Origin of the sequence: Pseudorhodoferax sp. Leaf274 (assembly GCF_001422445.1) — a bacterium.
Taxonomy (GTDB): domain Bacteria; phylum Pseudomonadota; class Gammaproteobacteria; order Burkholderiales; family Burkholderiaceae_C; genus Pseudorhodoferax.
In genome coordinates, this window is sequence record NZ_LMNA01000029.1 from 221,142 (window position 1) to 316,766 (window position 95,625).

The 95,625-nt window shown below is 69.1% G+C and carries 90 protein-coding genes, 1 tRNA gene, 1 pseudogene and 1 riboswitch (1 of these 93 cut by a window edge); of the genes and pseudogenes, 36 read left to right on the forward strand and 56 right to left on the reverse strand.

The genetic code is table 11. The features are described 5' to 3' along the window. The 4 genes from ASF44_RS26385 to clsB form a co-directional block, all read right to left on the reverse strand. Positions 1-383: the 5' end (the start) of a trehalose-6-phosphate synthase gene (locus ASF44_RS26385; RefSeq protein ID WP_056902245.1), read on the reverse strand. It extends 1,042 nt beyond the left edge of the window; the window shows 383 of its 1,425 coding nt (coding positions 1-383); its start codon is at positions 381-383; the stop codon falls past the left edge of the window. Between the two features lie 47 nt (positions 384-430). Then, positions 431-1,174, reverse strand: coding sequence for a trehalose-phosphatase (gene otsB / locus ASF44_RS26390; RefSeq protein ID WP_056902246.1), 744 nt, complete (start codon positions 1,172-1,174; stop codon positions 431-433). Continuing rightward, positions 1,171-2,166 carry a lysylphosphatidylglycerol synthase domain-containing protein gene (locus ASF44_RS26395; protein WP_056902247.1) on the reverse strand — a complete coding sequence of 332 codons (996 nt, stop codon included), beginning with the start codon at positions 2,164-2,166 and terminating at the stop codon, positions 1,171-1,173. Before ASF44_RS26395 ends, otsB begins: the two co-directional genes overlap by 4 nt. Before the next feature lie 73 nt (positions 2,167-2,239). Continuing rightward, positions 2,240-3,496 (reverse strand): cardiolipin synthase ClsB, encoded by a 1,257-nt coding sequence (gene clsB, locus ASF44_RS26400; protein WP_056902248.1) that lies wholly within the window; start codon positions 3,494-3,496, stop codon positions 2,240-2,242. 222 nt (positions 3,497-3,718) lie between these two features. Here clsB and ASF44_RS26405 point away from each other — a divergent pair, with 222 nt between their 5' ends. Both ASF44_RS26405 and ASF44_RS26410 read left to right on the forward strand, forming a co-directional pair. Beyond that, a complete protein-coding gene (locus ASF44_RS26405) occupies positions 3,719-4,036 on the forward strand; it encodes a helix-turn-helix domain-containing protein (RefSeq protein WP_056902249.1) in 318 nt (105 codons plus the stop codon). Further along, positions 4,033-5,334 carry a type II toxin-antitoxin system HipA family toxin gene (locus tag ASF44_RS26410; protein ID WP_056902250.1) on the forward strand — a complete coding sequence of 434 codons (1,302 nt, stop codon included), beginning with the start codon at positions 4,033-4,035 and terminating at the stop codon, positions 5,332-5,334. Before ASF44_RS26405 ends, ASF44_RS26410 begins: the two co-directional genes overlap by 4 nt. A gap of 10 nt (positions 5,335-5,344) precedes the next feature. Here ASF44_RS26410 and ASF44_RS26415 read toward each other — a convergent pair whose 3' ends face one another. Beyond that, positions 5,345-6,625: an aminotransferase class V-fold PLP-dependent enzyme gene (locus ASF44_RS26415; RefSeq protein ID WP_056902251.1), complete on the reverse strand. Its 1,281-nt coding sequence runs from the start codon at positions 6,623-6,625 to the stop codon at positions 5,345-5,347. 112 nt (positions 6,626-6,737) lie between these two features. Here ASF44_RS26415 and ASF44_RS26420 point away from each other — a divergent pair, with 112 nt between their 5' ends. After that, the gene (locus tag ASF44_RS26420) at positions 6,738-7,637 is read left to right on the forward strand and encodes a LysR family transcriptional regulator (RefSeq protein ID WP_056902339.1); all 900 of its coding nucleotides are present in this window, start codon (positions 6,738-6,740) and stop codon (positions 7,635-7,637) included. A gap of 9 nt (positions 7,638-7,646) precedes the next feature. On the opposite strand, the gene ASF44_RS26425 is transcribed toward ASF44_RS26420, so the two are convergent. Together ASF44_RS26425 and ASF44_RS26430 are read right to left on the reverse strand one after the other, a co-directional pair. Next, entirely contained in the window at positions 7,647-8,540 is an 894-nt protein-coding gene (locus tag ASF44_RS26425; RefSeq protein WP_056902252.1) for an amino acid ABC transporter substrate-binding protein, read from the reverse strand. Between the two features lie 125 nt (positions 8,541-8,665). Then, positions 8,666-9,484, reverse strand: a complete 819-nt coding sequence (locus tag ASF44_RS26430) for a helix-turn-helix domain-containing protein (RefSeq protein WP_056902253.1) — start codon at positions 9,482-9,484, stop codon at positions 8,666-8,668. Between the two features lie 70 nt (positions 9,485-9,554). Between ASF44_RS26430 and ASF44_RS26435 the strand changes: the two genes are divergently transcribed. Together ASF44_RS26435 and ASF44_RS26440 are read left to right on the forward strand one after the other, a co-directional pair. Next, a complete protein-coding gene (locus ASF44_RS26435) occupies positions 9,555-10,793 on the forward strand; it encodes an MFS transporter (protein WP_056902254.1) in 1,239 nt (412 codons plus the stop codon). A 17-nt stretch (positions 10,794-10,810) separates the two neighbouring features. After that, entirely contained in the window at positions 10,811-11,560 is a 750-nt protein-coding gene (locus ASF44_RS26440; RefSeq protein WP_056902255.1) for a sulfite exporter TauE/SafE family protein, read from the forward strand. Between the two features lie 48 nt (positions 11,561-11,608). Here the strand turns inward: ASF44_RS26440 and ASF44_RS26445 are convergent, their stop codons facing one another. From ASF44_RS26445 to ASF44_RS26500, 12 genes are all read right to left on the reverse strand, one after another. After that, positions 11,609-12,112, reverse strand: a complete 504-nt coding sequence (locus ASF44_RS26445; protein WP_056902256.1) for a 6,7-dimethyl-8-ribityllumazine synthase — start codon at positions 12,110-12,112, stop codon at positions 11,609-11,611. Between the two features lie 91 nt (positions 12,113-12,203). Then, a riboswitch (FMN riboswitch) is annotated at positions 12,204-12,387 on the reverse strand. A gap of 63 nt (positions 12,388-12,450) precedes the next feature. After that, entirely contained in the window at positions 12,451-13,551 is a 1,101-nt protein-coding gene (locus tag ASF44_RS26450; protein ID WP_056902257.1) for a PHB depolymerase family esterase, read from the reverse strand. An 11-nt stretch (positions 13,552-13,562) separates the two neighbouring features. Next, positions 13,563-13,976 (reverse strand): hypothetical protein, encoded by a 414-nt coding sequence (locus ASF44_RS26455; RefSeq protein ID WP_056902258.1) that lies wholly within the window; start codon positions 13,974-13,976, stop codon positions 13,563-13,565. A gap of 73 nt (positions 13,977-14,049) precedes the next feature. Then, positions 14,050-14,967: a DMT family transporter gene (locus ASF44_RS26460; RefSeq protein ID WP_156374713.1), complete on the reverse strand. Its 918-nt coding sequence runs from the start codon at positions 14,965-14,967 to the stop codon at positions 14,050-14,052. 18 nt (positions 14,968-14,985) lie between these two features. After that, a complete protein-coding gene (locus tag ASF44_RS26465) occupies positions 14,986-15,861 on the reverse strand; it encodes a sugar phosphate isomerase/epimerase (RefSeq protein WP_056902260.1) in 876 nt (291 codons plus the stop codon). Positions 15,862-15,872: 11 nt separating this feature from the next. Further along, positions 15,873-16,766, reverse strand: a complete 894-nt coding sequence (locus ASF44_RS26470; RefSeq protein WP_056902261.1) for an NAD(P)-dependent oxidoreductase — start codon at positions 16,764-16,766, stop codon at positions 15,873-15,875. Next, entirely contained in the window at positions 16,763-17,464 is a 702-nt protein-coding gene (locus ASF44_RS26475; protein ID WP_056902262.1) for an SDR family NAD(P)-dependent oxidoreductase, read from the reverse strand. The genes ASF44_RS26470 and ASF44_RS26475 overlap by 4 nt, the downstream gene beginning before the upstream one ends. Continuing rightward, positions 17,442-18,404: a tripartite tricarboxylate transporter substrate binding protein gene (locus ASF44_RS26480; protein ID WP_056902263.1), complete on the reverse strand. Its 963-nt coding sequence runs from the start codon at positions 18,402-18,404 to the stop codon at positions 17,442-17,444. The genes ASF44_RS26475 and ASF44_RS26480 overlap by 23 nt, the downstream gene beginning before the upstream one ends. Positions 18,405-18,450: 46 nt before the next feature. After that, positions 18,451-19,641 carry a dihydrodipicolinate synthase family protein gene (locus ASF44_RS26485; protein ID WP_056902264.1) on the reverse strand — a complete coding sequence of 397 codons (1,191 nt, stop codon included), beginning with the start codon at positions 19,639-19,641 and terminating at the stop codon, positions 18,451-18,453. Between the two features lie 4 nt (positions 19,642-19,645). Continuing rightward, positions 19,646-20,809, reverse strand: a complete 1,164-nt coding sequence (locus ASF44_RS26490) for a Gfo/Idh/MocA family protein (protein ID WP_056902265.1) — start codon at positions 20,807-20,809, stop codon at positions 19,646-19,648. A gap of 48 nt (positions 20,810-20,857) precedes the next feature. After that, positions 20,858-21,826 (reverse strand): tripartite tricarboxylate transporter substrate binding protein, encoded by a 969-nt coding sequence (locus tag ASF44_RS26495; protein WP_056902266.1) that lies wholly within the window; start codon positions 21,824-21,826, stop codon positions 20,858-20,860. 93 nt (positions 21,827-21,919) lie between these two features. Then, positions 21,920-22,567: a TetR/AcrR family transcriptional regulator gene (locus tag ASF44_RS26500; protein ID WP_056902267.1), complete on the reverse strand. Its 648-nt coding sequence runs from the start codon at positions 22,565-22,567 to the stop codon at positions 21,920-21,922. Positions 22,568-22,667: 100 nt separating this feature from the next. Between ASF44_RS26500 and ASF44_RS26505 the strand changes: the two genes are divergently transcribed. Beyond that, positions 22,668-24,371 carry a thiamine pyrophosphate-binding protein gene (locus ASF44_RS26505; RefSeq protein WP_056902268.1) on the forward strand — a complete coding sequence of 568 codons (1,704 nt, stop codon included), beginning with the start codon at positions 22,668-22,670 and terminating at the stop codon, positions 24,369-24,371. A gap of 103 nt (positions 24,372-24,474) precedes the next feature. On the opposite strand, the gene ASF44_RS26510 is transcribed toward ASF44_RS26505, so the two are convergent. Together ASF44_RS26510 and ASF44_RS26515 are read right to left on the reverse strand one after the other, a co-directional pair. Beyond that, positions 24,475-27,069 carry a hypothetical protein gene (locus ASF44_RS26510; RefSeq protein WP_156374714.1) on the reverse strand — a complete coding sequence of 865 codons (2,595 nt, stop codon included), beginning with the start codon at positions 27,067-27,069 and terminating at the stop codon, positions 24,475-24,477. Positions 27,070-27,587: 518 nt separating this feature from the next. Beyond that, complete coding sequence (locus tag ASF44_RS26515) at positions 27,588-29,822, reverse strand: acyl-CoA dehydrogenase family protein (RefSeq protein WP_056902340.1); 2,235 nt, start codon at positions 29,820-29,822, stop codon at positions 27,588-27,590. Between the two features lie 176 nt (positions 29,823-29,998). Here ASF44_RS26515 and ASF44_RS26520 point away from each other — a divergent pair, with 176 nt between their 5' ends. The 3 genes from ASF44_RS26520 (at position 29,999) to ASF44_RS26530 (ending at position 33,331) form a co-directional block, all read left to right on the forward strand. Continuing rightward, on the forward strand, positions 29,999-30,865 hold the full coding sequence (locus ASF44_RS26520) for a FadR/GntR family transcriptional regulator (protein ID WP_235579357.1): 867 nt from the start codon (positions 29,999-30,001) through the stop codon (positions 30,863-30,865). 247 nt (positions 30,866-31,112) lie between these two features. Then, positions 31,113-32,321: a CaiB/BaiF CoA-transferase family protein gene (locus ASF44_RS26525; RefSeq protein ID WP_056902270.1), complete on the forward strand. Its 1,209-nt coding sequence runs from the start codon at positions 31,113-31,115 to the stop codon at positions 32,319-32,321. A 29-nt stretch (positions 32,322-32,350) separates the two neighbouring features. Next, the gene (locus ASF44_RS26530) at positions 32,351-33,331 is read left to right on the forward strand and encodes a tripartite tricarboxylate transporter substrate binding protein (protein ID WP_156374715.1); all 981 of its coding nucleotides are present in this window, start codon (positions 32,351-32,353) and stop codon (positions 33,329-33,331) included. A 41-nt stretch (positions 33,332-33,372) separates the two neighbouring features. On the opposite strand, the gene ASF44_RS26535 is transcribed toward ASF44_RS26530, so the two are convergent. Genes ASF44_RS26535 through ASF44_RS26545 form a run of 3 tightly spaced genes read right to left on the reverse strand, consistent with a single transcriptional unit; the run spans position 33,373 to position 35,770 of the window. Beyond that, the gene (locus ASF44_RS26535; RefSeq protein WP_235579358.1) at positions 33,373-34,191 is read right to left on the reverse strand and encodes an enoyl-CoA hydratase/isomerase family protein; all 819 of its coding nucleotides are present in this window, start codon (positions 34,189-34,191) and stop codon (positions 33,373-33,375) included. 8 nt (positions 34,192-34,199) lie between these two features. Further along, positions 34,200-34,598, reverse strand: coding sequence for a Zn-ribbon domain-containing OB-fold protein (locus ASF44_RS26540; RefSeq protein WP_056902342.1), 399 nt, complete (start codon positions 34,596-34,598; stop codon positions 34,200-34,202). Between the two features lie 5 nt (positions 34,599-34,603). Beyond that, a complete protein-coding gene (locus tag ASF44_RS26545; protein ID WP_056902273.1) occupies positions 34,604-35,770 on the reverse strand; it encodes a thiolase domain-containing protein in 1,167 nt (388 codons plus the stop codon). Between the two features lie 69 nt (positions 35,771-35,839). Between ASF44_RS26545 and ASF44_RS26550 the strand changes: the two genes are divergently transcribed. The 4 genes from ASF44_RS26550 to ASF44_RS26565 all read left to right on the forward strand — a co-directional run bounded on the left by ASF44_RS26550 (position 35,840) and on the right by ASF44_RS26565 (position 39,453). Continuing rightward, positions 35,840-36,622: an SDR family NAD(P)-dependent oxidoreductase gene (locus tag ASF44_RS26550; RefSeq protein ID WP_056902274.1), complete on the forward strand. Its 783-nt coding sequence runs from the start codon at positions 35,840-35,842 to the stop codon at positions 36,620-36,622. A gap of 99 nt (positions 36,623-36,721) precedes the next feature. After that, entirely contained in the window at positions 36,722-37,768 is a 1,047-nt protein-coding gene (locus tag ASF44_RS26555) for a hypothetical protein (RefSeq protein ID WP_056902275.1), read from the forward strand. Beyond that, positions 37,765-38,574, forward strand: coding sequence for an enoyl-CoA hydratase/isomerase family protein (locus tag ASF44_RS26560; protein WP_056902276.1), 810 nt, complete (start codon positions 37,765-37,767; stop codon positions 38,572-38,574). Before ASF44_RS26555 ends, ASF44_RS26560 begins: the two co-directional genes overlap by 4 nt. A 12-nt stretch (positions 38,575-38,586) precedes the next feature. Next, positions 38,587-39,453, forward strand: coding sequence for a MaoC/PaaZ C-terminal domain-containing protein (locus tag ASF44_RS26565; RefSeq protein WP_056902277.1), 867 nt, complete (start codon positions 38,587-38,589; stop codon positions 39,451-39,453). A 169-nt stretch (positions 39,454-39,622) separates the two neighbouring features. On the opposite strand, the gene ASF44_RS26570 is transcribed toward ASF44_RS26565, so the two are convergent. The 9 genes from ASF44_RS26570 to ASF44_RS26610 all read right to left on the reverse strand — a co-directional run bounded on the left by ASF44_RS26570 (position 39,623) and on the right by ASF44_RS26610 (position 48,919). Continuing rightward, positions 39,623-40,759, reverse strand: a complete 1,137-nt coding sequence (locus tag ASF44_RS26570; RefSeq protein ID WP_056902278.1) for an acyl-CoA dehydrogenase family protein — start codon at positions 40,757-40,759, stop codon at positions 39,623-39,625. Positions 40,760-40,832: 73 nt separating this feature from the next. Beyond that, positions 40,833-41,942 carry a CaiB/BaiF CoA-transferase family protein gene (locus ASF44_RS26575; RefSeq protein ID WP_056902279.1) on the reverse strand — a complete coding sequence of 370 codons (1,110 nt, stop codon included), beginning with the start codon at positions 41,940-41,942 and terminating at the stop codon, positions 40,833-40,835. Further along, positions 41,924-42,367 (reverse strand): Zn-ribbon domain-containing OB-fold protein, encoded by a 444-nt coding sequence (locus ASF44_RS26580; RefSeq protein WP_082525060.1) that lies wholly within the window; start codon positions 42,365-42,367, stop codon positions 41,924-41,926. The genes ASF44_RS26575 and ASF44_RS26580 overlap by 19 nt, the downstream gene beginning before the upstream one ends. Beyond that, positions 42,364-43,551, reverse strand: coding sequence for a hypothetical protein (locus tag ASF44_RS26585; protein WP_056902280.1), 1,188 nt, complete (start codon positions 43,549-43,551; stop codon positions 42,364-42,366). Before ASF44_RS26585 ends, ASF44_RS26580 begins: the two co-directional genes overlap by 4 nt. Then, complete coding sequence (locus tag ASF44_RS26590) at positions 43,548-44,831, reverse strand: CaiB/BaiF CoA-transferase family protein (protein ID WP_056902281.1); 1,284 nt, start codon at positions 44,829-44,831, stop codon at positions 43,548-43,550. Before ASF44_RS26590 ends, ASF44_RS26585 begins: the two co-directional genes overlap by 4 nt. Before the next feature lie 14 nt (positions 44,832-44,845). Beyond that, complete coding sequence (locus tag ASF44_RS26595; RefSeq protein WP_056902282.1) at positions 44,846-45,814, reverse strand: tripartite tricarboxylate transporter substrate binding protein; 969 nt, start codon at positions 45,812-45,814, stop codon at positions 44,846-44,848. A 41-nt stretch (positions 45,815-45,855) separates the two neighbouring features. After that, the gene (locus ASF44_RS26600; RefSeq protein WP_056902283.1) at positions 45,856-46,611 is read right to left on the reverse strand and encodes a FadR/GntR family transcriptional regulator; all 756 of its coding nucleotides are present in this window, start codon (positions 46,609-46,611) and stop codon (positions 45,856-45,858) included. A 9-nt stretch (positions 46,612-46,620) separates the two neighbouring features. After that, positions 46,621-47,574, reverse strand: coding sequence for a PDR/VanB family oxidoreductase (locus tag ASF44_RS26605; RefSeq protein WP_056902284.1), 954 nt, complete (start codon positions 47,572-47,574; stop codon positions 46,621-46,623). A gap of 22 nt (positions 47,575-47,596) precedes the next feature. Then, complete coding sequence (locus tag ASF44_RS26610) at positions 47,597-48,919, reverse strand: Rieske 2Fe-2S domain-containing protein (RefSeq protein WP_056902285.1); 1,323 nt, start codon at positions 48,917-48,919, stop codon at positions 47,597-47,599. Positions 48,920-49,118: 199 nt separating this feature from the next. Here ASF44_RS26610 and ASF44_RS26615 point away from each other — a divergent pair, with 199 nt between their 5' ends. Further along, a complete protein-coding gene (locus tag ASF44_RS26615) occupies positions 49,119-50,093 on the forward strand; it encodes a tripartite tricarboxylate transporter substrate binding protein (RefSeq protein ID WP_235579359.1) in 975 nt (324 codons plus the stop codon). A 17-nt stretch (positions 50,094-50,110) separates the two neighbouring features. After that, on the forward strand, positions 50,111-51,082 hold the full coding sequence (locus ASF44_RS26620) for a nitronate monooxygenase family protein (protein WP_056902344.1): 972 nt from the start codon (positions 50,111-50,113) through the stop codon (positions 51,080-51,082). A gap of 89 nt (positions 51,083-51,171) precedes the next feature. Here the strand turns inward: ASF44_RS26620 and ASF44_RS26625 are convergent, their stop codons facing one another. From ASF44_RS26625 to ASF44_RS26655, 7 genes are all read right to left on the reverse strand, one after another. Continuing rightward, on the reverse strand, positions 51,172-52,146 hold the full coding sequence (locus tag ASF44_RS26625) for a tripartite tricarboxylate transporter substrate-binding protein (protein ID WP_056902287.1): 975 nt from the start codon (positions 52,144-52,146) through the stop codon (positions 51,172-51,174). 31 nt (positions 52,147-52,177) lie between these two features. Further along, complete coding sequence (locus ASF44_RS26630) at positions 52,178-53,320, reverse strand: acyl-CoA dehydrogenase family protein (protein WP_056902288.1); 1,143 nt, start codon at positions 53,318-53,320, stop codon at positions 52,178-52,180. Next, positions 53,307-53,684, reverse strand: coding sequence for a DUF6285 domain-containing protein (locus ASF44_RS26635; RefSeq protein WP_056902289.1), 378 nt, complete (start codon positions 53,682-53,684; stop codon positions 53,307-53,309). Before ASF44_RS26635 ends, ASF44_RS26630 begins: the two co-directional genes overlap by 14 nt. Further along, entirely contained in the window at positions 53,681-54,676 is a 996-nt protein-coding gene (locus ASF44_RS26640; protein ID WP_056902345.1) for a phosphotransferase family protein, read from the reverse strand. Before ASF44_RS26640 ends, ASF44_RS26635 begins: the two co-directional genes overlap by 4 nt. An 8-nt stretch (positions 54,677-54,684) precedes the next feature. Next, on the reverse strand, positions 54,685-56,214 hold the full coding sequence (locus tag ASF44_RS26645; protein WP_056902290.1) for an acyl-CoA synthetase: 1,530 nt from the start codon (positions 56,212-56,214) through the stop codon (positions 54,685-54,687). 185 nt (positions 56,215-56,399) lie between these two features. Further along, on the reverse strand, positions 56,400-57,545 hold the full coding sequence (locus tag ASF44_RS26650) for an acyl-CoA dehydrogenase family protein (protein ID WP_056902291.1): 1,146 nt from the start codon (positions 57,543-57,545) through the stop codon (positions 56,400-56,402). An 18-nt stretch (positions 57,546-57,563) separates the two neighbouring features. Continuing rightward, complete coding sequence (locus ASF44_RS26655; RefSeq protein ID WP_056902292.1) at positions 57,564-58,724, reverse strand: acyl-CoA dehydrogenase family protein; 1,161 nt, start codon at positions 58,722-58,724, stop codon at positions 57,564-57,566. A 140-nt stretch (positions 58,725-58,864) separates the two neighbouring features. Here ASF44_RS26655 and ASF44_RS26660 point away from each other — a divergent pair, with 140 nt between their 5' ends. Continuing rightward, positions 58,865-59,692, forward strand: coding sequence for a FadR/GntR family transcriptional regulator (locus ASF44_RS26660; RefSeq protein ID WP_056902293.1), 828 nt, complete (start codon positions 58,865-58,867; stop codon positions 59,690-59,692). A 9-nt stretch (positions 59,693-59,701) separates the two neighbouring features. On the opposite strand, the gene ASF44_RS26665 is transcribed toward ASF44_RS26660, so the two are convergent. Then, a complete protein-coding gene (locus ASF44_RS26665; RefSeq protein WP_056902294.1) occupies positions 59,702-60,472 on the reverse strand; it encodes an enoyl-CoA hydratase-related protein in 771 nt (256 codons plus the stop codon). A gap of 6 nt (positions 60,473-60,478) precedes the next feature. Then, positions 60,479-61,450 (reverse strand): NADPH:quinone oxidoreductase family protein, encoded by a 972-nt coding sequence (locus ASF44_RS26670; protein WP_082525062.1) that lies wholly within the window; start codon positions 61,448-61,450, stop codon positions 60,479-60,481. Positions 61,451-61,643: 193 nt separating this feature from the next. Here ASF44_RS26670 and ASF44_RS26675 point away from each other — a divergent pair, with 193 nt between their 5' ends. Genes ASF44_RS26675 through ASF44_RS26685 form a run of 3 tightly spaced genes read left to right on the forward strand, consistent with a single transcriptional unit; the run spans position 61,644 to position 65,788 of the window. Continuing rightward, positions 61,644-62,615 (forward strand): tripartite tricarboxylate transporter substrate binding protein, encoded by a 972-nt coding sequence (locus tag ASF44_RS26675; RefSeq protein WP_056902296.1) that lies wholly within the window; start codon positions 61,644-61,646, stop codon positions 62,613-62,615. A gap of 58 nt (positions 62,616-62,673) precedes the next feature. Beyond that, complete coding sequence (locus tag ASF44_RS26680) at positions 62,674-63,627, forward strand: acetyl-CoA C-acyltransferase (RefSeq protein WP_056902297.1); 954 nt, start codon at positions 62,674-62,676, stop codon at positions 63,625-63,627. Positions 63,628-63,637: 10 nt separating this feature from the next. Then, a complete protein-coding gene (locus ASF44_RS26685) occupies positions 63,638-65,788 on the forward strand; it encodes a 3-hydroxyacyl-CoA dehydrogenase NAD-binding domain-containing protein (protein WP_082525063.1) in 2,151 nt (716 codons plus the stop codon). 124 nt (positions 65,789-65,912) lie between these two features. Here ASF44_RS26685 and ASF44_RS26690 read toward each other — a convergent pair whose 3' ends face one another. Both ASF44_RS26690 and ASF44_RS26695 read right to left on the reverse strand, forming a co-directional pair. After that, positions 65,913-67,070, reverse strand: a complete 1,158-nt coding sequence (locus tag ASF44_RS26690; protein ID WP_056902298.1) for an acyl-CoA dehydrogenase family protein — start codon at positions 67,068-67,070, stop codon at positions 65,913-65,915. Positions 67,071-67,128: 58 nt separating this feature from the next. Continuing rightward, entirely contained in the window at positions 67,129-67,815 is a 687-nt protein-coding gene (locus ASF44_RS26695; RefSeq protein ID WP_056902299.1) for a nitroreductase, read from the reverse strand. 227 nt (positions 67,816-68,042) lie between these two features. Here ASF44_RS26695 and ASF44_RS26700 point away from each other — a divergent pair, with 227 nt between their 5' ends. The 5 genes from ASF44_RS26700 (at position 68,043) to ASF44_RS26720 (ending at position 73,885) form a co-directional block, all read left to right on the forward strand. Further along, entirely contained in the window at positions 68,043-69,587 is a 1,545-nt protein-coding gene (locus ASF44_RS26700) for an acyl-CoA synthetase (RefSeq protein WP_056902300.1), read from the forward strand. Between the two features lie 56 nt (positions 69,588-69,643). Next, positions 69,644-70,624 (forward strand): tripartite tricarboxylate transporter substrate binding protein, encoded by a 981-nt coding sequence (locus tag ASF44_RS26705; protein ID WP_162243874.1) that lies wholly within the window; start codon positions 69,644-69,646, stop codon positions 70,622-70,624. 127 nt (positions 70,625-70,751) lie between these two features. Then, positions 70,752-71,522 carry an SDR family NAD(P)-dependent oxidoreductase gene (locus ASF44_RS26710; protein WP_056902302.1) on the forward strand — a complete coding sequence of 257 codons (771 nt, stop codon included), beginning with the start codon at positions 70,752-70,754 and terminating at the stop codon, positions 71,520-71,522. 24 nt (positions 71,523-71,546) lie between these two features. Then, positions 71,547-72,824: an acyl-CoA dehydrogenase family protein gene (locus ASF44_RS26715; RefSeq protein ID WP_056902303.1), complete on the forward strand. Its 1,278-nt coding sequence runs from the start codon at positions 71,547-71,549 to the stop codon at positions 72,822-72,824. Positions 72,825-72,826: 2 nt separating this feature from the next. Next, positions 72,827-73,885 carry a phosphotransferase family protein gene (locus ASF44_RS26720; protein ID WP_056902304.1) on the forward strand — a complete coding sequence of 353 codons (1,059 nt, stop codon included), beginning with the start codon at positions 72,827-72,829 and terminating at the stop codon, positions 73,883-73,885. A gap of 71 nt (positions 73,886-73,956) precedes the next feature. Here the strand turns inward: ASF44_RS26720 and ASF44_RS26725 are convergent, their stop codons facing one another. The 6 genes from ASF44_RS26725 to ASF44_RS26750 are packed head-to-tail and all read right to left on the reverse strand — an operon-like array spanning position 73,957 to position 79,442. Beyond that, a complete protein-coding gene (locus ASF44_RS26725) occupies positions 73,957-74,829 on the reverse strand; it encodes a CoA ester lyase (protein ID WP_056902347.1) in 873 nt (290 codons plus the stop codon). Beyond that, positions 74,829-75,554 carry a cysteine hydrolase family protein gene (locus ASF44_RS26730; RefSeq protein WP_056902305.1) on the reverse strand — a complete coding sequence of 242 codons (726 nt, stop codon included), beginning with the start codon at positions 75,552-75,554 and terminating at the stop codon, positions 74,829-74,831. The genes ASF44_RS26725 and ASF44_RS26730 overlap by 1 nt, the downstream gene beginning before the upstream one ends. Continuing rightward, positions 75,551-76,984 carry an amidase gene (locus ASF44_RS26735; RefSeq protein WP_162243875.1) on the reverse strand — a complete coding sequence of 478 codons (1,434 nt, stop codon included), beginning with the start codon at positions 76,982-76,984 and terminating at the stop codon, positions 75,551-75,553. The genes ASF44_RS26730 and ASF44_RS26735 overlap by 4 nt, the downstream gene beginning before the upstream one ends. After that, complete coding sequence (locus ASF44_RS32445; RefSeq protein ID WP_056902307.1) at positions 76,981-77,235, reverse strand: hypothetical protein; 255 nt, start codon at positions 77,233-77,235, stop codon at positions 76,981-76,983. Before ASF44_RS32445 ends, ASF44_RS26735 begins: the two co-directional genes overlap by 4 nt. Then, positions 77,232-78,452: a CaiB/BaiF CoA-transferase family protein gene (locus ASF44_RS26745; RefSeq protein WP_082525066.1), complete on the reverse strand. Its 1,221-nt coding sequence runs from the start codon at positions 78,450-78,452 to the stop codon at positions 77,232-77,234. Before ASF44_RS26745 ends, ASF44_RS32445 begins: the two co-directional genes overlap by 4 nt. Positions 78,453-78,461: 9 nt before the next feature. Then, positions 78,462-79,442 (reverse strand): tripartite tricarboxylate transporter substrate binding protein, encoded by a 981-nt coding sequence (locus ASF44_RS26750; RefSeq protein ID WP_056902308.1) that lies wholly within the window; start codon positions 79,440-79,442, stop codon positions 78,462-78,464. A gap of 122 nt (positions 79,443-79,564) precedes the next feature. Here ASF44_RS26750 and ASF44_RS26755 point away from each other — a divergent pair, with 122 nt between their 5' ends. Further along, positions 79,565-80,458 carry a LysR family transcriptional regulator gene (locus ASF44_RS26755; RefSeq protein WP_056902309.1) on the forward strand — a complete coding sequence of 298 codons (894 nt, stop codon included), beginning with the start codon at positions 79,565-79,567 and terminating at the stop codon, positions 80,456-80,458. 176 nt (positions 80,459-80,634) lie between these two features. On the opposite strand, the pseudogene ASF44_RS33130 reads toward ASF44_RS26755, so the two are convergent. Further along, a pseudogene (locus ASF44_RS33130) lies at positions 80,635-80,838 on the reverse strand (transposase domain-containing protein); the annotation flags it as partial. A gap of 174 nt (positions 80,839-81,012) precedes the next feature. Beyond that, on the reverse strand, positions 81,013-81,453 hold the full coding sequence (locus ASF44_RS31330) for an SWIB/MDM2 domain-containing protein (protein ID WP_082525068.1): 441 nt from the start codon (positions 81,451-81,453) through the stop codon (positions 81,013-81,015). Positions 81,454-81,808: 355 nt separating this feature from the next. Between ASF44_RS31330 and ASF44_RS26765 the strand changes: the two genes are divergently transcribed. Beyond that, on the forward strand, positions 81,809-82,303 hold the full coding sequence (locus ASF44_RS26765) for an Lrp/AsnC family transcriptional regulator (RefSeq protein ID WP_056902311.1): 495 nt from the start codon (positions 81,809-81,811) through the stop codon (positions 82,301-82,303). Here ASF44_RS26765 and ASF44_RS26770 read toward each other — a convergent pair. Then, entirely contained in the window at positions 82,290-83,201 is a 912-nt protein-coding gene (locus ASF44_RS26770) for a DMT family transporter (RefSeq protein WP_082525077.1), read from the reverse strand. The two genes, ASF44_RS26765 and ASF44_RS26770, sit on opposite strands and share 14 nt — an antisense overlap. 391 nt (positions 83,202-83,592) lie before the next feature. Between ASF44_RS26770 and aceA the strand changes: the two genes are divergently transcribed. The 10 genes from aceA (at position 83,593) to ASF44_RS26820 (ending at position 93,243) form a co-directional block, all read left to right on the forward strand. Then, on the forward strand, positions 83,593-84,924 hold the full coding sequence (gene aceA / locus ASF44_RS26775) for an isocitrate lyase (RefSeq protein WP_056902313.1): 1,332 nt from the start codon (positions 83,593-83,595) through the stop codon (positions 84,922-84,924). Between the two features lie 279 nt (positions 84,925-85,203). Further along, positions 85,204-87,111 carry a threonine--tRNA ligase gene (thrS, locus tag ASF44_RS26780; RefSeq protein WP_056902314.1) on the forward strand — a complete coding sequence of 636 codons (1,908 nt, stop codon included), beginning with the start codon at positions 85,204-85,206 and terminating at the stop codon, positions 87,109-87,111. A gap of 97 nt (positions 87,112-87,208) precedes the next feature. Beyond that, positions 87,209-87,805, forward strand: a complete 597-nt coding sequence (infC, locus tag ASF44_RS26785) for a translation initiation factor IF-3 (protein WP_082525069.1) — start codon at positions 87,209-87,211, stop codon at positions 87,803-87,805. Between the two features lie 155 nt (positions 87,806-87,960). Continuing rightward, entirely contained in the window at positions 87,961-88,164 is a 204-nt protein-coding gene (gene rpmI, locus ASF44_RS26790; protein WP_056661607.1) for a 50S ribosomal protein L35, read from the forward strand. Positions 88,165-88,190: 26 nt separating this feature from the next. Continuing rightward, a complete protein-coding gene (gene rplT, locus ASF44_RS26795; protein WP_056902316.1) occupies positions 88,191-88,550 on the forward strand; it encodes a 50S ribosomal protein L20 in 360 nt (119 codons plus the stop codon). A 117-nt stretch (positions 88,551-88,667) separates the two neighbouring features. Further along, complete coding sequence (pheS, locus tag ASF44_RS26800) at positions 88,668-89,744, forward strand: phenylalanine--tRNA ligase subunit alpha (protein WP_056902317.1); 1,077 nt, start codon at positions 88,668-88,670, stop codon at positions 89,742-89,744. Positions 89,745-89,776: 32 nt separating this feature from the next. Then, positions 89,777-92,203 (forward strand): phenylalanine--tRNA ligase subunit beta, encoded by a 2,427-nt coding sequence (pheT, locus tag ASF44_RS26805; RefSeq protein ID WP_056902318.1) that lies wholly within the window; start codon positions 89,777-89,779, stop codon positions 92,201-92,203. Positions 92,204-92,213: 10 nt separating this feature from the next. Beyond that, complete coding sequence (locus tag ASF44_RS26810) at positions 92,214-92,576, forward strand: integration host factor subunit alpha (protein ID WP_056902319.1); 363 nt, start codon at positions 92,214-92,216, stop codon at positions 92,574-92,576. Between the two features lie 107 nt (positions 92,577-92,683). Further along, a complete protein-coding gene (locus ASF44_RS26815; protein WP_056902320.1) occupies positions 92,684-93,142 on the forward strand; it encodes a MerR family transcriptional regulator in 459 nt (152 codons plus the stop codon). Between the two features lie 24 nt (positions 93,143-93,166). Continuing rightward, a tRNA-Pro gene (locus tag ASF44_RS26820) sits at positions 93,167-93,243 on the forward strand. 336 nt (positions 93,244-93,579) lie between these two features. On the opposite strand, the gene ASF44_RS26825 is transcribed toward ASF44_RS26820, so the two are convergent. The 3 genes from ASF44_RS26825 to ASF44_RS26830 form a co-directional block, all read right to left on the reverse strand. Further along, positions 93,580-93,858: a pyocin activator PrtN family protein gene (locus ASF44_RS26825; RefSeq protein ID WP_056902321.1), complete on the reverse strand. Its 279-nt coding sequence runs from the start codon at positions 93,856-93,858 to the stop codon at positions 93,580-93,582. A 63-nt stretch (positions 93,859-93,921) separates the two neighbouring features. Further along, a complete protein-coding gene (locus ASF44_RS32200) occupies positions 93,922-94,161 on the reverse strand; it encodes a hypothetical protein (RefSeq protein ID WP_156374718.1) in 240 nt (79 codons plus the stop codon). Beyond that, the gene (locus tag ASF44_RS26830; protein ID WP_056902322.1) at positions 94,154-94,369 is read right to left on the reverse strand and encodes a hypothetical protein; all 216 of its coding nucleotides are present in this window, start codon (positions 94,367-94,369) and stop codon (positions 94,154-94,156) included. Before ASF44_RS26830 ends, ASF44_RS32200 begins: the two co-directional genes overlap by 8 nt. Positions 94,370-95,625 lie beyond the last annotated feature (1,256 nt).

The window sequence follows — 95,625 nt, forward strand, 5'->3', positions numbered from 1 at the left end:
TCGTCCTTGAGCAGCGGCATGAGCTTGGCCGCGAACAGCTGGTTCACGCGGCGGTAGCCGTCGATGTAGCCGGCGTCGAAGTCGGCCAGGTCCAGCCGGTAGTGGAACACCGGCCACAGCACGGCATTGGAGTAGCCCAGGTAGTAGGCGTCGTGGTCCCACTGCGAGAGGTCCAGCGTGGCCAGCGTGACGTTGCCTGCCTGTTGCTGGTGCACGGGCGTGTCCTCCGGGGTGGCGCCTGCGCCGGGCAGGATCTTGCCGCTCCAGCCGAACCACATGCCCCCATTGGCCTGCAATGCGCCCGACAGGGCGACGGCGAGGCCGCCGGCCTCGGTTTTGCGGGGATCGGCGACACGGTTGGAGATGCAGACGAGACGGGCCACGCGTTGTTCCTTTTCTTGGCAGGCGTTGGAGGGATTCGATGTGCGGATCAGCGGGCGAGCCAGGCTGCGAGGCCGGCGCGCACGGCGGCAGGGCCGGCGATGCGGTGCTGCGCCAGGGTCTCGCCGGCACCGACCTTGATGCCCGTGCCGCCCAGCTTCTGGGCGACCTGGAAGCCGGGTTCGTCGGTGGTGTCGTCGCCCAGGAACACGGGCTTGCGGCCGGCGAAGGGCGGCTCCTCCAGGAAGGCGCCGAGCGCCTTGCCCTTGTTGGCCAGCGAGGACTTGGCCTCGAACACCATCTTGCCGTGCAGCAGCGTGACGCCGGGCGAGGCGGCCACGGCGGCCTCCATGGTGCGGCGGCACAGATCTTCGAGCTGCGGCGCCTGCCGGTAGTGCAGCGCCACGGCGCCGCGCTTGGGCTCCACGGCCAGCGCCGGGTGTTGCTGCAGCAGCTGCGCGGCGGCCTGCTCGATGGTGTCCAGCGAGGGCGTGGGCAGCAGCACCAGGTTGCCGTTGGCGGCCCGGCGCTCGCTGCCATGCACGCCGGCGGCAGGCAGGTCCAGCGGGTGCAGGAAGGTGTCGATGGCGCCGACCGAACGGCCGGAGACCACCGCCAGCGCGCCGCCCAGCCGCTCGCGCAGGGCAGCCAGCAGCGACACCAGGTCGGGCGGGATCACGATGGCGTCCGGTTCGGGCGCCAGCTCGACCAGCGTGCCGTCGAAGTCCAGAAACAGGGCGGACGTGCCGGCGTCCAGCAGCGGGGCAAAGGAGAAGTCGGTGGCCTGGGTCATGCGTTGCGGGAGCGGTCCTTGTGGCGGATCTCGAGGGCGAGGAAAGCGAGCACGGCCAGCGCCAGCGGCGCCAGGTAGTACAGCGCGCGGTAGGCCAGCAGCGTGCCGATCAGCTGCGCGGGCGGAACCTGCGTGCCGAGCAGCGCGACGAACACCGCCTCCAGCACGCCCAGCCCGGCCGGCACATGGGTGACGACGCCGGCCACGGCGGCTAGCAGCAGCACGGTGAGCACGGTGGCGTAATCGACGCGGCCCTGCAGCAACACGAAGATGGTGCCGGCGATGAGCGACCAGTTCAGGCAGGACATGGCCAGCTGCAGCAGCGCCGTGCGGCCCGACGGCAGCGTGAAGGTCTGGCCGCGCAGCGAGAGGCTGCGCTTGCGCGAGAACGCGCAGGCCGCCACGTAGCCCAGGGCCATGGCGGCCAGCAGGCCGCCTGCGATCTGCAGCACGGCATCGCTGATGTCCCAGTCGGCCGGCAGGGACGGCGGGAACAGCGCGAAGGCCAGGCCGCCCAGCAGCAGGTAGCCCAGCCAGTTGGTGACCATGCTGAGCGCCATGATGCGCGTGACCTGCATCTCGTCCAGCCCGAGCCGGCCGTACAGCCGGTAGCGCGATGCCACGCCGCCGACCAGCGCGCCCATGTTGAGGTTGAACGCGTAGCTGATGAAGGTGACCAGCATCACCGTCGGTGCCGGCAGGCTGTGGCCGACGGCGCGCCGGCCGAGCAGGTCGAAGGTGGCGTACAGCAGATGGCTGGCCAGCGCGAGGCCGCCGGCGGCCAGCAGCACGGGCAGGGGCAGTTCCTGCAGGGTCTGGCCCACCTCGTCCCAGGCGATGCTGCGGGCCTGCGTCACCAGCAGGTAGCCCAGCAGCGCGAAGAAGGCGAGCCAGAAGCCCTTGCGCAGCCACGGCCACCAGGGGCGCGCGCGCAGGGGCTGCCGCCGCGCGGTGGCGTCGGCTGCCGTGGCACCCACCCCGGCGGTGCTCATGGGTGCACCCTTCGGCCTGCGGCCCGTCCCGCCAGGCGGAAGCGAGCTTGCGCGGGGCGGCCCGGCGCGGCGCTCATGGCGTGGCCTCCCGGGCTGCCACGGGGCAGGCCTCGACCAGGGCGTCGGTCTCCAGGGCCGGCACCAGCTTGGGGTTGTGGCGCGGCAGGCCGCCGAGCCAGCTCGGGTAGCGGCGCAGCACGTGGAACACCACATAGCTGCGCATCAGCTGCCAGCCGCTGGGCTCGCCGATGCTGGCGCGGTCGATCTGCTTGCAGGCGTTGTCGACGAGGTGGTCCAGCCGCTCGCGCAGGGTGCGGTTGAAAGCCTGGTCGTGGATCAGCACGTTGGCCTCCAGGTTCAGCGCCAGGCTCAGCGGGTCGAGGTTGCTGGAGCCCACCGTGGCCCAGCGGTCGTCCACCAGCGCCACCTTGCCGTGCAGCGGGCGCTCGCAGTATTCGTACACCTCCACGCCGGCGCGCACCAGGTGGTGGTAAAGCATCTGCGCTGCGACCTTGACGATGGGCATATCGGGTTCGCCCTGCAGGATCAGCCGCACCTGCACGCCGCGCTTGGCCGCGCGGCGTAGTTCGCGGATGAGCCGGTAGCCGGGAAAGAAGTAGGCGTTGGCGATCGTCACGTGCTCGCGCGCCGCGCGGATGGCGAGCCGGTAGTAGCGCTCGATGTCGTCGGTGTGGTGCGTGTTGTCGCGCGTGACCAGCATGGCCTGGGCGTCGCCGGCCGGCGGCAGCGCGCGCGCGCGCTGGCGCATCAACGCGCGGTGGCTGAACCAGCGCTTGATGCCCGTCTGGTGGCGCAGGCCCTCTGCCAGCATGGCATGCACGAAGCGGTGGATGTCGCCCACCAGCGGCCCGCGGATCTGCACGGAGTAGTCCTGCTTGGCCTGCGGGCCGAAATCCATCAGGTGGTCGGCCGAATAGTTGATGCCGCCGATGAAGGCCAGCTCGGCATCGACCACGACGATCTTGCGGTGCATGCGGCGCAGCATGTTGGTGCGCCACTTCCAGATGCGCAGGCCAGGGTCGAACACGTGCACGCGCACGCCGGCTTCGCACAGGCTGCCGATGAAGCGGTCCGACAGGTCCGGCGATCCGAATCCGTCGATGGTCACGTCGATCTGCACGCCACGCCTGGCGGCCGTCAGCAAGGCCTCGTGCAGCGCCAGGCCGACCTTGTCCTCGAACAGGATGAAGGTTTCCAGCACGACTTCCTGGCGGGCGTTGGCGATGGCCTCGAAGACGCGGGGGAAGAACTGCTCGCCGTTTTCCAGAAGTTCAAGCTCGTTGCCGCTGGTCCAGCGCGTGGCGTTCATGGTGGGTCAGGGTGACAAAGGTGAGGGCCCATGTGTACCCCGCACCCCGGGGGGACACTGTAGGACAAGGGCGGTTGGGCCTGTGTCGGGATGCCCCGATCCGCAACTGGTCTTTGTGGGATGAGCCGTAGAGAGCTCTTTTGAGATCGATTGCGTAGCAGAATGTGCAATCCACTAAAATTGCTACAATTAATACTCTTACAGGCCAGAAAGATCGTTGAAATGAGCATCGTGGCGCAACTCGTGCAGGCCCGCAAACACAGCGGCATGACCCAGGCAGCGTTGGCGGCCGCGGCAGGGCTGTCGCGCATGACGGTGCAGCGCATCGAGAGCGGCGACATCGACCCGCGCCTGTCCTCGCTGCTGGAGATGGCGCGCGTGCTGGGGCTGGAGGCGCTGGCCGTGCCCGCCACGCTGCGGCCCGAGCTGGAGGCCTTCGTGCGCGCCGGCGGTCGGCTGCTGGGCCAGCCCGCCGGGGCCGGCGCGCCGCCCTCGGTGGTCGACACCATCGGCCGCCAGCACGGTGGGCCCGGAGGATGAGCACCGCCATCCGCTATCTGCGGATGCACCTGCACCTGCCCGACCGCAGCCGGCGCGCCATCGGCTACCTCTCGCAGTACGGCGACATCATGCGCGCCTCGTTCGACGCCGACTACATCGCCGATCCGCAGCGCCCCACGCTGTCGCTGGCCTTCCGCGGCGAGCGCGAGGACGACACGCGCGCCATCCTCGCCGCGCCGCACGACGCCCGCCTGGTGCAACTGGGCGGGCGCTGGCCGGCCTACTTCGCCAACCTGCTGCCCGAGGGCCATAACCGCGAGCGGCTGGCGCGCGAGCGCCGTTGTGGCCCCGACGACGAGTTCGAGCTGCTGGCCGCCGCCGGCCACGACCTCATGGGCGCCATCGAGGTCGAGCCCGTGCCCGCGCGCGAAGGCATTCCCGACGTGGTGCGGCACTGGCACACGGCCCTGGGCCTGGACGTGCTGGAGCCCGGCTTCGTCGAGGAGCCCGTGGAGGACGCGGCCGCGCTGCCCGGCGTGGTGACCAAGTTCTCGGCCGTGCAGGACGGCAGGCGCTACCTGGTGCGCCGCCACGGCCAGGCCGGTGCCTTCATCCTCAAGCTGCCCACGGCACGGCACCCCGACCTGGTGGCCAACGAGATGGCGGGCTACCGGCTGTGCGGGGCGCTGGGCCTGGCCTGCGCCCAGGCCCGCGCGATCTCGCGCGCCGACGCCGAACTGCCCGAGCAGCTGCCGTTCGACCAGATCCTGGCCGTGCAGCGCTTCGACCGCGGCCCCGACGGCCAGCGCATCCACATGGAGGAATTCGCCCAGGCGCTGCAGTACCCGCCGCAGCACAAGTACGGCCGCGAGATGGTGCGCGACTACGCCACCATGCTGCAGGTGCTGGACCGTTACTCGGCCCGTCCCGCGCCGGACGTGCGCGAGTTCATGGCCCGCTTCGTCGCGTTCATCCTGCTGGGCAACACCGACGCCCACCTCAAGAACTGGGCGCTGCTGTACCCCGACGCGCGCCAGCCGGTGCTGGCGCCGCTGTACGACCCGGTCTGCGTCAGCGCACTGTTCGCCGACGTGGGCCCGCACGACTACGCCGTGAACCGCGCCATCGACACGCGGCTGCGCGCCTTCGGCTGGGACCAGCTGGAAGCCATGCTGAAGGCCGCGCGGCTGCTGCGCGTGCCGAATCTGCTGCGCATTGCGCGCCAGCTGGTGCGGCAGGCGCAGGCGGATTGGCCCGCGTTGCTGCGGGAGGCGCCGCCCGCGGTGCACGGGGCCGTCACCGAGCGGCTGGCGGGCGGGGTGGCGCTGGCCGGTTGATCGAACCGACTCAGGCAAAAGCCTTCGCGATCTCCCGCGTGACGCGCAGGAAGCGGTCCACGTCGTCCGTGCCGTGGCAGTGCAGCGGCGACACGCGCACGGCGCCGGCCAGGCCGAACGATTCCAGCATGCGCCTGGAATACAGGCTCGTGGCCACGCGCTCGTAGACCACCACGCCGCGGCGCTCGTACTCGCGCACGGCCTGGGCGTGCTCCAGGCCCTCGATGCCGATGGCCAGGATCAGGTCGCGCTTGGACAGGTCCTCGAAGTCCAGGAACACCTGCACGCCCGGCAGGCGGCGCAGGCCCGGCGCCGCGTCGCTGCCGTCGAGCAGGCGTGCCAGCAGTGCGCGCTCGTGCAGTTCGATCTTCTCGATGCCGCGCGCGAACAGCGCGCGCCGGTCGCCGGTTTCGCCGGACTGCGTGCCCAGCCAGCACACGTAGTCGACGATCTCGCTCATCACCGCGAACTGCCAGGGCGCGGCGCTGCCCAGGTCCCAGAAGTCCGGCTTCTTGGCCGCGAGCTTGTGGTGCGGCAGCAGGGCCGCACGGTCCGACAGCCAGGCCAGGCCCGAGCCGCGGCAGCCGAAGAACTTGTAGGGCGCGATGTTGATGCCGTCGACCGGCGTCTTCGACAGGTCGATCAGGCCGTGCGGCGCGTGCTGCACGGCATCGACCACGATGTACAGCTCCGGCTGGATGGCGCGCGCGCGCCGCACGATCTCGGCGATGTCGAGCTTGGCGCCCGAGATGTTGGAGGCGTAGATCACGCTGAGCAGCGCGGTGTCGGCATCGACGAGGGCGCAGATGGCGTCCACGTCCACCCCGCCCGTGACCGGGTTGGACGGCGCCACGCGCAGTTCGCGGCCGGTGCGCGTGGCATACAGCTGCATGGCATCGAAGGAGGAGGGGTGCTCCAGCACGGTGGTCACCATGTTGGTGCCGGGCACGTTCTCGGCGATGGCGCGCACCATGTCGAACATGGCGCCCGAGGCGGTCAGCGCCGCATACACGCTGCCGCCCTCGGCGTTGAGCACGGTGCGCAGGTCCTGCGTGCCCTGGGCCTGCACCTGCTGCAGGAACACGGCGGCTTCGTGGATGCGTTCGGGGTTGTCGGGCACGGCGTCGATGCGCGCGAACTGCTCCACCGCGGCCTTGAGACGAAACGAGCCGCCCGCGTTGTCGAAGAACAGGCGTTCGCGGCCGCCGAGGTCGTGGTCCACGTGCAGGAAGCGGGACTTGATCTGCGCCTGCAGCGCGCTGGAGAAGAGTTCGCCTTGGGGGGCTGTCATGGGTTGGGTCCTGGTGGGATGGACAGATTCTGCGGGGCGTGCAGCATTTCTAAAAGCGATATTTATGGATACGATTCCAAGAGGAAAAGTGTTCTTTCAAGGCCTGGCGATGATGACCTTCAAGCAACTCGAAGCGCTCTACTGGATCGGCGAACTGGGCAGCTTCGCGCTGGCGGCGCAGAAGCTGCACACCTCGCAGTCGGCCGTGTCCAAGCGCGTGCACGAACTCGAGCAGGCGTTCGACACCGCGCTGTTCGACCGCAGCCAGCGCTCGGCGCGGCTGACCGACAAGGGCGAAGAGATGTTCGTGCTGGCCAAGGGCCTGCTGGACCAGCGCAATGCCGCCATCGAGCAGTTCGGCCGCGCCGAGGTCGTCGCGCGCCGCGTGCGCATCGGCGTGACCGAGCTCACCGCCATGACCTGGCTGCCGCGCTGGGTCGAGCTGATCCAGGTGCACTACCCGCAGGTCACGCTGGAGCCGGATGTGGACAGCAGCGTCAACCTGCGCGAGAAGGTGCTGGCCGACGAGCTCGACCTAGTGGTGGTGCCCGATGCGTTTGCCGACACGCGCATCCCGAGCAAGCAGGTGGGCGCGGTCGAGAGCGCCTGGATGTGCAAGCCCGGCCTGGTCGAGGCCGGCCGGCGCATCCGCCTGCACGAGCTTGCGCAGTACCAGCTGCTGCTGCAGGGCCCGCGTTCGGGCACCGGCCTGCTGTACGACAGCTGGATGAAGAACCTGGGCGTGCAGCCTGCCAAGCCCATCGTGGTCCACAACCTGGTGGCGTTGATCGGTCTCACGGTCTCGGGCCTGGGTGTGAGCTACCTGCCGCGCGAGGCCGTGGCGCCCATGCTGCAGGGCGGCTTGCTGGCGCTGCTGGACGTCACGCCGGCGCTGCCGGCCGTGCCCTACGTGGCGATGTACAAGGGAGAGCACCGCAGTTCGCTGCTGGCCTCGGTGGTCATGCTGGCCCAGGAAAGCTGCGACTTCTCACGCATGTTCCAGGGCGATTGACCACTGGGCTCAGACCCCGTCGCTGTTCGGTGCCTTGTAGATCGCCTTGACCGCGTCGGTCATCGGGAAGTTCAGGTTGGCATTGTTGGGCGGGATCGGCCGCAGAAACCACTTGGCGTAGATCTCGTTGATGGCGCCGGAGGCCATGGTCTCGGTCACGGTCTTGTCCACCAGCGCCTTGAAGGCCGGATCGTCCTTCCTGTACATGATGCCGTAGGGCTCCTGGCGCAGCGATTCCTGCGTGAGGATGCGGAAATCCTCGGGATTGGGCGAGGTGGCGATCAGGCCGGCCAGCTGCACGTCGTCCAGGATGTAGGCGGCCGTGCGGCCCGAGGCCATCATGAGGAAGCCGTCCGCCGTGTCCTTGGCCGCGAGGTCCTGCACCTCGATGTTGCCCGTGCGCTTGTAGCTGCGCAGCAGCTGCACGCCCGTGCTGCCGGCCACGGTGGAGACGGTCTTGCCGTTCAGGTCGGCGAACGCCTGGATGCCCGAGTTCTTCTTCACTGCCGCCGTGATGCTGGTCACGAAGTGGCTGGGCGCGAAGGCCACCTGCTGCTGGCGCTGCACGGTGTTGGTGGTCGTGGCGCAATCCAGGTCGACCGAGCCGTTGGTCAGCAGCGGGATGCGGTTGGTCGAGGTCAGGATCATGTAGCGCACCTCGATCTTCGGCAGGCCGAGCTGGGCCTTCACGGCATCGACGATCTTCAGGCAGATATCGTTCGTGAAGCCGGTCGGGTCGCCGCCGCCGGTGGGCTTGTACGAGAACGGGATCTGGCTGTCGCGCGCGCCGATGGTGATGGCCCCGCTGGACTTGATCTTGGCCAGCGTGTCGGACTGGGCCGCGGCATGGCCGCAGGCGAGGGCGGCCGCCATGGCGATCGTCAGGGAGGAAAAGTGCTTCATGTCGGGGCCTCGCAGGGGTTGGGGGATGGGATGGCCGCGATTCTCAAAGCAAGCCGGCTGATCCAAAAGCGATTTAAGTTCATCGATCCCCGTTCGGAAAAGCGATGAGTCGCAGCCGCGTCGCCTCAGCGCCCCTGGAAGCTGCTGGGCGGCTGCCCCATGGCGGCCTTGAACATGGCCGAGAACGCGCTTTCGCTGGCATAGCCGGTCGCCGCGGCAACATGCGCCACCGACGCCCCCTGGGCCAGCAGCGGCAGCGCGTGGGCCAGGGCCGCCTGCTGGCGCCACTGCTGGTAGCTGGTGCCCAGCTCGGCCTGGAACAGCCGCGCGATGGTGCGTTCGCTGGCGCCGACGTCGGCGGCCCAGTCGGCAAGCAGCGTGCGTGCCGCGGGCGCGCGCACCACGGCCTCGCACAGTGCGCGCAGACGCTTGTCGCCATGCTGCGCATGCGGCATGGGCACGGCCAGGGCCTGCGGGTCGGCATGCGTGATCTCGTCGTGCACCAGCGGCATCAGCAAGGCCTCGCGCCCGGGCCGCAGGGGTTGCGCGTCCAACGCCTGCACCAGCTCGCGCAGCAGCGGCGAGGCCACGATCATGCGGCTGCCGCTCCAGCCCGCGGGCGTGAGGCTGGCGTGCAGGTACAGCGTGCGGAATTCGGCCGCCTCCAGCACATCGATGCAGTGCAGCTGGCCGGGCGCGATCCACACCGCGCGCGAGGGCGGCACGATGTAGGTGAGCTCATCCAGCCGCTCGCCCTCGGGCAGTGCGCGCACGCGCAGGGTGCCGGTGGCGCAGAAGGCCAGCTGCGCCCACGGGTGGCGGTGCGGCTCGAAGTGCGTGTCGGCCGGCATGCTGCGCGCGCGCACGCGCACCGGGCGCGCGGGGTCGGGCGTGAAGGGGTCGGTGTCGCCGACGGGTTCGAGGCGAGGATGTCGCTGGGCCATGCGCAGATTGTCCGGTATTCGACGAATCCTGTCCTTTCGTCGTATTTCTGCAGGCGTAGCATTCCGCCCCATGACGACGACGACAGCGGCCTCCCTGCCGGCGGGCAAGGCGAGCCTGAGACAAGACGCCCACGTGATCGGCCTGGTCGGCATTGCCCACCTGGTCAGCCATTTCAGCCAGTTGTTGCTGGCGCCGCTGTTTCCATGGCTGAAGGACGACTTCGGCGTGGGCTACGCGGAACTCGGCTTCCTGATGACGCTGTTCTTCGTCACGTCCTGTGCGGTGCAGGCGGCCTCGGGCTTCGTCGTGGACCGCTTCGGCCCGCGGCCGGTGCTGTTCGCCGGTCTCGCGCTGCTCGGGCTGGCGGCCTTCGGCTATGCGTCCAGCACGCAGTACTGGATGCTGGCGTTGTTCTCTGTGCTGGCCGGGATCGGCAACGGCGTGTTCCACCCGGTGGACTACACGCTGCTGAACCGCAAGGTCAGCGCCGCGCGGCTCGGGCATGGCTACAGCGTGCACGGCATCACGGGCAGCCTGGGCTGGGCGGTGGCGCCGGCCATGCTGGTGCCGATCACGATTGCCACCTCCTGGCGCACGGCGCTGGTGTGCGCCGGCATCTTCGCGTTCGCGGTGCTGGCGGTGCTGCTGCTCAACCGCGACAAGCTGGCGCTGCCCGCGGCCGCCCCGGCCAGGCCCGGCGCCGCCGCGGCCGACAGCAGCTTCGGCTTCCTGCGCATCCCCGCGGTCTGGATGTGCTTCGGCTTCTTTTTCTTCTACGCGGTGGCGCTGGGCATCGTGCAGGTCTTCGCACCCGGCGCCGCGCGCGAGCTGCACGCCGTGCCGGTGGCGCAGGCCGCGCTGTGCCTGACGGTCTACATGGTCTGCAGCGCGCTGGCCATGGTGGCGGGCGGCTTCCTGGTGTCGGACCCCACGCGCTGCGAGAAGCTGGTGGCACTGGGTTTCGGTTTTGCGGCCTGCGTGGCGCTGGCGCTGGGCCTCGCGCATCCGCCGGCCTGGATGGTGCCGGTGATGTTCGGCCTCATGGGGCTGGGCGCGGGCATCGCCGGGCCCTCGCGCGACATGATCGTCAAGCGCGCCACGCCGGCCAATGCGAGCGGCCGCGTCTACGGCGTCGTCTACTCGGGCCTGGACATCGGCCAGGCCCTCGCGCCGCTGGTGTTCGGCCCGCTGATGGACCACGGGCGCTACGGCAGCGTGTTCTTCGGCCTGGCGGTCGTGCAGGCCGTGCTGATCGCCAGTGCGTTCAACGTGGGCCGCGCGCGGCGCACGGCGCTGGCGCCGGCCTGATGTCCCGCTAGCGCCGGATGTCGGTCGCGCTGGTTGCCTGGGTCGCCATCGGCGCGGCCCTGGCGGGTTTCGTGCAGGGCCTGTCGGGCTTTGCGTTCAGCATGGTCTCGCTGTCGGTCTGGGCCTGGACGCTGGATCCGCTGCTGGCCGCCTCGCTGGCGATCTTCGGCGGCTGGACCGGCCAGGTGATCGCGGCCTTCACGCAGCGCCGCCTGCCCGACAAGGCCTTGCTCTGGCCCTTCCTGGCCGGCGGGCTGTGCGGCGTGCCGCTGGGGCTGTGGCTGCTGCCGCGGCTGGACGTGGTGGTGTTCAAGGCCGCGCTCGGGCTGCTGCTGGTGGTCTGGTGCCCGACGATGCTGCTGTCCGCGCGGCTGCCGCGCATCGGCGGTGGGCGGCTGGGCGATGCGCTGGCAGGCCTGGTGGGCGGCGTGATGGGCGGCATCGGCGGACTGTCCGGCACGGTGCCCACGCTGTGGTGCACCTTGCGCGGATTCGAGCGCGATGCGCAGCGCGCCGTCATCCAGAACTTCAACCTGGCCATGCTCAGCGTGGCGCTCGCGCTGCATGTGCTGGGCGGACACCTCACGGCCGCCATGCTGCCGCTGCTGGCCATCGTGGCCGCGGCCGTGCTGGTGCCCGTCCTGCTGGGCGCGCGGCTGTACCAGGGGCTGTCCGAGGCGGCCTTCCGCCGCCTCGTGCTCGGGTTGCTGACGGCCTCGGGCGTGGCGATCCTGGCGTCGGCGCTGCCCGAACTGCTGCGGCGCTAGAACGCGTCCGCCCCCTGTCCAGGTTCCCGGACCGGGGCGGACACCTTCTCAGGCCGCCAGCAGCGCATCGAGGCGCTGCAGCCCGGCGATCGTCTGCACGCAGGCGTGCGCGGCCTCCGTGCCCTTGACCGCGAAGTGCTGGTGGAAGTACTTGCGGTGCTCCACATGCTCGTGGAAGTGGTGCGGCGTCAGCACGGCCGACAGCATGGGCACGCCGGTTTCGAGCTGCAGGTCCATCAGGCGGCTGACCACCGTGTTGGCCACGAACTCGTGGCGGTAGATGCCGCCGTCGACCACGAGCGCGCAGCACACCACGGCGGCATAACGGCCCGACTGGGCCAGCCGCTTGGCATGCAGGGGGATCTCGAACGCGCCGGGCACGTCGAGCACGTCGATGCGCTCGCGCGGCACGCCCTGGCGTTCCATCTCGGCGAGAAAGGCGTCGCGTGCCTGGTGCACGATGTCGGAATGCCACTGCGCCTCGACGAAGGCGATGCGGCGCTGGTCGCCGCCGGTGTGGGAAGACAGAGGAAGGTCGTTGAGCTGACTCATGGTGTTTCCTTGGAACAAGGTTGGCCTGAATCAGGGCGCACGAAAGCAACCGCCTGCACGCGTCCATGGCAGACGCGCGCGGGCACCGCGATCGCGCTCTCTTTCATCCGGACTTTAGGAGCGTGTTCGAGACCGAACACGTTCCAACCGTCGGCTCCGGGATCGCACCGGATCTGCTGACCCTTGCACGGTGGCGTGCAAGGCGCTCGCGGGCTTGTGCGGGTTGCCCCGCCATCACCGCCGGTGGGGAATTGCACCCCGCCCTGAGAACGCTTTGCGCCGGCCCGTGGAGGTCGGCGCCAGGAGATTCTAGGCCGCGTGCACCGGCCCTCTGGCGGCTAAGGACGCCTGTGCGACAGGAAGAAGCGCAGCATCTCGGCGCTGGCATCCACGCCGCCCGGCGCGGTGTAGCTGCCCTGCGGGCTGCCGCCCGACCAGGCATGGCCCAGGCCGTCGAGCGCCCAGTGCTCGGCCCGGCTGCGACCGTCCGGGCCGCGGTAGACGGTGTGGGTGAAGGCCTGGCCGTTCGGCGCTCGGCCCTTGGCGATCTCGGGCGCGGAACCGTCGCGGGGGCGGGCTGCACGCAGGACGGCGGCGCCATTGGCCGGGTGGACGGTGGTGTCGGCCCCGCCATGGAAGACGATCACCGGGCATCCCGGCAGATCGGTGGTCGCCACGCCAGCGGGGCCGCTGCGCATCGCCGACAAGGCCGAAGGCAGGTCGCTCGCCGCGCCGAGCGGCAGGCCCGAGTGCACGCCGACGGCGGCGAACAGGTCGGCATGGCTGCGGCCCAGGATGTCGGCCATGGCACCGCCTGCCGACAGGCCCGCGGCATAGACGCGCGCGGGATCGACCGCATGCGCGCCTGCGATCTGCCGCGTCAGTGCCGCCAGCAGGTCCGGCTCGCCCTGGTCGCGCCGCTGGTGCTGCGTCTTGAACCAGTTCCAGCACTTCTGCGCGTTGGCATGCTGGGTCTGCTCGGGGTAGAGCACCAGCATGCCCGCCGCCCGCGCCAGCTGGTTCATGCGCGTGCCGGCGGCGAAGTCGTCGGCGTCCTGCGTGCAGCCGTGCAGCATCACGAGCAGCGGCCGCGGCGCAGTGGCCGTGCCGGCCTCGGTGGGCGGCACATAGAGCCTGTAGGCCAGCGTGCGGCCGCGGTGGCTGAAGCTGCCGCGCAGCCATTGCTCGGCGGCGGGCGCAGGCGCCTGGCCATCGGGCGCGGCACTGCGGGCGGTGGAGGGCGGCAGCGCCTCGTCTTCCAGCACGCGGCTTTCGGCGTCGATCACCATGCCCCGGGCCGGGTGCGGTGGCTCGGGCGCCGCGCCGGCCAGGCCGGCGTCGCGCAGGGTGCGCTGGATCAGGTCGGTGGCGGCCTGCAGCTGGCCGCCCTGCGTCAGGCGGGTGGCCTCGCCGAACAGTTCGGTGAACATGTGCTTCATGGTGGGGGTTCTCAGGTGATGCGTCCGGCCAGGGCGGCGCGGACGGCAGGGCTCGCATGCAGCGCGCCCAGGACGGTGATCGATTCGATGGTCTGCGCCGCAAGCTCTGGCGGCACATCGGGTGCGATGCTGGCAAGGCCCAGCACGCGGATCTGCAGCTTCTCGCCGGCTTCGCGGGCCCGTGTGAGGTCTGCGACCGAGAACTGCTGTAGTCCAAGCACCAGCATCTTGCGTGCAACCACCTGGCGCAACGCGTCGCCGTGGGTCGCCAGGTGGTTGCGGATGGCGGTGCGGATGAAGTCGCTGCGGTTGGCGTAGAAGCCCTCGGCAACCAACAGGTCGATCTGGCCCAGATCGACGTAGCCGAGGTTGATGGTCAGTTTCTCGGACTCGCTGATGCGTGCGACAGAGCTGGTGGTGGTCATGAAAACATCCTCATGCCATCCATATGGATGGTGAGTGGATGATTTCAAGGGCCCGAAAGCCCGAATGCGCAAATCAGTCGGCCTGCGCGTCCAGCGCCATCCGCTGCGCGCGTGCCGTGCGGCCGCGCTGGTCGTGCACCACGTACAGCCCAGAGCCGACCAGCAGCGCGATGCCGCACCAGGCCCAGGCGTCGGGCACGTCGCCCCACACCACATAGCCCAGCACGACGGCGAACAGCAGGGCCGAGTAGCGGAACGGCGCCGTCAGCGAGACCTCGCCCTGGCGCATGCACTGGATGATCAGGAAGTAGCCGGCGACGAGGAAGACCGAGGCCGCCGCGAGCCAGGCCAGCGGCACGAGGCCGAAGGGCTGCCAGCCCTGGGCCAGCGACATGGCCGCCGACAGCACGGTGACCGCGACCGCCGTGGCCAGCGTGACCACGATGGAGGGAATGGCCGGATCGATGCGGCGCGTGAGCAGGTCGCGCGTGGCGTGGAACAGCGTGCCCGCCAGGCACAGCAGCGCCCAGGCGTTGAAGCCGTCGCCGCGCGGCTGCACCACGCACAGCACGCCGGCGAAGCCCACGGCCACGGCCAGCCAGCGCGCGGCACCGGGGCGCTCGTCCAGGAACCAGACCGCGAACAGCACCAAGAACAGCGGAGCCGCCAGGTTGATGGCCGTGGCGTTGCCGAGCGGCAGGTGGAACAGCGAGAGCAGGTACATCACCGTGGCGCACGCGTCGACAGCCGCACGCCCGGCCACGCGCGGGTGCAGCACCTGCCGCAGCTGCCCGCCGGCGCCCAGTGCGAAGGCCAGGCCCAACACCAGCAGCGAGGCGAAGGCCCCGCGCAGGAAGATCAACTGCGCCGAGGGCATGCCCTGGCTCACGTGCTTGACGATGGCGTCGTTGACGACGAAGCCCGCCATGGCCCCCACCATCATCCAGATGCCGCGTCGGTTGGCGGCTGCTTGGGTGGAGGGGGAATGCACGGCGCGGTTATACCGCGCTCACACGGCGCTTCTGTGGCGTTCGATGCAGGTGTCCAGCACCTCGCCGCCGGGGCGTTGCCACCAGTCGAGCTCCGAGAAGATCTCCACCTCGGCGAAGCCCGCGAAGCCGGCCTGCTCGACCCAGCCGCGGATCTTCTTCAGTTCGACCACGCCGTCGCCCATCATGCCGCGGTCGTTGAGCAGGTCGCGCGTGGGCGTGAGCCAGTCGCAGACGTGGTAGGCCAGCAGGCGTGTCTTCTTCGCATGGCCGGCGCGCGCGATCTGCTGCTGCAGCTTGGGGTCCCACCAGCAGTGGTAGACGTCCATGGCCACGCCCAGCATGCCGGTCTGGCCGGGGTCGAGTTCGTCGCACAGGTCCAGCGCGTGCTCCAGCGTGTTGATGCAGGCGCGCTCGGCCGCCTGCATGGGGTGCAGCGGCTCGATGGCCAGCGGCATGCCGACCTCGCGTGCGTATTCGAGCGAGGCGGCGATGCCGTCGCGCACCTCGTTGCGGGCGCGGGCGATGTCGGTGTAGGCCGGCTTGCCGGTCAGCGCACCTGGCAAGGCGCCGACCACGAGCACCAGGCAGGCCGCGTCCAGCGTCCTGGCCTCGTCGATGGCGCGGCGGTTGTCGTCGAGCGCGGCGGCCAGGCCGGCGGCGTCGGCGGCCGGGTAGAAGCCGCCGCGGCAGTAGCCCGACAGCTGCATGCCGTGCTCCTTGAGCTGCCTGCGCGTGGCCTCCAGGCCGGCCGCTGCCACCTGGTCGCGCCAGGGGCTGATGGCGCGGATGCCGCGGCGTGCGCACTCGTCGATGATTTGCGGCAGCTGCCACTGCTTGCGCACGGTGGCGGTGTTCATGGACAGCCATTCGTGGCTGGAAGAGAAATCGCGCATGGGGTGAAGGCTCAGGAAGAAGTGGGGGGAGTGCGTTCGCGGCGCAGCTGGCGCACGATGGCGGCGTTGTCGAGTTCGCCGTCGCCGGCCGCGATGGCGGCACGCATGAGCGCCGCGTGGGTCTGCGACAGCGGCAGGCCCTGGCCTTGGGCCGCGGCGGCGGCCAGCATGAGGTCCACGTCCTTCAGATGCTGGCGGATGCGCGACTGCGGTTCGAAGCGCTCCTCGACCATCATGCGGCCCTTGGCCTCGGCCGCGCCGGAGCGCGCGGGCGTGGCCAGCACCAGTTCGAGGAAGGCCGCAGGTGCGATGCCCAGGCGCTCGGCGAAGACCATGCCTTCTGCCAGCACGGCGCGGTTCAGGCCCAGCACGAGGTTGGTGGCCAGCTTGGCGCGCGCGCCCATGCCGGCACCCCCCACGTGCACGCGCGTGGTGGCGATGCGGTCCAGCAGCGGTGCTGCGCGGGACAGGGTGGCCGCGTCGGTGCCGACCAGCATGGTGGCCTCGCCGGCCGCGATCTGTTCGCTGGAGCCGGACAGCGGCGCCTCGATGAAGCCCAGGCCGCGTGCGGCCAGGCGTCCGGCCAGGGCCTGCAGCTTGTCGGGGTCGCCCGTGGAGCAGTCGATCAACAGTTGCGTGCGTGGCGCTGCTGCCGACAGCAGGCCTTGCGCGCCCTCGACGCTGTCGACCACGCCGCCGGTGTCGAACACGGCCAGCACCACGGTGTCGCAGCGCTCGCCGAGCAAGCGCACGCTGTCGGCTGCTTCACCTTCGAACGCTGCACGCGCCTCGGCGCGGATGTCGTAGCCCAGCGTGGCGATGCCGGCTTCACGCAGGCGCTGCGCGATGGCCTGGCCCACGAGGCCCAGCCCGATCAGTCCGACGGGTGAGACGGGGACGGTCATAGCGAAGCGCCACCGCAGACGCGGATGTCCTGGCCCGTGATGGGCGCAGCGGCCGGCGACAGCAGGAAGCCCACCAGTGCGGCAATCTCGTCGGGTTCGATGAGCCGGCCCATGGGCGGCAACCTGGGTTTCTCGGTCTGGCGTGCCGGGTCGGCCAGCATGCCGGTGCGCGTGGCGGCCGGCGAGACCACGTTGACCGTAACCCCCTGTGCCACGACCTCGGCCGCCCAGCTGCGCGCCAGCGCCAGCATGGCGGCCTTGGTGGCGGCGTACTGGCTGCGGCCGGCCACGCCGCTGGCGACACGGCTGCCGACCAGCACCACGCGGCCCTGGCCTGCGCGCGCCATGGCGGGCAGCAAGATGTTGGCGATGCGGCTCAGCGCGTCCACATGCAGTTGCCACATGAGGGCCCCGTCCTCGGGCTGCAGGCGGCCCAGCGGTGCCACGCGCAGCACGCCGGCCGCGTGCACGAAGGCCTCAGCGCCCTCGGCAGCGCGGGCCGCGGTTTCGGTGGCGGCACCGTCTGCCAGATCGACCTGCACATGCCGGTAGCCCGCGTGGGCGATGGACGCCGTCGCCCGGTCCATGCCCGTCACGGCCCAGCCCTGCGCGAGCAGGGTGTGGGCAATCGCGGCGCCGATGCCGGCACTGCTGCCGGTCACGACGGCACGGGACTCACTCGGGGCGGATGTTGGCATCGGCGATGGTCTTGAACGCGCGCGCCGTGTCGTCCTTCTGGAAGCGTGCGAACTCTTCGGGGCTGCCGCCGCCGAGCAGGATGCCCTGGCTGGTGAGCCGTTCCTTCATCTCGCCGGCCAGCGCCTTGTTGACCTCCGCGTTGAGCTTGGCCGTGACCTCGGCCGGCAGCTTGGCCGGGCCCCACAGGCCATACCAGCTGTAGAACTCGTAGCCTGGGATGGTCTCGCCGACGGTGGGCACCTCGGGCAGCGTGGGCAGCCGCGTCTTGGAGGTGACGGCGATGATCTTGAGCAGGCCGCTCTTGTAGAACGAGGTGGCGCCCAGCACCGGGTCGACGAAGCCGGCGATCTGGCCGCCCACCAGGTCCTGGTAGGCCGGCGCCGAGCCCTTGTAGGGCACGATCTGCAGGTTCAGGCCGGCGCTGCTCTTGAGCAGCTCGGTCGAGAAATGCCCGGCCGAGGCGATGGAGCCGACCGCGAAGCTCAGCTTGCCGGGGTTGGCCTTGGCATGCGCGATCAGCGACTTGACGTCGGTGATGGGCAGGTCCTTGTTGACCGAGACCGACAGCGGCGCCTTGGCCACCAGCGCGATCGGCGTGAAGTCGGTCGCCGGGTCGTACGGCGGCGTCTTCAGGAAGTGCGTGGAGGTGGTGAACGTGGACGCGTTGAACAGCAGCGTGTAGCCGTCGGCCGGCGACTTGGCCACCGTGCCCGCACCGATGGTGGCGTTGCCGCCCGGCCGGTTGTCGACGATGAAGTTCTGGCCCGTCTGCTCGCTGAGCTTTTGCGCGAGCAGCCGGCCCACGGTGTCCAGCGTGCCGCCCGGCGGGAACGGGATGATCACGCGCACGGGCTTGTTGGGGTAGGTGTCGGCCAGCGCGGCCGTGAACGGAAGCGCGAGGGCGAGGGCCGCCAGGGCCCGGCGTGAAACGACGTGCATGGATGTCTCCTATGTTGCGGATCGGGCCATTCGCGGCCCCGGGGGCTCAATCGATGCCGTGCACGGCCAGCAACCCGCGCATGCGCTGCACGGCCAGCTCGGGCTTTTCCAGCACGTTGGCCGCATCGGCCAGGCGGAACAGCTCGGCCAGGTGCTGCAGCGAGCGCGTGCTCTGCTGGCCGCCGACCATGCTGAAGTGCTTCTGGTGGCCGTTGAGCCAGGCCATGAACACCACGCCGGTCTTGTAGAAGCGGGTGGGCGCGGCAAAGATGTGGCGCGACAGCGGCACCGTGGGGCCCAGGATGGCGTGGAACTCTTCCAGCTGGCCCTGTGCCAGCTTGCCCAGCGCAGCGCTGGCGGCCGGCGCGATGGCGTCGAAGATGCCCAGCAGCGCGTCGCTCTGGCCGTGCAGGGGCTGGTCGCCCCAGCCGTCGCCTGCGATCAGCTCGGCGTAGTTGAAGTCGTCGCCCGTGTACATGCGCACGCCCGCGGGCAGGCGCCGGCGCATGGCGATTTCCTTGTCCTTGTCGAGCAGCGAGATCTTGATGCCGTCCACCTTGGACGGGTTGGCGGCGATGACGGCCAGGGCCGTGTCCATCGCGGCATCCACGTCCTTGGTGCCCCAGTAGCCGGCCAGCGCGGGGTCGAACATGTCGCCCAGCCAGTGCAGCACGACCGGCTGCCTGGCCTGCGACAGCACGCGGTCGTACACGCGCTCGTAGTCGGCCGGGCTCTTGGCCACGCGGGCCAGCGCGCGGCTGGCCATGACGATGAGCTTGCCGCCGAGCTTCTCGATGGCGGCCATCTGCTCCTCGTAGCCGCGGATCACGTCGTCCACGGTCTTGACGCTGTCGATGTCCAGGTGGTCGGTGCCGCAGCCCGAGGCCACGAAGGCGCCCGGGTGGTCCTTGGCCGCGTCCAGCGAACGGCGGATCAGTTCCAGCGAGGTGGGCCAGTCCAGGCCCATGCCGCGCTGGGCCGTGTCCATGGCTTCGGCCACGCCCAGGCCCAGGGACCACAGGTGCTGGCGGTAGGCGATGGTGGCGTCCCAGTCCACGGCGGCCGTGAGCCAGGGGTCGACGGCGGCCAGCGGATCGGCCACGACGTGCGCGGCCGAGTAGGCGATGCGGTTGAACTTCAGGCCTGCGGGCGGGCGGGCCAGCGGCTGGCCGCGCAGGGTGTAGTCGGCCAGGCCTGCCGGCGAAGAGGGCGTGGGGAGCTTGATGGACAGGGCCATGGCGTCAGACCTTCAGCTCGGGCACGTCGACCCAGCGGCGTTCCTTGTGCGACTGCAGCGCGGCCTCGACCAGCTGCACGCCCTTGGCGCCTTCGGGCAGCGTCCAGGCGTAGGGCGCGTCTTCGACCACGTGGCGGATGAAGTGCTCCCACTGGATCTTGAAGCCGTTGTCGTAGACCATGGAATCGGGCACTTCCTGCCACTGGTCGAAGAAGTTCATGGTCTGCTTGACGTCGGGGTTCCAGACCGGGCGTGGCGTGTTCACGCGGCTCTGGGCGCGGCAGTCCGACAGGCCGGCCACGGCCGAGCCGTGCGTGCCGTCGACATGGAAGGTCACGAGGTCGTCGCGGCGAACACGCGTGGCCCAGCTCATGTTGAGCTGCGCGATCACGTTCTCGCCGCCGTGGCCCTGCAGTTCGCAGGTGGCATAGGCCGCGTCGTCGGCCGTGGCGGTGTATTCCTTGCCGGCTTCGTCCCAGCGCTTGGGGATGTGCGTGGCCGCCAGGCAGGAGACCGACTGCACCTTGCCGAACAGGTTGTCCAGCACATAGCGCCAGTGGCACATCATGTCCAGGATCATGCCGCCGCCGTCTTCGCTGCGGTAGTTCCAGCTCGGGCGCTGGATCGGCTGCAGGTCGCCCTCGAACACCCAGTAGCCGAACTCCAGGCGCACCGACAGCATCTTGCCGAAGAAGCCCGCGCGGCGCAGCATGTCCAGCTTGCGCAGGCCGGGCAGGAACAGCTTGTCCTGCACGGCGCCGTGCTTGAGGCCCGACTTGCTGGCGGTCTTGGAAATCTCCATGGCCTCGGCCAGCGTGGTGGCGATCGGCTTTTCGCAGTAGACATGCTTGCCGGCGCGCAGGGCCTGGGCCAGCAGCGTGGGGCGCATCTGGGTGGTGCCGGCGTCGAAAAACACCGTGTCGTCCTTGTTGGCCAGCGCGGCTTCGAGGTTGGTGCCCCAGCGCGCGATGCCATGGGCCTTGGCCAGCGCCTCGATCTTCTCGGCGTTGCGGCCGATCAGGATCGGGTCGGGCATGACCTTGTCGCCGTTGGAGAGCGTCACGCCGCCCTGGTTGCGGATGGCGACGATGGAGCGGATCAGGTGCTGGTTCATGCCCATGCGGCCGGTGACACCGTGCATGATCAGACCAAGGCGTTGGGTAGGCATAGCGGACTTCCTGCGAACGTGGAGAGGGAGATGAAGGGGGCGGGGGGGTCAGTTGGAGGGCGAGAGTCCAGCCGCCTTGACCAGCTTGGCGTTGGCCTGGATCTCGGTCTTGATGTAGGCGTCGAACTCTTCGGGCTTCATGGTCCAGGCGTCGGCACCGAGCTTGGTGAAGCGCTCCTTGACCTCGGGGCTGGCCAGCGCCTTGAGCACTTCGTCGTGCAGGCGGTTGACGACCTCGCGCGGCGTCTTGGCCGGGGCCATCATGCCGATCCAGAAGTTGAATTCCGAGCCGGGCACGCCGCCTTCGGCCGTGGTCGGCACGTCGGGCAGGGCGCTCGCGCGCTTGGGCGAGCCGACCGCCAGGGCCAGCAATTGGCCGTCCTTGATCTGGCCGATGACGGGCGCGATGGGCGAGAAGTAGTAGTCCACGCGCCCGGCCAGCACCTCGGTGACGGCCTCGGCCGAGCCCTTGAACGGGATGTTGGTGGCGTCGATGTGCGCGGCCATCTTGAACTTCTCGGCGTTCAGGTGCGTGGCGCTGCCCTGGCCGGCCGAGGCGAAGTTCATCTTGCCGGGCTCGGCCTTGGCCTTGGCCACGAGATCCTGCACCGACTTGATGCCCTTGGCCGGCGAGATGACCAGCACGTTGGGCGTGCTGGAGATCGGCGTGACGGCGGCGAAATCGGCCACGGTGTCGAACGGCAGCTTGGCGAAGGTCGACGGGCTGACCGTGTGCGACGACGAGTGGATCATGATCGTGTAGCCGTCCGGCGCGGCCGTGGCCACGGCCTGCTGGCCGATGGTGCCGCTGGCGCCGCCGCGGTTGTCGACCACCAGCGTCTGGCCCATGCTCTGGCCCATCTTGTCGGTGATGGCGCGCGCGATGATGTCCGTGGTGCTGCCGGCCGCAAACGGCACGACCACGCGGATCGGCTTGGTCGGGTAACCGCCCTGGGCAGCGGCGAGCGCGGGCAGCAGGGCGGTGGCAAGCAGGGCGGCCAGGCGGGTCAAGGTCATGTCGGGTCTCCGGATGTTGGCTGATTTTTCACCAATTGGTGAATTGCCGCATTCTAGAAACCCGTTCGCGCCGGCGTCAACGCGCGCCCGCGGTCAGCTTCTAAGTACATACCCTAGGACGACCTCGCACATGTGGGAAAGGCGTTCGTGCTGCGCCTTGGGGGTCATGAGGTCGCGGCCGAACACGGCCCGCAGCGTGTGCTGGTTCGACAGGTAGAAGTACGCCATGCCGGCGATGGAGACGTACAGCTGCAACGGGTCGATGCCGCCGCGGAACAGGCCTTCGGCGCGGCCGCGCTCCAGGATCTGGGCCAGCGTGTCGATCAGCGGCGAGTTCATCTCGCGCACCCGGGCCGACTCCGCCAGGTGGGCGCCGCGGTGCAGGTTCTCGCTGTTGAGCAGCGTCAGGAATTCGGGGTGGGCGAGGTAGTAGTCCCACGTGAATTCGGTGAGCCGGCGGATGGCCTGGGCCGGTGGCAACTCCTCCAGGTGCAGCTGCTTCTCGGCCTCGCGGATGTCCAGGTAGGTCTGCTCCAGGACGGCCAGGAACAGTCCGTCCTTGCTCTCGAAGTAGTAGTAGATGAGGCGCTTGTTGATGCCTGCGCGCTCGGCGATGCGGTCGACGCGGGCGCCGGCCAGGCCGTAGCGCGCGAACTCCTCGCGCGCGGCATCCAGGATGATCAGCTGCGAGCGGTCGGCATCGCGGGTGCGCGGTTCGAGGGGCGTGGGGGTGGCGCTCATGGCTCAATAATTAACTGATTGGTGAATAAAGGCAAGCCCCGGAGGGCCGCGGCCCATAATGGCCGCCGTCTTTCGCAACGCAGCTTCCCACAGGAATTCCATGAGCAAACAGATCGCGGGTCATTTGTTGGTGCAGTGTCTGGTCGAGCAGGGCGTGAGCCATGTCTTCGGTGTTCCCGGCGAGAGCTATCTCGCGGCGCTGGACGGCTTCCACGCCTACGGCGAGCGCATCCAGTTCGTGGTCAACCGCCAGGAGGGCGGGGCGGCCTTCATGGCCGAGGCCCATGGCAAGCTGACCGGCCGGCCGGGCGTTTGCTTCGTGACGCGCGGGCCCGGTGCCACCAACGCCTCGATCGGCGTGCACACGGCGTTCCAGGACTCCACGCCCATGGTGCTGTTCGTGGGCGACGTGGCCAGCGATTCGCGCGACCGCGAGGTGTTCCAGGAGGTCGATTACCAGAGCTTCTTCGGCCCCAGCACCAAGGGCTTCGCCAAGCGCGTGGAACGCATCGACGACGCGCGGCGCATTCCGGAATACGTGGCGCGTGCGTTCGCGACCGCCATGAACGGACGGCCCGGCCCCGTGGTGCTGGCGCTGCCCGAGGACATGCTGGTGCAGGAGGTCGATGTGGCACCGCTGCCCCGCGTGGAAGCGGTGCAGGCCTGGAGCGATCCGGGCGCGCTGCGCACGCTGCGCGAGATGCTGCTGGCCGCGCGCAGGCCCTTCGTGATCGCCGGTGGCAGTGGCTGGACGCCGCAGGCCGCGCAGGCACTGCAGCGCTTCGCCGAGAACTGGCGTTTGCCGGTGGGCAATGCCTTCCGTTTCCAGGACACCTTCGACAACTGGCATGCGCAGTACGCCGGCGACATCGGCATCGGCCTCAATCCCAAGCTGGCCCAGCGCGTGAAGGACAGCGACCTGGTGCTGGCCATCGGCCCGCGCCTGGGCGAGATGACCACGGGCGGCTACACGCTGCTGCAGGCACCGCGCAGCGTGCAGAAGCTGGTGCACATCCACGCCAGCGCCGAAGAACTCAACCGTGTCTACCAGGCCGACCTGGCGATCAACGCCACCATGAACGCGGCGGCGCGCTCGCTGGAGGTGCTGACGGCGCCGACCAGCCTGCCCTGGGAGGACTGGACCCAGGCGGCCCATGCCGACTACCTGGAGAACCTGCAGCCGCAGGCGCTGCCGGGCGACATCGACATGCCGGCCATCGTGGGCCTGCTGCAAAAGCACCTGCCGACCGATGCGGTGGTGACCAACGGCGCCGGCAACTTCGCGAGCTGGATGCACAGGTTCTTCCGCCACCACGGCCTGGCCAAGGGCCACAAGACGCAGCTGGCGCCGACCAATGGCGCAATGGGCTACGGCGTGCCGGCAGCGATCGCCGCGGCCATCACGACCGGCCGCACGGCCTTCACGATCGCCGGCGACGGCGACTTCCTCATGAATGGGCAGGAGCTGGCAACGGCTTCGCAATGCGGCGCGAAGAGCATCGTGCTGCTGCTCAACAACGGCATGTTCGGCACCATCCGCATGCACCAGGAGCGCGAGTACCCCCAGCATGTGAGCGGCACCGCGCTGGCCAACCCCGACTTCGTGAAGCTGGCCGAGGCCTATGGCTATGCCGGTGTGCGCATCACGCGGACCGCCGAGTTCGAGGCGCAGCTGCTGGCGGCGCTCGAGCGCCCGCAGGGCACGCTGATCGAGGTGGTGCTGGACCCCGAGGTCATCACCACGCGCGGCACGCTGCGTGCGATCACGGAAGCTGCGCTGAAGAGGGGCGGCAACGGGGCATGAGCCCGGCAGCCCCAAGTTCATCGAATCCCGTGTTCAGCGGCGCCACGTCGGGCGTTGCCGATGCCCGTTGAACCCGGACGCTTCGCGGCTTCAACGGGCGGTTTCATCTGCTGAGCTGGCCTGCGGCGCCTCCTGGCAGCGCCTTCTGCGGATCGCCGGCCCTGGTGGCAGCGGACGGGTCGTCGCAGCGATCGCGCAATGCACGTCCGGCGAACAGATCCTGCAAGGTCTCCTTGCAGCCCCGCACGATGGTGCTTGCGCTCGTGTTCAGGTTGTCCCGCACTTCTGGCGAAAGCGACCAGCCCAGTGGCGGTTCCGGCTGGTTCTTCTCCAGGTCGGGCAGATACGCCTCCACGACGATGCCATTGCGGCTGCGGAACGCTTGCGCAGCCGCCACGACGGCCAGGCGTTCGCGTTGCTCGCGCGTGGTCAGCAGGGCGTTGATCGGGCTTGTCAACTCCGGAAGCAGCCAGCCCGGCGATAGCGGCTGGCGCTCCAGGCGGTGCGTGCTGAGCGACAGGCACTGACGGTCCGCAAGCTCTCCTTTGCAATACGGCTCGGTACCTGGCGAGTTGCGGATGAGCAGCAGCACAGGACGTGGGCCGCCGCCGTTGCGCATCCCGGCCTGGCCTTGGGCTTGTGGCGCGGAAGCGGTGTCGTGGCTTTGGCGGGAGGGATCCAATGCGCTCAGGAGTTGGACGATGGTCGCCGCACCGGAGTTCTCGAAGTAGCCGCCATCGACGATGCGCGCATCGCTGAACGGCCCCTTGCCCGTGCAATCGCTCAGATTCTTCAGCCGTCCCGCCGGACTGACATAGGTGAACCGCGCGCTGTTGTGCACGGCGGCTGCGAGCGAGATGCTGGCAGTGCTGGGTGCCCTGTCCGCCGGCAGGCGAGGGCAGCCAAGGTCGTACACGTCCAGGAACTGCTCGACGTTGACGTTGGCCTGGATGGCGCGCCGACCGTCCTCGACGATGGTCGCGTTCAGGAAGATCATCGGCGTGCGCGCCGCATGGGCGCCGAGCGCACGCAGCGGCTTCCTGAACGGGCTGCCCGTGACATCGTCGAACGCATCTGCGAAGGCGTTCTCCAGGCCACGGGACCGGTCCAGCGCACCGACGGGGATCGGGAAAACACGCTGTACCGCGTCGTAGAAGAGCAAACCGGCGACCGCAGGCGAGAAGAAGTCCTGGCCGAGCTTGTGGCTGGCAAGGTACTGGCTCGACGAACCACCGGCAGGCGGGGTGTCCTTGACGGGCGTGGCGAACAGTGTCTGGTGGACGGCCGCGAATGCGCTCACACCAAGGCTTCCGCCAGAAACCCCGGACATCGCAAACAGTGCGCAGTCGAAGTTGCGGCCGAGCTGCACCGACAGTTCTTCCAAGACACGCGCCGTCCAGTAGGCCGCGCGGATGCCTCCGCCTGCAGCGGCCACATACAGGGTCGGCGCCGCATCACCGGAGGGGCATCCCTGCGCAGCGCGTTCCTGTGCCCAGCCGGCTGCATGGACGCTTGGCAACTGGGCAACGGGTGCAGCCGCGCCGCCTTCAACGGGCCGCATCCCGTGGTTGTCGAGCCAGATCCCGGTCACCAGCAGCGCGAGGAAGGCGGGTGCGGTGTACGTCGGCTTGCCGCGCGACAGTGGCCAGTAGACCAGCGCCATGGTCGCGATGAAGCTCAAGCCACCGATGCCGAAGAAGATCAGGGCGGTGCCACCGAACAAGCGCGGCAGGCCGACAGGGAAGGCCGCGAAGGCGATGGCCAGCGCGACGTAGACCCAGCACGCGAGCAGGATGAACCCCGTCGTCGCGGGCGAGAGTCGCTCATCGCTTGCGGTCACGTCAGGGATCTGCAGAGGATGGTCTGCCGCGACCGCCCCACGGGCCGCTTCCTCCGGTGGCCCATACGGTGGCCGGCTGGTCTCGTTGGCCGCTGCCGGAAGGCCGCCAGGGCATTGGCCACCGGCGAGCACACTGCCATCGTTTGCTTTTGGCGTTCGATCGGCAAGCGCCCCGACACGTCGCGCGAGCTCGACGATCCACGCGTTGCGCACGGCCGCAATCCATGTTGGCCTTGAGGCCGAGAGCTTTCTCAACCATTCCCGGCGGTATGCCAGTCCGACCAGCAGCGCAGCGGTGACTGCAAACCACATGGTCGAGATGCCGACGGCGAGTGTGTCGTACGCGCGAGATGCGATGAGCGCGTAGCCCAGGCCGGCGGCGAACGGCGGCAGAGCGGCCAGCACGCGTGGCAGCCATTTGCGGATCGTGCGCGTGGCTGCGGCGTCGACGGGGTAGAAGCGGAAGCTGCGGGACACAAGCCGGCGCGCCGCATACCAGATGGAGAGCGATGCCACGGCGACGGAGGTGCCGGACAGAAGGCTCCGCAATGCGGTGGACGGAAAGGCGCTGCCGAGCGTTCGACCCGCATCGTCCGGTCCCCACGACAGCTCGCTCAACGCCGCGAGCATCAGGTCAAGGCCTTGGTCGGAGAGAGCAATCACGTAGGCAGCGATCACACTCCCGAGGATGGGGTAGGCGCACAGGACAAGCACACGTAGCGAGGCCTGCACCTGGCGCCATGGGCCGGGGGGAACTGCACGCTTGTTGCGCCTGGGATCCGCATTGATAGGCATGGTCGATCTCTCCATGGCTGGGAAGCCAGCCTGGTGCCAGCTGTGCTGCTGTTCGATGAACATCCTCTGACCAGGCCATGACAGGCGCTTGTGCTGCGCGACGGTGTGCCACCGGGACCGTCAGGCGCGTCAGAGGTATTCATGCGTCCAACGTACAACGTAGCAGATGTCGTGGGCGTTGGAAACCTTCAGGATCGAGCAGGTTGTGCTGCCGATCTTTTCTCGATGGCGCCCGGCTGTGCCGGAGTGGCGTGAGCATGCCTGGGATCTACGGTCTCAAGACCAGTGTCGGCCAACGTCGTTCGCCGGCCCGCCGAGCTCATGGTGCGCACCGACCGCGTGCCCAGCGCCATCATCCCGTCGCGCAATGCGTGTTGCATGGCGCGCAGCGCGCTCGCGAACGGGACCAGGGTCACCACATGGGAAGGGGCCGCCAGCTGCGCGGGTGTCCGGTGGCACCGGCGGAGCGATTCCCCCGTGTCACACCCCCTGGCGTGCGCGGGTCCGAGCAGCCGCAGGTGGCGCAGTGCCAGTCCGTCGCCGATCGGTACCGCGCAATGCCCGACCATGGCGTGCCGGCTTCACCGCGGCAGTCCCAGTCCGCGCTGGGCGATCAGGCTGCGCTGGATCTCGTTGGTGCCGATGCTGATGGCCCACATCAGCGCATGCCGCAGGTTCTGCTCGATGCGGCCGCGCAGGATGGCGCCCGGGCTGCCTTCGCCCAGCGTCGCTACCATGCCCAGGATGTCGAGGGCCGCCTCGCCGAAGCGCTCCATGAGTTCGCCGGAATACACCTTGCTGACGGCAGCGTCCTGCAAGGGCGTCTCGCCGCCGTCGACCTGGGATGCGCAGTGCATCATCATCTGGCGGCCGGCCTCGATCTGGGCGGCCAGGTCGCCGATCCGGTCGCGCACCAGGGCGTCGTCGCGCAAGGGGCGCCCGTGGGCTTCGGCCGTGCGCACGTGGGCGCACAGCAGCTCGAAGGCGCGCGCGACCTTCATCACGATCCCGCCGCCGATCAGGCCGCGCTCGGTGGCCAGCGCACCGGTCAAGGCCTTCCAGCCGCCGTTGACCTCGCCCACGATGGCGTCGGCAGGCAGGCGCAGGTTGTCGTAGAACACGTTGGCGAAACTGCCGCCGTACATCGTCGTGGACGTCTTGATCGTGATGCCCGGCGTGTCCATCGGCACGATGAACAGGCTCAGGCCCGCGTGGCGGGGCTTGGCGTCGGGGTCGGTGCGGGCGGCCAGCAGCATGTAGTCGCCCCAGTAGGTGGTGGTCCAGATCTTCTGGCCATTGATCAGCCAGCCATCGCCCTTCTCGTCGTGCACGCGCTCGGCGCGCGTGCGCATGGATGCGAGGTCCGAGCCGGCGTCGGGCTCGCTGTAGCCCATGCCGTAGATGGCCTCGCCGCGCAGGATCTCGGGCAGCAGCCTCTGCTGTTGCTCCGGCGTGCCGTAGACCTGCAGGATGGCGGCCTGCACCGGCGCACCGACACGCGGGGCATCGACGCGTTCGACCTCTTCCACGAAGGCGATCTGCTCCAGCGCGCTGCGCTCCTGGCCGCCGAAGCGGCGCGGCCAGGACAGCCCGACCCACCCCGTGCGGCCCAGCGCCTGGGCGAACTCCTTGTTGTATTCGCGCTTCTTGAACGAGAGCTTCTCGTGGGCCTCGCGCTGGTGGCCGGCCCAGTTCTCGGCCAGCCAGGCCCGCACCTCGTGCCGGAACGCGTTGCCGGCCTCGCCCAGGTCGTACTCGGGCAAGGTGCCGCCCTCGCCATCGAGGAAGAAGGCGGCCAGCTCTTCCCGTGCGCGCCGGCCACCGCCATGGCGCAGCACGTCCAGGTGCACCTGCTTGAAGTGCCGCGGGGCTTCGTGTTCCTCGCTGTAGCCGATGGCGCCGAACGTGTGCTGGATCTCCAGCATCGCCAGGCGCAGGTTGCTGCCGGCCAGGGCCCAGGCAGCGGCGCTGAACCAATGCCATTGCGGCGTGCCCAGGTCGCATTGCAGCGCGGCGTTGGTGTTGCACAACTGCAGCCCTTGCAGTGCGATGTGCACATTGGCCAGCTTGTGCTGGATCGCCTGGAAGCTGCCGATGGCCTGGCCGAACTGCCGGCGGATCTTGGCGTAGTCGACCACCAGCGCGAACGCGCGCTGGGCGGCGCCCCATGCGCGCCCGGACAGCCCGAGCCGGGACCAGGCGGCCAGGTCGCGCGGTGCGCCGGCAGGCAGCGGCCGGTGCACGCCCGCCACGCCGTCGAGCCGCAGCCGGTGCAGGCCTTCGGTTCCCATGGCCGGGGTCGCGTCCAGGTGCACGCCCTCGGCGGTGGCCTGCACGAAGACCACGGCAGGGCCGGGCACCAGCAGAGCGAAATGCGTGGCGGCATGCGCCGCTTCGACATACGCGATCTCGCCGCTGAGGCGGTTGCCGGCCCAGGTGAGCGCGGGCGCGGCATCGGCGCCGTCCATCGCCAGGACCACGCAGGCATCGCCTGCGCGCATGGCGGCCAGCGGTGTGTCGCGCTCTTCCAGGCGCAGCAGGTTCAGCAGCGCGGCCGACAGCACCGGGGCAGGGGAGGCCGCGCGGCCCAGCTCTTCCATGACCAGCACGATCTCGCGCATGCCGCCCTCCGAGGGGTCCGTGCCGAGGGCGGCGACCCCTTGTTCGGCCAGCAGCTTCCACTGCGTGCGGACGGCCGGGCCGCTGCGCGACAGCTCGACGGCCTGGTCCACCGGCCAATGGCGCTCCAGCAGCCGGCGCACGGCGTCGCGCAGAAGGCCGCGTTCTTCATCGGAGGGGAAAGTGCGTTCGTTCATGTCGTCCACATGGTTGTCAATGGTTGCACCATTATGACGACAACAGACGGCAATGGAAACAGTGCACGCAGGGCCTCGTCATATCATGCGGACCCCACGTCCCAGTGGTCGGCGCCATGCGATCGTTCTCGCGCCATTCATTCCATGTGTTCTCGCGCCCAAGAGGGAGTAGTCCAGTGCCCCGTTCCAAAATCGACAGTGCCGCGGCCGACGCCGCGCCGAAGGCCGAGCCGTCCGCATCGTTCAGCGCCATCAAGTCGGCGCGCGCCTTCGAGGAGATTGCCACGCAGATCCGCGACGAACTGATCGCCGGGCGCCTCAAGGTCGGCAGCCGCCTGCCGGCCGAGCGCGCCTTGTCGGAACAGTTCGGGGTGTCGCGCAACACCTTGCGCGAGGCACTGCGCTCGCTCGAGCATGCCGGGCTGATCCGCCTGCAGAAGGGCGCCAGCGGTGGCGCCTTCATCAGCGAACGCAGCGGACAAGCCATCGTGACGGGCCTGCTGGACATGTACCACGTCGGCGCCATCCAGCCGGCCCAGCTGACGGAGGCGCGGATCTGGCTCGAATCGGTGATCGTGCGCGAAGCCTGCGTGCGCGCCACGCCGCAAGACCTGGAGCTGCTGCACCACAACATCGAGGAGGCCGCCCAGGCCAATGCGCAAGGCAACTTTCCGCTGCGTGCGCAAAAGCACCTGGAGTTCCACCGCATCCTGGCGCGCATGACCGGCAACCCCATCATGGTGATCATGATGAACGGCATGCTGGACGTGCTGCAGCACTTCATCAATTCCATCGGCGACTACAGCAACGTCTTCGTGCTGCCGTCGCGCCGCCGGTTCATGAAGCACATGGAAGAGGGCAACGTGGCCGCCGCAGTCGAGGAGATGGAAACCAGCCTCAAGCGCCTGCAGCGCAGCTACCTGTCGCGTGTGGAAGTCAAGGCCGATGCCGCGGCCGCCGCGGCGGAGGTGGCCGCGACGGCGCCGTCGCCGGTGGGCAGGAGCGCCAGGACGGCGCGCAAGACGCGCGCCGAACCTGGTTGAACCGACGCACCCGACGCGCTGCCCCAGCGCCCCGGCCAGCCGCTTGCGGCTGGCTTTTTTTTGCACGCGGCACGCGTTGACAAGCATCGTCGTCGGCGCATAACATTCGTCAATGGTTGGACCATCGTGGTCTGTGGGGCAGGGCTGCCCCATGGCGCGACCTGCCATCCGACGAGGGCACAGCGCCAGTTCTGCGAGCGCTGGCCCCCCTTACCGGCACCCCACCGATACCGACGAGAGACGAGCCATGCCCCAGACCCCCCCCGACCGTCCCGGCATCCTCGATGGCGTGCGCGTCATCGACTTCACGGCCATGATGTCCGGCCCCTACGCCACGCGGCTGCTGGCCGACATGGGCGCCGAGGTCATCAAGATCGAGCCGCCCGAGGGCGACCACATCCGCAGCCGGCCGCCGCGTCGCGAGGGCCACAGCACCTATTTCGCGCAGCTCAACTGCGGCAAGAAAAGCCTGGCGCTGGACCTCAAGAAGAAGTCCGCCGTCGCGCTGGTCAAGCAGCTGGTGGCGACCGCAGACGTGCTGGTCGAGAACTACCGCCCGGGTGTCATGCAACGCCTGGGGCTGGACTACGCCACGCTGTCGGCGCTCAACCCCAAGCTCGTGTACTGCTCCATCTCGGGCTTCGGCCAGACGGGCGAGTGGGCCGGGCGCAGTGCCTACGCACCGGTGCTGCACGCGGCCTGCGGCTTCGACCTGGCCAACCTGGGCTACCAGGACGGCATCGAGCGGCCTTTGAAGAACGGCATCTTCATCGCCGATGTGCTGGGCGGTTCGCTGGCCTTCGGCGCGATCCAGGCGGCGCTGCTGCGCGCTGCGCGCACCGGGCAAGGCGACCAGGTCGACCTGTCGTTGATGGACGCCATGGTGGGCATGCTGGTCTATGAATGCCAGGAGGCGCAGTTTCCCGCCGAACGCCGGCGCCCGCTGTACCAGCCCACCAAGGCGAGCGACGGCTTCCTGCTGATCGCGCCCGTGAGCCAGAACAACTTCGAGGCCATGGCGCGCGTGGCCGGCCATCCGGAATGGATTGCCGATCCGCGTTTTGCCACCATCCATGCGCGCGAACACCACTGGGGCGAACTCATGGCGCTGCTGGACGACTGGGCCGCCAGCCGCACGGCAGCGCAATGCGAAGAGGCGATGAACGCGGGCGGCGTGCCCAGTTCGCGCTACTTCAACATCCGCGAGGCCATGCAGCTGCCACCCGTCGCCGGGCGCGGCGCGCTGCAGACGATCCACGACGGAGCCGGCGCGTTCCAGGTGCCCAACCCTGCATTCCGCTTCCACCACACGGCGGCACATGCGCGCGACAGCGTGCCCGAACTCGGCGCGGACGGTCCGGCGCTGCTGCAATCGCTGGGGCTGGGCGAAGCCGAGATCGAAGCCCTGTGCGCCGAAGGCGCCGTGCACTGGTGCGCGCCCGCCGAGCAGGCCTGAACCGCCCCCACGACAACGAGGAGACCGACATGCATCCCCATCCGCTACGGCGCCGCGGCGCCCTGGTCCTGCTCGCGGCTGCCGCCGCGCTGCCCGCCTGGGTGGCGGCACAGAACTTCCCCAGCCGACCCATCACCATCGTCGTGCCGTACCCGCCGGGCGGCACCACCGACGTGCTGGCGCGCGCGCTGCAAGACCCGCTGCAAAAACTGCTGGGCCAGCCGGTGATCGTGGAGAACCGGCCGGGCGCCTCGGCCATGCTGGGGGCCAAGCTGGTGGCGCGGGCCCCGGCGGACGGCTACACGCTGCTGTTTCCCAACAACGGGCTGGTGATCTCCCCGCACATCACCCGGGATGCGGGCTACGCGCCGTTGACCGACTTCGCGCCGGTGTCGCTGGTGTCGCTGCAGCCCATGGTGCTCGTGGTCAACCCGTCCGTGCCGGCCAGGACGCTGCCGGAGTTCATCGCCTACGCCCGCGCCAACCCCGGGAAGATCAACTACGCCAGCGCCGGTCCGGCCTCGTTCGGCCACCTGGCCACCGTGCAGTTCGCGCGGGCGGCGGGCCTGGCGCTGGAGCACATTCCCTACAAGGGCCAGGCGCCGACCACGCAGGCGGTGTTGTCCGGCGAGGTGCAGATGCTGCTGTCCACCAGTTCGGCCCAGATGAACGCCTTCATCAAGGAAGGCCGGGTGCGGTTGCTGGGCGTCAGCTCGGCGCAGCCGTCGCCGCTGGTGCCGGGCGGCGTGCCGATCGCCCAGACCCTGCCGAACTTCCAGGCCGATGTCTGGTTCGGGTTGTTCGCGCCGGCCGCCACGCCCAAGGACGTGGTCGCGCGGCTGAACGATGCCATCGGCAAGGCGCTGCAGCAGCCGGAGTTGCGGGCCCGCTTCGAAACCGCGGGCGGCCTGCCTGTGGGCAGCACGCCCGAGCAGATGAAGGCGCGCATCACCCAGGAGTCCGAGGGCTGGGCCGCCATCATCAAGGACGCCAACATCAAGGAAGAGTGAGCCGCGAAGCCCGCGCTACCGGGTGGCGCGGGTCCAGCCCGTCAGCGTGCGCCGGCCTCGGGTGCCGGCCCGAAGCCGGTGTAGGGCGGCGGCCGCTTGGCCAGCATGGCCGCGACCGCCAGCCGCGGTTCCGGCGCCGCGAAGGCTGCGCCCTGGCTGTTCGCCTCCAGCGTGAACATGGTGTGCTGGTCGGAATCCAGCGACGCGTTGAGCGCCGCCTTGGTCAGGCCCAGCGCGGTCGGCGATGCGTGCGTGAGCCGCAGGGCGATGTCGCGGGCGCGCGCCTCGATGTCGTCGCTGGCGTGCACTTCCATCACCAGGCCCATCGCGCGGGCCTCCTCGGCATCGAGTTCGCGCGCCGAGAAGATCAGCTCCTTGGCGCGCTGCAGGCCCACCATGCGCGGCAGCAGGTAGGTCGGCCCGAGGTCGGGCACCACGCCCAGCTTGAGGTAGGACATGGCGAACCGCGCCTGTGGCGAGGCCAGCACGATGTCGGCCGTCAGCGCGAGCGTGAAGCCGGCGCCGAAGGCCGGCCCGTCCACCACCGCGATCAGCGGGCGCGTCAGGTGCAGCAGGTCGTTGATCAGGCGCAGGCCCGACTGCAGGCGCTGCTGCCAGTAGGCCGGCCCGGCGTCGAGCTGCTCCTGGATGAACTGCAGGCTGCCGCCCGCGCAGAACGCGCCGGGCGTCCCCGCGAGCACCACCACCCGGATGCCGAGGTCGGCGCGCACGCGGTCCAGCACCTGGATCAGGTCTTCGCGCAGTTCGCTGTCGAACGGGTTGCGCTTCTTCGGCCGGTTCAGGCGGATCCAGCCGATGCCGTCTTCCACCGTGAAATCGAGGGTTTGCAATTGCAGCATGCGCGACCTCACGCGGGCGTGAACATGGGCACCGCGCCGCCGCCTTCGGCCGGCTTGAAGCAGACCTGCACGCGCTGGCCGATGCGCAGCGCATCGAGATCGCAGTCGACGATGTTGGTCAGCATGGTCACGCCCTCGTCCAGCGTCACGTAGGCGATCGCATAGGGGATGGGGCCGGCGCGGCGCGTCACGCTCACGCTGTAGATGGTGCCGGCGCCCTTGGTGTCTTCCCACGCGGTGTCGCCCATGCAGAACGGGCACACCGGCCGCGGGTACCAGTGCGGCTTGCGGCAGTCCGTGCAGCGGCGCAGCCGCAGCACGCCGTCCCGGGCGCCTGCGAAGAATGGTTCGGTCGCCGCGTCGATGGCGTTGGCCGCGAGCGGCCGGTCCTGGTGCATCGTGGTCATCGTGTTCACTCCCGTTCCATGATCAGTGTGGCGCTGCCGTGGCGCGAGCCCAGCAGGCCGCCCGTGCCTTGGGCCAGTGCCAGCGCGCAGCCCGGCACCTGCACCTTCGGATGGGCTTCGCCGCGCAGCTGGCGCACCGCCTCGATCACCTTGGTGATGCCGCCGCGGTTGGCCGGATGGTTGTTGCACAGGCCGCCCCCGTCGGTGTTGAAGGGCAGCCTGCCCACGCCCGAGATCAAGTTGCCGTCGGCGACGAAGCGGCCACCTTCGCCCTTCTTGCAGAAGCCCAGGTCTTCCAGCTGCATCAGCACGGTGATGGTGAAGCTGTCGTAGATCGATGCGTACTGGATGTCTGCCGGCAGCACGCCGGCTTCCTCGAAGGCGCGCGGGCCGGACAGCGCCGCGCCCGACCAGGTCAGGTCCACCTGTCCACCGAGCTGGCCCTTGATGGTCTCGCCGGCGCCCAGCACGTTGACCACGGGCCGCTTCAGCGCGCGGGCGATCTCCGGGCGCGTGACCACGAGCGCGCCACCGCCGTCGCTGACGACGCAGCAGTCCAGCTTGCGCAGCGGGTCGCTGATCATCGGGGAGGCCAGCACGTCCTCCACGGTGACCACGTCGCGCAGCATGGCGTGCGGATTGTGCTGCGCATGGGTGGAGGCGGCCACCTTGATCCAGGCCAGTTGCTCGGCGGTGGTGCCGTACTCGTGCATGTGCCGCGCCGCCGCCAGCGCGTACATGTTGACGGTGACGGGACCGTACGGCATCTCCCAGGGCACGTCGGGCGTGCCCGCGGCCACGATGCGCGGCGCCACGCCGGTGGAGCCTTCGCTGCGCGGGCGCCCGGCCAGCGTGATCAGGGCGACGTTGCACTTGCCCATGGCGATGGCCTGGGCTGCGTGGGCGACATGGATCAGGTAGGCCGAACCGCCGGTGTCGGTGCTGTCCACATGGCGCAGTTTCAGGCCCAGGTAGTCGGCCATGCTGTTGGCGCCCAGGCCCGGCGCATCGCCGGCGCAGAAGTACCCGTCCACGTCCTGCAGCGTGAGGCCGGCGTCAGCCAGCGCACCGCGCGCGCATTCGGCATGCAGTTGGGCGACGGTCTTGTCGGGCGCCTTGCGGGTGGGGTGTTCGTAGGCGCCGGCGATGCAGGCGCGTCTGCGGATGGTCATGGAGGTCTCGTGTTGACGTTGGAACGCCGTTGATCGTATCATTGGTTCTACCATCAAACAAGGAAACACATGTCCTCTGCCGCTCCCATCGTCTCGCTCGAAGGCCGCACCGTGGTTGTCACCGGTGCCGGACAAGGCATCGGCAAGGCTCTTGCGGAACTGACCATCGCGCTCGGCGGCAACGTGGTCGCCGTGGACCTCAACGGCGAGACCTTGCAGGCCGCGCTGGCCCCCCTGCCGCAGGACCGCGTGCTGGCCGTGGTCGGCAGCGTCGTCGACGCCGACCTGGCGGCACGCGCGGTCTCCGACGCCGTGGCGCGCTTCGGCGCCGTGCACGGGCTGGTCAACAACGCCGGCATCACGCGCCCGGCCATGATCGACAAGATGACCGCCAGGCAGTGGCAGGACGTCATCGACGTGCACCTGACCGGCACCTTCTTCTGGACGCAGGCCGTGGGCCGCCACATGCTGGAGCGCGCCAAGGGCGGCGACCGGACGGGTGGCTCCATCGTCAACATCTCGTCGGACGCAGGGCGCAAGGGCTCCATCGGCCAGATCAACTACGCCGCGGCCAAGGCCGGCATGCTGGGCATGACCATGACCGCTGCGCGCGAGTGGAGCAAGCACAACATCCGCAGCAACTCGATCTGCTTCGGTGTCGTGGAGACGCCCATGACCGAAGTGGTGCGCGGCGAGAAATTCCGCGACGGGATGCTGGCGCAGATCCCGATGGGCCGCTGGTCGACACCTGAAGAGGTGGTCAAGACCGTGTGTTTCCTGCTGTCCGACGGCGCCAGCTACGTGACCGGGCAGCACCTGGCGGTCAACGGCGGTTTCCACATCAGCCTGTGACGGTGCAGCCAGGCGTTGGACTGCTGGCCGCGTGCGCGTGCGCGACGGCCGGGTCCGCGCCGCCGCACCGACCCATGGCCTGAACCCAAGGAGACCCGGATGTACATGCCTCCCGACAGCCGGCTGCGGTTGGACCCGATCGACGAATACACGCACACGCCCGAGGCCGCCGCCAACTACAACGAAAGCATGTACTTCAATGCCTTCGATGCCGGCGCCGGCCTGGGGCTGTGGCTGCGCCTGGGCAACCGGCCCCACGAAGGCCATGCCGAGATGAGCTGCTGCGTCTACCTGCCCGATGGCCGCGTCGGCTTCATGCACGCACGCCCCGCGATCGCCGACAACCGGGCCATGGACGCCGGCGGCCTGCGCATCGAGGTGCTGGAGCCGTTCAAGCGCCTGCGCGTGCGCTACGCGGGCGATCTGCTGCTGATGGACGACCCGCTGGCGATGGCCGACCCGGGCAGCGCGTTCAAGCGCCATCCCAAGCGGCCGGCGTCGATCGAGCTGGAATTCGAGGGCGTCTCGCCCATGCACGGCGGCGAGATCGTGGCGCTGGACGGCTCGCCCATCGTGCTCGACCCCGAGCAGGCGGTGTACCGCGGCCATACCGAGCAGAACATGGCCGTCCATGGCCAGGTGACCGTCGACGGCGTGCGCCACGCCATCGCCAACGGTACCGGCTACCGCGACAAGAGCTGGGGCCCGCGGCACTGGCACAGCTTCTATTGGTACAAGTGGCTGCCGGTCACGTTCGACCGCGATTTCGGCGTGCTGCTGTCCATCAAGGGCCGGCCCGACAGCGGGCCCCACCGCATCAGCGGCAACGTGCTGCGCAATGGCGTCTACGAGGAGGTGATCGACGGCCGGATCGACACCGACTACGACGGGCAGTTCATGCCGCGCGCGCTGACCGCCGAGGTGGTCACGCGCGAGGGCCGCTACACCCTGAGCGCGCGGGTGCTGGCCACCGTGCCGCTGCGGCACAAGCGCGTGGGCGGCGACGCCCGCAACTACACCCGCATCACCGAAAGCATGAGCGAGTACCGCTGCGGCGACCTGCGGGCGCTGGGCATGACCGAGTATTGCGACGTCGTGCGCGACGGGGTCCCGGTCTCGATCGCGCTGGAGGGCGCCGCACCGTGAGCGCACCGACCTTGAAGGTCACGCACGGCGACGGCGTGGCCACCATCACCCTCGACCGCCCGGAGGCCAGGAACGCCTTGTCGCCCCAGATGGCCGACGAGCTGCTGGCCGCGCTCGACGCGCTGCAGCGCGATGGCCGCGTGGGCGCCATCGTGCTGACCGGCGCGGGCGGCAGCTTCTGCGCGGGCGGCGACGTCAAGGGCATGGGGCAGGGCGCCACGCGCAGCACCGAGCAGCGGCGCGCCGGCATGCAGCGTTACCGCCAACTCACGATGGCCCTGCTGGGGCTGGACAAGCCCCTGGTCGCCGCGATCGACGGCGTGGCCTACGGCGCCGGCTTCAGCATGGCCCTGGCTGCGGACATCGTGCTGGTCAGCGACCGCGTGCGCATGGCCATGGTGTTCCACCGCATCGGCCTGGTGCCCGACCTGGGCGCCTGGTACACGCTGCCGCGCGTGGTCGGCCTGCAGCGGGCCAAGGAGTTGATCTACTCCGCGCGCGAGATCGGCGCCGCGGAGGCACTGCGCTTCGGCCTGGCGTTCGAGGCGATGGCGCCGGATCTGCTGCTGCCGCGCGCCACCGCCATCGCCCGCAGCTTCTGCGGCGCATCGGCGCTGGCCATGGGCCTGTCCAAGCGCGCGCTGCAGTCGTCGCTGCAAAGCGAGCTGGGCGCCATGCTGGACATGGAGGCGGCCGGCCAGGCCATCGCCAGCGGCAGCGACTATGCGCGCGAAGCCGTGCGCCGCTTCGCCGCCAAGGAGGCGCCGCAGTTCCAGTGGCCTGCCACCCCGACTTCTCCCAACTGAACGGGCTTTCCCATGATCGACTTCGACAAGACGCGCGCCTGGCAATCGGACGACGTGCGCCACAGCTACACCCACAAGGACAGCATCCTCTACGCTCTCGGCGTCGGCCTGGGCGCCGACCCGCTGGACGCGGCCCAGCTGCGCTTCACCTACGAGAAGGACCTGGTCACGCTGCCCACGATGGCCGCCGTGCTGGCTTCGCCCGGCTTCTGGATGCGCGAACGCAGCGAGCTGGGCATCGACTTCACCAAGCTCGTGCACGGCGAGCAGAGCGTGACCCTGCATGCGCCCCTGCCCGCCGCCGCGACGGTGGTGGGCAAGAGCCGCGTCACGCGCATCGTCGACAAGGGCGAAGGCAAGGGCGCGGTCATGCACGTGGAGAAGACGCTGACCGACGCCGCCAACGGCCAGCTGCTGGCCACCACCGAGCAGGTGCTGTTCCTGCGCGGCGATGGCGGCTTTTCTGCGCGGGGCGGTGGCGACGCGCCCGCCACGCCGCTACCGGCCACACCGGAGACCGCGCCCGACCTCGTGCTGGACCTGCCGACGCGCCCCGATGCCGCGCTGCTGTACCGGCTCTCGGGCGACATCAATCCCCTGCATGCCGACCCGGCCTTCGCCGCCAGGGCCGGCTTTCCCCGGCCCATCCTGCACGGGCTGGCGACCTTCGGCGTGGCCTGCCACGGGCTGGTCAAGGGCTTGTGCGGCTACGACCCGGCGCGCCTGAAGGCCATCCGCGCGCGCCTGTCGGCGCCCGTATACCCGGGCGAGACGCTGCGCCTGGAGGCCTGGCGCCTGGAGGGCGGCGCGCTGGCATTCCGTGGCCGGCTGGTCGAGCGCGACGTGACGGTGCTGACGCACGGCCGCGCGCAGCTGTGATGCGGCCAGGCGGGCACGATGCCCCGGCCTGGCGGCCTGGGCGCTGCGCCGCGTCTCACCAAAGTCCGGGGGGCGATGCAAGGTCGCCGTGGCGTGCGCTGTTCGGCGTACCTTCGGCGGCGGAGCGAGCGGCTTCGGGCGCCGCCCGGGCCGCGCACATGCCGCTGGATCAATGCAGCAGCTGCCGCGCGATCATGTTGCGGTGGATCTCCGAGGCGCCTTCGTAGATGCGCAGCACCCGCAGGTCGCGGTACACGCGCTCGACCACGGTGCCGCGGCAGTAGCCCGAGCCGCCGAAGATCTGCAGCGCCTTGTCGGCGATGCGGCAGGCCGCCTCGGTGCAGATCACCTTGACCATGGAGGCCTTCAGCCGCGCGTCCTCGCCGCGTGCGGCGCGCCACACGGCTTCCCACAGCACCATGCGCGCGGCGTGCAGGTCCATGGCCATGTCCGCGATCATGTGCTGGATGGCCTGGTGCTCGGCCAGCGCCTGGCCGAAGGTGACGCGGGTCTTGGCGTGCTCGATGGTCTGTTCCAGCGCGATGGTGGCCGGGCCCAGCGCCTGGCAGCCCACGTTCAGCCGCCCTTCGTTCAGGCCCGACATGGCGTAGCCCAGGCCACGGCCTTCCTCGCCCAGCAGGTGGCTGGCGGGAATGCGGCAGTCGGTGAACGTGACCTCGCACAGGCTGTCGTCCATCCAGCCCATGGTGGGCATGGTGCGCGCCACCCGGAAGCCGGGCGTGCGCGTGTCCAGCAGGAAGGCCGAGATGCCGTTCTTGCCCTGGCTGCGGTCGGTGGAGGCCAGCACGGTCACGCTCTGGCAGTGGTTGGCGTTGGAGATGAAGACCTTGCTGCCGTTGAGCACGTAGTGGTCGCCGTCGCGCACGGCGGTGGTGCTCATCTTGGCGGCGTCGGAGCCCGCATGCGGCTCGGTGATGGCGATGCAGTTGCGCGAGGTGCCGGCGGCGATGCCGGGCAGCCACTGCCGCTTCACCTCCTCCGAACCGTGGTCCACGATGATGTGCACGCCCGGGCCGAGCGCGGACCGCACGAACGGCCAGAACTGCGGCGGCAGCCGCCCCAGTTCGAGCTGGATCGCGGTGCTGGTGATGCGGTCCAGCGGGTTGCCGCCATAGGCCTCGGGGATGGACATGCCGTAGAAGCCCATCGCGCGCAGCGCGTCTTCGACGGCATCTGGCACCTGGCCGGTGGCGTGGTACTGGGGCTCGAGCTGCAGCAGCTCGTCGACCACCTTGCGCGTGGCGGCCTGCATCTCGGCGGCGTCCGGGGGGAGGTTGAAGTCCATGGGTTTCTCGGTAGGATGGATGCGCAATGTTAAATGGTTGGACCAATGAGAGCAAGCCCGAAGCGGGCACAGCTCAGCTGGCCGGCCAGCGCCGTAGGACGGCTTCGACCGTGCTGGCGTGCGTGGGCGCCAGCCCCTGAACCTGCGACGGCGTGCGCGAGAAGCGTGGCGCAGGGGCCGGCTGCACCACGCCCTGCACGTCCACGAACGCCGCGCGGGCGCGGTTGTGCGGGTGTTCGCGCGCCTGGCTGAGCGGCAGCACCGGTGCGAAGCAGGCGTCGCTGCCCTCCAGCAGTGCGCACCACGCGGCCTGCGTGCGCGTGGCGAAAAGGCGCTCGAACTCGGCCCGCAGCGCGGGCCATGCCGCACGGTCGGCCTGCGATCCGCGCAGATCCTCGGCCACGCCGATGCGTTCGCACAGCTGCGCGAAGAACTGCGGCTCGATGGGCCCGATGCTCACGTACTCGCCGTCGGACGTGCGGTAGCTGCCGTAGTAGGGCGCGCCGCCGTCCAGCAGGTTGCTGCCGCGCTGCTCCACGAAGCTGCCGCGCAGCGCCATCGTGGCGAAGGTGCTCATCAGCGAGATGGTGCCGTCGGTGATGGCGGCGTCGACCACCTGGCCGCGGCCCGAGCGCTGGCGCTCGTGCAGCGCCGCCAGGATGCCGCTGACCAGGTACAGGCTGCCGCCGGCGTAGTCGCCCACGAGGTTCAGCGGCGGGCACGGTGGTCCGTCCTTCGGCCCGATGGCGTGCAGCGCGCCGGTCAGCGCGATGTAGTTGATGTCGTGGCCGGCCGCCTTGGCCAGCGGGCCGGTCTGGCCCCAGCCGGTGATGCGGCCGTAGACCAGGCGCGGGTTCAGGGCGGCCACGGCGTCGGGCCCCAGGCCCAGGCGTTCCATCACGCCGGGGCGAAAGCCCTCGACCAGCACGTCGGCCTGTGCCAGCAGGGCCAGCACCTGGCCGCGTGCATCCGGGTCCTTGAGGTCGGCCTGCACCACCGAGCGGCCACGGCCGACGATGTTCTGGCGGTCGCCCAGTGTCTTGTCCGGTCGGTCGACGGTGACGACGTCCGCGCCCATGTCGGACAGCAGCATGCAGGCGAACGGCCCGGGGCCGATGCCGGCGAACTCGACGACGCGCAAGCCGGTCAGCGGGCCGGCGGGGTTCAGGTGGGAGTGGTCCATTGCAGCAGGGTGTGGGGAAAGGGGTGGGAGTGGTGTTCGAAGACGCCGGTGACGGGCGCGCCGATGTGCACCTCCTGCAGCGGGTCGCCCAGCAGGTTGCCCAGCATGCGCAGGCCGCCGGCCTCCGGCAGTTCGACCAGCACCACGAGGTAGGGGCCGTGGCCCTTCAGGCAGGCATGCGAGGGGTGCCAGACGCGCTCCCAGCTGAAGATGCGCCCTTGCGGCACCACGTCGACCCAGGCCGGATCGAAGGTGTGGCACTGGTGGCAGATCCATTCGGGCCCGAACTGCCAGGCCTGGCAGGCGCTGCAGCGCTGCACGCGCAGCCGGCCCTCGCGCAGGCCGTCCCAGTAGGGCTTGGAGAGGTCGTCGGATTCGGGCACGGGCGCGGGCAGTCCGGGCGGCAGGTAGGTCGTCGTGCTCACAGCGTGTTCTCCGATCCCAGCAGCAGGTTGCTGGCGGGCGAGACCATGGGGCCGCCGATGACCAGCGCCACATCGCTGCGGCGCGCCTGGCTGGTGGAGGTGCCGCGCACCTGGCGCACGGCCTCCAGCACCAGCTCGAAGCCGTGCATGTAGCACTCGGCCAGGTTGCCGCCGCTGGTGTTCAGCGGCAGCCGGCCATCGGGGGCCAGCAGGTTCTCGGTGCGCAGGAAGTCGTTGGCCTCCTCGGGCGCGAAGAAGCCGTGCTCGGCCAGCGCCATGACCACGCCGCCCGTGAAGTTCTCGTAGCTCTGCACCACGCCGACGTCCTGCGGGCCCAGGTCGGCCATGCGGTACAGGTCGGCGGCCACGCCGCTGTAGTTGGCGCTGGCATAGCGCGGCGCGGCATGGGGCGATGCCGCGGCACGGTACTCCGCGCCCGTCGCTGCACCCAGGATGTAGGCCGGCTTGGGCGCCAGCGTGCGCGCGCGCTCGGCCGACACCAGCAGCACCGCCGCGGCGCCGTCGTTCTCCATGCAGCAATCGAACAGCCGCAGCGGCTCGACGATCCAGCGCGCCGCTTCGTAGCGGGCTTCGTCCAGCGGCCTGCCGTGCATCACGGCGCGTGGATTGGCCTGCGCATGGTGGTAGGAGGCCATGGCGATGGCCCGCAGCGCTGGGCGCTCGATGCCGTGCTCGTGCAGGTAGCGCTGCACGCGCATGGCGAACTTCTGCGGCGGCGCCAGCACGCCGTAGGGCATCTGGTAGGCCATGTCGCCGCTGACGGTGGGCTCGCCACCGCTCTGGCCGAAGCGGCCGAATTGGCCCTGGGCCAGGCCGCGGTAGACCACCACGCAGTCGGCCAGGCCGGCGTGGATGGCGGCCGCACCGTTCGCCACGGCCGCGCAGCAGCCGCCACCGCCGCCGCCCCACTGCATGGTGGCCGAGCGCAGCTGGCGCACGCCCAGCGCGGCCGCCAGGCGCGCCGGGTCGCTGCGGTCGTTGCTGTACGAGGCGAAGCCGTCGACCGTGCGCGGGTCGATGCCCGCGTCCCGGCAGGCCGCGAGGATGGCCTTGAGCACGAGCTTGAACTCGGGGTCGGGCGAGCCGCCATGCTTGTAGTAAGGCGTCTCGCCGATGCCCGCCACGGCGACCTGGCCGCGCAGCGTGCGCGCCGCTGCGCTCATCGCGCCTTCGCCGTGTCGATGGCGCCGGCCTGCGCCAGCGCAGCGATGCGCTCGGCGCTGTAGCCCAGCCTGTCGCGCAGGATCTGCTCCGTGTGCTGGCCGATGTCGGGCGCGGCCACGGGGTCGGCCACGGGCGTTGCCGAATAGCGGATCGGCGAGGCCACGTTGGGCACCCAGCCGTGCTGCGGATGGGCCACGCGGCTCACCAGGCGGCGCTCGACCGCCTCGGGCGAGCGCAGCGCCTGGCCCACGCTGCGGACCTGGCCGCAGGGGATCGCGGCAGCCCGCATGCGCGGCTGCCAGTGGCTCCACGGCTGCCGGGCGAAGGCCTGGCCGAGGATGGCGAACAGCTCCTCGCGGCGAGCGATGCGGTCCTTGGGCGTGGCGTACTCGGGCGCGGCGGCCAGGTCGGGCCGCTCCACCACCTGGGTCATCAGGCGCTGGAAGATCTTGCTGTTGCCGCAGTTGATGTAGAAGGCACCGTCGCTGGCGTGGAACACGCCCGACGGGCAGGTGTCCGGACTGGTGTTGCCATGGCGCTGCGGCTCCTCGCCGCTGAACAGGTGCTGCACGCTGGCGTAGCCCGTCATCAGCACGGCGTTGTCGAACAGGGCCACGTCCACCTGCTGGCCGATGCCGTGGCGCTCGCGCGCCATCAGCGCGCCCAGGATGGCGTTGCCGGCCATCATGGCGGTGCTGATGTCCATGACCGGCGACAGCGCGCGCACGCCCTCGCGGTCGGCGTAGCCGTTCATGGAGACGAAGCCGCTCTCGACCTGGGCGATCGGGTCGAACCCCAGGCGGTCGGCGAATGCGCCCTCGCGCCCGTAGGCCGACACCGAGGCATAGACCAGCCGCGGGTTCTGCGCCTTCAGGGCCTCGTAGCCCAGGCCCAGGCGCTCCATCACGCCGGTGCTGAAGTTCTCGGCCACCACGTCGGCATCGGCGATCAGCTCGCGGGCGATCTGCTGGCCTTCAGCGCTCTTGAGGTCCAGCGCGATGCTCTGCTTGTTGCGGTTGCACCAGAGGTAGGGCCCGCCCAGCGTGGGGTCGTCGGGATGTGCCGGGGGGTAGTAGCGGTAGGCATCGCCCTGGCCGATGGCCTCGACCTTGATGACCTCGGCGCCCATGTCGGCCAGGATCATGGTGGCCAGCGGGCCGGCGATGAAGTGCGTGAAGTCCACCACGCGGATGCCGGCCAGCGGCAGCGGGGCGCCGGCGGGGCGCGGCTGGTGTTCGGGAAAGTCCGCCAGGCGGCTCTGGATGTCGTTGCTGTGCATATCGCCTCGGTGCTTCACATCTCGATGCGGGCGCCGTGGATCACGGGCTTCCACTGCTGGATCTCGTCGCCGATCAGCTTCTCCATCTCGGCCGGCGTGCTGCTGCGCGCTTCCACGTTGCGGCCGGTGAAGAGCTTGTGGATCTCCGGCCGCGCCACGGCCGCGACCACCGCCGCGTTCAGCTTCTGGACGATCTCGTCGGGCGTGCCCTTGGGCGCGAGCAGGCCGAACCAGGCCGCGCTCTGGAAGCCCGGCAGCGCATCGGCGATGGCGGGCACGCCGGGCACCACGGGCGTGGCCTTGAGCGTGCTCACGCCCAGGTACTTGACCTTGCCGGTGGCCAGCATGGTGGCGCCGTCCAGCCCCGTCACGAAGCTGGCCTGCACCTGCCCGCCGAGCATGGCGGTGGTCAGCGGCGCGCCGCCGTTGTAGGGCACGTGCACCAGGCGGATGCCGGCGGCCGTGTTGAAGTATTCGCTGGTGAGGTGCGAGAACGAGCCGTTGCCCACCGAGCCGATGTTGAGCTTGCCGTCCTGCTTCTTCACATAGGCGACGAACTCCTGGACGGTGCCCACCGGCAGATCGGCCGGCACGGCCAGGATCATGGGCGTGAACGCCACGGTGGAGATCGGGCGGAAGTCGCGCACTTCGTCGTACGGCGTCTTGCGCATGAGGGACAGCAATGCGCTGGGGCCGCTGTTGCCGAAGACCAGCGTGTAGCCGTCGGGCGCGGCCTTGGCCACCATGTCGGTGCCGATGGCGCCGCCGGCGCCGGGGCGGTTGTCGATGATGACGGGCTGGCCCAGCGCCTCCGCCAATGGCTGCTGCACGGCACGCGCCAACTGGTCGGTGCTGCCGCCGGCCGCGTACGGCACGATGACGCGGATCGGCTTGCTGGGGTAGGTCTGCGCGGCGGCCGGCAGGGCGGCGGCCAGCAGGGCGAGTGCCAGCGCGTGGCGGCGAAGGATGCGGGACTGGGTCATGTCGTTTCTCGTGGGGATGGGGAACGGAGGAGGGGCGTCGATCAGGGCGGGGCGGGCCGGTCGCCGGGGCTGTCGAGCAACTGGTGCCAGTGGCGGCTGGCGCGGTGCATGTGCCCCAGCACCAGCGCCTGGGCGGCGGCGGTGTCGCGCCGTTCGATGCACGCGACCATCTGCCGGTGCTCGGCGGCCGAGGCCGCGCCTTCGGCGCGGTCCTGGAACCAGACGGCGCGCCGGCCGGCCGTGAACTCGTAGAACGCGTTCAGCACCCGCACCAGCACCGAGTTGTGGGTGGCGTCCGCCACCGCCAGGTGGAACTGCGTGTCCTGCGCGGCGATGTTGCCTCCCTCGGCCAGCAGCTGCTCGGTGCGCTGCTGGATGCCATGCAGGCGCTGCAGGTCGGCGTCGCTGCGGCGTTGGCAGGCCAGGCCGGCGGCCAGCACCTCCAGGTGGGCGCGCACCTCGGTGGTCTCGGCCACCTCGTTCGCGGTCGGCGTCTCGCCCAGGCCGGTCAGCATGACCAGCGCCTCGAAGCTGCTTTCCTTGGCCATGTGGCGCAGGTAGATGCCCGAGTTGGGCCGCGAATCGACCACGCGCAGCGCCACCAGCGTGGCCAGTGCCTCGCGCACGGCATTGCGGCCGACGCCCAGGCGTTCGGCGAAGTCGCGTTCGGACGGCAGCCGGTCGCCCGGCTGCAGCCGCCGCTCGCGCAGGTAGTGCACGATGCCGACCATGGCGGGCTGCGCCGACTGCTTCGCAGGTGGGGCGTCGTGGGCCGTGGGGAAAGCTTCTGCCAGCATGCCCGTGCCTCAGAGGTCCAGCACCAGGGTCGGCGAGCGGGCACCCGAGCAGCACACCATGATGGCGTCGTTGCAGGCCTTCTCGTCGTCGGACAGGTAGTCGTCGCGGTGGTCGGGCGTGCCGTCGACCACGCGCGTGCGGCAGGTGCCGCAGACACCGGCCGAGCAGGCGTACTGCACGTCCACGTCGTGATCGAGCAAGGTGTCCAGGATGGTCTTGCCTTCGGGCACCGTGAAGCGGCGGCCACTGCGCTGCAGCACCAGTTCGAAGCCGCCTGCGGTGGCGGCCGCGCTGCTGGCGGCGAAGCGCTCGGTGTGCACCTGCGCGGCGGGGCGGCCGGCGCAGGCGGCGACGAACGCGTCGATCATGCGCGCCGGGCCGCAGCAATACAGGTGCGCCTCGGCCGGCGCGGCTGCCACGATGGCCGCCAAGGGCATGCGCGCGTCGCCGCTGTCGCCCAGGTACAGCTGCACGGCCTGCGCACCGGCGTCCAGCGCGGCGAGTTCGTCCATGAAGGCCGCGGCCCGTGCCGAGCGCGCCGCATAGTGCAGCTGCCAGGCCCGCCGCGCGCGCTGGCGCTGGCGTGCCATGGCCAGCAGCGGTGTGATGCCGATGCCGCCTGCGATCAGCACGGCCGGCGCCGTGGTGTCGGCCAGCGCGAAGTCGTTCGACGGGGCGCCGGCCTGCAGCACGTCGCCCACGCGCGGGCGGGTATGCATCCAGGCCGAGCCGCCGCGGCCTTCCCTGTCGTGCTGCACGGCGATCACGTAGCGGTGCGTCTCGGCCGGGTCGTTCAGCAGCGAATAGCTGCGCACCATCTGCTCGGGCAGGTGCAGGTCGATGTGCGCACCGGCCGTGAAGGCGGGCAAGGCCTGGCCCGTGGCCGACACCAGCTCGTACGAGGCGATGTCCTCCGCCTCCAGCCGGATCTGGCGCAGGCGCAGCTTGAGCAGGTCGTTCACGTGCGTGTCCCGTCGCCGCCGGTCACAGCGCGTAGCCGAAGTCTTCGCCCAGGCGGGCCGTCATCGCCAGCTTGCCGCCGTCGTCCTTCCACGATTCGCTGGCCGGCAGCGTGAGCGAGACCGCGCGCACCATCCACAGTTCGGGGTCGTCGTAGCGGGGCGGCTTGACGCCTTCGGCCGACAGCTTGCGCACGCTGTCCAGCAGCAGGCGGCGGGTCATGGCGATGCCGGTGTCGCTGATGCCCAGGTGCTCCTTGGAGCGGTCGTAGATCGGCGCCACGCCGGACTGGCAGGCGGCGTCCTGCACCCACAGGCCGGGCAGGCCGGAGAACCAGGTCTTGGTCTGCGCGTCGTAGTTGAACAGGAAGCCCGTCTCGTTGTTGAACTTGGTCCAGTACTTGGCGAACGGCTGCGTCGGCGGGCGCGGCACGTAGGCGTCCTGGCTCGGGTGCCCGGTCTCGCGGCCGGCGTGGCCTTCCACGAAGAGCTTGCGCGTCTTCTCGTAGAACGGCGTGACCGGCGTGTACGAGAACATGATGCACAGCGTGTGGTGGTCGTCCAGCGGCACCCAGGCATGGCCGCTCAGCTCGGGGTACTTGGACTGCGGCGGCACCAGCGTGTAGAAGGGCAGCAGGAACTGGTTCACGCGCCAGTAGTGGGTGTTGTCGTCCAGCACGCGGCGCGAGGCCACGCTCATGCCGAAGTCCTGCTTCTGGCATTCGAAGATCGGCCGCAGGTCGCGCTTGGCCACCCATTCGCTGATGGCGCCCTGCGCGTCGATGCGGCCGTGCAGGATGGCGGCATGGGCGGAGTCGATCTCGCCCTCCACCGCCTGCAGCCAGTTGCACTCCTGCACGCGAAAGCTCACGTGCACGTTCTCCTGCGGCACCATGTTCCATTCCAGGTGGGGCAGCGGCGGCGGGGCGTCCTGGTCCGGCCCCATGTAGGCCCAGACCATGCCGTTGCGTTCGGTGCAGCGGTAGTGCTTGAGGCGGGTCTTGTCCTTCAGCCGGGTGTCCGCGGGCTCGGCCGGCATGTCCAGCACCTTGCCGTCCACGCCGAACTTCCAGCCGTGGTAGACGCAGCGCAGACCGCAGTCTTCGTTGCGGCCGAACACCAGCGGCGCGCCGCGGTGCGGGCACGCATGGTCCACGAGGCCGAGGCGGCCTTCGCTGTCCTTGAACGCCAGCAGTTCCTCACCCAGCAGGCGCACGCGCTGCGGCTGGCCGCCGGGCGGCAGATCGGTGCTGGGCAGGAAGGGGAGCCAGTACAGGCGCATCAGCTGGCCCATCGGTGTGCCGGGGCCGACACGCGTGAGGCGTTCGTTGTCTTCGGTGGTGAGCATGTTCGGTTCTCGTGGTCAGGTGGATCGAGGTCGCCCTGGGAAGCTCTGGGCGGTGGTGGGCCAATGTGGTTCTACCAATATTAATATCATTGGTAGAGCCAATCAAGAAAAATTTGGGCTGGTGCGTCCCTGCGCGTTGACGGCGCGGGGTGCGCTGTCCACAATAAACAATTGGTTCAACCAAAAATCAGGAGACACCGTGCAAGCCCTTTTTTCGAGAACCGTGGCCGTGGCATGGACGCTGGCGCTGCTGGGCAGCGCGGTCCATGCGCAGGAGGCGCCGTTTCCCGCCAAGCCAGTGCGCTTCGTGATCCCGACGGCGGCAGGCGGCAACCTCGACGTGCTGGCGCGGCTGGTGGCCGAGAAGGTGGGCGCGTCCTGGGGGCAGCCCGTCATCGTGGAATCGAGGGCAGGGGCCAACAGCATCGTGGCGACGTCGTACGTGGCCAAGAGCGCGCCCGATGGCTACACCGCCTTGTTCACATTGAGCGGCTTCGTGCAGAACCTGGTGCTGCAGGCGAACCCGCCCTATAGGGCGGCCGACCTGCTGCCGGTGTCGCTGGTGGCCTGGTTCCCGATCGCCCTGGCGGCGAACGCGGACGTGCCGGCGCGCGACCTGGGCAGCCTCGTGGACCTGGCGCGGCGCAGGCCGGGTGCGATGTCGTACGGCAGCTACGGCACCGGCTCGTCGGCGCACATCATCGGAGAGGGCCTGAACAGGGCGGCCGGCATGCAGATCAAGCATGTCGCGTACAAGGGCGAGGCGGCGGCCTTCCCGGACCTGGCGAGCGGGCAGATCGAGCTGGCCTACGGGTCGGTCGGCTTCTATGCCCGGCAGGCCGGCACCGGCCGGGTCCGGATCCTGGCGGTGGCCAACCCGCGGCGGCTCAAGGCCTTCCCCGATGTGCCGACCCTGGCCGAGGCCGGCTATCCCGATGTGAACCTGCCCGGCTGGGGCGGCGTGTTCCTGCCGGCGGGCACACCGCAGGCCATCGTCGACAAATTCGAACGCGAAGTGCGCCGCGTGACGCTGCTGCCGGACGTGCAGGCGCGCATCCTGGAGTTGGGGTTCGAGCCGGTGGGCAGCAGTGCCGCAGAGTTCTCCACCGCCATCTCGGAAGACCTGCAGAAATGGGGCGCGGTGGTGCGCGCCAACAACATCAAGCTGGAGTGAAAGAGAAGATGAACACCATCGATACCCGCGTGAGCCGTCTGCTCGGCATCGGCATTCCCATCGTCCAGGGCGGCATGCAGTGGGTCGGCCGCGCCGAACTGGCGGCCGCGGTCAGCAACGCGGGCGGCCTGGGCACGCTGAGCGCGCTGACCCAGCCCACGCCCGAAGACTTGGGCCGCGAGATCGAACGCTGCCGGCGCCTCACGGACCGCCCGTTCGGCGTGAACGTCACCATGCTGCGCTCGACCCAGGCGCCGCCCTACGACCGCATCTTCGCCACCATCGTGGAGCACGGTGTGCGCGTGGTCGAGACCGCCGGCAACGTGCCGCAGGAGGTGTTCGACCGGCTGCGCGGTGCCGGTGTCACGGTGGTCCACAAGTGCACCTCGGTGCGCCACGCGCAGGCCGCCGAGGAGCGCGGTGTCGACATCGTGAGCATCGACGGCTTCGAGTGCGCGGGCCATCCGGGCGAGGACGACGTGCCGGGCCTGGTGCTGATTCCCGCCGCGGTGCGCGCGCTCAAGGTCCCGGTGATCGCGTCGGGCGGCATCGCCGATGGACGCGGCATGGCGGCCGCGCTCGCGCTGGGGGCCGAGGGGGTGAACATGGGCACACGCTTCGTCGCCACGCGCGAGGCACCGGTGCACCAGAACATCAAGGACGCGCTGGTGGCGGCGCAGCAGACCGACACGCGGCTGATGTTCCGCACGCTGCGCAACACCGCCAGGGTGCTGTCCAACGCGGTGTCCGAGGAAGTGCTGGCGCTGGAGCGCCGGCCCGGCGGCTGCAGCTTCGACGACCTGCGCCCGCTGGTGGCCGGCGCCCGCGGGCAGGCGGCGCTGCAGTCCGGCGAGGTCGACGACGGTGTGGTGTGGGCCGGGCAGGTGGTCGGCTTGATCGACGACATCCCGTCGTGCGAGGAACTGCTCGCGCGCATGGTGGTCGAGTGCCGCGAGAGCCTGTCGGCGGCGCTGGCGCTGGCCGCGTGACGGCCGCGGTGCGGGACGGGTCAGCGCCGCCGGCGCAGCGCCCGTCCGCTTGACGGACACGCGGCGCTGCCCGGCCGGCGCCGCGCTGCTCAGCTGGTGAGCTTGATGCGCCCGTCGTCGACGAGCTTCTTGACGGCGGCCAGTTGGTCGGCCATGAAGGCCGCCAGCTTCTCCGGCGGCCAGGCGACCGACTCGAAACCCAGTTCCAGCAGCTTGGCCTGGATGTCGGGCAGCATCACGATGCGGTCGATCTCGCTGCCCAGCCTGGCCAGCACCGGCCGAGGCGTGGCGGCCGGCGCCATCAGCGCGGCCCAGCCGGGCAGGTTGACGGCGGGCAGGCCCGATTCCGCGAAGGTGGGTACATCCTTGTAGAGCGGAAAGCGCGTCGGGCTGGCGACCGCCAGTGCCTTGATCTTGCCTGCGTAGCGCGAGACGCCGCCCAGCGACACCACGGCCGCGTCGACCTGCTCGCCCAGCAGGTCCTGCAGCGCCGGGGCCTCGCCCTTGTAGGGCACGTGGACCATGTCCAGCCCGGCCGCCACGTTGATCTGCTCGCCCACGAAGTGCCCGCCCGAGCCCGGCCCGTAGGAGGCATAGCTGAACTTGCCGGGCCGGCGTTTCACCAGCGCCACGAACTCCTGCACCGTGTTGATGTTCAAGGAGGAGCGCACGCCCAGCGCGATCGGCGTCATCGCCATCATGCTGACCGGCGCCAGCTCGCTCAGCTTGTAGGGGGTGTTCGGCTGGAGCACCAGGCTGCTCAGCAGCGCGCTGTAGCCCAGCAGCAGCGTCTGCCCGTCGGCCGGCTGCTTGGCGACGTAGCTGGCCGCGATGGCGCCGCTGGCGCCGGCCTTGGACTCCACGATGGTGGGCTGGCCCCAGGCTTCGGTCAGCTTGGCGCCGATCAACCGCATCATGGTGTCATGGCCGCCGCCGACCGGCGTGGGGATGATGAAGCGGATCGGGCCGTTCGGGTAGGCCGCCTGCGCCCGGGCTGCGGGCCAGGCCGTCGCGGCCAGCAGGGCCAGCGCCGATTGCAGCGTTGCGCGTCGAGAGGGGGTCATGGTTTGTCTCCAATATCGTGGGGGAAGAGGCTCAGGACCGCATCAGCTCGCGCGCGATCACCACGCGCTGGATCTGGTTGGTGCCCTCGAAGATCTGGTTCAGCTTGGCGTCGCGCATCATCTTTTCGACCGGGTAATCACGCACGTAGCCGTAGCCGCCGAAGACCTGCACGGCATCCGTCGTGACCTTCATGGCCACGTCGCTGGCGAAGCACTTGGCCATGCTGGCGAAGATCGGCAGCTGGGCCCAGTCCTCGGCGTCGCCCAGGCGCGCGCATTCGTAGGTCAGCGCGCGCGCCGCCTCGATCTGCATCTTCATGTCGGCCAGCATGAACTGGATGCCCTGGAACTCGATGATGGCGCGCTTGAACTGGCGGCGCTGCCTGGCGTAGTCCAGGGCCGCGTCGAACGCGCCCTGCGCCAGGCCGACCGAGGCCGCGGCGATGGCGGGGCGGTTCAGGTCCAGCGCGCGCATGGCCGAGCGAAAGCCCTGGCCCTCCGCGCCCAGCATGTGGTCCACCGGCACGCGCACGTTGTCCAGGTGGATGGGCACGTTGATCGTGCCCTTCATGCCCATCTTGCGTTCGTTGCGGCCGAAGCCGAGGCCCTTGGTGTTCTTCACGTCGACGATGAAGGCGCTGATGTCGCTGGCGCCGGCGCCGTCGCCGGTCTTGGCGAACAGCATCAGGTAGTCGGCGCGGCTGCCGAAAGTGCACCACTGCTTCTGGCCGTTGATGACGTAGTGGTCGCCCTGGCGCACGGCGCGCGTGCGCATGCCGCCGACGTCCGATCCGCAGTCCGGCTCGCTGATCGCGATGGCCGTGACGGTGCGGCCGCGGGCCAGCAGGGGCAGGTAGTGCTGCTTCTGCGCCGCGCTGCCGAAGTGCATGATGGGCAGCGCGAACATGGTGTTCATGCCGGCCATCAGCGCGCAGGATTCGGACACGCGCGCGATCTCCTCGCGCGCCAGGCACACCATGGTGAGGTTGGCACCGGGCCCGCCGTAGGCCTCGGGCACCCACAACTGCAGCAGCCCCATGTCGCCGTAGACCTCGATCAGTTCCTCCGGGAAGCGGTCGTTCTCGTCGATCTCCGCCGCGAGCGGGGCCACGTGGTCCTGCACCATGCGGCGCACGCCATCGCGGAAAGCGGTCTGGTCTTCACTGAGTTGCATGGTCGGTGCCTCGGTGTGGATGCGCGGTCCAGCGCGGGTTGTTGATGTCCAGCGCCCCGTGCAGCGACTGGCGCAGGTGCTGCACCAGCCCTGGCGCATCCAGCGGTATCGCGCCGGACGCGATGGCGTCGTGCAGTGCGCGGTCGAGCGTGGCGGTATCGCCCTCGCGGTGCAGCAGGGCCTGCAGGCGCGCCCGCGCCGCGGCGTCGTGCGCGGGCGCCAGTTCGGCCTCGCGCAGCGCGATGCGCAGCACGTTCGCGGCGATGCGCGTCTGGAACCGGTGGTAGCCGTCCAGCGTGGGCAGCAGTTCGTGCTCCAGGTAGTCGGCCGTGGCCTGCAGCAGTGCGGTGGCGGGCGGGATCATGGCGCGGTCTCCAGCAGGTGCATGAAGTCCCAGAGCGGTTCTTCCAGCCGGCGGCCGACGGCGCAGAGCTCCAGGCTGGCGGGGCGGCCGTCGGCGCGCGCACCCAGCCCGCGGCGCACGCACGCGATGGCCCACTTGAGGTTGCCGAAGGCCTCCCAGAAGCGCACGCGCGCCGGGTCCACTGGCATACCGCCGGCGGCTTCGTAAGCGGCGTACAGGTCCTCGCGCGTGCCGAAGCCGCCGACCTCGCCGGTTCCTCCGAAACGCCAGGTGCGCATGCACAGCACACCCAGGTCCTGCATCGGGTCGCCGATGCGCGCGATCTCCCAGTCCAGCACGCAGCGCAGGCCCTGCTGGTCGACGATCAGGTTGCCGTTGCGGAAGTCGGCGTGCACCACCCGCGCATCCCATTGCTGCGGCAGGTGCTGGCCGACCCAGCGCAGGGCGTAGGCCAGCGCCGGATGGGCGATGGCGTGGTCGCGCAGCAGGCCGCCGTAGATCGCCAGTTCGTCGGCCGGCGCGAGCCGGGCCAGGAAGGGCAGCTCGGCCGTCGGCATGCGGTGGATGGCGGCCAGGGCCTCGCCGCACTGGCGGGCGAGCCGCCCGCGTGCCATGGCGAAGGCGCTGTCGCGGGCCAGCTTGCGGCCCATGGTCTCCCCGGCCACGTGCCCGGTGACGTAGCCCGGCCCCAGGCCGTGCTGCGGCTGCAGCACCAGCCGCACCGTGGGCACCGGCACGCCGCCCTGGCGGGCCGCGCGCATGAGCGCGGCGTCCTGCCCGGCGTCCAGCCGGGGCGGATGGCCCGGCGGCGCGGCCGTGGCAGCCGAGCGTTGCAGGATCAGCGTCCCGCTGGTGCCGGGCTGGTGCCAGTCGAAGCACCAGGTCTCCTTCGTGGCGCCGCCGGTCAGGCGGCGCAGGCCGCGCACCTCGCCCGCCGGCCCGGCGCCGCGCAGCGCAGCCGCCAGCGCGGCCTCGATCTCCGCGGGCTGCATGCCGGCGTTCAAATGCTGCGGCCGGCGCCTTGCCAGAACGGCTCGCGCAGGCGACGCTTGAAGATCTTGCCGCTGTCCTCGCGCGGCAGCGCGGCGTGGAAATCGATGCGCCGCGGCAGCTTGTACTTGGCCAGCCGGGGCGCGAGGTAAGCCCGGATGTCCTCGGCCGTCAGCGTGGCATCCGGCACGGCCTGGACGGCCGCGGCCAGGGATTCGCCGAACTCGTCGTCGGGAATGCCGAACACCGCGCAGTCCTGCACGCCGGGGCACTGCAGCAGCACCATCTCGATCTCGGCAGGGTAGATGTTGGTGCCGGCGGAGATGACCATGTCGGACCGGCGGTCGCACAGGTACAGGCGTTCGTCCTTCAGGTAGCCGACATCGCCGCAGCTGATCAGCCCGTCGCGTTCGACACCCGCGCGCTTGGCTTCGTGGTTGAGGTAGGTGAAGTCGGCATAGGCCGGAACGCGCATGTAGATCTCGCCGATCTCGCCCGTGGGCACGGGCCGGCCGTCCTCGCCATAGAACGCGATGCGCGTGCCCGGCGTGGGCACGCCGACGCTGCCGGGGTGGGCCAGCCAGTCCTGCGGCGTGGCCAGCGTGGCCGTGCCGACCTCCGAGCCGCCGTAGGTTTCGTAGACCACGGGGCCCCACCATTCCATCAACGCCTTCTTGACCTCCACGGGGCAGGGCGCGCCGGTGTGCGTGACCCAGCGCAGCGAGCTCACGTCGTAGCGCGCGCGCACCCCGGCCGGCAGCTTCAGCAGCCGCACGAACATGGTGGGCACCATCACGGCGTGCGTCAGCCGGTGCCGGGCGATCAGGGCCAGCGTTTCCTCGGGGTCGAACTTGGACTGCAGCACCAGCACATCGGCGTTGGGCAGCGCCTGGCGGCCATAGGCGTTGGGCGAGGCGTGGTAGAGCGGGCCCGCCACCAGCGCCCGCACGCCGGGCGTCACGCCGTACACGCTGGCGATCAGCGCGACATAGGCGGCCGCCTGCTCGGGCGTGGCCGCTTCGCGTTTGACACCCTTGGGGTGGCCGGTGGTGCCCGAGGTGTAGATCATGGTCGCGCGGCTGCGCTTGGGCGGACCGTCCCAGGGGCTGAAGCCGGCGCACCAGTCGTCCCAACGCAGGTCGCCCGGCTGCGGCTGCGCCAGCGCCTCGGAGATGCCGTAGCGTTGCTGCACCTCCGGCGGCGTGGGCACCACCAGCAACCGCAGGCCGGCGGGCAGCTGGCCGCGCAGCGGCGCGACCAGATCGGCATGGGCCACCAGCACCTTGGGCCGGGCGTCGCCGAGCACGTACAGCACCTCCTCGGGCTTGCCGTGCCAGTTGATGGGGACGCAATAGGCACCGAGCGCGGCGGCGGCCTGCTGGCCTTCGAAGAAAGCGAAGTCGTTGCGCAGCAGCAGGGCGACGAAGTCGCCTTCGCCGACGCCCAAGGCGTCGAAGCCGGTGGCGGCGCGGCGGGCCTGCAGCAGCACGGCATCGCGCGCCACGGCGCGGTCGTCCAGGTAGATCAGCGGGGAATCCATGGGGCTTGTCTCGATATCAATGGTAGTACCAAATGGTAGCGACTGGCCTGCCTGTGCGCAAGCGACGATCGCCTGCGGAGCCTCATGCGCCGTCGAACGCTCCGCGAGGGCGACGGCGCCGGCGGCGCATGGAGCAGCCGCAGCGTCGGCCCGCGACGGGGACGGGGTTGCGCCGCGTGGCACGGTCACATGCGCACGGCCCATGCGTCCGCGAGCCGGGCGGCCTGGGCCGCGCTGTCGCCGAACAGCTGGTCCAGCACATGGATGCGCCGCAACGCGTGGCCGACGGCGTACTCCTCGGTCATGCCGATGCCGCCGTGGATCTGCACCGCGTTCTGGCACAGCTGCCGGGCATGCCGGCCGATCACCAGCTTGGCGCGCAGCAGGTCGGCCGCGGATTCGGAGGCATCCGGCCGGTCGGCCGCGATGGCCGCGGCCATGGCCATGCTGCGCGACATCTCCAGGCCGACCTGCATCTCGGCGGCCTTGTGGCGCAGCGCCTGGTTCTGGCCGATCAGCCGGCCGAACTGCTGGCGCGTGTTCAGGTACTCCACGGCGAGTTCGAAGGCCAGCTCCATGGCGCCCAGCATGTCGGCGCACACGGCCGCCAGGCCGGCGTCGAGCGTGCCCTGCAGTGCGACACGGGCGCGGGCGTCGTCGCGCGGGTCGCCGAGCGGCTGGGCGGCGACGCCGTCCAGCACCAGCTCGGCGGCAGGCGTGTCGTCCACGAGGCGGTAGCCGCGGCGCTGCTGGCCGGCCGCTTGCGCGTCGACCACGAACAGCGCGATACCGGCCTCGGCATCGGGCGCACCGTCGGTGCGCGCGGTGACCACGAGATGGTCCGCGCTCTGGCCGTGCAGCACATGGCGCTTGCGTCCGGTCAGCGTCCACTGGCCAGCGTGCTGCGTCGCCTGGGTTGCCACCCAGCAGGGGGCATGGCGCGCGTCTGCCTCATCGTGCGCCCAGGCCAGCAGCAGCCGGCCGGCGGCGGCGGGCGCGAGCAGGCGCGCCTTGGCGGCGGCATCGCCGGCCAGTTGCACGGCCGTGGCGCCCAGCACGCTGGACGACAGCACCGGCTCCAGCAACAACGCGTGGCCGCAGGCCTGCAGCACCGGCAGCCGGTCGACCGCGCCGCCGCCGAAGCCACCGTGGGCTTCGTCCACGCACAGCGCGGTGACGCCGAGCTCGGCCAGGTGCCGCCACAGGCTGCGCTGGAAGCCGTCGGCCGTGGCGGCGGCTGCCCGCCGTTGCTCGAAGCGGCCATGGTCGGCCAGCAGGCGGCGCACGCTGTCCTGCAGCTGCGCCTGCTCGTCAGTGGGTTCGAAGTTCATCTGTGCGTTCTTTCCGTGTCAGCCCAGCAGCGTCTTGGCCAGGATGTCTTTCTGGACCTCGCTCGTGCCGCCGTAGATCGAGGCCGCGCGCGAGTAGAAATAGCGCGGCACCAGGGGACCGGCGCCCGGGTCGTCCAGCGGGCGGCGTTCCAGCCCGGCGGGGCCGGCCAGGCGGGCCAGCAGGGCGGCGATGTCCTGCTGGAGCTCCACGCCCTTGAGCTTGAGCACGGACGCGAAGCTCGGCAGCGCCTCGCGCGCGCTGTCGGTCAACAGAAAGCGCCAGTTGGTGATTTCCAGCGCGCGGATCTCCGCGTCCAGGGTGGCGAACTCGCTCCGCAGCTGGGGCGAGTCGATCAGGCGGTGGTGGCCGTCGCGGGTCGTCTCGGCGATCTCGCGCGCGAAGTCCAGCCGTTCGCGGCACAGGCCGACGTTGGCGATGCCGGTGCGCTCGTTGCCCAGCAGGAACTTGGCGCAGTTCCAGCCCTTGTTTTCCTCGCCCACGAGATGTCCGACCGGTACCCGCACCTCGTCGAAGAAGACTTCGTTGAGATGGTGGTCGCCATCCAGCGAGACGATGGGGCGGATCGTGACGCCCGGGGTCTTCAGGTCGATCAGCAGGAAGGAGATGCCCTCCTGCTTGCGCGCCTGGCTGTCGGTGCGCACCAGCGCGAACACCCAGTCGGCCATGTGCGCCGTGGTGGTCCAGATCTTCTGGCCGTTGACGATGTAGTCGTCGCCCTCGCGCCGCGCCGCGGTGCGCAGCGAGGCGAGATCGGAGCCCGAACCGGGTTCGGAGAAGCCCTGGCAGAACCACAGGTCGAGGTTGGCCAGCTTGGGCAGGAAGAAGTCGCACTGCTCGGGCGTGCCGAATTTCATAAGCACGGGGCCGAGCATGGTCACGTTGAACACCTGGGGCAGCGGCGCGGGCGCGCGGTAGAGCTCGTCCATCAGGATCAGGCGCTCCATCTGGCCCAGTTCGGCGCCGCCGTAGCGCCTGGGCCAGTGCGGCGCGGCCCAGCCGCGTTCGTTCAGGATGCGCTGCCAGGCCACGGTGTCCTGCTTGCGCGGGGGGTGGCCCAGGCGCAGGCGTTGGCGGATGTCGTGCGGCAGGCGCTGCTGCACGAAGGTGCGCACCTCGTCGCGGAACGCCTCCTGCGCGGGGCTCAGGTTCAAGTCCATCGGGTCTCCATGGCAAATCGATTCGCCGAAAGTGTATCGGCAATGATGTATAGGTTCAACCAATAAGATATGGAGTAAAGGCCGGCGTCCGGGTAGTACGATGCGCAGCACAACAAAACGTGTTCCGAAACTTGCCTCCTATGCCCGATTCCAAAGATGCTTCCGCCACCGTGACGACCGGCGGGCCGGTGTTCCAGCCGGTGCGCACGCGCCGAACGTTCGAGGCGGTGTGCGACGAGATCCGCCGCCAGATCTCCAATGGAACGCTGCAGCCGGGCCACCGGCTGCCCGGCGAGCGGGAACTGGCCGAGCAGTTCGACATCAGCCGCAGCGGCGTGCGCGAGGCGCTGCGCAGCCTGGAGGTGGCCGGCCTGGTGGAGGCACGCACCGGTGTGCATGGCGGCTTCTTCATCAACACCCGCCAGCCCGAAGGCCTGGCCCAGGCCGTGCGCGACATGGTGTCGCTGGGCCAGATCCCAACCACCAGCGTGACCGAGGCGCGCATCGAGCTGACCTGCGTCGCGATCCGGCTGGCCTGCCAGCGTGCCACGGACGCGGAGTTCGACGCCATCGAGGCCGACATCGATTTCCACGCGGCGCTGTTCCGCGAAGGCGGCGGCTCGCGCAACACGCGCTCGGTGGGCGAGTTCTACCGCCTGCTGGCACGCGCCACGCACAACGACGTGATCGTGATGCTGGTCGACGCGCTGTCGGAGATCGTGCGCAGCCTGCTGGCGCGCATCGACCCCAAGCCGCGCGAGGACATCATCCAGGTGCGGCGCAAGGTCCTGCGCCACCTGCGCGCGCGCGATGCGGACAAGGCCTGCGCCGCGATGGCCGAGCACCTCACCAACCTGAACGACTATTTGGAAGAGCAAAGCCGCGCACGCGCGGCGGCGGCGGCGTCGGCGGCAGCGGCGGCGTCAGCGGCGCCTCGGCGTGCGTCGCGCCGCACGCCGCGCGGCTGAAGGTCGCGTTCAGCGGCCCGACCAGACCGGCGCGCGCTTCTCGAAAAAGGCGCGCAGGCCTTCCTCGAGGTCGTCGCTGCCGCGGATGGATGCCAGGGCCTGCTCCGTGGCCTGCCAGCCGGCCGCATCGGCCAGTGCCAGCAGGCCGTTCATCGCCCCCAGGCATGCCTGTACCGACAAGGGCGCATTGGCGGCGACCTGGGCGGCCAGTGCCTGCGCCTTCACCAGCGCGTGCCCGGGCTCCGCGAGATGGTTCACCAGGCCCAGCGCGTGGGCACGCGCTGCGGCCATGGGCTGGCCGGCCAGCACCAGCTCACGCGCGATGTGCGGCGGCAGCGCCTGCAGCGCTCGGAACAATGCGCCGCAGGTGGGCAGCACGCCGCGCTGCACTTCCGGCAGGCCCAGCCGTGCGTTGTGTGCCGCCACCACCATGTCGCAGGCCAGGGCGATCTCCAGCCCGCCACCGAGGGCCATGCCTTCGACGGCTGCGATGAGCGGCTTGCGCCGCTGGCGGCGGATGATGCCGTACTCGCCGCCGCGGGCGGTGACGTAGTCGCCGCGCGACGCCAGGTCGCTGCCCGCGCAGAAGACCGAAGGGCCGCCGTAGAGCACCCCCACGCGCAGGTCCGCGTCATCGTCCAGGGTGTTCAGCGCCGCGTCCAGTGCATCGGCCAAGGCACGGTCGACGGCGTTGCGCTTGTGCGGGCGGTGCAGGGTGATGGTCCAGACCGCGCCGTCGCGCGCGGTGTGGACGGTGTCGGCCAGGTCGGGTGCGGGCATTGGGGCTCAAAAGGTGATGACGACGCGGCCGATGCCGTTGCGGTCCTGCGCGTGCTCTGCGGCCTGTGCGAAACACGCGACCGGCAGGACACAGCGCAGCACGGGGCAGATGCGCCCCTCCGCGAACCAGCGGATGCACTCGCGCAGGAGAGCGTCTGCGCGACCGGGCTCGCGCTCGCCGTACTGGCGCACGTCGACACCGACCAGCGCTGCCCCCTTGACGATGGACAGGTTGGTCTTGAGTGCACCGATCTCCCCGCCGGCGAAGCCGATCATCAGATGGCGGCCGCCCCAGCCCAGGGTGCGGAACGCCGTGTCCGTGGCCGCACCACCGACCGGGTCGAACACCAGGTCCACCCCGCGCGGCCCTGCCTGGCGCTTCACCATGTCCTTCCAGTCGCTGCCGCTGTCGATCACCGCATCGGCACCCGCGGCGCGGACGGCGGCGCGTTTGGCGTCGGTCGAGGCCAGGGCCAGCACGCGTGCGCCCAGTTGCTTGCCGATCTGCACTGCCGCGTGGCCCACGGCGCCGGCGGCGCCCAGCACGAGCAGCGTGTCGCCGGCCCGGATGCCACCGCGCTCGCGCAGCGCGTACAGCGCGGTGTAGGCCGAGGCCGTGGCGACGGAAGCGAGCGCCGGGTCGGTGCCCGGCGGCAGTTCGTGCACGCGCGAGGCGGGCGCGCAGACGTACTCCGCCCAGGCGCCCTGGCGCGTGCCGCACACCAGGTCGCCGGGAACGAGGCCCGTCTCGGTGTCGGGGCCGATGGCATCGACCACGCCGGCGTATTCGCTGCCGGGGATGAACGGTGGGGTGGGGCGCACCTGGTAGGCGCCGCGTGCCAGCAGCAGGTCGACGTAGGAGATGCCGCTGGCCTGCACGCGCACGCGCACCTCTCCGGCTCGCGGCACGGGCTGTGCGATGTCGCGCACGGTGATGTGGTCGTCGGGACCGTAACCCAGGACTTGCAAGGCTTTCATGCGGGTGTGCGCACCGGGCGGTCTGCCGGGCGGCGTGGCGTGGAAGGGGGATACATGCTAGACCAGAAAAATAATTGGTTCAACCTATTGACTGTAGCGCGGCGATTTGGAACATTCCGTGTCCTCTGGCCCCCTGCGACGCGACCAGACCCCTGCCAAGCCGACAGCAACGGAGACACCCACGGAGACACCGATGCCACTTACGCGCCGCCAGACCCTGGCCCTCCTGGGCGTGACGCCGCTCGCGTCCAGCGCATGGGCCGACAGCCATTTCCCCGAAAGGCCGATCAAGCTCGTCGTGCCATACCCGCCGGGCGGCCAGACCGATGCCGTGGCGCGCGTCTTCGCACAGAAGGTGGAGGCCGCGCTGGGCCAGCCGCTCATCGTCGACAACCGGCCTGGCGCCAACTCCATGATCGGGACCGAAGCGGTGGCCCGTTCGCCGGCGGACGGCTACACGCTGCTGTTCAACATGACGGCGCTGGTGACCAATCCACTGCTGCTGCCGCAGGTGGGGTACGACGCCTTCCGCGACTTCGTGCCCGTGGCGCGGTGCTACGAGATCACCGGCATCTGGGGCGTGCCGCCGCAAGGACCCAGGACGCTGGCCGAGTTCATGCAGCGGGCCAAGGCCGCGCCCAAGCCGCTGAGCTTCGGCACCACCGGCCATGCTTCGTCCTCGCACTATTTCGGTGAGATCCTGGCGCGTGCCGGCGGCTTTGCGCTGAGCCATGTGCCCTACAAAGGCGAGGCGCCCATCATTCCCGACCTGATGGCCGGGCGCCTGGATGCCGGTGTCGTGTCCGGCCACGCAGCGATGCAGTTCGCCAAGGACGGCCGCATCCGCGTGCTGGCCACCACCGGGGCGCAGCGCATCGCGTCGCTGCCCGATCTTCCGACCTTCCAGGAACTGGGCGTCGGGGGCCTGGCACCGGAGTCCTTCGCCGGCGTCTTCGCGCCGGCCAGAACGCCCAGGGCCGTCGTCGATCGCATCGCCGACGCCTTCGCCCAGGCGGGTGCCGCGCCGGATGTGCGCGACCGCATCGCCGCGTTCGGCCTGCAGCCGCCGACGCCGATCACGCAGGCGCAGTTCGTGGCCGTGATGCGCAAGGCGCACGACGAGTGGCTGGCGATCAAGAACAACAGCGCGATCCGCGTGGAATAGCAGTCCGTGCGCCACCGCCTCCACCGTTCCACTTCCAAGCAACGAGACTCCATGACAGATGCCATGGTCTCTGACCCGCTACTGCGGATCGGGCCTGGAGGCGGCCAACATCGCGGCGCAGAAGGTGAGCTCGTGGTGGGAGGAACTGGTGGTGGTGGGCGGCGTGGAATCGATGTCGCGCATCGCCATGGGCGCGGCGCCCAGCGCCCGCGATGCCAATCCGCAGCTCAACTTTCGCATGCAGCCGGTGCCCCAGGGCGTCAGCGCCGACCTCATGGCCACGCTGGACGGCCACACGCGCGGTCAGGTCGATGCGCTCGCCTCGCACCAGCGCGCGGCGCAGGCACGTGCCGAGGGGCGCTTCGCCCGGTCGCTGGTGCCCGTGAAGGACCTGGACGGCCTGGTGATCCTGGCCGAGGACGAGACCATCCGGCCGGACGCCTCGCTGGACACGCTGGCCCGGCTCCAGCCCTCGTTCGCCGACATGGGCGAGATGGGGTTCGACGCGCTGGCCCAGTTGCGCTACCCGCAGGTCGAGCGCATCGCCCATGTGCACACTGCCGGCAACTCGTCCGGCATCATCGACGGCGCCGCGCTGCTGCTGATCGGCAGCGAGGCCAAGGGCCGCGCCCTGGGACTCACGCCACGTGCGCGCTTCGTGTCCGTGGCGGTGACCGGCGCCGAGCCCACCATCATGCTGGCGGCGCCCGCGCCGGTGGCGCGCATGGCGCTGGCCAAGGCCGGCCTGCGCGTACAGGACATCGACCTGTTCGAGGTGAACGAAGCGTTTGCCAGCGTCGTGCTGCGCTTCATGCAGGAGATGGAGGTGCCGGCCGACCGCGAGAACGTCAACGGCGGCGCCATCGCCATGGGCCATCCGCTCGGGGCGACGGGCTGCATGCTGGTGGGCACGCTGCTGGACGAACTGGAACGCCGCGGCCTGCAGCGCGGCCTGGTCACGCTGTGCGCCGCCGACGGCATGGGCGTGGCAACCACCATCGAACGTGTTTGAGGATTCCTCCGTGACCGAACCCACCGCCATCACCATCCACTGGGGCGACGACCGCATCGTCACGCTCACCATCGACATGCCCGGGCAGTCCGCGAACACGATGAACGGCGCATTCCGCGCGGCCTATGCGGACGCGGTCGAGCGGCTGGAGGCCGGGCGCGAGCGCATCGCCGGCGTCATCCTGACCTCGGCCAAGAAGACCTTCTTCGCCGGTGGCGACCTCAACAGCCTGCTCGCGGCCCGGCCCGAAGACGCCGCGGCGCTGTTCGACCGCGCCGAAGGCATGAAAGCGCTGATGCGCCGGCTCGAGAAGCTGGGCCGCCCCGTGGTCGCGGCCATCAACGGCACCGCGCTGGGCGGTGGCTTCGAGCTGTGCCTGGCCTGCCATGCCCGCTTCGTGGTCGACGACGCCCAGCTGTTGCTGGGCCTGCCGGAAGCCGGCCTGGGCCTGCTGCCGGGCGCGGGCGGCGTCGTGCGCACGGTGCGCATGCTGGGCCTGCAGGCGGCCATGCCGCTGCTGGTCGATGGCACGACCTTCGGCCCTGCGCGTGCGCTCGAGCTTCAACTGGTGGACGGCGTGGCGCCGGACATGGACGCCGTGCTGGCGCTGGCGCGGGCCTGGATCGCCGCCCACCCAGAGCCGCTGCAGCCCTGGGACCGCAAGGGCTTCCGCATCCCGGGCGCCACGGACCGGTCGCCGGCGCCACTGGCCTGGCTCCGCGCGGCGCCCGTGCTGCAGATGAAGAAGCAGCGCGGCCTGTACCCGGCACCCGAGGCGGCCATGTCGGCGGCCATCGAGGGTGCGACGGTGGACTTCGACACGGCCTCGCGCATCGAGAGCCGCTACCTCGTGCACCTGGCCACGCATCCGGTCGCCAAGAACCTGATCACCACGTTCTTCTTCCAGGCCAACGAGATCAAGTCGGGCAAGGGGCGGCCCGCTGGCGTGGTGCCTGCGCGGTTCACCCGCATCGGTATCCTGGGTGCAGGCCTGATGGGCTCGGGCATCGCGCAGGTCTGCGCCCAGCGGGGCCTGCAGGCGGTGCTGAAGGACGCGACCTTGGAGGGGGCGCAGGCCGGCAAGGCCCGGGTGGAGAGCGCGTTGGCCAAGCGCGTGGAGAAGGGCGCGCTCAGCGCCGAGCGCATGCAGCGCACGCTGGCCGCCATCACGCCCGCCGGCACGGCCGCGGACCTCAAGGGTTGCGACCTGATCGTGGAGGCCGTGTTCGAGAAACGCGAGCTCAAGGCGGCCGTCACGCGCGAGGCCGAGCCGCAGCTCGCGCCCAATGGCATCTTCGCGTCCAACACCTCCACCTTGCCGATCACAGGCCTGGCGCAGGCGTCCTCCCGGCCGGAGAACTTCATCGGTCTGCACTTCTTCTCGCCGGTGGACCGCATGGCTTTGGTGGAGATCATCAAGGGCGCGCGGACCTCGCCCGAGACGCTGGCACGCGCCTACGACTTCGTGCAGCAGTTGGGCAAGACGCCCATCGTCGTCAACGACAGCCGGGGCTTCTTCACGAGCCGCGTGTTCGGAACCTTCACCAAGGAAGGCGCGGCCCTACTGGCCGAAGGGGTGCCGGCGGCCGAGATCGAGAACGGCGCGCTCAGCGTCGGCATGCCCGTGGGGCCTCTGGCCGTGATGGACGAGACCTCGATGGCCCTGTCCTGGTCGGTGCGCCAGCAGACGATTGCCGACCTGCAGGCCGCGGGCGAGGCCGTGCCGCAGCATGCGGGCTGGGCCGTGATCGGGCAGATGGTGGCGCTGGGCCGGCCTGGACGTGCGGGTGGCGGCGGGTTCTACGATTACCCCGAAGGCGGACGCAAGCAACTGTGGGCGGGGCTGGCCGGGCATTTCCCCGGCCGTGGCGGGGCGGTTCCCCATGCAGACCTGCGCGACCGGCTGCTCCATGTGCAGGCCCTCGAATCGGTCCGCTGCATGGAGGAGGGCGTGATCGAGGCGGCGCGCGACGCCAACATCGGCTCGGTGCTCGGCATCGGATTTCCGCGCTGGACGGGCGGCACGCTGCAGTACATCAACAGCGTGGGGCCGCGGGCCTTCGTGCGGCGCAGCAGCGAACTGGCGCAGCGCTACGGCGACCGGTTCCAGCCGCCCGCGCTGCTGGTCGACATGGCCGAGCGGCAGCAGCTGTTCGCCTGAGAGGGAGCGCTGCATGACCGGCGCCGTGGACGCGGCGTTCCGCGCCATGCGCCTGCCCCTTCCACTCCCCCCATGGCTTCAAGGCCGTGGTCGACAGCGGCCTCTTCGGCGGCGGGACAGGCGCTCAAGCCAGCCGCTTTTCCATCTCGCGCGCGATCAGCTCCTTCATGATCTCGTTGGTGCCCGCCAGGATGCGGTGCACGCGCACGTTCTGGTAGAGCCGCGCAACCGGGTATTCGGTCATGTAGCCGGCGCCGCCGTGCAGTTGCAGGCATTCGTCCACCACCTTGCCGCAGGCCTCGGTGACCCACCATTTGGCCATGGCTGCGGTGGCGGGCGAGAGCTGGCCAGCCAGCAGGCGGCCAGCGCAGTCGTCGAGGAAGGCGCCAGCCAGGTGCGCCTGGGTTTCGCACTCGGCCAGCTTGAAGCGCGTGTTCTGCATGGAGAGCAGCGGCTGGCCAAAGACCTTGCGGTCGGCCGTGAAACGCAGGGTCTCCTCGATCGCACGCTCCATGCAGGCCAGCGACATCAGGGCGGTGATGATGCGCTCGCGCGCCAGCTCCTTCATCAGCTGCCGGAAACCCTGGCCTTCCTCGGGGCCGAGCAGGTTCTCGCACGGCACGCGCATGCCGTCGAAGAACAGCTCGCAGGTGTCCTGCGAGTGCATGCCGATCTTGTGCAGCGGCTGGCCACGGCGAAACCCCGTGACCTGATCGGTCTCGACCACGATGATGGACACGCCGCGCGCGCCCTGGGCCGGGTCGGTCTTGGCCACCAGGCAGACCAGGTTGGCGCTGCCGCCGTTCGTGATGTAAGTCTTGCTGCCGTCCACGACGTAGTGGTCGCCGTCGCGCAGCGCGCGGGTCTGGATGGCCTGCAGGTCGGTGCCGGTGCCCGGCTCGGTCATGGCCAGGCCGCCGATGAGCTCGCCGGTGGCCATCCTGGGCAGCCACTTGCGCTTCTGGTCCTTGCTGGCGAAGTTCTCGATGTAGTGCGCGACGATGCCGCTGTGCAGCGAGTTGCCCAGGCCGCCTGCGATGGCGCGCGCCTGCTCGGAGAAGATCACGGCCTCGTGCAGGAAGTTGCCGCCGCCGCCGCCGTATTCCTCCGAGATGCCCGGGCACAGCAGGCCGGCGGCGCCGGCCTTGTACCAGACCTCGCGGTCCACATGCTGCTGGGCGCTCCAGCGGGCTTCGTGCGGCACCAGTTCGGTGTCGTAGAACCGCCGCGCGCTGTCGCGCAGCGATTGGAGTTCGGCGTCCATCCAGTGCGGTTGGTGCATGCTTGGTTCGTCTCTCGGGAAATGGCGGGTTCGGGAAGGGTGCGTCGGCCGTGCCGGCTCAGTCGGCCCACTGCACGGCATCGGCCAGCGGTGCGCGGATGGTGCGGAAGCGGTTGGCCGGATGCTCCGCGTCGGCAAAGCCGAAGGAGATGCCGCACACCAGGCGCCGGCTGTCGGGCAGTCCGAAGTGCGTGCGCACCAGCGGGCCGCGCGCGGCCAGGGCGGCCTGCGCGATGGTGGCGACGCCCAGGCTGGTGGCGGCCAGCAGGAAGTTGGCCACATAGGCGCCGCAGTCCACGGCGCCGTAGAGGCCGAGCGCCTCGTCGGTGGTGATCAGTGCGACGTGGGGTGCGCCGAAGAGGCGGAAGTTTTCCATCGCCTGCCGTGCCGATGCCGCGCGGTCGCCACGCGCGATGCCCACGCTGTCGTACAGCGCAAGGCCGCACTCGCGTCGCCGCTGCTGGTAGACGCCCTGGTACGCGCGCGGCCATGGAAAGTCGGGCGCGGCCGGTGCGCCTGCGTGGTCGAGCAGCAGTTGCCGCAAGCGCTCTGTCGCCTGGCCGCTGGTCACGGTCACCTGCCAGGGTTGCGCGTTGCACCACGAGGCGCTGCGCTGCGCCAGGGCCAGCATGCGCTCGATGGTGGCGCGCGGGACCGGATCCGGGCGGAACTGCCGGCAGCTGTGGCGCTGGGCCAGCAGGTCGTCCAGGTGCGTACTCTGGTGCGCGGGGTGGGTTGGGTTCATCGAACAGGCCGGATCGTTGCTGAAGAAATCTCATCATATTAAAGGTAGAACCAAAATAACAGAAGATCAGACTTCGGTCGTCGGACAGCGTGTCGGTGAGGGGTTGGGCCGGATGCACAGCATCACAAAGTCGTGCTAGTATTTTAAATGGTTGAACCATAAAAACTCGACGTGTGAAGGCTTTGCTTTCCGCTTTCCGAGACGTTCGCACCTACTCCAGAAGAGACATGACCCATCCCTCCACCGTTGCCCAGAAGCACCCGGACCGCCCCGCCGTCGTCATGGCCGGCAGTGGCAAGACGCTGCGTTTCGCCGAACTCGTCGCGCGCGCGAACCAGGGCGCGCACCTGATGCGTGCGCTCGGGCTCAAGTCCGGAGACCACCTCGCGGTCCTGATGGAGAACAACATCCGCTTCTACGAGGTCTACTGGGCCGCGATGAGTGCCGGCCTGTACTTCACGCCGATCAGCACGCACCTGAGCGCGGCCGAGGCGGCCTACATCGCCAACGATTGCGGCGCCCGCATGCTGGTGTCGTCGGCGGCGATGGGTGAGCTGGCCCAGCAGATGCCGGCGCTGTGCCCCGGCGTGCAGGACTTTCTTGCGGTCGATGCGGCCTTCGGCCCGTTCGCGCAATGGGACGAGGCCATCTCTTCCTGGCCCACAGCGCCGATCGCGGACGAGGTCGGCGGCCACAACATGCTGTATTCGTCGGGCACGACAGGCCAGCCCAAGGGCATCAAGGTGCCGTTCGCCAACAACCCGATCGGAGCGATGGTGCCCATCATGGCGCTGTTCGCGCAGACGCTGGGCTTTGACGAAGGCACGGTCTATCTGTCGCCCGCTCCGCTGTACCACGCGGCCCCGCTGGGCTTCAGCACCGCGGTGCAGCGCATGGGCGGCACGGTGGTGGTGATGGAGAAGTTCGATCCCGAAGCCTTCCTGGCGCTGGTGGAACGGTACCGCGTCACGCACACGCAGGTGGTTCCGACGATGTTCGTGCGCATGTTGAAGCTGCCGGACGCGGTGCGGGGCCGGTACGACCTGTCTTCGCTGAGGTGCGCGCTGCACGCCGCGGCACCTTGCCCTGTCGACGTCAAGCAACAGATGATCGACTGGTGGGGGCCGTGCATCGTCGAGCAGTACAGCGGCTCGGAAGGTTCGGGCTGCACGTTCATCACGTCCACCGAGTGGCTGTCGCACCGCGGTTCGGTGGGCAAGGCGTTGCTCAACACGGTGCGCATCGTCGGCGAAGCCGGCCAGCTGCAACCGCCGGGCGTTCCGGGAGCGATCTACTTCGAGGGCAGCCGCCGCTTCACCTACCACAACGACCCTGGCAAGACCGAGGGCGTGTTCAACGACAAGGGATGGTCGACGCTGGGCGATGTCGGCTACCTAGACGAGGACGGCTACCTCTACCTCACCGACCGCAAGGCCTACATGATCATTTCCGGGGGCGTGAACATCTACCCCCAGGAAGCCGAGGGCGTGCTGACGCTGCACCCCAAGGTGGTCGACGTGGCGGTGTTCGGCGTGCCGAACGCCGAGTTCGGCGAGGAGGTCAAGGCCGTGGTGCAGCCGGTGGACATGGCCGAGGCCGGCCCGGCGCTGGAGGCCGAACTGATCGCCCATTGCCGCGCGCGCCTCGCCGCGCTCAAGTGCCCGCGCAGCATCGATTTCGAGGCGCAGCTGCCGCGCCAGGACAACGGCAAGCTCTACAAGCGCCTGCTGCGCGACCGCTACTGGGCTGGGCGCAGCAACCGCCTGGTTTGACCATGGCGCGCAGTGCACGCCAGGTCGCCACGCCATTTCTTCCCCAGGAGACAACCATGCCCCTTCGATCCCGTCTCATGGTGCTGCTGACCACCGCCGTGGCGGCTGCCACGCTCATGGCCGTACCGGGCGCCCAGGCGCAGGACTACCCCACGCGCCCGATCACGCTGGTCGTGCCCTTTCCCGCGGGCTCTCCCGTCGATGCGATGGCGCGCGAGATCGGCGTGGACCTGCGCACAACCCTCGGCCAGCCGGTCGTGGTGGACAACCGTCCCGGCGCGAGTTCGCTCACCGGCACGCAATACGTCGCGCGCGCCGCACCCGACGGCTACACGCTGCTGTTGATGACCACCAGCCACCTGATCAACGCACAGCTGCAGCCCAAGCCGGGCTACGACCCGTTCGACAGCTTCGTGCCAGTCACCGAACTCATCAAGTCGCCCGTCGTGTTGGTGGTGCGCAGCGGGCTGCCCGTGGCGAACATGGCGCAGCTGGCGGCGTACGCCAAAACCCACCCGATGTCGTTTGCGACATGGGGCATCGGCTCCAACACCGACATCTATGGCGCCATGATTTCCGAGGCGATCGGGGCCGATCTGCTGCGTGTTCCGTACAAGGGCGAATCGCCGCTGGCCAACGACCTGCTGGGCGGCCAGGTCGACAGCGCGATGATGACCGTGGGCATGTACAAGGCACACGCCAAGGGCGGTGCGCTGCGTGCCTTGGCGGTCAACGGTCCGCAGCGGCTGTCGGCCTTCCCGGAGCTGCCCACGCTGCCCGAGTCCGGCGTGCCCGGACCGAGCGTCCTGGGCTTCGCCGGCATCCTCGTGCCGGCGGGCACGCCGGCGCCCATTGCGGACAAGCTGGCCGCCCACATCCAGCGGCACCTGCAGAAGCCGGACGTCAAGGCGCGGTGGAACGAGCTGTGGGGCTTCCAGGTTTCCTCGGTGCAGCGCGATGCGTTCGGCGCGCTGATGCGCAAGGATGCAGCGCGCTGGAGCGCGGCCATCCAGGCGGCCCACATCAAGCTGGATTGATGGGCCGTGGGCTGCCAAGGCCAAGTGCGCTGCGGGCTTGCCGTGGCTTCGCCGGTCGCAGACGGCTGATCACTCTTGCAGGCGCAGCCATGCGCCTTTCCCGCTGAGCCCATCACGAGCCAACGCCATGCCACCTGCCTCTGCAGCATTCCCATCGGCCGATCCGGCCATCCTGCGCTTCGAGGGCAAGCGCGTGCTCGTCGTCGGGGGATCCAGCGGCATCGGCAATGGCGTGGCCCAGGCATTCCGCACGGCCGGCGCCGAAGTGCATGTCTGGGGCACGCGTGCCCGCGCCGAAGACTACCGGCCCGAGGAAGGGTCGGACCTTGCCGGGCTGCGCTTCTCGCAGGTGGACGTGGGCGATGCGCAGGCCATCGCGGCATGGACGCCGCCCTTCGACGCGCTCGATGTGCTGGTTCTCTCGCAGGGCATCGTGGAATATGGCCGCGCCGAGTTCGGCGATGCGGCCTTTCGCCGCGTGGTCGAGGTCAACCTCAACAGCGTGATGAGCTGCTGCATGCACTTCCAGCCAGCGTTGAAGGCGGCGCGCGGTTCGGTCGTCGTGGTCAGCTCCATCTCGGGCTACAAGTCGTCGATCGGCAACCCGGCCTATGCGGCGTCCAAAGCCGGTGCGATCTCGCTCACGCGCACGCTGGGCGCTGCCATGGCCAGCGACGGCATCCGCGTGAACGGCATCGCGCCCGGGCTGGTCGCGACCAAGCTCACGCGGGCGACGACGCAGCATCCGAAGCGGCTGGCCTCGACCCTGCAGCGCATTCCGCTCAACCGTGTGGGCACGCCGCAGGACATCGCCGGTGTCGCGCTCTTTCTTGCTTCGCCGCTGGCTGCCTACGTGGCCGGACACACCATTCCCGTCGATGGCGGCCTGCACGCCTGAACATTTCTCCAGAAAGGAACACCCATGGCCTGGGACTTCGAAACCGATCCCCCATTCCAGCAGCAGCTCGACTGGGTCGACGCCTTCGTCCGCGAAGAGGTCGAGCCGCTCGAACACGTGCTCGTGAGCCCCTACGCAGTGCAGGACCCGCTGCGCAACAAACTGGTCAAGCCGCTGCAGCAGCGCGTGAAGGAGCGCGGACTCTGGGCCTGCCACCTCGGGCATGGATTGGGCGGGCCGGGCTATGGCCAGGTGAAGCTCGCGCTGCTCAACGAAATCCTGGGGCGCTCGTCCTTTGCGCCCACGGTGTTCGGTTGCCAGGCACCGGATTCGGGCAACGCCGAGATCCTGGCCCACTACGGCACGGAGGAGCAAAAGCGCACCTTGCTCGCCCCGCTGCTGGCCAACGACATCGTCTCGAGCTTTGCCATGACGGAGCCGCACGGCGGGTCCGATCCCACGCTCATCCGCACGACGGCGGAACGTGACGGCGACGCGTGGGTGCTGAACGGCCAGAAATGGTTCGCCTCCACCTCCAACTATGCGTCGTTCTTCATCACGGTGGCCGTGACCGATCCCGACGCGGCCCCACACCGACGCCTGTCGGCCTTCATCGTGCCGGCGGACGCGCCCGGCCTGCGGCACATCCGCGACGTGCACCTCGCGGGCCGAAAGCCGCAGGGCCACGCCCACGGCTACATCGGTTTCGAGAACGTGAGGCTGCAGGCCGACCAGATGCTGGGCGAGCGCGGCAACGCGTTCGAGGTGGCGCAGACGCGGCTCGGAGGAGGGCGCATCCACCATGCGATGCGCACCATCGGCGAAGCGCGCAAGGCGTTGGACATGATGCTGGAGCGTGCAGTCTCGCGGCGTTCGCGGCGCGGCAGCCTGGCCGACAAGCAACTGGTGCAGGCAATGGTCGCGGACTCGTGGATCCAGCTGGAGCAGTTCCGCCTGCTGGTGCTGCGCACGGCCTGGCTCATCGACAAGCACAACGACTACAAGAAGGTGCGCAAGGACATCTCCGCCGTCAAAGCGGCGATGCCCAGGGTGCTGCACGACATCGTGTCGCGTGCGATCCAGGTGCACGGGTCGCTGGGCGTGAGCAACGAGATGCCGTTCCTCGACCAACTGCTGGCCTCGTACGTGATGGGCCTGGCCGACGGGCCGACCGAAGTGCACCAGGTCACGCTCGCCAAGGAGTTGCTGGCCGCCGTGAAGCCGGCCGACGAGTCGTTTCCGAGCCAGCACCTGCCGGCGCTGCGCCGCAAGGCGCAGGAGCGTTACCGCGAGGTGCTGTGACCATGGCCGCCGCTTCGGCATCCGCCGGGCACGGGTCGCTGGTGGACACCGACCGCTTGCGCGGCTGGATGGACGGGCGCGGCATCGGCCACGGCGAGCTCACGCAGCGCCAGTGGCTCACGGGCGGCACACAGAACGTCCTGCTCCGCTTCGAGCGGGGCGGGCAGGGTTACGTGCTGCGCCGCCCGCCGCCCCACCCCCGGCCGGAGAGCAATGCGGCCATGTTGCGCGAGGCGCGCGTGCTGGGTGCGTTGGCGGGCAGCGGCGTGCCGCATCCCGAACTGGTCGCCGCGTGCGCCGACACCGAGGTGCTGGGCACGGCGTTCTTCCTGATGCGTGCGGTCGAGGGGTTCAATGCCGGAACTTCCGGTCTGCCGGCGCTGCACGCATCGCGCCCCGACATCCGCCGGCGCATGGGCATGGCCATGGCACAGGCCGCGGCGACGCTGGGCCGACTGGACCCCGAAGCGCTGGGACTGCAGGACTTCGGCCGGCCTCAGGGGTTCCTGACGCGGCAGGTGCAGCGGTGGGGCCGCCAGTTGGAGAGCTACACGCAGCATGCGGGTTGGCCGGGCCTGGCCGGGCTGCCGGACATCGGGCCGATCGCGCATTGGTTGCGTACCCACCAGCCGGCCGACACGGCACCCGGCGTGCTGCACGGTGACTTCCACTTGTCGAACGTCATGTTCCGCCATGACGGCGCCGAGCTGGCCGCCCTGGTGGACTGGGAGATGTCGACCGTGGGCGACCCGCTCGTCGACCTGGGCACGCTGCTCGCCACCTGGCCGCGGCCCGATGGTTCGCACCACATCACGAACAACATTGCGCCCTGGGACGGCTTCGCCGCAGCGCACGATCTGGTGGAGCACTACGCCTGCCACAGCCCGCGCGACCTGACGGCCTACCGCTGGTATGCGGTGCTGGCCTGCTACAAGCTCGCCATCGTGCTGGAGGGCACGCACGCGCGTGCACGCGCCGGGCTGGCGCCGGCGGCCACTGGCGAGCGGCTGCACAAGGCGGCCTGCGGCCTGCTTCTGCGGGCAACTCGATGGATCGAATGACGAATCTGTGGGCGGCATGGCCCGGAGCGTTGGCAGCGCGTTGCCGGGGGGACGCCATTGGCTCGCGGAGATCAGACCGGCAGCAGCCCGAGCCGTTCGGCCGCCGCAACCGTCTGGGTCGCGTGCGCGATGAAAGGGCCGTCCACCAACTTTCCATCGACCAGGAAGGCGCCCATGCCGTTGGACAGCGAAGCACGGGTTGCCTCCACCACCTTCACCGCATGTGCGATGTCCGCAGCCGTCGGGCGGAAGGCCTGGTTCGCCAGCGCGATCTGGCTGGGGTGGATGCAACTCTTGCCGGCAAAGCCGAGCCGGCGTGCCGCTTGTGCATCCGCCAGGTAGCCGTCCGGGTTCGCGACGTCGACATAGGCACCGTCGTACGCCGCCACGCCGGCTTCGCCCGCAGCCAGGCGCACGGCGAAGCGAACGGCCTGCACCGCAGCGGGTTCGCCCTGCACGATGCCCAGGGGTGCCAGCAGGTCGCCATAGCCGATCTGCAGGCCGATCACACGCGGATGCGCCGCGGCGATCTCGACCGCTCGCCGCACGCCGCGTGGCGATTCGATGTTGGCCAGGATGGAGATCGGCCGTTCGAGGCCGCGTTCCGCCTCGTGGCGCGCAATGGCCGCCACCGCATGCCTGACGGCATCGGGGCCGTCGAGCATCGGAAGGTTGACGACGTCGACACCGGCGCGCACCACGACGCCGATGTCGGTTTCGAAGTCCGGCGTGTCCACGGCGTTGACCCGCACCACGATGCCTTTTCCGCGCCCCTGCCAGCGCGGTGTGTCGGCCAGGAAGGCCGCCAGTGCCGCGCGCGCGCGGTCCTTGCTGGCGGGTTCGACCGCATCCTCGAGATCGAAGGACACCACGTCGGTTTGGCTGGCCATCGCCTTGGCGAACAGCTCGGGGCGGGACGCGGGCACGAACAGCTTGCTGCGCATCAGCATGTGCGGCCCTTCCTGGGTTGGGCGAAATGCGCCAGCACATCGGCCATCGGCACGACGTCGGCGAACTGCCGGTCCATGTCGAACAGCGAGATCGCATGCGAGACCGGGATGCGGTCGAACACCGCCTCGTGCGGGACGATGGCCCGGAAGTTGTATGACGCGGCATCGAACACGGTGGCGCGGATGCAGTTGCTGGTCGCGCCGCCGACGATGACCACCGTGTCGATGCCGCGCTCCACCAGGTAGCCGAGCAGCGGCGTGCCGTGGAAGCCGCTCGGCTTCTTCTTCACGAACACCACGTCGCCAGGGGCCGGCGAGAGTTCGGGCACCAGTTCGGCACCGACCGTGCCTTCGAGGCACCAGTGCGGGCTTTGCAGCAGGTCGCGCTTGCGGCGATAGACGCCGATGTCGGCGCCGTCGGCCGCGAGTTCGAAGCGGGTGAAGAAGCACGGGACGCCAGCGTCCTGCGCGGCGCGGACCAGTGTCGCGATGGCGGCGACCGACCGGCGGCCGATGTCGCCGCAACTCGACGGCCATTCGGCATCGCGGCCGGACTCGCCGACCATGTACTTCTGCGCGTCGATCACGACCACGGCAGTGCGTTCGCCGAAGCCCATGCGGCGCCCGAACTTGCCGCGTGCGAGCACGGTGCGGTCGGTTTCGGAAAGGTAGTCGGCCCAGGGCAGGGCGGCGGGCGAGGGTGTGGAGGGCGTGTTCATGGGAGGTTCGGGTTTGTGGGTCGGCGCTGCGTTAGAGGCGTCCAGCCGAGGTCGGCCGACAGCGCCTCGGCCATCGCCAGCAGCCGCGCCTCGCCGAGCGGGCGTCCGACCAACTGCATGCCGATGGGCATGCCATTGCTGTCGAGCCCGATCGGCATGTTCAGTACCGGCACGCCGAGGTAGTTGAAGGGGCGTGTCAGCGCCGTGAGCGATGCGACGACGCCGAAGACGCGGCCCGGGGCTTCGACGTCGGCTTCGGCACGCGTTGGCACCAGCACCGGCATGGTGGGCAGCATCAGCACGTCGGCCTGACCGAGCGGACCGCGGACGAAGTCCGCCAGGACGCGCGCCCGCACGGTCAGGGCTTCGAGATAGCGCACGGCCGGCACATGGAGGCCGGGCTCGGTCCGCGAATAGACCGCCTGCGAATAGGCCTGGGGATGTGCGCGCATCCAGGGACCGTGCAAGGTCGCGGCCTCGACCTTGGAGAAGACATCGGCCATGGCATAGCAGGCATCGAGCGTCTCGAAGGCCACGCACGGCGCGGCGCCATAGCGCGCCGAGGCGACGCCGACCGCATGCGCGAACGCCGCTTCGACCTCGGGATGCAGGGCAACGCGCTCGGTCACCAGCACGCCGATGCGGCTGCCTTGGGCCGCGCCGGGCAGTGCGGCCAGGTAGTCGGGAACCGGCGCGGGCAGGCTGGTCGCGTCGGCGATGTCGTGGCCCGCGATCGCCTGCAGCAGCAGCGCGCAGTCGCGTGCAGTGCGGGCGAGCGGGCCGACGCATTCCAGCGAGAAGGCACGCGGGAAGCAGCCGCTGCGCGAGACGCGTCCATAGGTCGGCTTGAGCCCGAACAGCCCGTGCATGGACGACGGCAGCCGGATGGATCCGCCGGCGTCGGAGCCGAGCGAGCCATGCACGATGCCGGCGGCGACGGCGGAGCCCGAGCCGCTCGACGAGCCACCGGAAATGCGATCCGGATCCCAGGCATTCCGGCAATCGCCGAAGTGCGGGTTCTGGCCGGTCGGTCCGGCCACCATCTCGCTGAGGTGGAGCGCGCCGATGTCGACGGCGCCGGCCGCGGCCAGGCGCTCAAGTGTTTCGGCGCGCCGCTGGCCTGGCATGAGGCCAGGCATGCGCGAACCGAGGGTGATGGTCTCGCCAGGGCGTTCGAAGCAGTCCTTGTGCGCGAGCGGGATGCCGTGCAGCGGCCCGCGCCATCGGCCGGCCATGGCTTCGCGGTCGAGCGCCCGGGCCTCGGCCAGTGCTTGGTCGGCACGCATGCGCACGAAGGCGTTGACGCGTGCCTGTCCGGCGTCGGCGCGCTGCAGTGCCGCGCGTGTGAGCTGTTCGGATGTCACCGCGCCCGCGCGCAATCCGGCGGCGGCGTCGGTCAACGGCGCATCTAGGAGGGCATCGGCACTCATGCCGCCACCCCGTTGGTCGAGTCCGCCAGGGCCACCAGGGCGTGCAGGTAGGCGCCGGGCGGATCGCTGCAGGGCAGGTGCGGTTCGACGGCGGTCTGTACCGCATCGTTCAGGCGCAGCACCTCGGCGGCAATGCGCACGCTCTCGGTGCGCGAGACGATGTGGTGCAGGCGCTCGGCCGTCCCGGCGAGCGCCGCCTGCATGGCGTCGAGGTCCGCCGGACCGGCAGTGGGCACAGGCGGCTTGTTCATCCCAGCACCCCGGCCGCGCGCAGCCCTGCGATGTCGTCGGCGCTGTAGCCATGGCGCCCGAGCAGTTGCTCGGCGTGCTCGCCGAGTACGGGTGCAGCGCGGGGTGCCGGCGGCTCGGCACCGCCGAAACGGATCGCGCGCGTCAGGCCGCGGTAGCGCCCGAGGAGCGGATGCGCGAAGGTCTCGACCATGTGCTCGGCCTGGACCTGCGGGTGGTCGAACATGTCCTCGATGGTGCGCGCCGCCGCGCACGGGACGCGCTCGCCGAAGAGGGCTTCCCATTCGATTGCGGTGCGCGCCGCAAGCGCTTCGCGCAGCCGCGGGACGAGCTCGTCGGCATGTTGCGCCCGCAGCCGCACGCTGGCGTAGCGCGGGTCGGCGGCAAGTTCGGGCAGCCCGGTGAGTTCGCACAGCGCCGCCCAGAAATGGGGCGTGTTCGCGGAGAGGTACAGGCTGCCCTGCCGGGTCGGATGCAGCCCGGTGATGCCGCCGGAGCGCATGTCGCGGCTGATGTCCCGGGGCTCGCCTTCGGCCCACACCATGCGTGCAGACTGCATCGCCAGTGCGCTGCGCAGCAGCGACACGGCGACATATTGCCCGGTGCCGGTTCGCTCCCGCTGGAACAGCGCCGACGCGATGCCCGCGGCCAGCAGCGATGCCGCGTAGTAATCGACCACCGAGCCATAGACGATCTGCGGCGCATCGGCCGTGCCCTGCATCGCGCAGATGCCGGTCAGGGTCTGCAGCACCTGGTCGTAGCCGGCCTTGCTGCTCGCGGGGCCATGGTCGCCATAACCCGTCAGCGCGCAGCAGACGAGCCGGGGATGGGCCTTGTGCAGCGTCGGCCAGTCGACGCCCAGGCGCTCCGGCACGCCCGGGCGGAAGTTGTGCACCAACACATCCGCTTCGCCCAGCAGGCGTTCGAGCACGGCCCGGCCTTCCGGCTTCTTCAGGTCGATCGCCAGACCCAGCTTGCCGCGGTTCACGCCGACGAAGGCACGCCCTTCGGCCGCCAGCGTCGAGGGGTAGTGCCGAAGGTTGTCGCCGCCCGGCGGCTCGATCTTGACGACCTCGGCGCCCTGGTCGGCCAGCAGCGTGCAGCCATAGGGGCCCGCGATGTAGGCGCTGAGATCGAGCACGCGCACGCCGCAGAGCGGGCCGGCGGGCGCGTCAGTGGCGGCGAGCGAGGGGAGGGGAGGCGGGATTTTCGTGGTCAATGTCTTTCCTTATTGCGGTGTGATGCCGGCGCGCCGGGCGGTGTCGGTCCAGCGCTGCACATCGGTCACGAGAAGCTGTTGCAGAACGTCCGGGGTCGAAGGGTCGGCCGCCGCGCCGGCGGACTTGAGGAAGGTCGCGAATTCCGGCTGTGCCACGGCGACGCCGATTTCCTTGTTCAGGCGGTCCCGGATCGCGGTGGGCATGCCCTTGGGGCCGAAGGCGCCCCACCAGACGTCGACCACGTAGGCCAGCCCCGTCGCTTCCTTCACGGTCGGCACCTGCGGGTAGTCGGCGTTGCGCTTCTCGCTGGTGAAGGCCAGCATTGGCAGCTTCTCGGCGGGCGTGCCGCGGATCGAGGCGATGGTGGTGATCACGACGTCCAGGCGGCCGGCGATGAGGTCCATCTGGGCCGGTGAGATGCCCTTGTAGCCGACCGGTTCCATCTTCAGGCCGGCCACGTTGCTGAGCAGCTCTGTGGCGAGCTGGGTGCTGTCGCCCAGCCCGGCGCTGCCGTAGTTGATCTTGCCGGGGTTCGCCTTGGCATAGGCGATGAACTCGCCCATGGTCTTGGCCGGGAAGCCGTCGCGCGTGAGCACGACGAAGGGTGCGCTTGCTACGCGCGAGATCGGCACGAAGGCCGTGAGCGGGTCGTACGGCGTCTTCTGCACCGCCGCCGTGGTGGCGAGCGAACCGGAGACGAAAAGCAGCGTGTAGCCATCGGCCGGCGCGGTCGCGACCACGTTCGAGCCGACGGTGCTGCCGCCGCCGGCGCGGTTGTCGACGACAACCGACTGGCCCAGCGATGTCGACAGCTGCATGGCCAGCCGACGCGCGATGACATCGTTGCTGCCGCCAGGCGCGAACGGCACCACGAGGCGGATCGGCTTGCTTGGCCACGGGTCGGCGGCATGGGCCGGCATGCCGCCGACGGCCAGCAGGGCGGCGGGGGCGGCAAGGGAGAAATAGCGATGGAACTGTCTGCGGCGCATGGAGGGCCTTTCAAAGCTTCGGTGAAGTTGGAAAGCAGCGTCCATGCAATATCGATGCCCTTCAACCAAAAGCAAAACGACGTTTCGTCAACGGGGAAGTGAGTTTTTCTTATGATTCGGCGATGAAGATCGAAACGCTCCGCAGCTTCCAGGCTGTGCTTGCCACCGGCAGCTTCGCAGGCGCCGCGAAGCAGCTCAACCTCACGCCGAGTGCGGTGAGCCTGCAGATGAAGCAACTCGAGGAGTACTTCGGCCAGATCCTTTTCGACCGCTCCACCCGCACGGCGCTGCCGACGCCCTTCGCACTCGCGTCCGCCCTGCCTCTCGCGCAGTCGATGGCGCTGATCGATGGGTTGCGCAACCCACGTGCGCTGTCGGCGACCGGCATTGTTCGGCTCGGCGTCATCGCCAGCATCGAGAAGAGCGTGCTGCCTCGGACCCTGCGCCTGTTGCAGGCCGAGCATCCAGCGTTGGCGGTGCGGATGAGCCTGGATGTGTCGGGCGCGCTGGTGGACTCGGTCAAGGCCGGGCGCATCGACGCTGCAGTGGCCGTTCGGCCGCAGTCGGGGGGGTCGACCCGCCTGCACTGGTGCGACCTCATGCGCGAGTCGTTCGTGCTGCTGGCACCGCCCTTGTCGCTCGGCGGCAGCCCGGACGGTACGCCGGCGCAGCTGCTCGAACGCCTTCCGTGGATCCGCTACGACACCAAGCTCACCGGTGGCCGCATCGCCGCTGCCTACGTGCGGCGCATCTGTGCCAGCCCGAAGCCGGGCTTCGAGATCACGTCAACCGACGCGATCATGGCCATGGTGGCCGAGGGCCTGGGGGTGTCGGTGGTGCCGCGCCCGCGCGCCACCATGCTGGCGTCGTACGCCGTGCGACTGGTCGAACTCGGCCCGCACGCGCCGTCACGCCAGATCGCCCTGGTCGCCCGCAGCGGCGATGCAGAGGATCGGCGCGTGCTGGCTGTTGCCCATGCGCTGCGTCGCGCTGCCGCGTCGACTGTGCTGTCCTGAGGTGCTTTGGCAGGGGGTGTTGCTGACCGCTGGAGAGAGCGTGCGTGCAGCCAGCCGTTCAGGACGCAGCGCATCGGGCGCCGAAAGCGTCGTCTTCGGCGACAAGCCCGGCTGGCATCTTCTTTGGCGGGAACTTGCTGCGTGTGGTGCGGCCTTGTCCGTACGCTGGCACTGGGGACGGGCAGCGCTTGCCCATCCAAGGTCGGCGCCATCTCGTGCACCACCTGCGACGGCGCCATCTGGCGGAACAAGGCCAGCCCGATCACCAGCCACACGGCATGTTCGGCCGGCGCCTTGCACCGCCGGACCGACGCCTTGCCAGTGGCTTGCAGTGCCTGCTCCATCCAGGCGGGGTCGATCAGTGCGTTCAGAGCAGCCATGCCGCCCGCGGGCAGCTCGGGCAAGGTCTCATGGCGGGTGGTTTGCGGCAGGCCAGACCAAAGAAAAAAGGGAACGTGGTGAACACGTTCCCTTGTTAGAGGCCTTCAGCTTGCCTGGGCTCCACTGAATGGCATTGCGGCAGTGCCGGCCTTTGCGCAAGGCGGCAGACCGTCTTACTTGAGGTGCTTGCCGATCAGGCCAGCCATTTCGAACATGGACACCTGGGCCTTGCCGAAGACTTCCTTCAGCTTGGCGTCGGCGTTGATCATGCGCTTGTTGACTGCGTCCTGCAGCTTGTTCTTCTTGATGTAGACCCACAGCTTGCTGACCACCTCGGTGCGGGGCACCGGCGTTGCGCCGACCACCGCAGCCAGCTCGGCGCTGGGCGTCAGGGCCTTCATGAAGGCGGCGTTGACGGCGCGCTTCTTGGCGGGTGCTGCAGCTTTCTTGGCCGGAGCGGCCTTCTTGGCGGGTGCGGCGGCCTTCTTGGCCGGAGCCGCAGCCTTCTTTGCAGGTGCAGCGGCCGTCTTCGCCGCCGGAGCCTTCTTCGCAGCAGCCGGAGCTGCCTTTGCCGGAGCCGCTTTTTTCGCGGGCGCTTTCTTCGCAGTTGCCATGATTGAGATTCCTTTTTGGTGTTGCGTTGTCACCAGCGAAAAAAACCTTCCTCACTGGCAGAGCGGATGCTAATGGAGAAGAAACGCCTTTCCAAGAGAGAAGAAGGCTTTTTCGCTCTGCGCGGCGCGGATTTCTTGCCTGGATGTGGCGGCACGCGCGGGCCATCTGGACCATGTGTTGCAGCATGTGCCGCAAGGTGCTGGCCCAGCGTTCCGTCGGTGGTTGCGCAGCACCGCAGTTGCACAGTTGGGGAACGATGCCGGTGCGATTTTGGTCGCGGAATGAAAATCCGCCGATGATTTAATTTTAGATAAGTAATATTGTCTTCTACTTGAATTTCAGAAAGAATTGTTGATGCTTGCTGAAGCCCACGCCCTCGACGCCTATGACGACAAGATCCTTGCGGAGCTGCAGGGGGATGCCCGAATGACCATGGCAGAGCTTGGCCGCAGGGTGCATCTGAGCCAGCCGGCGGTGACAGAACGTGTGCGAAAGCTCGAGATCGCCGGTGTCATCAAGGCCTATCGCGCAGAGGTCGATCTGTCGCGTCTTGGCTACGGTATCCGTGCACTCGTGCGGGTCGGGCGCGCCGAGTACGCGCGTGTGGTCAAGCTCGTCGAGCAGACGCCCGAAGTCATCAATGCCTTCAACGTGACCGGTGAAGACAGCTGGGTGCTCGAGATCGCGGTGATCGATGTGCCGCATCTCGATGCGGTGGTCAGCAAGTTCTGCGTGCTGGCAGACACGTCCACGTCCATCGTGCTGAACGCACCGCGCGAGCATGCGCCGGTGCTGCCCGCGCGGCAGGAGAACGTGCGCCCGGCGGCGCACCGACTCAAAGATCGTTGACCGTGCGGCTTGGCAGGGTGGCGAGGGCCACGCCGGCCAGGGCGATCAGCAGGGCCAGCACCTCCAGTGCGCCCATGCTCTCGCCGAGTGCCAGCACGCCGGTCAACGCAGCGCTCACGGGCAGCAGCACGCTGAACACGCCCGCCTGCGCCGCGGGGATGGCACGCAGGCCCGTCATCCAGAGCCACACCGTCCAGATGCTGGCAGCCAACGCATAGAACACCAGCAAAACCCACAGCCCGGCGTCGATGGCGCCAAAGTCGAATTGCGCGGCCAGGTGCAGCCCGAACGGCGTCGCCAGCACCAGCCCCCAGAGGTTGATCAGCGCACTGATGCGCTTGGGCCCGAGGCTGCCGGTGAGCTTCTTGCCGATGACGGCGTAGGCGGCTTCGCACAGCACGGCGGCGAACAGCAGCAGGTGGCCCCACAGCGCGTTGCCTTGGGCGCTGCTGCCCGGTGCGCCATGGCCGGGCCTGGCGATGCCGAGCAGGCCGATGCCGACCACGGCGCAGGCGACGGCCGCCCAGGCGCGGCTGGTCACGCGTTCGCGCAAGAGCAGCCAACTGGCAATGGCCACGGCGGCTGGAATGGCCGCCATGACCACACCTGCCGACACGGCGCTGGTCATGCTGACGCCGTAGATCATGCAGATCGAGAACAGGAAGTTGCCGAGGAAGGATTCCAGGAACACGAGGCGGCGGACGCTGCGCGGCATGGACGGTTCGTGGGCAGGCTTGCGCAGCCACGGCAGCATGGCCACGGCAGCGATGCCGAAGCGCAGCCATGCCAGCAGCAGCACCGGGAATGCCGCTGCCAGCGGCTTGGACAGCGCGACATAGCTGCCAACCAACGCCATGCTGGCGGCAAGGCAAGCGCTGGCGGCCAGGCGGCTCGGCATGGTGTTCACAGGGCTCCTCATCTTTTTGGGCAAGCCGCGCATCATGTCTTACGCGCCGCGCTGGTGACCTCACGCTTGCGCCTTGCCCGCTCGTGATCCAGGTGCACGGTGGCGCGCGGGGCGACTGCGCGCTGATGCGGGATGGGGCAGGGTGGCCGTAAATTGCTGCAGTGCACGATCAAAAACCTTATTCCGCAATACGAAAAATTTAAGCCGTGCAGTTTCGGAGATGCTTTTGCAATGGAGATTTAAATTTTTTAATGTGGGATGTCATAGATAAGCCATTGATTTTTATCTATTTAATTTATGTCTTATATAAGACATATGAGAAAAACGTGTCTTATATAAGACATAGAATCTGCTCATCCCATCAACGCTCCGGAGAGATCCCATGCCCCAATCCCTGACCGAACAACTCAGCCGTGACCAGCAGATCGCTGCCCTCGAAAAAGACTGGGCGACCAATCCGCGCTGGAAGGGTGTCAAGCGCGGCTACAGCGCAGCCGACGTGGTTCGCCTGCGCGGTTCGCTGCCCATCGAGTACACGCTGGCCAAGCGCGGTGCCGACAAGCTGTGGGAAAAGATCAACGGTGGCGCCAAGAAGGGCTACGTGAACGCATTCGGCGCCATCTCCGCTGGCCAGGCCATGCAACAGGCCAAGGCGGGCCTGGAGGCTGTGTACCTGTCGGGCTGGCAGGTGGCCGCGGACGGCAACACCTCCGAGACCATGTACCCCGACCAGTCGCTGTACGCATACGACTCCGTGCCGACCATGGTTCGCCGCATCAACAACACCTTCAAGCGCGCCGACGAAATCCAGTGGGGCCGTGGCATCGAGCCGGGCAACAAGGACTTCATCGACTACTTCCTGCCCATCGTGGCCGATGCCGAAGCCGGCTTCGGCGGCGTGCTGAACGCGTTCGAACTCATGAAGAACATGATTGCGGCCGGCGCCGCGGGCGTGCACTTCGAAGACCAGCTGGCGGCCGTCAAGAAGTGCGGCCACATGGGTGGCAAGGTGCTGGTTCCCACGCATGAAGCTTGCGAGAAGCTGATCGCGGCGCGCTTCGCTGCCGACGTGATGGGCGTTTCCACCATCGTGCTGGCGCGCACCGATGCAGAAGCGGCGAACCTGATCACCTCCGACCACGATGCCAACGACAAGCCATTCCTGACCGGCGAACGCACGCAAGAGGGCTTCTACCGCGTCAAGAACGGCCTGGAGCAAGCCATCAGCCGCGGCGTGGCCTACGCACCCTATGCCGACCTGGTGTGGTGCGAGACCGGCACCCCGGACCTGGGCTTCGCTCGCGAGTTCGCGCAGGCCGTGCATGCCAAGAGCCCGGGCAAGCTGCTGTCGTACAACTGCTCGCCGTCGTTCAACTGGAGGAAGAACCTGGACGACAAGACGATTGCCAAGTTCCAGGACGAGCTGTCTGCGCTGGGCTACAAGTACCAGTTCATCACGCTGGCTGGCATCCACGTCAACTGGTACAACACGTTCAAGTTCGCCCACGCCTACGCGCGCGGTGAAGGCATGAAGCACTACGTCGAGATGGTGCAGGAGCCGGAGTTCGCTGCGCGCGAACAGGGCTACACCTTCGTGTCGCACCAGCAGGAAGTCGGCGCCGGCTACTTCGACGACGTGACCACCGTGATTCAGGGTGGCTCGTCCAGCGTCAAGGCGCTGACCGGCTCGACCGAGGAAGAGCAGTTCCACTGATTCCGGTAAGGTCCGGAGACTAGGCCCCGGCAGGAAACTGCCGGGGTTTTTTTGACGTTCGGGCCGCTAGAATGCGCGCTTTGCTTCCACGAACAAGGGCGAGAAAGGCATGCTGGTTATGACACCGCGAACTACGACGGAGACCTCCACCGGCCCGTCCACTGGACGTTAGGGCCGACCGTTCGCGTCTGCCTGCCTGCATCTCCACCAGAAAAGCGCGGACTCGTTCCGCGCTTTTTTGTTGGCGCATCCCTCACCACCCCGATGAGCATTGAACCCATGATCCACATCACGCTTCCCGACGGTTCGCGGCGCGAATTTCCCGGTCCCGTCACGGTGGCCGAAGTTGCAGCGTCGATCGGCGCCGGCCTGGCCAAGGCGGCCCTGGCCGGCAAGATCGACGGCAAGGTCGTCGACACCAGCTACCAGATCACGGCGGACAGCCCGCTGTCCATCGTGACGGCCAAGGACGCCGATGGCCTGGACGTGATCCGCCATTCGACGGCCCACTTGCTGGCCTATGCCGTCAAGGAGTTGTTCCCGGAGGCCCAGGTCACCATCGGCCCGGTCATCGAGAACGGCTTCTACTACGACTTCTCCTACAAGCGTCCCTTCACGCCGGAGGATTTGCTCGCCATCGAGAAGAAGATGGGGGAACTGGCTGCCAAGGACGAGACCGTGACGCGCCGTGTGCTGCCACGCGACGAGGCCGTGGCGCACTTCAAGAGCCTGGGCGAGCACTACAAGGCCGAGATCATCGCCAGCATCCCGGCCAACGAAGACGTGTCGCTGTACCGTGAGGGGCATTTCGAGGACCTGTGCCGCGGGCCGCACGTGCCCAGCACGGGCAAGCTGCGCTTCTTCAAGCTCATGAAGGTCGCTGGTGCCTATTGGCGCGGCGACCACCGCAACGAGATGCTGCAGCGCATCTACGGCACGGCCTGGGCCACGAAAGACGAACTGCAGCAATACCTCACGATGCTCGAGGAGGCCGAGAAGCGCGACCACCGCAAGCTGGGCCGCGAGCTCGATCTTTTCCACATCGACGACCATGCCCCAGGCATGGTGTTCTGGCATCCCAAGGGCTGGGCCCTGTGGCAGGAGGTGGAGCAGTACATGCGCCGCGTCTACCGCGACAACGGCTACGAGGAGGTCAAGGGCCCGCAGATCCTGGACAAGGGACTGTGGGAAAAGACGGGCCATTGGGACAAGTACCGCGAGAACATGTTCGTCACAGAGTCGGAGAAGCGCGACTACGCGCTCAAGCCGATGAACTGCCCCGGCCACATCCTGATCTTCAAACAGGGCATCAAGAGCTACCGGGATCTGCCGCTGCGCTACGGCGAGTTCGGCAACTGCCACCGCAACGAGCCCACGGGTGGACTGCACGGCATCATGCGCGTGCGGGGCTTCACGCAGGACGACGGGCACATCTTCTGCACGGAAGACATGATCCAGGGCGAGGTGACGGCGTTCACGACGCTGCTGCAGAAGGTCTACAAGGACTTCGGCTTCACGGAGATCCTCTACAAGCTGTCGACGCGGCCGGAAAAGCGCATCGGCACCGAGGAAAGCTGGGACCGTGCCGAAGCCGCGCTGGCCGATGGCCTGCAGGCATCGGGCTGTGCGTTCGAATACTTGCCAGGCGAGGGCGCTTTCTACGGCCCCAAGATCGAGTACGTGCTGAAGGACGCGCTGGGCAGGCAGTGGCAGTGCGGCACGATCCAGGTCGATCCGAACTTGCCCGAGCGGCTGGACGCTGATTTCGTCGGCGAGGATGGCGCGCGCCACCGGCCCATCGTGCTGCACCGCGCGATCGTTGGCAGCCTGGAGCGGTTCATTGGCATCCTGATCGAACAGCACGCCGGCGCATTGCCTGCGTGGCTCGCTCCGAAGCAGGTTTCCGTCCTCAACATCACGGATGGACAGGCCGACTACGCCCGGACTGTTGCCAAAACGCTGCTGGATCAAGGGTTTAGGGTGGAGCTTGATCTGCGCAACGAGAAGATTACCCGTAAAATACGGGAGCATTCGATGCAAAAGCTTCCTTACATCCTTGTCGTGGGCGACAAAGAACGGGAAGCCGGTGCCGTCGCAGTGCGTGCCCGAGGCAATCTGGACCTCGGCGTGATGCCGCTACAGGACTTCCAAGCGAAGCTTGCCGGTGACATCGCTTCCAAGGTGTGATCCGGGGTCAGGCAAGACCCCTTGTTCATTCTTGGCCGCACGTGCTTGACGGCTGTTGCTATTTTAAACATAGCGTTTGATGTTGAAGGATTGAGCCATCGCTACTGAATTTCGTGACCGTCGTCACCGCGAAGAACGCAAGCACCGCCTGAACCGGGAAATCATGGCTCCGGAAGTGCGCCTGTCCGGCCCCGAGAACGAGCCCCTGGGCATCGTGAGTCTGGCCGAAGCGCTGCGCATGGCGGGTGAACTGGACGTGGACCTTGTCGAGGTCGTCGCCGCGGCGAACCCGCCCGTCTGCCGGTTGATGGACTACGGCAAGTTCAAATACCAGGAACAGAAGAAGGCGGCCGACGCCAAGGCGAAGCAGACGGTCATCGAAATCAAGGAAGTCAAGTTCCGCCCTGGTACCGACGACGGCGACTACAACATCAAGATGCGCAACATCCGGCGATTCCTGGCCGATGGCGACAAGTGCAAGATCACGCTGCGGTTTCGTGGCCGCGAGATCACGCACCAGGAGTTGGGCATGGCGCTGCTGCAGCGCATCCGCAACGACCTGCAGGACTTGATCATCGTCGAGCAGTTCCCAAAGCTGGAAGGCCGTCAGATGATCATGATGATCGCGCCGGCCCGCAAGAAGCCTGCCGCGGCCAAGCCTGCGACCGAAGCCGCGCCCAGCGCAGCTTCCTGAAGCAGGCACAAGAAGAATTCAATACCGGCGGGTTGGTCGCCTGCCGGTGATGAACGCGAGGGCTGCAAGGCCCGCGCACCAAAAGTGGCTCGGGGCCAGCAAGTCCGGAATTGGTTTTCGGCGCCTCACGAGCACAACCAAGAAGGAGCATGAACATGCCCAAAATGAAGACCAAGAGCGCGGCGAAGAAACGCTTCCGCGTTCGTCCCGGTGGCACCGTCAAGCGCGGTCAAGCCTTCAAGCGTCACATCTTGACGAAGAAGACCACCAAGAACAAGCGCCAACTGCGTGGTGCGGTGACTGTGCACGAGACCAATATGGCCTCGATGGCGCAGATGCTGCCCGGCCGCGGCATCTGATCTAACGGACGAACAAGGAGTAATTTATGCCTCGCGTCAAACGTGGTGTTACCGCCCGCGCACGTCACAAGAAAGTTCTGACCCTCGCCAAGGGTTTCCGCGGTCGCCGCGGTAACGTCTTCCGCATCGCCAAGCAGGCGGTGATGAAGGCGGGCCAGTACGCCTACCGTGACCGTCGTACCCGCAAGCGCGTGTTCCGTCAGCTGTGGATCGCCCGTATCAATGCCGCTGCACGCGAACTGGGCCTGACCTACAGCCAGTTCGCCAACGGCCTGAAGAAGGCTTCCATCGAGATCGACCGCAAGGTGCTGGCCGACATCGCCGTGCACGACAAGGCCGCTTTTGCCGGCATCGTCGAGCAGGTCAAGGCCAAGCTGGCGGCCTGAGTCCACGGGGTGGGGCAGCCAACCGGCATTCACGCACCACCCTCATCCACTCAGGACCTCAGGGGCCGGGATTTCTAGCAGGAGTCTCGGCCCCTTTTTCATTTGCCAAGAACCCGTATGAACGATTTGGACGCCATCGTCGCGCAGGCGCGCGAGGACTTCGCCGCTGCCACCACGCCAGCCGACCTGGAAAACGCCAAGGCGCGCTTTCTCGGCAAGTCCGGTCGCCTGACCGAACTCATGAAAGGCATGGGCTCGCTCAGCGTGGACGAGAAAAAGACGCGCGGTGCCGCCATCAACCAGGCGAAGCAGGCGATCGAAGCGGCTTTGAGCGCCGCACGCCAGGGGCTGGCCGATGCCGAATTGGCGCTGCAACTCAAGGCCGAGGCACTCGACGTGACGCTGCCGGGTCGCAACCAGGGCACTGGGGGCCTGCATCCGGTCTCGCGCACGCTGGAGCGCATCGAGGCCATCTTCGCAAGCATGGGTTTCGACGTGGCCGATGGCCCGGAGATCGAGAGCGACTGGCACAGCTTCACCTCGCTGAACAACCCGCCCAACCATCCGGCGCGTTCGATGCAGGACACGTTCTACGTCGACATGCAGGGCGAGGACGGCATTCCCTACAACCTGCGCCCGCACACGAGCCCCATGCAGGTGCGCTATGCGCATCAGCACATCCGCAAGCATGCTGCCGCTTTCGAAGCAGCGGCAGCCGATCGGAGCGGACAGACCAAGGCGCCGGAGATCCGCGTGATCGCGCCAGGCCGTACCTACCGTGTGGACAGCGACGCCACGCATTCGCCCATGTTCCACCAGTGCGAAGGCCTGTGGCTGGGCGAGAACGTGAGCTTCAAGGACCTGAAGGTCGTGTTCACGGATTTCTGCCGCACCTTCTTCGAGAGTGACGACCTGGTGCTGCGCTTTCGACCGAGCTTCTTCCCCTTCACCGAGCCCAGCGCGGAGATCGACATCCAGTTCCAGAGCGGCCCGCTGGCCGGCCGCTGGCTCGAGGTTGCAGGCTCCGGCCAGGTGCACCCGAACGTGGTGCGCAACATGGGGCTGGACCCCGAGCGCTACATCGGCTTCGCCTTCGGCATGGGGCCGGACAGGCTGACCATGCTGCGCTATGGCGTGAACGACCTGCGGCTGTTCTTCGACGGCGACCTGCGCTTCCTGTCGCAGTTCCAGTGATCCCGCCGCTTTCCGAATAGACGAGAACAACGATGCAATTCCCAGAGTCCTGGCTGCGCGCCTTCTGCAATCCGCCGATCGGCAGCGCCGAGCTGGCCGAAACCCTGACCATGGGCGGCCTGGAGGTCGAGGAGCGCCGCCCCGTCGCGCCGCCGTTCAGCAAGATCGTCGTCGGCGAGATCAAGGAAGCCGTCCAGCACCCGAACGCCGACCGCCTGCGCGTGTGCCAGGTCGATGTTGGCCAGCCGCAGCTGCTGAACATCGTCTGCGGCGCGCCGAATGCGCGGGTCGGCATCAAGGTGCCCTGCGCGCTCGTTGGCGCAGAGCTGCCGCCTGGTGAGGATGGCCAGCCGTTCCGCATCAAGCTTGGCAAGCTGCGCGGCGTCGAGAGCCAAGGCATGCTGTGCTCGGCGCGCGAACTCAAGCTCAGCGAAGACCATGGCGGCCTCCTTGAGCTGGCCGCCGATGCAGCACTGGGCCAGGACATCCGTGCGCACCTGGGCCTGGACGACATGCTGCTCACGCTCAAGCTCACGCCCAATCTGGCGCACGGGCTCTCGGTGTTCGGCGTGGCGCGTGAACTGTCGGCCCTGACCGGCAGCCCGCTCATCGCCGCCGAGCCCGCAGCCATTGCGCCGCGCACCGACGACCGCCTGCCCGTGCGCGTGGAGGCGCCCGAACTGTGCGGCCGCTTCTCGGGGCGCATCGTGCGCGGGGTCGACACGCGCGCCACCACGCCGGCCTGGATGGTCGAGCGCCTGGCGCGCTGCGGCCAGCGCAGCGTGTCGCCGCTCGTGGACATTTCCAACTACGTGATGTTCGAGTCCGGCCAGCCCTCGCACATCTTCGACCTGGACAAGATCCACGGCGGCCTCGTGGTGCGCTGGGGGCGGGAGGGCGAGCAACTCAAGCTGCTCAACGGCAACACCGTCACGCTGGACACCAAGGTCGGCGTGATCGCCGACGCACAGACCGTCGAGTCTCTGGCGGGCATCATGGGTGGCGATGCCACCGCCGTGTCCGACGACACGCGCAACATCTACATCGAGGCCGCGTTCTGGTGGCCCGAAGCGATCCAGGGCCGTTCGCGCCGCTTCAATTTTTCCACCGACGCGGGCCACCGCTTCGAGCGTGGCGTCGACCCGAGCCGCACCGTGCAGACCATCGAGCGCATCACGCAGCTGGTGCTGGAGATCTGCGGTGGCGACGCGGGCCCCATCGACGACCAGACGCTGCAGCTGCCCGCGCAGAAGCCCGTGCAGCTGCGCGTGGCCCGCGCTGCCCGCGTGATCGGCATGCCGCTCACGCAGGCCGACTGCGCCGGTGCGCTGCGGCGTCTGGCCTTCCCGGTGGAGGAGGGCGACGGCGTGTTGACCGTGACGCCGCCACCGCACCGCTTCGATCTGCAGATCGAGGAAGACTTGATCGAAGAGGTGGCGCGCCTCATCGGCTACGAGCGCTTGCCCACCACGCCGCCGCTCGCGCCCATCACCGCGCGCGTGCTGCCGGAGGCGCGCAGCAGCCGCTTCGCCGTGCGCCGCCGGGTGGCCGCCCTGGGTTACCAGGAAACCATCAACTTCAGCTTCGTGCAGGCTGCCTGGGAGCGCGAGTTGCATGGCAACGCCAACCCGATCACGCTGCTCAATCCCATCGCCAGTCCCATGGGCGTGATGCGCTCTTCGCTGATCGGCTCGTTGCTGCAGGTGCTCAAGTTCAACCTGGACCGCCGCGCGAGCCGCGTGCGCGTGTTCGAGGTGGGCCGCGTGTTCGTGCGCGATGCGACGGTGGCGACGACCGACGCGACTGTGCAAGGCATCCACCAGCCCATGCGTGTGGCGGGCCTGGCCTTTGGCGACGCCGAGCCCATCGATTGGTCGCGCAAGGGCCAGCGGGTCGACTTCTACGACGTCAAGGGCGATGTCGAAGCCTTGCTGGCGCCGCGGCATGCCGTGTTCGAGCCGGTCGACCATCCCGCGCTGCATCCGGGCCGCGCGGCACGCGTGCTGCTCGACGGTCGCGCCATCGGCGTGGTCGGCGAGTTGCACCCGCGCTGGCGCCAGTCATGGGAATTGCCGCAAGCGCCGGTGCTGTTCGAGCTGGAACTGGACGCCGTGCAGGCGCAGCCTGTGCCCGTGGCGCGTCCGGTGCCGCGCTTCCAGGATGTCGAGCGCGACATCGCCGTGGTCGTCAAGGAATCGGTGACGCACGCTGCGCTCATGGCAGCGATCCAATCCGCGGGGACGGCCGGCATGCTGCGGCACGCCGAGCTGTTCGATGTCTACCGTGCCAAGCCCGGGGCCGCCGTGCCCGCCGGCCTGGCTGCCGACGAGAAAAGCCTGGCCGTGCGGCTGGTGCTGAACGGCGGAGATGCGACACTTGCGGAAGAACAGATCGAGTCGTGCGTGCAGGGCGTCCTGGCCCGTTTGGGCGAGCGCGTTGGCGCACGGCTTCGCACTTGAGGAGGGCAGCATGCAGGCGCGCGACGATTTCGACGATGTGGACGACGAGAGGAGGAGTGCGGTGAAGATTTCCGTGGAAAGCCTGGAGACGCCTGCGCTCACGAAGGCGCAGTTGGCGGAATTGCTGTTCGAGCAGATCGGCCTGAACAAGCGTGAGTCCAAGGACATGATCGACGCGTTCTTCGACCTGGTGACCACCAGCCTCGTGAACGGCACCGACGTGAAGATCTCCAGCTTCGGCAATTTCCAGATCCGCGTGAAGGCGCCGCGGCCAGGGCGCAACCCCCGCACCGGTGAGGCCATCCCGATCAAGGCGCGTCGCGTGGTCACGTTCCACGCGAGCCACAAGCTCAAGGACCAGATCCAGGGCTGACGTTGTCGCGCAAGGCCCTGCCGGCAGGCCTTGCGGCGCCCAGGTTGCTTGGCGCATGGCGGCCGTTGGGGTAACCTTTGCGGCCCTCGCGCAGTCGTCCCCTTCTCATGGGCAACACCCTCCCTTCGATCCCCGCCAAGCGTTACTTCACCATCGGTGAAGTCGGCGACCTGTGCGGCGTCAAACCGCATGTGCTGCGCTACTGGGAGCAAGAGTTCACGCAGTTGCGCCCCATGAAGCGGCGCGGCAACCGGCGCTATTACCAGCACCATGAAGTGCTGATGATCAGGCGCATCCGCGACCTGTTGTACGACCAGGGTTTCACGATCAGCGGCGCACGCAACAAGCTGCAGGAACATGGGCAGTCCGAGCACGAGCGCCTGGAAGATTCCGATGCACAGGCTACAGGCACGGAAGACGGGGACGGATCCGCTGCAGACGAGGCCGCCTTCGACGCATTCGAGCACCTGCTGATCGGCGACGACGAGGCCGGTGCCACGGCGCGCCTGGCGCAGGTGCGGCGCGAACTTTGTGAAATTCGTTCGCTGCTCTCCGATGTCTCATGATTAGTCGGCTATACTCATGGGCTTCGGTGTGTGGCGCAGCCTGGTAGCGCACTTGCATGGGGTGCAAGGGGTCGAAGGTTCGAATCCTTTCACACCGACCAAGAACAAAAAAAAGCAGATCAACGGGTCAGGGCCACAAGTCCTGACCCGTTTTTCATTGGCGCAGACGGTACGTGCCGACGGTAGGCGCCGATGGTAGGTGCCGCCGCACCCGCCATGCCCGGCAAGGTTGGCGTCGCGTCGCCGGCCGAGGCCCGGCACCTGCAGGGACAATGGCATCCGTCTTCCCTGTCTTCACTCCATTTCTGGATCCCCGATGGTTGAGAAAAACCACGTGCTCCACGTCAGCGTCGCACCCATGCTGGATAGGACTGACACAATGAAAAAAGCGCTTTGAGATCAAAGCGCTTTTGTTTTTCGGGTAGTGCCATGTTGCACTAATGTTGCACCGAGCCCCGTGTCATCTGCTCCAGTTCCTTCTTGGCGGCGGCACGGCGAGCGTCGATGTGGTCCGCCAGATCCGTCAAGTGAACGCCGCGGGCGGCCTTCTGCGAGCTGCTCTCGATGCGCGTGAGTGGGATCTTGATGTCGCCCGTGGCCACTTTCCGCACGAAGTTGGGGACCGTGAGATGTGGGAAGTAGTCGCGCACGACTGCCTCCACTGGAATCACGGCCTGGGCGTTGTACTGCGCCATCAGCAGAAAGGCGGTGTTCATCATCGAGCTCCGGATTCCTGCGGACCGAGGGAGAGGGTCGAACGGGCTGCGTCCATCGCGGCATCAAGATCCGCCTTGCTGCGGTACTCGACGCCCTCGAAGGTGATGGGCAGGCCCGGCCAGGCGATCGGCCCGCACCCGCTCATCTGCCACGGCCTGGGCGTAGCTCTTGATTGCGGCCTGCACCTTTTGCCAGCTCTCGGCGGTGTCTGGTCCGCTGCCGCTCGCGCGGGCGGCTCCGTACATGCCGATGGCATCGAGTAGAGCGGGCAGGGGCGGCATGCTGGGGGTCTGGTCAGGCATCGTCATCTTCTTCCACCTCCGGGTCCACGCGATCAGCCAGGCGGCGCAGGCGGTCGATCTCGCGCGACAGTGCCAGCTCGACACTGCCGTGGTGCTTGTTGTCGCGCGTGTACTCCAAGTGGTGACTCGCGATCTCGTTCGCGCGCCGCTTCAGGATCTCGGCCAGTTGCTTGCGATCCGATGGGGTCAGGGCGTCGATGTTGCTCATGGCTTTTCTCCAGAGGTGGCGGCCTGTCGTCTTCCCCAGGTGGCCCAGCAGTGCCAGCACATCAAGCCCAGGCCCCTGACGTGCCACCAGACGTAGCCGCGAGGGCTGTCGTCCAAGCGCGTCTTGTCGCACCGGGGGCAGTGTCGCTTCGTGGCCATCACGCACCTCCCTTTCCATGGGACTGCTCTGCACATGGGAATGCTCGGCCTTGCCAAGTCGGCCGGCCATCGCCGATCCGATGCAGCGCTGCGATCATGTTGCTGAACAACTGGTCGTTCTTGGCGGCGTACGTGATCAGGCCGTGCTCGTCGGTCGTCTGGGTGACCAAGTCGTCCAGAAGGTGGTGGGCCTGCCGCTGAAACTCCAGAGCCTGCGCCCAGGCCACGTCGAAGGACTCGTTGCGGCTAAGGCCCCACTGAGACTTTGCCTCGTCCAGCCAGCGCTCGCGGAGGCGGGCGGTTTCGCGATAGTTCTCCAGCAGGCGCTCTGCATTGCCGGCTCGGCGATCTGCGTGATCGCGTTCGGCCTCCAGTGCCGCCACCTGTGCCTGCACATCGGAAGCCGGGCCGGCGCTTTCGGCCGGCGGCCGGCCGCCTGGCTTGGAGAACCGCGCCTGCAGCCAGTGTTCCTCGGGCNCCACCTGTGCCTGCACATCGGAAGCCGGGCCGGCGCTTTCGGCCGGCGGCCGGCCGCCTGGCTTGGAGAACCGCGCCTGCAGCCAGTGTTCCTCGGGCAGGTAGTTGTAGGGGTGCAGGATCGCCGCGCGCAGCTTGCCACGGTTGATCAATCCGCCCTCGGTGCGGAACTGGTCGGGGGCCAGCTCCAACGCCTGCAGGACATCGTCCGACGCCTCGCGCTCCGCTACTTTGCGACCCTTCTGCCACCAAGCCTCCAGCCAGTGGTCGGCCGGGGCCGGGCTGGTGCCTTGGTAGCCGGACGTGAGAGCGCCATCGATGGCCGCTCCGAACAGCTCCTGCAGGCGCGGATCGTCCAGTGGCTTGGCCTGCCCGTAGCCCTCGCACATCGAAATCGCAGGTGCTGCGTCCAGGATGCCGCGCACGCGCGCGCCGAGCATGTCGAAGGCGGCGGCATACCAGGACTCCCAGTCCTCGCCGTCCTCCGGCGCTTTGGACGCAAAGTCCAAGATCGCGCGCAGGACGGCCGCGCCTTGTTCTGTTTGGTTGGTCATGGTGCCAATGTTATTTAACTGCATCACAAAAAATTCCTTGCAATCTCAGTTTTCTGCATTACAATAA

What these genes read in the sequence shown, in the direction of transcription:
- otsB (WP_056902246.1), bottom strand. Translation starts at nt 1,174, where the DNA reads ATGACCCAGGCCACCGACTTCTCCTTTGCCCCGCTGCTGGACGCCGGC.
- ASF44_RS26395 (WP_056902247.1), bottom strand. Translation starts at nt 2,166, where the DNA reads ATGAGCACCGCCGGGGTGGGTGCCACGGCAGCCGACGCCACCGCGCGG.
- clsB (WP_056902248.1), bottom strand. Translation starts at nt 3,496, where the DNA reads ATGAACGCCACGCGCTGGACCAGCGGCAACGAGCTTGAACTTCTGGAA.
- ASF44_RS26405 (WP_056902249.1), top strand. Translation starts at nt 3,719, where the DNA reads ATGAGCATCGTGGCGCAACTCGTGCAGGCCCGCAAACACAGCGGCATG.
- ASF44_RS26410 (WP_056902250.1), top strand. Translation starts at nt 4,033, where the DNA reads ATGAGCACCGCCATCCGCTATCTGCGGATGCACCTGCACCTGCCCGAC.
- ASF44_RS26415 (WP_056902251.1), bottom strand. Translation starts at nt 6,625, where the DNA reads ATGACAGCCCCCCAAGGCGAACTCTTCTCCAGCGCGCTGCAGGCGCAG.
- ASF44_RS26420 (WP_056902339.1), top strand. Translation starts at nt 6,738, where the DNA reads ATGACCTTCAAGCAACTCGAAGCGCTCTACTGGATCGGCGAACTGGGC.
- ASF44_RS26425 (WP_056902252.1), bottom strand. Translation starts at nt 8,540, where the DNA reads ATGAAGCACTTTTCCTCCCTGACGATCGCCATGGCGGCCGCCCTCGCC.
- ASF44_RS26430 (WP_056902253.1), bottom strand. Translation starts at nt 9,484, where the DNA reads ATGGCCCAGCGACATCCTCGCCTCGAACCCGTCGGCGACACCGACCCC.
- ASF44_RS26435 (WP_056902254.1), top strand. Translation starts at nt 9,555, where the DNA reads ATGACGACGACGACAGCGGCCTCCCTGCCGGCGGGCAAGGCGAGCCTG.
- ASF44_RS26440 (WP_056902255.1), top strand. Translation starts at nt 10,811, where the DNA reads ATGTCGGTCGCGCTGGTTGCCTGGGTCGCCATCGGCGCGGCCCTGGCG.
- ASF44_RS26445 (WP_056902256.1), bottom strand. Translation starts at nt 12,112, where the DNA reads ATGAGTCAGCTCAACGACCTTCCTCTGTCTTCCCACACCGGCGGCGAC.
- ASF44_RS26450 (WP_056902257.1), bottom strand. Translation starts at nt 13,551, where the DNA reads ATGAAGCACATGTTCACCGAACTGTTCGGCGAGGCCACCCGCCTGACG.
- ASF44_RS26455 (WP_056902258.1), bottom strand. Translation starts at nt 13,976, where the DNA reads ATGACCACCACCAGCTCTGTCGCACGCATCAGCGAGTCCGAGAAACTG.
- ASF44_RS26465 (WP_056902260.1), bottom strand. Translation starts at nt 15,861, where the DNA reads ATGCGCGATTTCTCTTCCAGCCACGAATGGCTGTCCATGAACACCGCC.
- ASF44_RS26470 (WP_056902261.1), bottom strand. Translation starts at nt 16,766, where the DNA reads ATGACCGTCCCCGTCTCACCCGTCGGACTGATCGGGCTGGGCCTCGTG.
- ASF44_RS26475 (WP_056902262.1), bottom strand. Translation starts at nt 17,464, where the DNA reads ATGCCAACATCCGCCCCGAGTGAGTCCCGTGCCGTCGTGACCGGCAGC.
- ASF44_RS26480 (WP_056902263.1), bottom strand. Translation starts at nt 18,404, where the DNA reads ATGCACGTCGTTTCACGCCGGGCCCTGGCGGCCCTCGCCCTCGCGCTT.
- ASF44_RS26485 (WP_056902264.1), bottom strand. Translation starts at nt 19,641, where the DNA reads ATGGCCCTGTCCATCAAGCTCCCCACGCCCTCTTCGCCGGCAGGCCTG.
- ASF44_RS26490 (WP_056902265.1), bottom strand. Translation starts at nt 20,809, where the DNA reads ATGCCTACCCAACGCCTTGGTCTGATCATGCACGGTGTCACCGGCCGC.
- ASF44_RS26495 (WP_056902266.1), bottom strand. Translation starts at nt 21,826, where the DNA reads ATGACCTTGACCCGCCTGGCCGCCCTGCTTGCCACCGCCCTGCTGCCC.
- ASF44_RS26500 (WP_056902267.1), bottom strand. Translation starts at nt 22,567, where the DNA reads ATGAGCGCCACCCCCACGCCCCTCGAACCGCGCACCCGCGATGCCGAC.
- ASF44_RS26505 (WP_056902268.1), top strand. Translation starts at nt 22,668, where the DNA reads ATGAGCAAACAGATCGCGGGTCATTTGTTGGTGCAGTGTCTGGTCGAG.
- ASF44_RS26510 (WP_156374714.1), bottom strand. Translation starts at nt 27,069, where the DNA reads ATGTTCATCGAACAGCAGCACAGCTGGCACCAGGCTGGCTTCCCAGCC.
- ASF44_RS26515 (WP_056902340.1), bottom strand. Translation starts at nt 29,822, where the DNA reads ATGAACGAACGCACTTTCCCCTCCGATGAAGAACGCGGCCTTCTGCGC.
- ASF44_RS26525 (WP_056902270.1), top strand. Translation starts at nt 31,113, where the DNA reads ATGCCCCAGACCCCCCCCGACCGTCCCGGCATCCTCGATGGCGTGCGC.
- ASF44_RS26530 (WP_156374715.1), top strand. Translation starts at nt 32,351, where the DNA reads ATGCATCCCCATCCGCTACGGCGCCGCGGCGCCCTGGTCCTGCTCGCG.
- ASF44_RS26535 (WP_235579358.1), bottom strand. Translation starts at nt 34,191, where the DNA reads ATGCTGCAATTGCAAACCCTCGATTTCACGGTGGAAGACGGCATCGGC.
- ASF44_RS26540 (WP_056902342.1), bottom strand. Translation starts at nt 34,598, where the DNA reads ATGACCACGATGCACCAGGACCGGCCGCTCGCGGCCAACGCCATCGAC.
- ASF44_RS26545 (WP_056902273.1), bottom strand. Translation starts at nt 35,770, where the DNA reads ATGACCATCCGCAGACGCGCCTGCATCGCCGGCGCCTACGAACACCCC.
- ASF44_RS26550 (WP_056902274.1), top strand. Translation starts at nt 35,840, where the DNA reads ATGTCCTCTGCCGCTCCCATCGTCTCGCTCGAAGGCCGCACCGTGGTT.
- ASF44_RS26555 (WP_056902275.1), top strand. Translation starts at nt 36,722, where the DNA reads ATGTACATGCCTCCCGACAGCCGGCTGCGGTTGGACCCGATCGACGAA.
- ASF44_RS26565 (WP_056902277.1), top strand. Translation starts at nt 38,587, where the DNA reads ATGATCGACTTCGACAAGACGCGCGCCTGGCAATCGGACGACGTGCGC.
- ASF44_RS26570 (WP_056902278.1), bottom strand. Translation starts at nt 40,759, where the DNA reads ATGGACTTCAACCTCCCCCCGGACGCCGCCGAGATGCAGGCCGCCACG.
- ASF44_RS26575 (WP_056902279.1), bottom strand. Translation starts at nt 41,942, where the DNA reads ATGGACCACTCCCACCTGAACCCCGCCGGCCCGCTGACCGGCTTGCGC.
- ASF44_RS26585 (WP_056902280.1), bottom strand. Translation starts at nt 43,551, where the DNA reads ATGAGCGCAGCGGCGCGCACGCTGCGCGGCCAGGTCGCCGTGGCGGGC.
- ASF44_RS26590 (WP_056902281.1), bottom strand. Translation starts at nt 44,831, where the DNA reads ATGCACAGCAACGACATCCAGAGCCGCCTGGCGGACTTTCCCGAACAC.
- ASF44_RS26595 (WP_056902282.1), bottom strand. Translation starts at nt 45,814, where the DNA reads ATGACCCAGTCCCGCATCCTTCGCCGCCACGCGCTGGCACTCGCCCTG.
- ASF44_RS26600 (WP_056902283.1), bottom strand. Translation starts at nt 46,611, where the DNA reads ATGCTGGCAGAAGCTTTCCCCACGGCCCACGACGCCCCACCTGCGAAG.
- ASF44_RS26610 (WP_056902285.1), bottom strand. Translation starts at nt 48,919, where the DNA reads ATGCTCACCACCGAAGACAACGAACGCCTCACGCGTGTCGGCCCCGGC.
- ASF44_RS26625 (WP_056902287.1), bottom strand. Translation starts at nt 52,146, where the DNA reads ATGACCCCCTCTCGACGCGCAACGCTGCAATCGGCGCTGGCCCTGCTG.
- ASF44_RS26630 (WP_056902288.1), bottom strand. Translation starts at nt 53,320, where the DNA reads ATGCAACTCAGTGAAGACCAGACCGCTTTCCGCGATGGCGTGCGCCGC.
- ASF44_RS26635 (WP_056902289.1), bottom strand. Translation starts at nt 53,684, where the DNA reads ATGATCCCGCCCGCCACCGCACTGCTGCAGGCCACGGCCGACTACCTG.
- ASF44_RS26640 (WP_056902345.1), bottom strand. Translation starts at nt 54,676, where the DNA reads ATGCAGCCCGCGGAGATCGAGGCCGCGCTGGCGGCTGCGCTGCGCGGC.
- ASF44_RS26645 (WP_056902290.1), bottom strand. Translation starts at nt 56,214, where the DNA reads ATGGATTCCCCGCTGATCTACCTGGACGACCGCGCCGTGGCGCGCGAT.
- ASF44_RS26650 (WP_056902291.1), bottom strand. Translation starts at nt 57,545, where the DNA reads ATGAACTTCGAACCCACTGACGAGCAGGCGCAGCTGCAGGACAGCGTG.
- ASF44_RS26655 (WP_056902292.1), bottom strand. Translation starts at nt 58,724, where the DNA reads ATGGACTTGAACCTGAGCCCCGCGCAGGAGGCGTTCCGCGACGAGGTG.
- ASF44_RS26660 (WP_056902293.1), top strand. Translation starts at nt 58,865, where the DNA reads ATGCCCGATTCCAAAGATGCTTCCGCCACCGTGACGACCGGCGGGCCG.
- ASF44_RS26665 (WP_056902294.1), bottom strand. Translation starts at nt 60,472, where the DNA reads ATGCCCGCACCCGACCTGGCCGACACCGTCCACACCGCGCGCGACGGC.
- ASF44_RS26670 (WP_082525062.1), bottom strand. Translation starts at nt 61,450, where the DNA reads ATGAAAGCCTTGCAAGTCCTGGGTTACGGTCCCGACGACCACATCACC.
- ASF44_RS26675 (WP_056902296.1), top strand. Translation starts at nt 61,644, where the DNA reads ATGCCACTTACGCGCCGCCAGACCCTGGCCCTCCTGGGCGTGACGCCG.
- ASF44_RS26680 (WP_056902297.1), top strand. Translation starts at nt 62,674, where the DNA reads ATGCCATGGTCTCTGACCCGCTACTGCGGATCGGGCCTGGAGGCGGCC.
- ASF44_RS26690 (WP_056902298.1), bottom strand. Translation starts at nt 67,070, where the DNA reads ATGCACCAACCGCACTGGATGGACGCCGAACTCCAATCGCTGCGCGAC.
- ASF44_RS26695 (WP_056902299.1), bottom strand. Translation starts at nt 67,815, where the DNA reads ATGAACCCAACCCACCCCGCGCACCAGAGTACGCACCTGGACGACCTG.
- ASF44_RS26700 (WP_056902300.1), top strand. Translation starts at nt 68,043, where the DNA reads ATGACCCATCCCTCCACCGTTGCCCAGAAGCACCCGGACCGCCCCGCC.
- ASF44_RS26705 (WP_162243874.1), top strand. Translation starts at nt 69,644, where the DNA reads ATGCCCCTTCGATCCCGTCTCATGGTGCTGCTGACCACCGCCGTGGCG.
- ASF44_RS26710 (WP_056902302.1), top strand. Translation starts at nt 70,752, where the DNA reads ATGCCACCTGCCTCTGCAGCATTCCCATCGGCCGATCCGGCCATCCTG.
- ASF44_RS26715 (WP_056902303.1), top strand. Translation starts at nt 71,547, where the DNA reads ATGGCCTGGGACTTCGAAACCGATCCCCCATTCCAGCAGCAGCTCGAC.
- ASF44_RS26720 (WP_056902304.1), top strand. Translation starts at nt 72,827, where the DNA reads ATGGCCGCCGCTTCGGCATCCGCCGGGCACGGGTCGCTGGTGGACACC.
- ASF44_RS26725 (WP_056902347.1), bottom strand. Translation starts at nt 74,829, where the DNA reads ATGCGCAGCAAGCTGTTCGTGCCCGCGTCCCGCCCCGAGCTGTTCGCC.
- ASF44_RS26730 (WP_056902305.1), bottom strand. Translation starts at nt 75,554, where the DNA reads ATGAACACGCCCTCCACACCCTCGCCCGCCGCCCTGCCCTGGGCCGAC.
- ASF44_RS26735 (WP_162243875.1), bottom strand. Translation starts at nt 76,984, where the DNA reads ATGAGTGCCGATGCCCTCCTAGATGCGCCGTTGACCGACGCCGCCGCC.
- ASF44_RS32445 (WP_056902307.1), bottom strand. Translation starts at nt 77,235, where the DNA reads ATGAACAAGCCGCCTGTGCCCACTGCCGGTCCGGCGGACCTCGACGCC.
- ASF44_RS26750 (WP_056902308.1), bottom strand. Translation starts at nt 79,442, where the DNA reads ATGCGCCGCAGACAGTTCCATCGCTATTTCTCCCTTGCCGCCCCCGCC.
- ASF44_RS26755 (WP_056902309.1), top strand. Translation starts at nt 79,565, where the DNA reads ATGAAGATCGAAACGCTCCGCAGCTTCCAGGCTGTGCTTGCCACCGGC.
- ASF44_RS31330 (WP_082525068.1), bottom strand. Translation starts at nt 81,453, where the DNA reads ATGGCAACTGCGAAGAAAGCGCCCGCGAAAAAAGCGGCTCCGGCAAAG.
- ASF44_RS26765 (WP_056902311.1), top strand. Translation starts at nt 81,809, where the DNA reads ATGCTTGCTGAAGCCCACGCCCTCGACGCCTATGACGACAAGATCCTT.
- ASF44_RS26770 (WP_082525077.1), bottom strand. Translation starts at nt 83,201, where the DNA reads ATGCCGAGCCGCCTGGCCGCCAGCGCTTGCCTTGCCGCCAGCATGGCG.
- aceA (WP_056902313.1), top strand. Translation starts at nt 83,593, where the DNA reads ATGCCCCAATCCCTGACCGAACAACTCAGCCGTGACCAGCAGATCGCT.
- thrS (WP_056902314.1), top strand. Translation starts at nt 85,204, where the DNA reads ATGATCCACATCACGCTTCCCGACGGTTCGCGGCGCGAATTTCCCGGT.
- rpmI (WP_056661607.1), top strand. Translation starts at nt 87,961, where the DNA reads ATGCCCAAAATGAAGACCAAGAGCGCGGCGAAGAAACGCTTCCGCGTT.
- rplT (WP_056902316.1), top strand. Translation starts at nt 88,191, where the DNA reads ATGCCTCGCGTCAAACGTGGTGTTACCGCCCGCGCACGTCACAAGAAA.
- pheS (WP_056902317.1), top strand. Translation starts at nt 88,668, where the DNA reads ATGAACGATTTGGACGCCATCGTCGCGCAGGCGCGCGAGGACTTCGCC.
- pheT (WP_056902318.1), top strand. Translation starts at nt 89,777, where the DNA reads ATGCAATTCCCAGAGTCCTGGCTGCGCGCCTTCTGCAATCCGCCGATC.
- ASF44_RS26810 (WP_056902319.1), top strand. Translation starts at nt 92,214, where the DNA reads ATGCAGGCGCGCGACGATTTCGACGATGTGGACGACGAGAGGAGGAGT.
- ASF44_RS26815 (WP_056902320.1), top strand. Translation starts at nt 92,684, where the DNA reads ATGGGCAACACCCTCCCTTCGATCCCCGCCAAGCGTTACTTCACCATC.
- ASF44_RS26825 (WP_056902321.1), bottom strand. Translation starts at nt 93,858, where the DNA reads ATGAACACCGCCTTTCTGCTGATGGCGCAGTACAACGCCCAGGCCGTG.
- ASF44_RS32200 (WP_156374718.1), bottom strand. Translation starts at nt 94,161, where the DNA reads ATGCCTGACCAGACCCCCAGCATGCCGCCCCTGCCCGCTCTACTCGAT.
- ASF44_RS26830 (WP_056902322.1), bottom strand. Translation starts at nt 94,369, where the DNA reads ATGAGCAACATCGACGCCCTGACCCCATCGGATCGCAAGCAACTGGCC.